Origin of the sequence: Gelatiniphilus marinus (assembly GCF_042684345.1) — a bacterium.
Taxonomy (GTDB): Bacteria; Bacteroidota; Bacteroidia; order Flavobacteriales; family Flavobacteriaceae; genus Gelatiniphilus; species Gelatiniphilus marinus.
This window is the reverse complement of the sequence record NZ_JBHULK010000003.1, coordinates 115,343-230,685: the sequence shown is the minus strand read 5'-3', so window position 1 is coordinate 230,685 and position 115,343 is coordinate 115,343. Positions and strand designations below refer to the sequence as shown.

General features: G+C 36.0%; 109 protein-coding genes, 1 tRNA gene, 1 pseudogene and 1 riboswitch (2 of these 112 running past the window's edge). Of the genes and pseudogenes, 41 read left to right on the top strand and 70 right to left on the bottom strand.

All coding sequences use genetic code 11. The features are described from left to right. The 6 genes from ACFSQS_RS09830 to ACFSQS_RS09805 form a co-directional block, all read right to left on the bottom strand. Positions 1-1,016, bottom strand: the 5' portion of a protein-coding gene (locus ACFSQS_RS09830; protein ID WP_388017825.1) for a TolC family protein. It extends 265 nt beyond the left edge of the window; 1,016 of the gene's 1,281 nt are visible here — the first part of the coding sequence; its start codon is at positions 1,014-1,016; its stop codon lies off the left edge, out of view. 107 nt (positions 1,017-1,123) lie between these two features. Further along, complete coding sequence (locus ACFSQS_RS09825) at positions 1,124-4,324, bottom strand: efflux RND transporter permease subunit (protein WP_388017822.1); 3,201 nt, start codon at positions 4,322-4,324, stop codon at positions 1,124-1,126. A gap of 14 nt (positions 4,325-4,338) precedes the next feature. Then, positions 4,339-5,352, bottom strand: coding sequence for an efflux RND transporter periplasmic adaptor subunit (locus tag ACFSQS_RS09820; protein ID WP_388017819.1), 1,014 nt, complete (start codon positions 5,350-5,352; stop codon positions 4,339-4,341). 155 nt (positions 5,353-5,507) lie between these two features. Continuing rightward, positions 5,508-6,416 carry a helix-turn-helix domain-containing protein gene (locus ACFSQS_RS09815; protein ID WP_036124042.1) on the bottom strand — a complete coding sequence of 303 codons (909 nt, stop codon included), beginning with the start codon at positions 6,414-6,416 and terminating at the stop codon, positions 5,508-5,510. 37 nt (positions 6,417-6,453) lie between these two features. Next, positions 6,454-7,707 carry a site-specific integrase gene (locus ACFSQS_RS09810; RefSeq protein ID WP_388017815.1) on the bottom strand — a complete coding sequence of 418 codons (1,254 nt, stop codon included), beginning with the start codon at positions 7,705-7,707 and terminating at the stop codon, positions 6,454-6,456. Positions 7,708-7,937: 230 nt separating this feature from the next. Next, positions 7,938-8,012: transfer RNA gene (locus ACFSQS_RS09805), tRNA-Pro, on the bottom strand. Between the two features lie 99 nt (positions 8,013-8,111). Between ACFSQS_RS09805 and ACFSQS_RS09800 the strand changes: the two genes are divergently transcribed. The 5 genes from ACFSQS_RS09800 (at position 8,112) to ACFSQS_RS09780 (ending at position 12,270) form a co-directional block, all read left to right on the top strand. Continuing rightward, positions 8,112-9,218: a PQQ-dependent sugar dehydrogenase gene (locus ACFSQS_RS09800; RefSeq protein ID WP_388017812.1), complete on the top strand. Its 1,107-nt coding sequence runs from the start codon at positions 8,112-8,114 to the stop codon at positions 9,216-9,218. Between the two features lie 94 nt (positions 9,219-9,312). Next, positions 9,313-9,918, top strand: coding sequence for a uridine kinase (gene udk / locus ACFSQS_RS09795; protein WP_388017809.1), 606 nt, complete (start codon positions 9,313-9,315; stop codon positions 9,916-9,918). Then, positions 9,919-10,245 carry an FtsB family cell division protein gene (locus ACFSQS_RS09790; RefSeq protein ID WP_388017806.1) on the top strand — a complete coding sequence of 109 codons (327 nt, stop codon included), beginning with the start codon at positions 9,919-9,921 and terminating at the stop codon, positions 10,243-10,245. After that, the gene (locus tag ACFSQS_RS09785) at positions 10,238-11,608 is read left to right on the top strand and encodes a methylmalonyl-CoA mutase subunit beta (RefSeq protein WP_388017803.1); all 1,371 of its coding nucleotides are present in this window, start codon (positions 10,238-10,240) and stop codon (positions 11,606-11,608) included. Before ACFSQS_RS09790 ends, ACFSQS_RS09785 begins: the two co-directional genes overlap by 8 nt. 20 nt (positions 11,609-11,628) lie before the next feature. Then, a complete protein-coding gene (locus ACFSQS_RS09780) occupies positions 11,629-12,270 on the top strand; it encodes a hypothetical protein (protein WP_388017800.1) in 642 nt (213 codons plus the stop codon). Positions 12,271-12,484: 214 nt separating this feature from the next. Here ACFSQS_RS09780 and ACFSQS_RS09775 read toward each other — a convergent pair whose 3' ends face one another. Then, positions 12,485-14,353: a TonB-dependent receptor plug domain-containing protein gene (locus ACFSQS_RS09775; RefSeq protein WP_388017797.1), complete on the bottom strand. Its 1,869-nt coding sequence runs from the start codon at positions 14,351-14,353 to the stop codon at positions 12,485-12,487. A 71-nt stretch (positions 14,354-14,424) separates the two neighbouring features. Further along, positions 14,425-14,729, bottom strand: a riboswitch (cobalamin riboswitch). A 73-nt stretch (positions 14,730-14,802) separates the two neighbouring features. On the opposite strand from ACFSQS_RS09775, the gene ACFSQS_RS09770 reads away from it, so the two are divergent. The 5 genes from ACFSQS_RS09770 (at position 14,803) to ACFSQS_RS09750 (ending at position 19,897) form a co-directional block, all read left to right on the top strand. Further along, positions 14,803-15,945 (top strand): ABC transporter substrate-binding protein, encoded by a 1,143-nt coding sequence (locus tag ACFSQS_RS09770; protein WP_388017794.1) that lies wholly within the window; start codon positions 14,803-14,805, stop codon positions 15,943-15,945. Between the two features lie 56 nt (positions 15,946-16,001). Beyond that, positions 16,002-17,012 (top strand): FecCD family ABC transporter permease, encoded by a 1,011-nt coding sequence (locus ACFSQS_RS09765; RefSeq protein ID WP_388017791.1) that lies wholly within the window; start codon positions 16,002-16,004, stop codon positions 17,010-17,012. A 114-nt stretch (positions 17,013-17,126) separates the two neighbouring features. Further along, positions 17,127-17,921 (top strand): ABC transporter ATP-binding protein, encoded by a 795-nt coding sequence (locus ACFSQS_RS09760; protein ID WP_388017788.1) that lies wholly within the window; start codon positions 17,127-17,129, stop codon positions 17,919-17,921. 95 nt (positions 17,922-18,016) lie between these two features. Next, complete coding sequence (gene rmuC, locus ACFSQS_RS09755) at positions 18,017-19,336, top strand: DNA recombination protein RmuC (protein WP_388017785.1); 1,320 nt, start codon at positions 18,017-18,019, stop codon at positions 19,334-19,336. A 12-nt stretch (positions 19,337-19,348) separates the two neighbouring features. After that, a complete protein-coding gene (locus ACFSQS_RS09750; RefSeq protein WP_388017782.1) occupies positions 19,349-19,897 on the top strand; it encodes an acyl-CoA thioesterase in 549 nt (182 codons plus the stop codon). Between the two features lie 96 nt (positions 19,898-19,993). Here the strand turns inward: ACFSQS_RS09750 and ACFSQS_RS09745 are convergent, their stop codons facing one another. Further along, complete coding sequence (locus ACFSQS_RS09745; protein WP_388017779.1) at positions 19,994-20,947, bottom strand: tetratricopeptide repeat protein; 954 nt, start codon at positions 20,945-20,947, stop codon at positions 19,994-19,996. A 177-nt stretch (positions 20,948-21,124) separates the two neighbouring features. Here ACFSQS_RS09745 and ACFSQS_RS09740 point away from each other — a divergent pair, with 177 nt between their 5' ends. From ACFSQS_RS09740 to ACFSQS_RS09730, 3 genes are all read left to right on the top strand, one after another. After that, positions 21,125-27,280: an alpha-2-macroglobulin family protein gene (locus ACFSQS_RS09740; protein WP_449267409.1), complete on the top strand. Its 6,156-nt coding sequence runs from the start codon at positions 21,125-21,127 to the stop codon at positions 27,278-27,280. Positions 27,281-27,403: 123 nt separating this feature from the next. Then, entirely contained in the window at positions 27,404-27,910 is a 507-nt protein-coding gene (locus ACFSQS_RS09735; protein WP_388017773.1) for a hypothetical protein, read from the top strand. Then, on the top strand, positions 27,907-29,298 hold the full coding sequence (locus ACFSQS_RS09730; protein ID WP_388017770.1) for a T9SS type A sorting domain-containing protein: 1,392 nt from the start codon (positions 27,907-27,909) through the stop codon (positions 29,296-29,298). Before ACFSQS_RS09735 ends, ACFSQS_RS09730 begins: the two co-directional genes overlap by 4 nt. Before the next feature lie 2 nt (positions 29,299-29,300). Here ACFSQS_RS09730 and ACFSQS_RS09725 read toward each other — a convergent pair whose 3' ends face one another. After that, positions 29,301-29,822 carry a DUF4136 domain-containing protein gene (locus tag ACFSQS_RS09725; protein WP_388017767.1) on the bottom strand — a complete coding sequence of 174 codons (522 nt, stop codon included), beginning with the start codon at positions 29,820-29,822 and terminating at the stop codon, positions 29,301-29,303. A 119-nt stretch (positions 29,823-29,941) separates the two neighbouring features. Between ACFSQS_RS09725 and ACFSQS_RS09720 the strand changes: the two genes are divergently transcribed. Beyond that, positions 29,942-31,042: an alpha/beta hydrolase family protein gene (locus ACFSQS_RS09720; protein ID WP_388017764.1), complete on the top strand. Its 1,101-nt coding sequence runs from the start codon at positions 29,942-29,944 to the stop codon at positions 31,040-31,042. Between the two features lie 94 nt (positions 31,043-31,136). Here the strand turns inward: ACFSQS_RS09720 and ACFSQS_RS09715 are convergent, their stop codons facing one another. From ACFSQS_RS09715 to ACFSQS_RS09705, 3 genes are all read right to left on the bottom strand, one after another. Next, positions 31,137-31,847: an ion transporter gene (locus ACFSQS_RS09715; protein WP_388017761.1), complete on the bottom strand. Its 711-nt coding sequence runs from the start codon at positions 31,845-31,847 to the stop codon at positions 31,137-31,139. Positions 31,848-32,038: 191 nt separating this feature from the next. After that, a complete protein-coding gene (gene obgE, locus ACFSQS_RS09710; RefSeq protein ID WP_388017758.1) occupies positions 32,039-33,037 on the bottom strand; it encodes a GTPase ObgE in 999 nt (332 codons plus the stop codon). A 115-nt stretch (positions 33,038-33,152) separates the two neighbouring features. Further along, on the bottom strand, positions 33,153-34,262 hold the full coding sequence (locus ACFSQS_RS09705) for an adenylate kinase (protein ID WP_388017755.1): 1,110 nt from the start codon (positions 34,260-34,262) through the stop codon (positions 33,153-33,155). 137 nt (positions 34,263-34,399) lie between these two features. Here ACFSQS_RS09705 and ACFSQS_RS09700 point away from each other — a divergent pair, with 137 nt between their 5' ends. The 4 genes from ACFSQS_RS09700 to ACFSQS_RS09685 all read left to right on the top strand — a co-directional run bounded on the left by ACFSQS_RS09700 (position 34,400) and on the right by ACFSQS_RS09685 (position 39,332). Further along, complete coding sequence (locus tag ACFSQS_RS09700) at positions 34,400-35,554, top strand: 5-(carboxyamino)imidazole ribonucleotide synthase (protein WP_388017752.1); 1,155 nt, start codon at positions 34,400-34,402, stop codon at positions 35,552-35,554. Between the two features lie 64 nt (positions 35,555-35,618). Further along, entirely contained in the window at positions 35,619-36,584 is a 966-nt protein-coding gene (gene rhuM, locus ACFSQS_RS09695) for a RhuM family protein (protein ID WP_388017749.1), read from the top strand. Next, a complete protein-coding gene (gene purE, locus ACFSQS_RS09690; protein ID WP_388017746.1) occupies positions 36,577-37,059 on the top strand; it encodes a 5-(carboxyamino)imidazole ribonucleotide mutase in 483 nt (160 codons plus the stop codon). The genes rhuM and purE overlap by 8 nt, the downstream gene beginning before the upstream one ends. 233 nt (positions 37,060-37,292) lie before the next feature. Continuing rightward, on the top strand, positions 37,293-39,332 hold the full coding sequence (locus ACFSQS_RS09685) for a M3 family metallopeptidase (protein WP_388017743.1): 2,040 nt from the start codon (positions 37,293-37,295) through the stop codon (positions 39,330-39,332). Between the two features lies 1 nt (position 39,333). On the opposite strand, the gene ACFSQS_RS09680 is transcribed toward ACFSQS_RS09685, so the two are convergent. After that, a complete protein-coding gene (locus ACFSQS_RS09680) occupies positions 39,334-39,753 on the bottom strand; it encodes a YbjN domain-containing protein (RefSeq protein ID WP_388017740.1) in 420 nt (139 codons plus the stop codon). Positions 39,754-39,884: 131 nt separating this feature from the next. Here ACFSQS_RS09680 and ACFSQS_RS09675 point away from each other — a divergent pair. The 3 genes and pseudogenes from ACFSQS_RS09675 to ACFSQS_RS09665 all read left to right on the top strand — a co-directional run. After that, positions 39,885-40,088, top strand: a pseudogene (locus ACFSQS_RS09675) (M3 family metallopeptidase); the annotation flags it as partial. A gap of 207 nt (positions 40,089-40,295) precedes the next feature. Beyond that, positions 40,296-40,850 (top strand): sigma-70 family RNA polymerase sigma factor, encoded by a 555-nt coding sequence (locus tag ACFSQS_RS09670; protein ID WP_388017737.1) that lies wholly within the window; start codon positions 40,296-40,298, stop codon positions 40,848-40,850. A 2-nt stretch (positions 40,851-40,852) separates the two neighbouring features. Beyond that, a complete protein-coding gene (locus ACFSQS_RS09665; RefSeq protein WP_388017734.1) occupies positions 40,853-41,104 on the top strand; it encodes a hypothetical protein in 252 nt (83 codons plus the stop codon). On the opposite strand, the gene ACFSQS_RS09660 is transcribed toward ACFSQS_RS09665, so the two are convergent. Then, positions 41,101-41,946: a hypothetical protein gene (locus ACFSQS_RS09660; RefSeq protein ID WP_388017731.1), complete on the bottom strand. Its 846-nt coding sequence runs from the start codon at positions 41,944-41,946 to the stop codon at positions 41,101-41,103. The two genes, ACFSQS_RS09665 and ACFSQS_RS09660, sit on opposite strands and share 4 nt — an antisense overlap. 121 nt (positions 41,947-42,067) lie before the next feature. On the opposite strand from ACFSQS_RS09660, the gene gcvP reads away from it, so the two are divergent. The 4 genes from gcvP to ACFSQS_RS09640 all read left to right on the top strand — a co-directional run bounded on the left by gcvP (position 42,068) and on the right by ACFSQS_RS09640 (position 47,573). Further along, positions 42,068-44,917, top strand: a complete 2,850-nt coding sequence (gcvP, locus tag ACFSQS_RS09655) for an aminomethyl-transferring glycine dehydrogenase (RefSeq protein ID WP_388017728.1) — start codon at positions 42,068-42,070, stop codon at positions 44,915-44,917. Positions 44,918-45,023: 106 nt separating this feature from the next. Beyond that, the gene (locus ACFSQS_RS09650; protein WP_388017725.1) at positions 45,024-46,082 is read left to right on the top strand and encodes a 3-oxoacyl-ACP synthase III family protein; all 1,059 of its coding nucleotides are present in this window, start codon (positions 45,024-45,026) and stop codon (positions 46,080-46,082) included. A gap of 59 nt (positions 46,083-46,141) precedes the next feature. Then, positions 46,142-46,678 (top strand): methyltransferase, encoded by a 537-nt coding sequence (locus ACFSQS_RS09645; RefSeq protein ID WP_388017722.1) that lies wholly within the window; start codon positions 46,142-46,144, stop codon positions 46,676-46,678. A gap of 46 nt (positions 46,679-46,724) precedes the next feature. Next, positions 46,725-47,573, top strand: a complete 849-nt coding sequence (locus tag ACFSQS_RS09640) for a glycosyltransferase (protein WP_388017719.1) — start codon at positions 46,725-46,727, stop codon at positions 47,571-47,573. Between the two features lie 133 nt (positions 47,574-47,706). On the opposite strand, the gene ACFSQS_RS09635 is transcribed toward ACFSQS_RS09640, so the two are convergent. Then, on the bottom strand, positions 47,707-48,516 hold the full coding sequence (locus ACFSQS_RS09635) for a DNA/RNA non-specific endonuclease (RefSeq protein WP_388017716.1): 810 nt from the start codon (positions 48,514-48,516) through the stop codon (positions 47,707-47,709). Position 48,517: 1 nt separating this feature from the next. After that, entirely contained in the window at positions 48,518-50,185 is a 1,668-nt protein-coding gene (gene pafA, locus ACFSQS_RS09630; RefSeq protein ID WP_388017713.1) for an alkaline phosphatase PafA, read from the bottom strand. A 105-nt stretch (positions 50,186-50,290) separates the two neighbouring features. Here pafA and ACFSQS_RS09625 point away from each other — a divergent pair, with 105 nt between their 5' ends. Together ACFSQS_RS09625 and ACFSQS_RS09620 are read left to right on the top strand one after the other, a co-directional pair. Then, positions 50,291-51,031, top strand: a complete 741-nt coding sequence (locus ACFSQS_RS09625) for an MlaE family ABC transporter permease (RefSeq protein ID WP_388017710.1) — start codon at positions 50,291-50,293, stop codon at positions 51,029-51,031. Further along, a complete protein-coding gene (locus ACFSQS_RS09620) occupies positions 51,028-51,795 on the top strand; it encodes an ABC transporter ATP-binding protein (protein ID WP_388017707.1) in 768 nt (255 codons plus the stop codon). Before ACFSQS_RS09625 ends, ACFSQS_RS09620 begins: the two co-directional genes overlap by 4 nt. Before the next feature lie 14 nt (positions 51,796-51,809). On the opposite strand, the gene ACFSQS_RS09615 is transcribed toward ACFSQS_RS09620, so the two are convergent. From ACFSQS_RS09615 to argS, 4 genes are all read right to left on the bottom strand, one after another. After that, positions 51,810-53,288, bottom strand: a complete 1,479-nt coding sequence (locus ACFSQS_RS09615; protein WP_388017705.1) for a DUF389 domain-containing protein — start codon at positions 53,286-53,288, stop codon at positions 51,810-51,812. Between the two features lie 140 nt (positions 53,289-53,428). Continuing rightward, positions 53,429-54,508, bottom strand: coding sequence for a mannose-1-phosphate guanylyltransferase (locus ACFSQS_RS09610; RefSeq protein ID WP_388017702.1), 1,080 nt, complete (start codon positions 54,506-54,508; stop codon positions 53,429-53,431). Positions 54,509-54,647: 139 nt separating this feature from the next. Beyond that, positions 54,648-55,247, bottom strand: a complete 600-nt coding sequence (locus ACFSQS_RS09605; RefSeq protein ID WP_388017699.1) for a SprT-like domain-containing protein — start codon at positions 55,245-55,247, stop codon at positions 54,648-54,650. Positions 55,248-55,311: 64 nt separating this feature from the next. After that, on the bottom strand, positions 55,312-57,096 hold the full coding sequence (gene argS / locus ACFSQS_RS09600) for an arginine--tRNA ligase (RefSeq protein WP_388017696.1): 1,785 nt from the start codon (positions 57,094-57,096) through the stop codon (positions 55,312-55,314). 404 nt (positions 57,097-57,500) lie between these two features. Here argS and ACFSQS_RS09595 point away from each other — a divergent pair, with 404 nt between their 5' ends. After that, positions 57,501-59,582 carry a tetratricopeptide repeat-containing sensor histidine kinase gene (locus ACFSQS_RS09595; protein WP_388017693.1) on the top strand — a complete coding sequence of 694 codons (2,082 nt, stop codon included), beginning with the start codon at positions 57,501-57,503 and terminating at the stop codon, positions 59,580-59,582. 196 nt (positions 59,583-59,778) lie between these two features. Here the strand turns inward: ACFSQS_RS09595 and ctlX are convergent, their stop codons facing one another. The 37 genes from ctlX to rpsL form a co-directional block, all read right to left on the bottom strand. Continuing rightward, a complete protein-coding gene (gene ctlX / locus ACFSQS_RS09590; RefSeq protein ID WP_388017690.1) occupies positions 59,779-60,714 on the bottom strand; it encodes a citrulline utilization hydrolase CtlX in 936 nt (311 codons plus the stop codon). A gap of 355 nt (positions 60,715-61,069) precedes the next feature. Beyond that, positions 61,070-61,984 carry a dimethylarginine dimethylaminohydrolase family protein gene (locus ACFSQS_RS09585; RefSeq protein ID WP_388017687.1) on the bottom strand — a complete coding sequence of 305 codons (915 nt, stop codon included), beginning with the start codon at positions 61,982-61,984 and terminating at the stop codon, positions 61,070-61,072. A gap of 156 nt (positions 61,985-62,140) precedes the next feature. Beyond that, positions 62,141-63,427 (bottom strand): citrate synthase, encoded by a 1,287-nt coding sequence (locus tag ACFSQS_RS09580; RefSeq protein WP_388017684.1) that lies wholly within the window; start codon positions 63,425-63,427, stop codon positions 62,141-62,143. 182 nt (positions 63,428-63,609) lie between these two features. Continuing rightward, complete coding sequence (eno, locus tag ACFSQS_RS09575; RefSeq protein ID WP_388017681.1) at positions 63,610-64,902, bottom strand: phosphopyruvate hydratase; 1,293 nt, start codon at positions 64,900-64,902, stop codon at positions 63,610-63,612. Between the two features lie 219 nt (positions 64,903-65,121). Beyond that, positions 65,122-66,228 carry a glutamine-hydrolyzing carbamoyl-phosphate synthase small subunit gene (gene carA, locus ACFSQS_RS09570; protein WP_388017678.1) on the bottom strand — a complete coding sequence of 369 codons (1,107 nt, stop codon included), beginning with the start codon at positions 66,226-66,228 and terminating at the stop codon, positions 65,122-65,124. Between the two features lie 88 nt (positions 66,229-66,316). Further along, the gene (gene rplQ, locus ACFSQS_RS09565) at positions 66,317-66,802 is read right to left on the bottom strand and encodes a 50S ribosomal protein L17 (RefSeq protein ID WP_388017675.1); all 486 of its coding nucleotides are present in this window, start codon (positions 66,800-66,802) and stop codon (positions 66,317-66,319) included. Between the two features lie 163 nt (positions 66,803-66,965). Then, complete coding sequence (locus tag ACFSQS_RS09560) at positions 66,966-67,958, bottom strand: DNA-directed RNA polymerase subunit alpha (RefSeq protein ID WP_388017672.1); 993 nt, start codon at positions 67,956-67,958, stop codon at positions 66,966-66,968. A 95-nt stretch (positions 67,959-68,053) separates the two neighbouring features. Next, positions 68,054-68,659, bottom strand: a complete 606-nt coding sequence (gene rpsD, locus ACFSQS_RS09555; protein ID WP_388017669.1) for a 30S ribosomal protein S4 — start codon at positions 68,657-68,659, stop codon at positions 68,054-68,056. A gap of 181 nt (positions 68,660-68,840) precedes the next feature. Continuing rightward, a complete protein-coding gene (rpsK, locus tag ACFSQS_RS09550) occupies positions 68,841-69,224 on the bottom strand; it encodes a 30S ribosomal protein S11 (RefSeq protein WP_388017666.1) in 384 nt (127 codons plus the stop codon). Positions 69,225-69,325: 101 nt separating this feature from the next. Continuing rightward, positions 69,326-69,700: a 30S ribosomal protein S13 gene (gene rpsM, locus ACFSQS_RS09545; protein WP_388017663.1), complete on the bottom strand. Its 375-nt coding sequence runs from the start codon at positions 69,698-69,700 to the stop codon at positions 69,326-69,328. 3 nt (positions 69,701-69,703) lie between these two features. Continuing rightward, entirely contained in the window at positions 69,704-69,820 is a 117-nt protein-coding gene (gene ykgO / locus ACFSQS_RS09540) for a type B 50S ribosomal protein L36 (protein ID WP_013305171.1), read from the bottom strand. An 85-nt stretch (positions 69,821-69,905) separates the two neighbouring features. Further along, positions 69,906-70,121 (bottom strand): translation initiation factor IF-1, encoded by a 216-nt coding sequence (infA, locus tag ACFSQS_RS09535; RefSeq protein ID WP_007094967.1) that lies wholly within the window; start codon positions 70,119-70,121, stop codon positions 69,906-69,908. Between the two features lie 100 nt (positions 70,122-70,221). Continuing rightward, the gene (secY, locus tag ACFSQS_RS09530; protein WP_388017660.1) at positions 70,222-71,568 is read right to left on the bottom strand and encodes a preprotein translocase subunit SecY; all 1,347 of its coding nucleotides are present in this window, start codon (positions 71,566-71,568) and stop codon (positions 70,222-70,224) included. A gap of 15 nt (positions 71,569-71,583) precedes the next feature. Then, positions 71,584-72,036, bottom strand: a complete 453-nt coding sequence (rplO, locus tag ACFSQS_RS09525; protein ID WP_311939237.1) for a 50S ribosomal protein L15 — start codon at positions 72,034-72,036, stop codon at positions 71,584-71,586. 16 nt (positions 72,037-72,052) lie between these two features. After that, a complete protein-coding gene (gene rpmD, locus ACFSQS_RS09520; RefSeq protein WP_099563536.1) occupies positions 72,053-72,232 on the bottom strand; it encodes a 50S ribosomal protein L30 in 180 nt (59 codons plus the stop codon). A 111-nt stretch (positions 72,233-72,343) separates the two neighbouring features. After that, positions 72,344-72,868, bottom strand: coding sequence for a 30S ribosomal protein S5 (rpsE, locus tag ACFSQS_RS09515; RefSeq protein ID WP_388017655.1), 525 nt, complete (start codon positions 72,866-72,868; stop codon positions 72,344-72,346). Positions 72,869-72,874: 6 nt separating this feature from the next. After that, entirely contained in the window at positions 72,875-73,231 is a 357-nt protein-coding gene (gene rplR, locus ACFSQS_RS09510) for a 50S ribosomal protein L18 (protein WP_388017652.1), read from the bottom strand. A gap of 10 nt (positions 73,232-73,241) precedes the next feature. Further along, on the bottom strand, positions 73,242-73,784 hold the full coding sequence (gene rplF, locus ACFSQS_RS09505) for a 50S ribosomal protein L6 (protein WP_388017649.1): 543 nt from the start codon (positions 73,782-73,784) through the stop codon (positions 73,242-73,244). Between the two features lie 18 nt (positions 73,785-73,802). Continuing rightward, a complete protein-coding gene (gene rpsH, locus ACFSQS_RS09500; RefSeq protein WP_388017646.1) occupies positions 73,803-74,201 on the bottom strand; it encodes a 30S ribosomal protein S8 in 399 nt (132 codons plus the stop codon). 80 nt (positions 74,202-74,281) lie between these two features. Then, positions 74,282-74,551 carry a 30S ribosomal protein S14 gene (gene rpsN / locus ACFSQS_RS09495; RefSeq protein ID WP_388017643.1) on the bottom strand — a complete coding sequence of 90 codons (270 nt, stop codon included), beginning with the start codon at positions 74,549-74,551 and terminating at the stop codon, positions 74,282-74,284. 3 nt (positions 74,552-74,554) lie between these two features. Next, a complete protein-coding gene (gene rplE, locus ACFSQS_RS09490; RefSeq protein WP_388017640.1) occupies positions 74,555-75,106 on the bottom strand; it encodes a 50S ribosomal protein L5 in 552 nt (183 codons plus the stop codon). Positions 75,107-75,108: 2 nt separating this feature from the next. Further along, positions 75,109-75,420 (bottom strand): 50S ribosomal protein L24, encoded by a 312-nt coding sequence (gene rplX, locus ACFSQS_RS09485; RefSeq protein ID WP_388017637.1) that lies wholly within the window; start codon positions 75,418-75,420, stop codon positions 75,109-75,111. A 15-nt stretch (positions 75,421-75,435) separates the two neighbouring features. Then, positions 75,436-75,804, bottom strand: coding sequence for a 50S ribosomal protein L14 (rplN, locus tag ACFSQS_RS09480; RefSeq protein ID WP_019386277.1), 369 nt, complete (start codon positions 75,802-75,804; stop codon positions 75,436-75,438). A gap of 2 nt (positions 75,805-75,806) precedes the next feature. Further along, positions 75,807-76,064 (bottom strand): 30S ribosomal protein S17, encoded by a 258-nt coding sequence (gene rpsQ / locus ACFSQS_RS09475; RefSeq protein ID WP_136480162.1) that lies wholly within the window; start codon positions 76,062-76,064, stop codon positions 75,807-75,809. Positions 76,065-76,076: 12 nt separating this feature from the next. Beyond that, positions 76,077-76,268 carry a 50S ribosomal protein L29 gene (rpmC, locus tag ACFSQS_RS09470; RefSeq protein ID WP_388017632.1) on the bottom strand — a complete coding sequence of 64 codons (192 nt, stop codon included), beginning with the start codon at positions 76,266-76,268 and terminating at the stop codon, positions 76,077-76,079. 102 nt (positions 76,269-76,370) lie between these two features. Beyond that, a complete protein-coding gene (gene rplP / locus ACFSQS_RS09465) occupies positions 76,371-76,790 on the bottom strand; it encodes a 50S ribosomal protein L16 (protein WP_388017629.1) in 420 nt (139 codons plus the stop codon). 21 nt (positions 76,791-76,811) lie between these two features. Beyond that, positions 76,812-77,531 carry a 30S ribosomal protein S3 gene (gene rpsC, locus ACFSQS_RS09460; RefSeq protein ID WP_388017626.1) on the bottom strand — a complete coding sequence of 240 codons (720 nt, stop codon included), beginning with the start codon at positions 77,529-77,531 and terminating at the stop codon, positions 76,812-76,814. A gap of 9 nt (positions 77,532-77,540) precedes the next feature. Further along, positions 77,541-77,948, bottom strand: a complete 408-nt coding sequence (rplV, locus tag ACFSQS_RS09455; protein ID WP_388017623.1) for a 50S ribosomal protein L22 — start codon at positions 77,946-77,948, stop codon at positions 77,541-77,543. A gap of 6 nt (positions 77,949-77,954) precedes the next feature. Beyond that, positions 77,955-78,233 (bottom strand): 30S ribosomal protein S19, encoded by a 279-nt coding sequence (gene rpsS, locus ACFSQS_RS09450; RefSeq protein WP_013869040.1) that lies wholly within the window; start codon positions 78,231-78,233, stop codon positions 77,955-77,957. A 3-nt stretch (positions 78,234-78,236) separates the two neighbouring features. Further along, a complete protein-coding gene (rplB, locus tag ACFSQS_RS09445; protein ID WP_388017619.1) occupies positions 78,237-79,064 on the bottom strand; it encodes a 50S ribosomal protein L2 in 828 nt (275 codons plus the stop codon). A gap of 10 nt (positions 79,065-79,074) precedes the next feature. Continuing rightward, on the bottom strand, positions 79,075-79,365 hold the full coding sequence (gene rplW / locus ACFSQS_RS09440; RefSeq protein WP_388017616.1) for a 50S ribosomal protein L23: 291 nt from the start codon (positions 79,363-79,365) through the stop codon (positions 79,075-79,077). Between the two features lie 5 nt (positions 79,366-79,370). Beyond that, a complete protein-coding gene (rplD, locus tag ACFSQS_RS09435) occupies positions 79,371-80,000 on the bottom strand; it encodes a 50S ribosomal protein L4 (RefSeq protein WP_388017613.1) in 630 nt (209 codons plus the stop codon). Further along, positions 80,000-80,617: a 50S ribosomal protein L3 gene (gene rplC / locus ACFSQS_RS09430; RefSeq protein ID WP_388017610.1), complete on the bottom strand. Its 618-nt coding sequence runs from the start codon at positions 80,615-80,617 to the stop codon at positions 80,000-80,002. The genes rplD and rplC overlap by 1 nt, the downstream gene beginning before the upstream one ends. A 147-nt stretch (positions 80,618-80,764) precedes the next feature. Next, positions 80,765-81,070 carry a 30S ribosomal protein S10 gene (gene rpsJ / locus ACFSQS_RS09425; protein WP_007650482.1) on the bottom strand — a complete coding sequence of 102 codons (306 nt, stop codon included), beginning with the start codon at positions 81,068-81,070 and terminating at the stop codon, positions 80,765-80,767. A 12-nt stretch (positions 81,071-81,082) separates the two neighbouring features. Further along, entirely contained in the window at positions 81,083-83,209 is a 2,127-nt protein-coding gene (gene fusA, locus ACFSQS_RS09420) for an elongation factor G (RefSeq protein ID WP_388017607.1), read from the bottom strand. A 6-nt stretch (positions 83,210-83,215) separates the two neighbouring features. Beyond that, a complete protein-coding gene (gene rpsG, locus ACFSQS_RS09415) occupies positions 83,216-83,692 on the bottom strand; it encodes a 30S ribosomal protein S7 (RefSeq protein WP_388017604.1) in 477 nt (158 codons plus the stop codon). A gap of 23 nt (positions 83,693-83,715) precedes the next feature. Continuing rightward, entirely contained in the window at positions 83,716-84,090 is a 375-nt protein-coding gene (gene rpsL, locus ACFSQS_RS09410) for a 30S ribosomal protein S12 (protein WP_019386263.1), read from the bottom strand. A gap of 366 nt (positions 84,091-84,456) precedes the next feature. Between rpsL and ACFSQS_RS09405 the strand changes: the two genes are divergently transcribed. The 7 genes from ACFSQS_RS09405 (at position 84,457) to rlmB (ending at position 96,893) form a co-directional block, all read left to right on the top strand. After that, positions 84,457-86,067: a POTRA domain-containing protein gene (locus ACFSQS_RS09405; RefSeq protein ID WP_388017600.1), complete on the top strand. Its 1,611-nt coding sequence runs from the start codon at positions 84,457-84,459 to the stop codon at positions 86,065-86,067. A 123-nt stretch (positions 86,068-86,190) separates the two neighbouring features. Further along, complete coding sequence (locus ACFSQS_RS09400; protein ID WP_388017597.1) at positions 86,191-89,316, top strand: SusC/RagA family TonB-linked outer membrane protein; 3,126 nt, start codon at positions 86,191-86,193, stop codon at positions 89,314-89,316. Positions 89,317-89,326: 10 nt separating this feature from the next. After that, complete coding sequence (locus ACFSQS_RS09395; RefSeq protein WP_388018302.1) at positions 89,327-90,967, top strand: RagB/SusD family nutrient uptake outer membrane protein; 1,641 nt, start codon at positions 89,327-89,329, stop codon at positions 90,965-90,967. A 295-nt stretch (positions 90,968-91,262) separates the two neighbouring features. Next, entirely contained in the window at positions 91,263-92,096 is an 834-nt protein-coding gene (locus tag ACFSQS_RS09390) for a carboxypeptidase-like regulatory domain-containing protein (protein ID WP_388017594.1), read from the top strand. A 510-nt stretch (positions 92,097-92,606) separates the two neighbouring features. After that, positions 92,607-94,511 carry a hypothetical protein gene (locus ACFSQS_RS09385; protein ID WP_388017591.1) on the top strand — a complete coding sequence of 635 codons (1,905 nt, stop codon included), beginning with the start codon at positions 92,607-92,609 and terminating at the stop codon, positions 94,509-94,511. Between the two features lie 11 nt (positions 94,512-94,522). Beyond that, a complete protein-coding gene (locus ACFSQS_RS09380) occupies positions 94,523-96,088 on the top strand; it encodes a RagB/SusD family nutrient uptake outer membrane protein (protein ID WP_388017588.1) in 1,566 nt (521 codons plus the stop codon). Between the two features lie 67 nt (positions 96,089-96,155). Then, a complete protein-coding gene (gene rlmB, locus ACFSQS_RS09375) occupies positions 96,156-96,893 on the top strand; it encodes a 23S rRNA (guanosine(2251)-2'-O)-methyltransferase RlmB (RefSeq protein ID WP_388017585.1) in 738 nt (245 codons plus the stop codon). Positions 96,894-96,906: 13 nt separating this feature from the next. On the opposite strand, the gene ACFSQS_RS09370 is transcribed toward rlmB, so the two are convergent. Next, positions 96,907-97,641, bottom strand: coding sequence for a rhomboid family intramembrane serine protease (locus ACFSQS_RS09370; RefSeq protein WP_388017582.1), 735 nt, complete (start codon positions 97,639-97,641; stop codon positions 96,907-96,909). A gap of 237 nt (positions 97,642-97,878) precedes the next feature. Here ACFSQS_RS09370 and ACFSQS_RS09365 point away from each other — a divergent pair, with 237 nt between their 5' ends. The 5 genes from ACFSQS_RS09365 (at position 97,879) to rpe (ending at position 102,525) form a co-directional block, all read left to right on the top strand. Continuing rightward, positions 97,879-99,156 carry a replication-associated recombination protein A gene (locus tag ACFSQS_RS09365; RefSeq protein WP_388017579.1) on the top strand — a complete coding sequence of 426 codons (1,278 nt, stop codon included), beginning with the start codon at positions 97,879-97,881 and terminating at the stop codon, positions 99,154-99,156. Between the two features lie 379 nt (positions 99,157-99,535). After that, the gene (msrA, locus tag ACFSQS_RS09360) at positions 99,536-100,198 is read left to right on the top strand and encodes a peptide-methionine (S)-S-oxide reductase MsrA (RefSeq protein WP_388017576.1); all 663 of its coding nucleotides are present in this window, start codon (positions 99,536-99,538) and stop codon (positions 100,196-100,198) included. 164 nt (positions 100,199-100,362) lie between these two features. After that, the gene (locus ACFSQS_RS09355; RefSeq protein ID WP_034041378.1) at positions 100,363-101,226 is read left to right on the top strand and encodes a sigma-70 family RNA polymerase sigma factor; all 864 of its coding nucleotides are present in this window, start codon (positions 100,363-100,365) and stop codon (positions 101,224-101,226) included. Positions 101,227-101,405: 179 nt separating this feature from the next. Further along, positions 101,406-101,813 (top strand): BLUF domain-containing protein, encoded by a 408-nt coding sequence (locus tag ACFSQS_RS09350; protein ID WP_388017571.1) that lies wholly within the window; start codon positions 101,406-101,408, stop codon positions 101,811-101,813. A 49-nt stretch (positions 101,814-101,862) separates the two neighbouring features. Beyond that, positions 101,863-102,525: a ribulose-phosphate 3-epimerase gene (rpe, locus tag ACFSQS_RS09345; RefSeq protein ID WP_388017568.1), complete on the top strand. Its 663-nt coding sequence runs from the start codon at positions 101,863-101,865 to the stop codon at positions 102,523-102,525. Here rpe and ACFSQS_RS09340 read toward each other — a convergent pair. The 6 genes from ACFSQS_RS09340 to ACFSQS_RS09315 all read right to left on the bottom strand — a co-directional run bounded on the left by ACFSQS_RS09340 (position 102,522) and on the right by ACFSQS_RS09315 (position 108,061). Then, on the bottom strand, positions 102,522-102,938 hold the full coding sequence (locus tag ACFSQS_RS09340; protein WP_388017565.1) for a CBS domain-containing protein: 417 nt from the start codon (positions 102,936-102,938) through the stop codon (positions 102,522-102,524). The genes rpe and ACFSQS_RS09340 overlap by 4 nt on opposite strands. A 79-nt stretch (positions 102,939-103,017) precedes the next feature. Beyond that, entirely contained in the window at positions 103,018-103,869 is an 852-nt protein-coding gene (locus ACFSQS_RS09335; RefSeq protein ID WP_388017562.1) for a zinc-dependent peptidase, read from the bottom strand. Between the two features lie 84 nt (positions 103,870-103,953). Then, a complete protein-coding gene (locus tag ACFSQS_RS09330) occupies positions 103,954-104,973 on the bottom strand; it encodes a UDP-glucose--hexose-1-phosphate uridylyltransferase (RefSeq protein ID WP_388017559.1) in 1,020 nt (339 codons plus the stop codon). 22 nt (positions 104,974-104,995) lie between these two features. After that, positions 104,996-106,144 carry a galactokinase gene (gene galK, locus ACFSQS_RS09325; RefSeq protein ID WP_388017556.1) on the bottom strand — a complete coding sequence of 383 codons (1,149 nt, stop codon included), beginning with the start codon at positions 106,142-106,144 and terminating at the stop codon, positions 104,996-104,998. Between the two features lie 16 nt (positions 106,145-106,160). Next, positions 106,161-107,048 (bottom strand): aldose 1-epimerase, encoded by an 888-nt coding sequence (locus ACFSQS_RS09320; protein WP_388017553.1) that lies wholly within the window; start codon positions 107,046-107,048, stop codon positions 106,161-106,163. A gap of 20 nt (positions 107,049-107,068) precedes the next feature. Beyond that, positions 107,069-108,061 carry a GntR family transcriptional regulator gene (locus ACFSQS_RS09315; RefSeq protein WP_388017550.1) on the bottom strand — a complete coding sequence of 331 codons (993 nt, stop codon included), beginning with the start codon at positions 108,059-108,061 and terminating at the stop codon, positions 107,069-107,071. 140 nt (positions 108,062-108,201) lie between these two features. Here ACFSQS_RS09315 and ACFSQS_RS09310 point away from each other — a divergent pair, with 140 nt between their 5' ends. After that, on the top strand, positions 108,202-109,851 hold the full coding sequence (locus ACFSQS_RS09310) for a sodium/sugar symporter (protein WP_388017547.1): 1,650 nt from the start codon (positions 108,202-108,204) through the stop codon (positions 109,849-109,851). 355 nt (positions 109,852-110,206) lie between these two features. Here the strand turns inward: ACFSQS_RS09310 and ACFSQS_RS09305 are convergent, their stop codons facing one another. The 6 genes from ACFSQS_RS09305 to yihA all read right to left on the bottom strand — a co-directional run. Next, the gene (locus ACFSQS_RS09305) at positions 110,207-111,403 is read right to left on the bottom strand and encodes a C40 family peptidase (RefSeq protein ID WP_388017544.1); all 1,197 of its coding nucleotides are present in this window, start codon (positions 111,401-111,403) and stop codon (positions 110,207-110,209) included. 324 nt (positions 111,404-111,727) lie between these two features. Continuing rightward, positions 111,728-112,177 (bottom strand): hypothetical protein, encoded by a 450-nt coding sequence (locus ACFSQS_RS09300; protein WP_388017541.1) that lies wholly within the window; start codon positions 112,175-112,177, stop codon positions 111,728-111,730. Positions 112,178-112,179: 2 nt separating this feature from the next. Next, entirely contained in the window at positions 112,180-113,424 is a 1,245-nt protein-coding gene (locus tag ACFSQS_RS09295; protein WP_388017538.1) for a hypothetical protein, read from the bottom strand. After that, positions 113,425-114,657: a DNA cytosine methyltransferase gene (locus ACFSQS_RS09290; protein ID WP_388017535.1), complete on the bottom strand. Its 1,233-nt coding sequence runs from the start codon at positions 114,655-114,657 to the stop codon at positions 113,425-113,427. Positions 114,658-114,671: 14 nt separating this feature from the next. Further along, a complete protein-coding gene (locus ACFSQS_RS09285) occupies positions 114,672-115,001 on the bottom strand; it encodes a helix-turn-helix domain-containing protein (RefSeq protein ID WP_388017532.1) in 330 nt (109 codons plus the stop codon). Between the two features lie 316 nt (positions 115,002-115,317). Further along, positions 115,318-115,343 carry the final stretch of a ribosome biogenesis GTP-binding protein YihA/YsxC gene (gene yihA, locus ACFSQS_RS09280; RefSeq protein ID WP_388017529.1) on the bottom strand. Its footprint extends 586 nt past the window's final position, so 26 of the gene's 612 nt are visible here — the last part of the coding sequence; its start codon lies beyond the right edge, outside the window — the gene reads right to left on this strand; the stop codon is at positions 115,318-115,320.

Here is a 115,343-nt window from a genome sequence, read left to right as displayed (position 1 = left end):
TCTTCGGTTTCTTCCAATTCTAATTTTTGTGCTTCGACTTTGAATTCTTGTTCCTTCACTTTTTTCTTTCTGCTTCCCCAATCAAATATGGGTATATTGACATTTAACAAACCGTAGTAAGAGGTTAAATCATTACTTCCATCTGTGAAATTAATTTGTTTGCCATTAGCATAGATTCCGCTTACATTAAGTCCAATTGTTGGCTTTCTGTCAGCTTCTAAAATTTTAGATTGTAACTCTTCAATTTCAACAGCTTTTTTAAGCATTTTTATTTCTGGTCTATTATCAATTGCTGTTGATTGTGAAACTTCATCTAATAAAATAACATCATTACTAATAGTATCCTTTACTAAAAAATCTATGTTGGGCATACCTGTTAATTGTGCCATCTTCAGTTTTAGCAGTTTAAGCCCATCTTTTGCCTTTGTTAAATCTAGTTCTGCCTGGTTTAATTGTACTTGTACACGTAAAACATCGTTTTTATATATAATACCGGCATTGTATGAGTTAGTTAAATCCTTTAATAATTCTGTTAATAACGCTTTATATTTATTAGCTAACTCTACTTTGCTTTTTACATTTATTATTTGCCAATACGTTGTTTCAACATTTAAAAGCACTTCGCTATCTGTTAGTTCTTTTTGTGAAGTATACAAATCCACTGCTGTAGAACTCATTTGTTTAGCCGTGTTTATTTTACCACCCGCATAAATTACTTGAGTAACTCCTAAAGAGGCGTTTGCGAAAAACTCTGGCAGTAATGTATTTAATGGGTCGCCAACATGAACTCCCATACCACTTGCTTCTACGAAGGGTTTGTCTGATGCATAAACCGATGACTTCGCAGCTTTGGCTGCTTCAATGGTCTTATCTGCTTTTTTAATTTTTTTATTATTAGATAAGGCCAATGATTTTGCTTCTTCTAAACTCAACAACCTATCTTGGGCTATAGCCTGGTGAAAAGTGGTGAAAACCAACAAAAAAACTATTGATAGCGTATATTTATATGTACTCATAATTTGTTTTAAGTTTTTCTAAAAGAACTATAGAAACTACTGCTTTATATAAAAAGAGGGATTATTGCTATTAATCTTTTAAAACAGTAGTCCTATAGTATTCTTATTTATTTCTTGATTCGTTTTTTTAATTTATGCTTCATCACTTCTAATTTGCGAAGTGTTCTACTCTTCTTTTTAGGTTTATACAAGATGGTTTCAAATACTTCTGCATTAGGATGAGGATGTACTTCATCTGGTTGAGGATTAACAAATTTGTAATAGAGTATAGGTACTATAAATAAGGTTAATACCATAGAAACTATTAAACCAACTGCTAATACACTTCCTAAAGGTGCCCATAGCGGTGATTTACCCACTATCATTGGAACCACACCAATAGCTGCTGCTGCAGATGTTAAAAAGATTGGACGCATTCGTCTTTTACCTGAAGCTTTAGCTGCTGCTTTTACGGTATAACCGTGTTCTAATACCAATTCATCTGCATAATCCACCAAAATAATTCCGTTTCTTACTACGATACCAATTAGACTAATAATTCCCATAAAGGCCGTAAAACCAATTGGATTCCCTGTAAGTAACAGCCCCAAGAATGCTCCTAATAAACTCAACGGAAATGTTGCTAAAACAATTAATACTTTTGTAAAATCCTTAAATTGAAATAAAAGCACTAAAAAGATGAGAATTAAACTTATACCTAAAGAAGCCATCATGTGTGGTGCAGTTTCATTGGTGCTTTCGTACTCACCTCCATAGTTGATTGATATGCCTTCTGGTAATTGTAATGCATTAATTTTAGGCATAATGTCATTTTGAATTGTTGCAGCTTTTATGCCCAATTGCGCTTCAGCTCTAACCGTTAATGTTCTTAAACCATTTCTATGTGTGATAGCTCCTGTATGCCACTCAGGTGTAATGTCTGCCACTTCTCTTAAAGGCACTTTTGTGCCAAATACTGTAGGTATGTTTAAAGCTCCTAAATCGTTAAAGTTTTCACGGTTTTCAGCGTCAAAACGCAAAAGAATATCAATAGCTTTATCTCCCTCATATAACGTAGAAACTGGATACCCTTTTAAGCCTGCTCCCAAAGTTTGCGAAACCATTGCATTTGTTACTCCTAAACGATTTGCCTTATCGTCATTTAAATTTACTTTTACTCCATAATAATCATCTTGATACGATGTTCTTACCCAGTTTGTACCTTTTGCTTCTTCTAAAATTGTTTTTACTTGCTCAGCTACTTGTTTTTGTTTAATTAAATCCTCACCTACAATTCTTACTTCAACAGGTGCCGGTGTTTCTTTCATTGAAAGTTGTCTTATACGTATATAACCATCTGGAACAAAACCTTCGAATTTTTTAATGTACTCATCTGCCAATTCTTGTGTGGCTTCTTTACCTGTTGTAGTTATAAATATTTGGGCAAAGTTTTTACGAGGAAATTCTGGTGCATACGTAGAATGAAATCTTGGGGAACTAGTACCAACAAAACTAGCTACACCCAAAACTCTTTCATCTTGTTTTATTTCATTCTCAACACGTGTTACTACATCTTCCGTTTGTTTTAAATTTCCTCCATTAGGTAACCAAACTTCTATGTTAAACTGATTTCTTTCTGCAGTTGGAAACAATTCCTGCTCTAATCCCATTGCTACTAAAACTGCTAATACAACAGATAAAAAACCAATAAATAATGTTGCTTTTGGCCATCTAAAGCTATAATCTAGTGCATTGTTAAATACATGCTGCAACCTATCTAACATACTTTTTTTATCTCCATCACTTACCTTGTGTTTTAATCCTTTTTTTATAAAGACATAGCACATATATGGTGTTAACAATAATGCTACTAACAACGAAGCAAATAGTGCAACAGCAACAGCAATAGGTAAAGCTTGTATAAATTCCTTAGCTAAGCCATTTAAGAAAAAAGCTAATGGTAAGAAAGCAAAAATAATTGCCATGGTTGCTGTAAAAATTGGCACCATTAATTGAGTAGCACTTTGCCAAGCAGCTGTCCATCTATCTTCTCCTTCATCTAATTTTTCAATGTAATTATCTACAACTACAATGGCATTATCCACTACCATACCCAATACTATAATTAAGGCTGCTAATGTTACCTGATGAATTTCTATACCAATAACATTTAAAACTCCAAATGTTATAACAATAGCTATAGGACATGCCACTGCCGAAACTATTGCCACCCTGAATGGTAATAACAGAATTACCACAATAATTACTGCTACAATTGCAATAACAAATTCTAGCATAAAGTGGCTAATACTTCCTTTTACAACTGAAGGCTGATCTACAATAGTAGTAACTTGAACATCTTGAGGTAATTGTTTTTTTACTTCATTGATTTTTTCTGTTATTTTCTCTCCAAATTGGACGATGTTATTACCTGGTTGCATCTCTACAGTTAACATCATTACTTTTTGATCATCAACTTTAATAAAGCTTGACACTTCTTCGTAACGACGTTCAATAGATGCCACATCTTTTAAGCGAACCACTTTACCATCTGGACTACTATACACAATTTGATTACCTAAATCAGCTTCATTTTTATATTGATTTTTGGCAAAAACAGAGACCTCAGAATCTTCTAAAGTAATACCACCAGAATATCCAGTATTATTTTGCATTTGAATAACTTGAGCAATAGTTGAAAAATCGAAACCATATTGTTTCATTTTTTCGTCTTGTACCGTTACGTAAATCTGCTGTTTTTGTCCTCCATAACGTTTTATTTTTGATGTTTCGTTAATGGTTTTTAAACCATCTTCTAACTCATCTAAATACGTTTCAATTTCTGCATAACTGCGTCCTGGTGCGGAAACTGTTATCATTTGTGCAACTACGTCTCCAAAGTCACTATTTACTATTGGGCCAATCATTCCTTGAGGAAGTGTGTAATTTTGCCTAAATGTGGTATTTAAACCATGTTGTAAAGTCGCCCAAAAACCATCAGTATCTTTTACATTTTCATTTAACTCAACTGTTACAATTACTTGTCCTTCTTTTGTTTCAGAAATTGTTTTTTCCTTTCTAACCTCCTCAAAACCAAATAAAAACTGTTCAATCTGATTGGTTAATTGTTGTTCTACCTGCAACTCGTCTGCGCCAGGAAATGCTGCTATTACCAAACCTTTACGAACCGTAATTTGTGGATCTTCACTTCGAGCCATAGTCGCTAAAGCATATATTCCCAAAATCATTAACAATATCGTAAGTACAATGGTTACCTGACGGTATTTCATTGCAGCCTCTATAAAGTTTATTTTTACTTTTTTCATCATCTTATTCAGTTCTTTTATAGAGACACTGTTTGCCCGTCTTTTAAATTTTTGTTTCCTGCGATTACAACCGAATCACCTATTGACAAGCCCTTGGTAACTATTACTTCATTTCCTTTAAAACTACCAAGAGACACCCTTTTTTTAATGGCTTGATTTTCCTTTACGACAAATACATATAGTATATTGTTAGCATCTCTTATAATACTTTCTGAAGGAACTGTAATAACATCTACAGTATTACCTGTATTGATTTTTATATTACTAATCATTCCTGGTAATAGTTTATCTTCCTTATTGTCAAGGCGAACTTTTACATTAAAAGTTCTGGTTACAGCATCTGCACTTGGATTTACAATAGCTACTTTACCATTAAAAGTTTCATTTAATGAAGAGATTTCAACTTTAGCGTCTGTACCTATTTTGAGTTTAGATATTTCAGATTCAGTAATAGAAGCCTTAGCATATACTTTATCTGTTTTCATTACAGTAAAAGCAGGAACACCAGGTGCTGCTGTAGCACCTATTTCTGTCATTTTAGCTGTAATCATTCCAGAAAAAGGGGCATAAAGTTTAGTGTCTGCTAAATTTTTTGCTGCTAAATTTTTGTTTGCGTTTGCTTGGGCTACAGCCACTTTAACTGCAATAAAATCGCGTTCTGGCAAACTACCTTTTTGATATAAACTATTTAATCTTTTGAAGTTATCATTTGCTTGTTCTAAGCCTGCATTTGCTATATCAAATGCATTTTTATAGGTGGTTTGGTCTATTGTTGCTAGTAACTGCCCTTTGTTTACTTTTTGACCTTCTTGAACATAAACTTTTGAAATTCTACCGGGAACTGAGAAACCTAAAGATACTGTGTTATCTGCTTCAATGGTTCCACTATATGTTAGGGATTCCTTTTCTACTGTTGAATTAATTTTTTTAACAGTGACCTTGGGAATCACAACTTCTTTTACAGTTTCCTTTTTTTCTGAACAACCTACTAATAATAAAGCCAAAGTTGTAAAGGTGATAATTTGCTTCATATTTATTGCTATAATTTTATAATAATAGGTTACAAAAGTCCTATTATTGATATAATTACAACAGGTCTACAAAAGGAAAAAATTGGTCAAAATCAGTTATTTTTATTAAAAAAAATAAAAAAAATGCACTATTAAGGAAGTTTGTTGGTCAAAACTTAACTTTTAAACTTAATCTCTCTGAACTTAGAGGGTGAGTAACCCGTGTGTTTTTTGAAATATTTACCAAAGAAAGATTGGTCACTAAATTGAAGCTCGTTTGCAACTTCCGAGATTGATAAGGTTTGATTTTTTAACAGTAGTTTTGCCTCCATTATTACCGCTTCATCAATTAATTGACTTGCTGTTTTTTTTGAAATAATTTTTAAAACCTTAGACAAATAACCAGGTGTTAAACATAAAATATCTGCATAAAATTGAACTGTTCGTTCTTGCTTAAAATTTTCATTTAACAATTTCAAAAAACGAAGTGCTAATTTTTCCTGTCTTGTTAAATTTGCTTCTAGATTAGGAAACTGTATCTTTAATAATGAAGCGTAATGATACATTAATAAGTTAAAACTATGAGTTATTATCTCATTATTATATGGGTTATTTTTTCCAAGTCGATTATTTTTTTCTAAAATTTTTGAAACAGAAATAAACGTTTTTAAATCCTCCTTAGATAATTTTAACTTGGGGATACTATTTGCCGTAAAAAAGTCTAAAGTATCAATATCATTTTTGTTAATTGAGTTTCTCAATATAAAATCAACATTAAAGCTAATAGTTGCTATTTCAAGATTTTTGCTCATTTCTTGAATATGAGTAACCGTTTGTGGATTTATAACTATTATCTCTGAATTTTTTATAGTATATCTCAGTAGATTTAATTGGATTTTTAAACTTCCCTTAACTACTAGTAAAAAAGCATAAGAATTACCTCTAAAAGGATAACCTATAGGAATTTCTTTAAACTTATTTTTTGATAAATGAACATGTAATCCATTTTCTTCTTGTGGTATATCTCCAATAATTTCCACCAAATCATCTATTGTAAGACTTTTTATTGAAGATTGTGGATACATTTTGAGTAGATTTTGTACTCAAATATACTGTATTATTTTATTTTGATTTAGAATGAATCTTTTGATTGTTTTTATTAATCATCTTAATCTTTAAAGTATTAATATCTTCACTTACTTTTCTTTCAATAACTCTTGCATAAATTTGAGTAGTTGCAATTTTTGTATGACCTAATAATTTTGAAACCGTTTCTATGGGAACGCCGTTACTTAAAGTTATAGTTGTAGCAAATGTATGTCTTGCTATGTGAAAAGTTAGGTTCTTTTTGATTTTGCATAAGTCTGCTATTTCTTTTAAATAAGAATTGAGCTTTTGATTTGAAATATTAGGAAATAAGGTTTCTATTTTTCTGGTTTTGATGTGGCTTTTATATTTTTCTATCAATTCTTCAGCAATTGGAAGTAACGGGATTTTCACTTTGTTATGTGTTTTTTGTCTATTTGTGATTATCCATTTGCCACCATCAATACCGAATGTGATATTATCTTTGTTGAGGTTCATTACATCAATATATGACAAGCCCGTATAGCAGCTAAATACAAATAAATCCTTAACGAGCTCCAGTCTTTCAATTTCAAATTCTTTTTTAATAATAGTCTGTAGCTCATCTTCACTTAAAAACTCACGCTCATTTTTGATATAGGTTGGTTTAAATTTTATAAAAGGATCTCTGTCTATCCATTCCATCTTGTAAGCTAATGTAACCATTTTGCGAAGTCGTTGAATATGCTTCATAACTGTATTATTTTCCATTTTCTTTTGGTGGTCCTCCGGAACATAGGAACGTAAGAACTTTTCAAAGTCAACTAAAAAGCGAAACGTTAGTTGGGTCAAGTAGATGTCTTGGATTTTCTTTTTGGTTAGAAATAGTTTGATATATTTTTGAGTAGTGAAATAGTTCTTTAAAGTTCCATAACTTAAAGATTCGCTCATTTGGGTATTATGGTAATCAACTAAAGTTAGTAAAGAATACTCTTCGTTATCCTCACCAAGAAAACGAGCTTTAATTGATTGAGCACAGATAAAAGCTTTTTCTTTTACAAGTTCATCGTGAGCTTCATAGATTCTATTTTTAACCTGGTCTAAATATCTATTGAGTAATCGAGATTCTTGTTTGTTTCCTCTTGCTCTTCCTTTACTGGAATCCCATTCAGACACAATTACTTTTCGTTGTAAACTGATATTTGCTCGTTTACCGTTTACAGTTATTCGAGCATAAACAGAAACTTCATTATTAATCTTACGTGAAGCGCTTACCCAAAATGATAATCTAAAGGTGGTTTGTGATTGCATAGTTGTCGTCTTTTTGTTAAACATTCATCGAGACGAAAGTCAAATCAACTATTTCAATTACAGTGTTTAAGAGTCTATTCGGTTAACACTTTTTTACTTTGCTAACTGTTAACCGAATTGTTAACCGAATTAAACCATATTAATTCAATTCTTATGATAGCCTAAAAACCATAAAACCTTGTAAATCATACAATTTACAAGGTTTTAGTTTCTGTTGGTATTAATTTTTGTCGGGGTGGCAGGATTCGAACCTGCGACCTCCGCGTCCCAAACGCGGCGCGATAACCGGGCTACGCTACACCCCGAATTGGCTATCCTTTTTTAAGGACTGCAAATATATAGTATTTCTTTATAAACAAACAATATATTTAAGTAAATTGTGGTTTCATTATAAATGTACAATTATGAGACCAAAACCCTTATATTTTATACTAACTTTCTTTGTAGGTTTTAACGCATGCGCCCAAGACAAAAACCCTGTAAACACAGAACATTCATACGAAACCGTTGTTTCCGATTTAAACAATCCTTGGGGCTTTGTTTTTCTTCCCGATGGCTCGATGCTCATTACCGAAAAATCTGGTGAGCTCATCCATTTCAGCAAAGGCATAAAAACTAAAATTTCCAGATTGCCAAAAATAGAGCGCCTTGGCCAAGGCGGTTTAATGGATATTGAACTGCACCCAAACTATAAAAACAACGGTTGGCTGTACTTGTCTTATGCCTCATCAAACGATGATAACGACGGTGCCAACACAACCATAATGCGCACAAAACTTAAAAACAATGTACTAACCCATAAAGAGGTGCTTTATAAAGCTTTGCCAAACACAACACGCGGCCAACATTTTGGGTCGCGAATTGTTTTTGATAACGATGGCTACCTTTATTTCACCATAGGAGATCGTGGTAATCGCGATGTAAACCCCCAAGATATTACCCGAGATGGCGGTAAAGTATATAGGTTAAAAGACGATGGAAGCATACCCATAAACAATCCGTTTGCTAAAAAATCTGGCGCAAAAAAAGCCATATTTTCGTATGGGCACCGAAACCAGCAAGGTATGGTAAAGCACCCTGAAACCGGTAAAATATGGACACACGAGCACGGTCCCAAGGGCGGCGACGAAATCAATATTATCGAAGCGGGCAAAAATTACGGCTGGCCCGTTGTTAGTTATGGCATAAATTACAGTGGCACCAAATTTACCGAATTAACAGAAGCCCCAGGTATGGAGCAGCCCATTCACCATTGGACTCCCTCTATTGCGCCTAGTGGCATGGCATTTATAACCAGCGATGTTTACCCCAACTGGAAAGGTAATCTTTTAATAGGTTCTTTAAAATTCCAGTACCTAAACAGATGCGTAATTAAAAACAATAGGGTTACAAAACAAGAACGTTTGTTAGATGGCATTGGTCGTGTGCGCAGTGTGCGCCAAGGTCCAGACGGCTATATTTATGTTGGAGTTGAAAATGTTGGCATAGTTAAAATTATTCCGAAGAAATAATCTTAGATTTGTGTGTTAATTAATGACTTTTTAATGGATTGAAACCCCATTTCAATTTCATTTAGTTTTTTTAAGTTTTATAAACAATTTTTAGATGCTAATTATAGGAATTGCAGGTGGTACGGGCTGCGGAAAAACAACCGTTGTAAATCAGATTTTAAACGAATTGCCCGAGGGCGAAGTGGGTGTTATCTCCCAAGATTCGTATTACAAAGATACCTCGCATTTAACTTTCGACGAACGCGTAACAATAAATTTCGACCACCCAAGATCCATTGATTTTGATTTATTGGTTAATCATTTAAAAAAACTAAAAAAAGGCAAACCCATACACCAACCCGTATATTCGTTTGTAAAACACAACAGAACGGGCGATACCATCTTAACGCACCCCAGAAAAGTTATGATTGTTGAAGGTATTTTAATTCTTACAAACCCCGAGTTGCGGGACATGTTCGATATTAAAATATTTGTGCACGCCGATACCGACGAGCGTTTAATACGCAGGTTAAAACGCGATATTTCTGAACGCGGCAGGGATTTAAACGAAGTGCTTACACGCTACCAAAACACCTTAAAACCCATGCACGACCAGTTTATAGAACCCATGAAAGAGTACGCAGACATTATCATTCCAAACAATAAATACAATACCGTTGCCGTAGATATTGTTAAAACCATTATTAACGAAAAACTGTAAATGGCACCATTCAAAAAAAATAAATACTTAAAGCCTTTTAAAAATTGGTTTATACTCATTCTTGTGGTTTTTGCAGTTTGGATGCTGTTTTTTGATGCCAATTCGTGGCTTATCCATAATGAATTAAACTCGGAGGTTGAAGCTTTAGAGAATGAAAAAAAATACTATAAAAGGGAAATTGAAAAAGATAAAAAAGCCATTAAAAAATTAAGCACCGAAGAAGGCATGGAAAAATTTGCCCGCGAAACATATTATATGAAAAAAGAAAACGAAGAGATTTTTATTATTGAATACGAAGACAGTTTAAAAACAAAAAAAGATGACTAAGCGTTTGTTTGATGATTTTAACCAAGTATCGGCAAAACAATGGAAACAAAAAATCCAAGTCGATTTAAAAGGCGCCGATTATAACGATACCCTTATTTGGAATTCCAACGAAGGTATTTCGGTAAAACCTTTTTATCACTCAGATGATTTTGAAGCGTTTCCAAAACCATCAAACACCAAAGCTACTCAATGGAATATCTGTCAAACAATTTACGTTTCCGGCGAAAAAAAATCTAACCTCAAAGCTATTGATGCTATTAAAGGTGGTGCCGAAAGCATTAAATTTATAATTCCAAACGATACTGTTTCAATTAAAGATCTATTAAAAAACTTAAACCTTACTTCTACTCCACTTTATTTTGAATTACAGTTTTTAAATAGCGAATATGTTAAACAACTTTCTGTCATTCCTGCGAAGGCAGAAATCCAAATCCAAACCGATATTATCGGTAATTTAGCGCGCCACGGCAATTGGTTTTCTAACTTAAAAGCCGACCACAAGCAGTTCGAATCTATCGTAAAACAAACAAATGGTATTAGTATTAACACCGCGCTATACCAAAACGCAGGCGCCAATATGGTGCAACAACTGGCTTACGGTTTAGCCCATGCTAACGAATATTTAAACCATCTTGAAAATGTAATTGAAAATGAAAAGAAACCATCGATTCAAATCAACTTTCAAGTTTCAGTGGGCACCAATTATTTTTTCGAAATTGCAAAACTTAGAGCATTACGCATCCTTTGGAGCTCTTTAGCTTCAGAATATAAATTCAATACAAATTGCCACATTTTTGCAACACCAACCATACGCAATAAAACGCTTTACGATTACAACACCAACCTGTTGCGCAGCACAACCGAATGCATGAGTGCTGTGTTAGGTGGCGCCAATACCATTTGCAATTTGCCTTACGATGCAATTTATCATAAAAACAACGAATTTGGCAAGCGTATTGCCCGAAACCAGTTACTTATTTTAAAGCACGAAAGCTATTTTGATAAAGTTAACAATCCTGCAGATGGAGCGTATTATATTGAAAGTTTAACCCAACAGCTTGCCATAAAAGCTTTAGAGTTATTTAAAGATATTGAAGCCAATGGTGGCTTTTTAAAACAGCTGAAAGAAGGTACCGTACAACGGAAAATAAAGGAAAGCGCCAACAAAGAACAACACCAATTTAATACTGGCGAAGAAGTACTTTTAGGAAGCAACAAACACCCAAATACAAGCGATAAAATGAAGGATGAACTGGAATTATACCCGTTTGTAAAAACCAAGTCGAGAAAAACATTAATTGAGCCTATTGTTGAAAAACGACTTGCCGAAACCTTAGAACAAAATCGATTAAAAACTGAATAATTTTAAATTTTATTACAATCATGAAAACACCTTTTTTTAAACTTTTTGTCATCGCATTAACTTTTAGTTTGATAAGTTGTAAAAATGAAAACTCACTGCAAGAATATAAATATGCCGATAAAGGTTTGGTTATAAGTTGCGAAAACGTAAACTCCAAATTATACAGCGAAGCCCTTTTAGCTTTTGAAAACGATATTTTAAACTACTACGGCAAAAACAACCCAAACCCCTCATTGCTTAGAGCGTACAATCAATTTATACGAAATGCCGTTTACGGCAGAATAAATTACCAAGATGTTGTTTCGGCTCATACCGTTAAGATTTTTGAAGCTTTAAAACACGAAACCGATTTGTGGGACGCCAATAACCCAGAAAGCCACCTAAACTACAAAAGTGCTTTGGTAAAATGCATTGCTATAAATATGCAAAACCCAGATTTAAGAGCAACTTTTAATGCATTATTAAAAGTAAACAGCATGAGCCCAAAGCCTTTTGGAGCTCCGCTAATGTCTAATTACAGACATGCGTTAAGCGATAAATACTTGGCAGCTTACATAGCTTTCGATTTGTATTATGCAAAACTGTTTAATAAAGATTTATTAAAAGCCAATACCGAAAAACCCGTACAAAAAGTAGATTTTAACAAAATACCCCAGCAATAAATCGCAAAAAAACTGCTTTTAAAAAGCAATAAAATGAAGTTTATTTGAGGGTTGTCTAAAAAGTCTTTATAAATTAAGCTGTCCAGTTAAGCTTGCCGAAACCGATATTGATTATCAACAAGTTAAAAACATTTCGGCAGAGCCTGTGCTAAGCGCGCAATCGAGGTACTCAACATAACATTACAACTACTTTTTAGACAACCTCTTATTTTGCTTATAAATTAATGTGCAATCCTAAATTTACATTTCTACCTTTTGTGGTGTATCCTAAAATTTCAAAATAATCTTCGTTAAACACATTGGTTACACTTGTAAAAAGCTTCACTTTATTTTTAATGATGTGCTGACTAAAATATAAATCAACTAAAGAAAAAGACTCTAATTCTTCATTTGCAAAGGTTGAAAAATTGGTATCTGTTCTACTTCCAACAAACTGGTAATTTATTGAAGCATAGGTGTTTTTACAAAAATTATAACCCAAACTTGCATTGGCTTTATGTTTTGGGATACGTAAACGCACACCATCTTTTAACTCGGTAAAGGTATAATTTGCAGTGATTGATAAATCTTTAATTGTTTTCAATTCGGCTTCAAGCTCAAAACCATGTACCGTAGCAGCTTCGGTGGCGTTTTCGTAACCTGAGGTGTAAATTATTGTGTTTTCTTCTTTTCTGTTAAAGTAAACCCCGTTTACACGAAATCCGTTTTTGTTCGAAAACTCTAACCCACCTTCAATTGTTACATTTTCTTCGGGTTTTAAATCTGGATTGGCTCCAAAAAAGCCAAACAACTGCGATAAGTTTGGCGCAATAAACGATGTTGCATAGGCCCCAAAAACCTTTGCATATCCGGAGTTAACAGGAATACTATAAGACGGATTTAAACTATAAACCAACTGCGAACCGTATTCGCTGTGGTTGTTAAACCGTGCTCCTGCGTTAATGTTTAAGCCAAAATCGGAGACATAAACCACATTCAAATACGGATCGGTATTCGTATAGTTTTTTTCTGTAGCAAACACACTTTTATAATCTGAATAATTCACACCAATAATGGTATAAAAAGTTTCGTTAAAAACATATTTGTTAAAGGCATCAACCACAAAACTTTCGGCGTCGTAAGTTGCTCCAAAATCAGAAACAAGAGCCCTGTCTATTTTTGAAAAAGCCGCATTAATTTTAACGCTTCCATTTTTGTAACTAAATTTTGGCGCTATTCCAAAACGTGATTGCTCAGAAATAAACGCATCATCGGTATCAGCAAAACTGTAGGTAGGAGCAGGAAAACCATCAATATCGGTTTTAAACTTATGGTAACTTGCAAAAGCATCAATCTGTAAAGCATCACTAATTTTATACCCTAATTTTGCATTGGTATTAAATCTTGAAAACGGATCTTTTTCCGGATTATCAGATTTTGCAGCCGATAAGCCATCAACATACCTGTTGCCAAAACTCGCCACATAACTAAACTTATTTACGGTTCCGTTAACCGATACATTATTGGTAAAGCTAGCCCCATTATAACTCAAATCGTCTTGCGTTTGATTGGTGCCAACAACCGTTAAAAAACTGCCCGAAATTTGTTTTGTCGATGCTTTCTTAGTCGTAATATTAATTACCGCCGTAGCCGCAGCATTGCCGTAAAGCGTGCTTGCTGCGCCTTTAATAATTTCGATAGAATCTACGGTGTTTAAATCCAACAATCTTAAATCGAAATCGTTTGCCAGCATAGACGGGTCGTTAACTTGAATACCATCAATAAGCACCAAAACCTGCCTGTTATTTCCGCCTCTAATAAAATTTCCCAAATTCTGCCCTTCTACACTTCGGCTACCATTAATTTCAATACCGCTTTTGGTATTAATAAGCTCAGAAATGGTGCGCCCCTGATTGTTTTCAATCTCTTTTTTAGAAATTTTAATAACCGTTTTTCCAGAATTTTCGCGTTTTAACTCGAAGCGCGAATCGCTAATTACCACTTCTTCTAATTGTTGTTCTTTTGTTAAATCGGTTTGCTCTTGCGCAAAAGCAAACACAGATACACCAAAAAACAGCGTACCCAAAACATTTGTTTTTTTCATTTTAATTTGTAATTACTCGGAATGGTAAGGTATTGTTAACCGTACTCAAACTTTTATCCCGAAAGTTTAACTTATTTGTTTTGAAAATGGCAGGTCTCCTGACTTGTTTTATGTTATTTTACCTTCCCATTCTTTATGAAGAACAGTGGTTTAAAAGAAGAAATAACATCCTTAAAAAAGGGCTCAATATTTCCGATAGCCATCGGAAGAGCATAAACTTACAGTTGCGGGAACAGTTCAAGAATGAAGAGCAACGAATCTCGATTTTTGATTTTTAAATTCTAAATCATCAATCTTTAATCGTCAATCTTTTCACTTGATTCCCTTTTAATTCTTTCAGTAAAAACTGAATGAAACCAAATTTCGCTGCGAAAGTAAACATTTTGTTTAATCTTCAATTAAAAAGATTTAATAATCTTACTTTTGAAGCTCAAAAAAAAAAACAAATCTTGAAAAAAGCACTTTTTTTATTCGTTATATGTTTTGTCTTTTCTTGTAAAAACGAATCGGCAAAAGAAGTATTAAAAACTGTTGAAGGCATTCAGCTCAAAATAAAACATGCCAAAGGTTTTTCAGTTACAGACTACTCAACTTACAAAGTAATAAACATTAAAAACCCTTGGCCAAATGCCAAAAAAAGCTACCGCTATGTTTTAATCAGTAAAGAAAACGCAGTAAAAACAAGGTTTAAAACAGATGAATTTGATGCTGTTATTACTTACCCTATCCACAAAATAGTGGTTACCTCGACCACGCATATCCCTGCTCTGGAACTACTTGATATTGAAGAAACATTAGTTGGATTTCCGGGAACCGATTATATTTCTTCAGAAAAAATAAGAACTCAAATTAACAAGGGAAACATAAGAGAACTAGGTAAAAACGAAAGTATAAATACTGAGGTTTTACTAAGTTTAAGCCCCAATGTGGTTATTGGATTTGGTATTGATGGGCATAATAAAACCTTTGAAACCATAAAAAAATCTGGGATCCCTGTAATTTACAATGGCGATTGGGTTGAAGGTTCGCCCTTGGCAAAAGCCGAATGGATTAAGCTTTTTGGAGCCCTTTACAGTAAAGAAAAAGAAGCCGATTCTATTTTTAACACCATTGAAAAAAATTATTTAAAAGCAAAAAAACTGGCACAAACCGTAAAAAACAAACCCACAATTTTAAGTGGCGCCATGCATAGCGATATTTGGTATTTGCCAAACGGAACAAGCACCGAAGCGCAGCTTTTAAAAGACGCCAACACCAATTACTTATGGAAAGACAGCAAAGGCACTGGCAGTTTAAAACTTAATTTTGAGGCCGTTTACAGCAAAGCAAAAGATGCTAATATTTGGTTAAATCCATCAAATTATAAAAGTTTAGACGCCCTTAAAAATGCGAGTATCCACAACACCAAGTTTAGTGCCTACAACAACAAATCGATTTACACAGTTGCCAACACAACAGGTAAAAACGGTGGTGTTTTGTATTACGAATTGGGCTTTGCCCGACCAGATTTGGTATTAAAAGATATTATTAAAATCTGCCATCCAGAACTATTAAAAGACTATAACCCATTCTTTTTTAAACCTTTAGAATAAAAACAAAGACCTGTTAGTCCCGATCCTTCGGAACAGAGAGGCCTGAAAACCGTCCTATGAAACACAATTTCAAATATTCATTTATAATTTTAACAACTATTTTAATAGTATGTTTTTTTGTGAATATTAGTCTAGGCTCGGTATATATTCCATTAAAAGAGATTTTTAATAGTCTTATAGGCAATTCATCGTCATACATTATTACCAATTACCGATTACCAAAAGCATTAACTGCCATTTTAGTGGGTTCGGGTTTGGGCATTTCTGGGCTATTAATGCAAACGCTTTTTAGAAATCCGTTAGCAGGTCCATTTGTATTGGGCATAAGCTCGGGCTCTAGTTTGGGTGTGGCACTCATTATTTTAGGCACGGGTTTGTTTGGTGGTTTTTTGGCCTCGATCTTTATATCTAAATGGAGCATTGTAATTGCTGCCAGCCTAGGTAGTTTTTTGGTGCTTTTGGCGGTTTTAATGGTTTCTGTTAAAGTGCGCGATACTATGGCTATTCTTATTATCGGGCTCATGTTTGCCAGTATAACGGCAGCTATTGTTAGTGTGCTTTCGTATTTTGGATCTGCCGAACAATTACAACAATACATTTTTTGGGGCTTTGGCAGCCTGGGTAATTTATCTTGGCACGAATTATTTATTTTTTCAGTTATATTTTGTGTCGGAATTTTATTAAGCATCCTGTCTATCAAATCGTTAAACACCTTGCTTTTAGGCGAAAATTACGCGATAAGTTTAGGATTGAATATTAAAAGAAGCAGGTTAATTATTATTGCCGCTACCAGTTTATTGGCAGGAACCATTACTGCTTTTGCGGGTCCTATTGCGTTTATTGGGTTGGCTATTCCGCACATAACGCGGCAAGTTTTTAACACCTCAAACCACAAAATATTATTACCCGCTGTATTTTTGTTTGGTGCAATTATCATGTTAATTTGCGATAGTATTGCCCAAATACCAAATAGCGATTACACGTTGCCAATTAATGCCATAACAGCTTTAATTGGCGCACCTGTTGTGATTTGGTTATTGGTTAGAAAACGAAAAATGGTGTTTTAATATGAATATAAATTCCAAAACAACAAAAACAAAATTCCAAAACCTGTGCCTCATAAATCTGAGTGGTTTTTTAGAATTTAGTGATTGGAATTTGAAAATTGTATATTGAAATTTATGAGTGTTAACAAATCACATATCATTTTAAAAACCGAAAACCTAAGCATTGGTTATTCCACAAAAAAGCTGCAAACCACTGTTTCTTCAAATATAAATATTGAATTAAATAAAGGTGAATTGGTTGGGTTGATTGGCGCCAATGGTATTGGAAAATCAACTTTAATCAGAACCATTACCAATGTTCAAAAAGCATTAAATGGTTCGGTTTTAATCAACAATAAAAATTTAGCACAACTAAACCCCATCGATTTGGCAAAAATGATGAGTTTGGTTTTAACCGAGCAAATAGCCTCGAAAAACCTAACCGTTTTTGAGGTTATCGCATTGGGCAGACAACCTTACACCAGTTGGATTGGTAATTTATCTGGAAACGACAAAACCATTATTAATAAAGCGATAACGCAAACCAACATTGAAAATTTAAAACATAAAAAATGTTTTGAGTTAAGCGACGGACAGTTACAAAAAGTAATGATTGCGCGCGCTTTGGCACAAGACACCGATTTAATTATTCTGGACGAACCCACTACGCACCTCGATATGTACCATAAAGCATACATATTAAAACTGCTTCAAAAATTGGCTAAAAACACTAATAAAACCATTTTGTTTTCCTCTCACGAAATAGATCTCGCCATTCAATTATGCGATAAACTTATTGTTATGACTGAAAACAAAGTCGTTTCAGACCTACCCTGTAACCTCATTTTAAATGGCACTTTCGATTCTTTATTCCCTAAAGATTTAATAACTTTTGATGAGGAGAAAGGCAGTTTTAGAGTGAAGAAGTAATTATCTGCTCCTGGTATTATTTTCAGTTAAATCTTAATGCTTCGCCTAAAATCTTTCAACTAAAAAAATTATCTTTGGATAAACTTCTATTTTAAATGAACGACAACCTTAGCCTAATTTTAGTTATTCTTATCTCCGCAGCTATTGGCACCTATTTAGGCATGCTATTTAACAAACTAAAAAGTAAAAGCGAGCAAAGCACTTTACAGGAACGCCAAAACCAAATGCATCAAACTATAAATGAATTAAAGCAAAATTTAAACAAAATTGAAAACCAGCGCGAAGACATCCGTAAGGAAAAAGATGTTTTACATGCTGAATTAACCCGAAGGAATACCGAATACGAAAACCTGCAACAACTCAATAAAAAACGCGATGCTGAAATTGAAGAACGCCAACAACAATTACGAAAGGATTTCGAACTTTTGGCCACAAAAATACTCGACGAAAAATCTGAAAAATTCACACTTCAGAATAAAGAAAACATCAAAAATATTTTAAACCCGTTACAAGAAAAAATTAAAGTTTTTGAAGAAAAAGTAGATTTAACCCAAAAAGAAAGTATTAGTATGCATTCTGCTTTAAAAGAGCAATTATTGGGATTAAAAGACCTAAACCAACAAATGACAAAGGAAGCCACCAATTTAACCAGGGCTTTAAAAGGCGATAGCAAAATGCAAGGCAACTGGGGCGAATTGGTTTTAGAACGTGTATTGGAAAAATCCGGACTGGAAAAAGACAGGGAATATTTCGTGCAACAAAGCTTTACTTTGGCAGACGGCTCTCGTGTTTTGCCCGATGTGGTATTGCATCTTCCCGATGGTAAAAAAATGGTTATCGATAGCAAAGTATCGTTAACCGATTATGAGCGTTTGGTTAATGCTGAAGACGATGACAAAACACTCCATTTAAAAGCGCATGTAAATTCCATTAAAAAACATGTCGATCAGCTTTCAGAAAAAAACTATCAGGATTTATACGATATTGAATCGCCCGATTTTGTTTTGATGTTCATCCCCATCGAACCTGCTTTCGCGGTTGTTGTAAATGAAGATAATAGCATTTACAACAAAGCTTTCGAAAAGAATATTGTTATCGTTACACCATCTACTTTACTGGCCACTTTACGTACTATTGACAGTATGTGGAACAACGAAAAACAACAGCGCAACGCCATTGAAATTGCACGACAAGCCGGTGCACTTTATGATAAATTTGAAGGTTTAGTTAAAGATTTAACCGGTGTTGGCAAAAAAATTGATGCCGCCAAAAGCGATTATTCGGCAGCAATGAATAAATTAGTTGATGGCAGGGGCAACCTAATAACCAGTGTTGAAAAACTAAAAAAAATGGGGGCTAAAGCAAAAAAGGCCTTACCTGAAGCCATAATAAAACGCGCCCAAGAAGAAAAATAAAAAACTTAAACTATGTTTAAACACATAAAAGATTCCCAAATAACCATCTCAGAACTCATGCGGCCCATGCACTCTAATTTTAGCGGCAAAATACATGGAGGCTATATATTGAATTTAATGGATCAAATCGCCTTTGCCTGTGCCTCAAAGCACTCCAGACATTATTGCGTAACGGCATCGGTAAACAAAGTCGATTTTTTAAACCCCATAGAAGTTGGCGAGCTGGTAACATTAAAAGCATCGGTAAATTATACGGGGCGAACCTCTATGGTTATTGGTGTTCGTGTAGAATCTGAAAACATTCAAACAGGAGAAACCAAACATTGCAACTCCTCGTATTTTACAATGGTAGCCAAAGACAATAATGGAAAAAACGCTCCTGTGCCCGGTATTATATTAGACTCTAAAACAAGCATACGTAGATTCTCAAGAAGCATTGCTTTACAAAAACTTGATAAAAACAGGTCGAACGAATTTAATGCCTCAGAGTTTCAACTAAAAGATAATTTGCATCTAATTGAAAATCAAAATGCAAAAATAGAACTTAACAACAACCTTTAAACAACACTTTTAACAAGTTATTTTACTGAAAAAACTTAAAAAACCATCCTCTTGCAAAAGTTGTGGCAAAAAAAGGGCAACTTAAGTCAAGCAAGGCTAAAGCTTTTCAATTTTTTCTTTTTCCTTTTTAAAAACCTTGATATTTGGCAATGCCGTTATGGCTAAATTGATGTATTTTAAGGCTTCGGTTTTACTGTTTTTATGCCTTTTAATTTGCGCTAAACGGTAGTTTGCCCAAGCTACGGGAACACCATCTTTAGCAGTGTAATGGGCAATGTAAGTTTGTAAACATTGTTCGCCTTTATCTAGCTGCGTGTTATATTCGGCAGCTACTTTACCCAGTTGGTAATGCAAGACGTTGCGCTGGTGTTTTTGCTGTGCCGCCTCAATATTTTTAATGGCTTTTTCGGGCTGGTTTTGGTTTTCGTAAAAACTGGTTAACTTGTTAAAACAGGTTAAAGATCCGCCAACGGCAATGGCTTTTTTGTAATATTGCTCTGCTAATTCCGGCTCGTTATCATATTCGTAAATATATCCTTTTGCCAAATAGCCATCTACCAGAGATAGGTTTTGCAATTGGTTGGCAAATTTTAACGATTTACTTTTACTGCCACCAATAATACCCGGTAATTGCATATACAGCTCTACCAATGCCCAACGGGTATCGATGTGGTTTTTGTCTAACTGGGCCGCTCTTAAAAAGTGTTTTTTGGCTTCGCCAATTATGCCCACGGCTTTTATTTTGCTAATAGATAGAGCTTTCATACCCAAAACACCTCCGTATTTATAATTGTAATTAGCGCAGTTTTGGTCTGTTTTTAAAAGTTTTTTATATTGTATTATGGCATCGTCCCATTTTTTTTGGTAGCCGTAAGCATCGCCCAGATACTCGATGGCTTTTAAGTTGTTGGGATGGCTTTTTAAGTAGTTAAGCACCAAATGCTCTGCTTTGGCAAATTGCTTGTTTTTTATAAGCTCTCCTATGGTATGTAAGTCGGTTTGAGCATAAACAGCGAAAGGAAGAAAAAGTAATAATATAATATTTTTCATGATTTTTTAAGCAAGTACAAAGCTAAACAATATTTTACGGACAATATACTTTACTTTAAAAATGGTTAACTTCACTCAACCAACGCAAGTAATTCATCATATATTGTTTTTTGGAACAACTTTTGAAAGTACATTTAAAGATAAATTTTAACACCTACTGAAATGAATTCAGCACAAATAAAGCACACACTATTTATAGTAATGATTCTTCTTTTTTCAAATTTTACACAAGCCCAAAATCCAGATTACAAGAAATTATGGACTAAAGTTGACAAACTAGAGGCTGAAGGCTTGCCAAAATCGGCATTAAAAATTGTTGAAAACATTTCAGCGAAAGCAAAAAAAGACAACAACCACCCACAACGCATTAAAACCATGTTTTTTAAAAGCAAGTTCGCTTTGGTTTTAGAAGAAGATGCGCAATTAAAAATTATTAATGATTTTAAAAGTGAAATTGAACAGAGTTCGTTCCCTACCAAAAACATTCTTGAAAATATTTTAGCCAATTTATACTGGCAATATTTTAACCAAAACAGGTATAAGTTTTACAACCGAACAAAAACAGAAGCAAAAGCTCTCCCTTCTACAAGCTCAGGGCAAGCTGTTGATTTTAGAACTTGGGATTTACAAACGCTTTTTAACGCCATTCATTTGCATTATCAAAATTCTTTGGAAAACGGATTGATGCTTAAATTAGAACCTTTAAGCAATTATAATGTACTTTTAAACGAGCAAAAAGGCTCTAAAATTCACAGACCGACTTTGTTCGATTTTTTAAGCCATAATGCCTTGCAGTTTTATAAAACTAACGAAACACATATTACCAAACCAGCTTACAAATTTGAAATTGATAACCCGAGGTTTTTAGGTGATGCAGGAATGTTTTCAACGCTAACAATAGAATCAAAAGATTCAACATCATTACAACTTAACGCTCTTAAGATTTATCAAGACTTAATTCGATTTCATTTAAAAGATGAATCGCCCTTGGCATTGGCTGATGTTAACATCGATCGATTAAAATTTGTAAATAGGCATGCTACTTTTAACGACAAACAACTCATTTTATTAAACGTTTTAAAAACCGAAAGCGAGCAATTTAAAACCCACGAAGTTTCTGGGTTGTACGACTTTGAAATAGCATCAATTTATTATCAGCAAAGTTTAGAATATCAACCAAAAAACAAAGAAGAAAACCGTTGGAAAGCTAAAGAAGCCATTGCTGTTTGCAACAACGTTATTGCTAAATTCCCGAAAAGCAATGGCGCCGAAAAATGTGCGGTTTTAAAACAACAAATTGAGCAGCAAACACTTGAAATTACAACCGAAAGTTTTCTGCCCATCCTTAAAGATTCACGTTTGTTAATCCGTTATAAAAACTTAAATCAGCTTCAATTTAAAATCTTTAAAATCTCTCGAAATCAGTTAGAAAAATTTAATAAAACCTATAGAAAAGAAGAGCAATTAGCGTTTATAAAAAAGTTAGAGCCCACAACCAAATGGAATAATAGTTTGCGAAACGAAAACGATTACCAAACACATACAACTGAGATTTTATTGCCAAAGCTAAACAATGGCAGTTATTTGGTTTTTGCATCAGTAGAAAATAACGAAAACACCTTTGCTTTTAGCAGCATTCAAGTTACCGATTTGGCTTTGGTTGAAACCGATAAAACGGATTATAAAACTTATCAAATAATCGATAGAAACAACGGTAATCCTATTAGCAATGCCAAAGTGGAATTAAGCTATTTTAGGAACAATATCCAAACCAAACAAACCGAAAACCGCACCACAGATTTACACGGAAAGATAAACATAAAAAAAACAAAAGCATATTACAGAAATGTAAACTTAAAAGTAAAACAAAGTAATGATTTGGCGTATTTTGGAGCGTATTACATCTATCAGTATTATAAAAACCAGAACGAAAAAACAACTTACAAATCGTTTCTGTTTACAGACAGAAGCATTTACAGACCCGGGCAAACCGTTTATTTTAAGGCTATTGCCATAAGAACCGAAAGGGGCAAATCTGAAGTTTTGGCCAATCAAGATGTTTATGCAACCTTGTATAATACCAATGGCGAGGAAGTAAAAGAGCTGGAGTTTAAAACCAACGAATACGGCTCGGTTACCGGTGAATTTATATTGCCAAACGCGGGCTTAAATGGGCAATATCGTATTACGCTGGAAACAGATTATGGAAATATCGATTTATTTTCCGAACACTATTTTTCGGTTGAAGCATACAAAAGGCCCAAGTTCGAAACCAAGTTCAACCCCATAACCGAAACTTATAAAGTCAACGATTCAGTAACCATAAAAGGCAACGCTTTGGCTTATGCGGGAAGCAATATTACCGATGCCAAAGTGGTGTATCGTGTACACAGAAAAGTAGAATATCCGCATTGGTATTTTTGGTACCGCCCATGGTTTAACAGTGAGCCACAAGAAATTACGCATGGCGAAAGCACAACAAATGCCAAAGGCGAATTTGAAATAACCTTTAAAGCACAACCCGACCAAAGTGTCGATAAAAGTAGCCTGCCCGTTTTTAAATACCAAGTAACTGCCGATGTAACCGATTTAAACGGTGAAACACGAAGCGCAACAACCATTGTAAATATTGGCTATCATGCATTAACAGCTAATATGTATATCGCCAATACTTTAGATAAAACCAAAAAAGACCATGCGATTACCATTGATACGAAAAACTTAAATGGGGAGTTTGTACCCGCAAAAGGAACGGTTAAAATCTATAAACTATTAGCACCTAATTCTGTGATGAGGCAGAGACCTTGGCCTGCCCCAGATTATCAAGATTTTACAAAAGAAGCTTTTAAAAATTTATTTCCGCACGATGCTTATAACAATGAACAAAACCCAAATAATTGGGAAAAAGGAAAGCTTGTTTTTATTGCGTCTTTTAATACCGAAAACACGAAAAAACTCAATCTTGGGAAAACTAAAAAATGGCCATCTGGTAAATACCTCATCACTTTAGAAAGTAAAGATAAGTTTGGGCAAATAGTAAAAGACGAAATTAAAACCACATTGTATAGCAACGCCGATAAAACGTTGGCAGACCATCAATTATTTAGTATTACAAGTAATAAAACTGAATACAATGCTGGAGATACTGCCATTATAACTTTAGCCTCGGCAGCCAAAAATATAAACATTACGGTTTCAATTGAAAAACAAAATGAGGTTTTAAAAACGCAGGTCATTCCACTGAACAACAATAAGAAAACCATTAACATTCCCATAACGAGCGACGACATAGGTGGCTTTTCTGTTAGCTATAGTTTTGCATCGTTTAACAGTTTTCAATCGGGAAGTTTAAATATTGTCGTGCCTTATCCTAAAACCGATTTAGATATTCTAACCACAACATTTAGAGACAAGTTACAACCCGGGACGGATGAAGCCTGGAGCTTTAAAATTAAAGGGCCAAAAGGCGATAAAGTAAGTGCAGAATTATTGGCAAGTATGTACGATGCGAGTTTAGACCAATTTAAACCGCATGCTTGGAATTTTAAACCCATCAGCAATCCAACCTATTATTCGTATAATAACATTAATGCGCGACAAAGTTTTGGCACACAAAATTTCAGGGTTTATAATGATAGGTTTCGTGGGCATTACAAACAGCAAAATTATGACCAATGGGATTGGTTTGGATTTAGTTTTGGGAATAGAAATAGGTATTTAATGAGATCTAAATCTTTCAATAGTCGTGTTGCAAGTATTGAAATTGAAGAAGAAGTTATGGCCGTTGCGGACGATGCCAATTTAGATGAAGTTGTGATTACAGGTTACGGCACTCAAGAAAAAAAAGAATCCATTGAAAGTGCACCAAATGAAAACTTGGATAAAGTTGAAGCAGAAAAACCAAACTTCAACAACATCAAAATCCGTAAAAACCTCAACGAAACTGCCTTTTTCTTTCCGCAGTTAAAAACAGATGAAGACGGCAACGTAAGTTTCAGTTTTACCACACCAGAAGCTTTAACCCAATGGAAATTACAGCTTTTGGCACACACAAAAACTTTAGAAAGCGCGACTAAAACCTTAACAACCGTTACGCAAAAAGAACTTATGGTGATACCAAACGCACCTCGTTTTTTACGCGAAGGCGACCAAATAAGCATCAGCACAAAAATTGCAAACCTAACTGATAAGCCACTTTCGGGGCAAGCGGCTTTAATATTAACAGATGCCATTTCTGGGAAAGACATATCAGAAAAGCTGCTCAGTTCTTCTCCTTCGGGGAAGCTAGTTGGGGCTTTTACCGTTTCACCAAAAGGCAACACTCAAGTATCATGGCATTTATCCATCCCCGATAATGTGCAAGCGGTTCAATATAAAGTGATTGCCAAATCTGGAAATTTTACTGATGGCGAACAAAATGCGTTACCAGTTTTAAGTAACCGCATGTTGGTTACCCAAACATTACCGATGTGGGTAAGAAGCAATCAAACTAAAACATTCACTTTGGGTAAGTTGGCTTCGACAGGCTCAGCCACCAAATCTTCAACTTTAAAAAACCACAAATTAACTTTAGAAATAACCTCCAATCCGGCGTGGTATGCAGTACAAGCTTTACCCTATTTAATGGAATATCCTTATGAGTGTAACGAGCAAACTTTTTCGCGTTATTATGCCAATGCATTGGCGAGCCATATTGTAAACTCAAACCCAAGAATTCAAGAGGTTTTTAATCAATGGCGAAATACTGATGCTTTACTTTCTAACTTAGAAAAGAACGAAGAATTAAAGTCCATTTTAATTCAAGAAACCCCATGGCTTCGTGATGCACAAAGTGAAACCGAACAGAAAAAACGTATCGCTTTATTATTCGATTTAAACAAAATGAATAACGAATTGCAATCCGCCAAACGCAAACTGGAACAAAATCAAATGCATTCTGGCGCTTGGGCTTGGTTTAAAGGCGGACGTGAAAATAGATATATAACCCAACATATTATTACCGGTTTTGGACATCTTAAAAAACTGAATGTTACTCAAATGGACAGTGAAGATTCGATGACTCAAAAAGCCATCAATTATCTCGATACCGAATTTGTAAAAGAATACAATGATATTAGAAAATACGATTCAAAAGTCGATTTAAACAAAGATCATTTAAGCTACACCCAATTGCATTATTTGTACATGCGAAGCTTTTTTCCGGAAATTAAAAAATCTGATGACGTTGAAGAAATCACCAAATACTACCACACGCAAATTCAGAAATATTGGTTAAAACGCTCGCTGTACACCAAAGGTTTAATGGCTTTGGTTGTTGATAGAATGGGCGATAAAAAAACATCAGCTAAAATTTTAAAGTCATTAAAAGAAAACAGTATTACTAGTGAAGAATTGGGTATGTATTGGAAAGCCAACACCAACTCTTGGTACTGGTACCAAGCGCCCATTGAAACACAAGCCTTGTTAATTGAGGCTTTTTCAGAAGCAGGAACTGTAATTCAGAGCGAAGCGAAGAATCTTGAAACCATCGATAATCTTAAAATCTGGTTGCTTAAAAACAAGCAAACCAACCGTTGGAAAACCACCAAAGCAACCACCGAAGCGGTTTACGCTTTATTATTACAAGGTAGCGATTGGTTAGGTGCCAGTACTGAGCTTAGTCGAAGTGTAACCGATAGGGTTGATGTGGTTTTAGGCGGTCAAAAAATAGAGCCTTTCAATCCCGATAGCTATCGGGAGGAAGCAGTAAAAGCTGAAGCTGGAACAGGCTACTTTAAAACGGCGTGGAATGCCTCTGAAATTAAACCAGAAATGGCCGAAGTACAAATTACCAAAAAAGGAAATGGCATTGCTTGGGGTGCTTTATATTGGCAATATTTTGAGGATTTGGATAAAATCTCATTAGCAGAAACACCTTTAAAATTGAATAAAAAACTCTTCCTTAAAACCAACACAGATACTGGTGAAGAAATTTCAGAAATCACAAAAAACACCAAAGTCAATATCGGCAATTTAGTGCGCGTTCGCATAGAATTACGCAGCGACAGGCCCATGGAGTTTGTACACATGAAAGATATGCGCGCCGCAGGATTAGAACCTGTAAACGTTATTTCGAAATACAAATGGCAAGACGGTTTGGGCTATTACGAAAGCACCAAAGATGCGAGCACCAACTTCTTTTTTGATTATCTGCCAAAAGGTGTTTATGTGTTTGAATACGATTTAAGGGTAAACAATGCAGGCAACATGAGCAACGGTATTACAACCATACAAAGCATGTACGCACCAGAGTTTAGCAGCCATAGCGAAGGCGTTAGAATAAAGGTGGATTAAATAAGAAAGGATATTTATTATTCTCCTTTTTTATTTTTAAAAGTGTCGGAAATCAATCCGTTTTTCAAAACGTTTTAAATGATTAACTTTACACTTTGTTTTAAAAACTTAACCTTTTTTATTTTGAAAAAAGCAACACCCAAAAATATTGCTTTACCTTTAATAGTGTTTGTTTGTACAATAATAAATTCGTGTGCTTCAAAAAAAGATGTTATTCAAAATGCTACTGTTGAAGAAACAAACCCCAAACTCATTTTTTTAAATTATAAAATTTCTGAAGATGAAAAAGGCAAAAAAAACATTCAGTTTATTAATAAAATAATTGCCAACGGAAGGTTGAAAAAAAGTATGGATATAAATAACGGTACTTTTGGCGATTTAATATGCAATCAACTTGATAAAAATTTAAATGTGTTACAGAGTATCACTATAAGAAACCCGCTTATAAAAAATTTTGAATTTGTTGACAATTCAAAACAATTCCAAAGAAAAAAAGTAGTACTAAAGGAAGTTGAGTTTTCATTAAAACTAAAGCTAGAACAAAATACGAAATTTATCAGTATCAACGAAGTTACAACACCTCTATCAAAAACAAAGCCGCTTATAAAAACTAAAATCCAATCATTATGAAGTATTGTTTACTTTATGCATTATGCTTGCTAAACATAGGATTTGTTAATGCTCAAATTTTTGATGTTGACACGATTAAACAATCGGGCGACAATGATAAAAGAATAAACCTTGTCCTTTTAAGTGAAGGCTATCAAACCAATGAATTTTCAAAATTTATTGCAGATGCCACAAACTTTTCAAATGAAATCTTTACACAACCTCCATTTAAAGAATATGCCAATTATTTTAATGTTTATGCCGTAAAAGTACCATCGAACGAAAGTGGTACAGATCATCCTGCCAACGCAACCGATGTTACAGAACCTGTTTTTCCTGCCGCTACCAAAGACACCTATTTTAACACCTCTTTCGATACCTCTGGGTTTCACAGATTATTATATACTTATAACTCCTCGATTGTTTATAATGTGTTAGCTAAAAATTTCCCGGAATACGACCAACCTATAATTTTAGTTAACTCTCCTGAATATGGTGGCGCTGGTGGACCTTACGCTGTTTCATCAACCGGGAGTAGTGCCAATGAAATTATTATACACGAATTAGGGCACTCTCTCTTTAATTTAAGAGATGAATATTACCCTGGCGATATTCATGCTTTTGAAGCTATTAATATGACTCAAGAAACAAACACGAATTTGGTAAAATGGAAAAATTGGATAGGAACTAATAATATTGGTATTTACCCTTATGGAACAACAGGGGTGGCTGCAACTTGGAATAGGCCACACCAAAGCTGTAAAATGCGCTATTTAGGTGTTCCTTTCTGCTCGGTTTGTAAAGAAGGTATTATTGAAAAAATACACAGCTTAGTTGGGCCTATAGACTCTTATTTACCAGTTTCAAATTCGGTAACCCCTACGGCATTTCCTATCGATTTTCAGCTAAATTTAATTAAACCCATCCCAAATACCTTAAAAAGCACATGGACTTTAAACGCTTCAAATTATGAAAATGATGTGGATGCTGTTTCTATTATTGAAACCGATTTGAATACGGGAACCAATAATTTAACCGTTGTGGTGCACGATGATTCGCCCATGCTAAGAATTGATAACCACGAAACCACCCATATTTACACCGTTGCTTGGACTATTACAAAATCGGCTTTAGGAGTTGATGCTATTATTAGCAAAGAAAACAATTTTAATATTTCGTTATTTCCAAATCCTTCAAACCATATTTTAAACTTAAAAGTAGAAAGTAAAAATGCAGCAAACTTAAAAGTAGATATTATAAGTTTAGATGGTAAAAAGTTGAAATCAACAAAAATATCTAATTACAAAAACAATGAAGTTGACATTAGCCGTTTAAGCCAAGGCATGTATTTGGTAAATGTTTACTCAAACAACATGCTTTTAACAAGTAAGCGTTTTGTAAAAAACTAGAGCTATTCTTTTGGTGGATAGTTAACTAATACTTTATCCAAAATAGCATTTAAACGCGCTGTTCTGTTTTCCGGAGATGCATTGGGGTTATAACTAGATTCGCTAACGGCTTGCCAAAAAAGGCCTTTGCCGTTTTCGTCAACAAAATCTATAGTTATTTTTCTATTTACTCCAGATTGCCCAATAGGAATACCAACTGATAAACCTCCGCCAACATTACGTCCGCCGCCACCTAAACCAACACCAACGGTATTGCGCTGTGCTGCTTTAAATTCGCTACTTTTTATATCTATAAAAAAGTCTGGTTTTTCGGCTAAACTAAAACCCTTTGCTTGCATTTTTGCATCAAAAGCATCCAAAAAACGTTTGGTATCCAAATCGCTTAAACCCGTTTTCATATCGGCGTAATAGTTGTAGGTTTTGTATTTTGAGAAGTTTGTGCTTGTATCGAAATCGTAATTAACACGAATGGGGGCACAGGCGTTAATTAATAAGATTAGTGTAATTAATTTAAGAAATTTCATAGCAATAATTTTCTATAAAATTAATCAAAAATTATGCCTTTGAGATAAATAATAAAGTTAATTATTTTGTGTGTTGAATTTCTATTCCGATATTTAATCAATATCAAAGCACTATCTCTATGGAATTTAAAACGACTTGTACACTATTGTTTTTTTGCTTATTCTCGCTAACAACAGTTTCACAAAGCAACCGCCCACAAACACCAAAAACACCTTTTAATTACACATCTGAAGAATTATTTTTTATAAACCACAATGCAGATAGCATAAAACTTGCAGGCACAATTACTTTGCCAAAAGACATAAAAAATCCACCCGTTGTTATCCTAATTAGTGGCTCCGGCCCTCAAAACAGAAATGAGGAAATTATGGGACATAAACCATTTTTAGTGCTTTCTGATTACTTATCTAATAATGGTATTGCGGTTTTAAGATATGACGACAGAGGTATTGGGAAATCTGAAGGCGATTTTAATTCAGCAACTACTTTTGATTTTGCCACCGATGTTGATGCAGCTATTGAGTATTTAAAAACTAGAAAAGATATTGATGATGCTAAAATAGGATTGATTGGACATAGTGAAGGCGGTTTAATTGCGCCAATAGTGGCATCACAAAATAAAGATGTGGCTTTTATTGTTTCTCTTGCCGGTACTGGCATTGTTGGTAGCGAAGTTATTCTTACGCAATCTTGGGAAATAGCAAAACAAATGGGTGCGCCAGAAGCAACCTTAAAATTTAACGACACTATTTCTAAAATGGCCTATAATGTAATTGAAACAGAAACTGATAGCACTCAAATAAAGCTTAAAATAAAATCTAAATTAAATGCTTATAAAGAGGATAATGCATCTAGCCCTTATGCTTTTTATATAAACGACCAACTTATTGATAAATTTAACAGTCTTGCAAGTAATAAGTGGCTAACTACGTTTATAAAAACCAACCCTCAAGATTATTATGCTAAAACAAATTGTCCTGTTTTGGCTTTAAACGGAAGCAAAGATTTACAAGTACTACCTAAGCTTAATTTAAACGGCATTGAACAGGCACTTAAAAAAGCAAATAATAAGGATGTTACCATTAAGGAATTAGAAGGTTTAAATCATTTGTTTCAAACTTCAGAAACCGGAAACCCAAGTGAGTATATAAAAATTGAAGAAACCTTTTCTCCTATAGCTTTAGAGATAATTAAAGATTGGATTTTAAAACGATTTTAATCGAAAAAAATTCCCCGTATGCTTGCACCGGTGTTTTCACTTAAATTGTTATTCCCGCAAATTCCAATAACTATTGTGAAGGAATCGAAACGCTTTATTCTTTTTCCTTTTTATCAACCGATTTTGTTAAAGCCGAAGAAATTATGCCTGTTGGTATCGCCACAATGCCCAAACCAATCATTAATATAAAAAAAGTAAACACCTTTCCGCCCACGGTTATGGGGTAAACATCGCCGTACCCAACGGTGGTAAGCGTTATAATGGCCCACCACAAACTATCGAAAATAGACGAAAAATGCTGTGGCTGTGCTTGATTTTCGAAATAATAAATCCCAACGGCCGAAAAATAAATTAAAATAAGCGTAATGAATATAAAAAGTAAAATTTCTTCTTTGGCCGATTTTATGGCCCGTGTAAAATGATTCATGGCTCTATTGTAACGCACAAGTTTCAAAATTCTGAATAAACGCAAAAAACGCAAGGCTCTTAATGAGCGTAAATCGACTCCAAATGACAAATAAAATGGTAAAATGGCGAGCAAGTCTATAATACCAAAAAAACTGAATATAAACTTGGGTTTGTGGTCTGCCACATAAATTCTTAAAAGGTATTCTAAAGTAAACACAATAACGCTAAACCATTCGATGGATTGTAAAATGGTTCTGGTTTGTGGTTTTAAATTAGGAATGGTTTCAATTGAAAACGTAACAACCGATAAAAGGATAAGCGCTTGAATAAAAAAAGCAAAATACCGGCTTAACTTATTATCGTTGATTTCTACGATGCCTTTGATCTTTTCTTTCATTCTGAAATTTTAATTTAGGATTCTGAATATCTTTTATTGATTTGTTAGCCACCCTGAACTTGTTTGAGGTTCGCATAAATAAATCGAGATTCTAGAAATTATGATATACTGAAACTAGTTCAGCATGACGCAAACCTGTATTTACGATAAAAACGGTAGTTAAATTTAAAAAAATTAATGCTTCTGTAAAATTAATCGTTCAACATCTTCCAAAGTAAATCTTTAAGTTCTGTAATACCTTGTTGTGCCACAGATGAAATAAATAAATATGGAATGGGCAGCTCGTTATCCAACTCGGTTTTAAGTTCTGCCCTTAATTCGGCATCGAGCATATCGCATTTTGAAATGGCTATAATACGCTCTTTATCCAACATTTCGGGGTTGTATCGGCGCAATTCATCTAAAAGAATATCGTATTGTTTTTTAATATCATCGGCATCAGCTGGAATTAAAAACAGTAAAATAGAGTTACGCTCAATGTGTCGTAAAAAGTAGTGCCCAAGCCCTTTCCCTTCGGCAGCACCTTCAATAATACCAGGAATATCGGCCATCACAAAGGTTTTAAAATCGCGATATTCAACAATGCCCAAATTGGGTTTTAAAGTAGTAAACTCGTAATCTGCAATTTTGGGTTTTGCTGATGTTACCACCGATAAAAGTGTAGATTTTCCAGCATTTGGGAAACCAACCAAACCAACATCGGCAAGTATTTTAAGCTCTAAGGTAATGTGTTTTTCTTCTAACGGAAGTCCGGGTTGCGCGTATCGTGGTGTTTGATTTGTTGACGATTTAAAGTGCCAGTTGCCCAATCCGCCTTTCCCTCCTTTTACAATAATTTTTTCTTCACCGTGCTCTGTAATTTCAAAAATAATAGCGTTGGTTTCGGTATCTCTAACTACGGTTCCCAGAGGCACATCAACATACATGTCTTCGCCATCGGCACCTGTGCTGCGGCTTTTACTACCATGTTCGCCATGGCCTGCGCGTATGTGTTTTTTAAATTTTAAAGGTAAGAGGGTCCAAAGGTTTGAATTTCCTCTAAGAATAACATGCCCGCCTCTACCGCCATCGCCGCCGTCTGAACCGCCTTTGGTTATGTATTTCTCGCGATGTAAATGCGCAGAACCTTTACCTCCGTTACCGGAAGCGACGTACATTTTTACGTAGTCAACAAAATTTCCCTCTGTCATGCTTTTTGTCATTCCCGCCTTTCGTCTTCGCTCAAGATAAACTATGGCGGGAATCTTATTAATTGAAACTGAGTTTTAAAAATGGATTCCTGCTTTCGCAGGAATGACAATCAGACTATAAACTATCAATTACAGATGATAAACGCACCGTAATATCCTCAATGCTTCCAACCCCATCAACTCCATAGTATTTGTTTTGTGCCGAGTAATAGTCTTTTAAAATTGCCGTTTTATTGTAATACTCTGCAATTCTATTTCTTATAATAGACTCATCGGCATCATCTGCTCTTCCGCTTGTTTTACCTCTTTTTAGTAAACGTTCAACTAAAACCTCATCATCAACCTCTAGAGCTACCATGGCATTTATATTAGAATCTTTACTGTCCATTAACTTGTCCAAGGCTTGGGCCTGGGCATTGGTTCTGGGAAATCCATCAAAAATAAACCCGTTGGCATCGGCATTTTTTTCAACTTCGGCTTCCAGCATATCAATAGTTACTTGGTCTGGAACGAGCTCGCCTTTATCCATATAAGATTTTGCCAGCATACCTAAAGCGGTTTCGTTTTTAATGTTAAATCTAAAAACATCGCCCGTAGAGATGTGCACCAAGTTATATTTTTCTTTTAAAAAATTTGCCTGTGTTCCTTTGCCTGCTCCCGGAGGGCCAAATAGTACTAAATTTGTCATGTGTTGTGTTTGTTTTATTTGATAAACTTCTGGTATGTCTCTCCCTAAACCATTATAGTCTAGCCCAAAGCCCACTATAAATTTGTTGGGTATTTCTATGCCAATATAATGCAATTTAAAATCCTTTTTATAGGCTTCGGGCTTATAAAAAAGCGTTGCGATTTTTAGTGCTTTTACGTTTTCGTTTTTAAAAATGCGGTGCACTTCTGCCAGGGTATTCCCTGTATCTATTATATCTTCTAGAATTACAACCGTTCGCCCAGATAAATCTTGGGTTAAACCAATTAAGCGCTGGATATCTTCCGAGGACTTTACCCCTTCGTAAGACGCCAATTTTATAAAGGTAACCTCGCATGGTTTTGGGTATTTCTTTACAAAGTCGCTTACCACCATAAACGAACCATTTAAAATACCTATAAACACTGGTATTTCGTCTCCTAAATCTTTTGAAATATCATTGGCTAAACGTGTAATGGCGGCATCGATTTCTTCAGCAGAAATAAAGGGTTTAAAATATTTATCGTGTAGCTTTATCACGGTCATTTTATTTTTTAAAGATGCAAAGATAATCAATAGATTAGCGATTACCGATTTTTTGATTTACGATTTGCAAAGTAATTTGATATTAAAATGTATTTTTGCCTAAATTGATTACATTTTTTGAAACAAACAACATGAATTATTTTTCTTCAAATTTTAAACTCGGCATTCTTGGTGGTGGCCAATTAGGAAAAATGCTACTTAACGACACCCGAAAGTTCGATATTTACACCTGTGTTTTAGATGCGAGTAACGAAGCTCCTTGTAAAATTGCCAGCAACGAGTTCCATTTGGGCGACCTAATGGATTACGATGCCGTTTATAATTTTGGAAAACAAGTTGATGTTTTAACCATTGAAATTGAAAACGTAAATGTTGATGCCCTAGAAGCTCTTGAAAAAGAAGGCAAAAAAGTATATCCGTCGTCAAAAACACTACGTACCATACAAAACAAAGCTACACAAAAGCTGTTTTATGTCGATAACAATTTACCAACGTCTCCGTTTTCTCGTTTTGCATATACTTCTGAAATTAAAGACGCTATAAACCATGGCGGATTAAGCCTGCCTTTTGTATGGAAAGCAGCACAGTTTGGGTACGATGGCACAGGCGTGAAAATTGTAAAAACAATTCAAGATTTAAAAGATTTACCAAATGTAGAATGCATTGCAGAACAATTGGTACCCTTTAAAAACGAATTGGCCGTAATTGTAGCCCGAAATGCATCGGGCGAAACCAAAACATTTCCGGTTGTTGAAATGGAATTTCATCCTGAAGCCAACCAAGTGGAATATGTAATCTGCCCCGCAAGAATTAACGATGAAGTTGCCAATAAAGCAACCAAGGTAGCGTTAAGCGTTTCAAAAGCATTTAACCATGTTGGGCTTTTGGCTGTTGAAATGTTTCAAACCGAAGACAACCAGATTTTAATAAACGAAGTAGCACCCAGACCCCACAATTCGGGGCATCAAACTATTGAAGCTAGCTACACCTCGCAATTTGAACAACACCTTAGAGCCATTTTAAACTTACCTCTGGGACGTACCGACAGTAAAGCGGCAGGTGTAATGGTAAATTTGGTTGGAGCCGAAGGTTACACAGGTAATGTGGTTTACAAAAATATTGAAACCATAATGCAAATGGACGGTGTTACCCCACATATTTACGGTAAAAAACAAACCAGACCATTCCGGAAAATGGGACACGTAACCATTGTTAACGAAGATTTAAGTGAAGCACGCAGAGTTGCTGAAGATGTAAAGAAAACAATTAAAGTAATAAGTGAATAAATCGTAAAAAATGAAATACCAAATTTGAACTAGTGCAAAAATTGCATAAGTTCAATACTATTGTATGAGCACTATTGTTATCTACAAAAAAGAGGATGAAATTCAAGTTGAAGTAACTTATGAAAATAATTCCTTATGGCTAAATCTAAATCAAATTTCTGAGCTTTTCGATAGGGACAAATCTGTTATCTCAAGGCACATACGGAATATATATAAAGAAAAAGAACTGCCCGAATACGCAACTGTTGCAAAAAATGCAACAGTTCAAAAGGAAGGCAAAAGACAAATAACACGTCAAATAGATTATTATAATCTTGATGTGATTTTGGCTGTAGGTTACAGAGTTAGTTCCGCTAAAGGAACACAGTTTAGAATTTGGTCAAACAAAATCATCAAGGATCATTTAATAAAAGGCTACACAAAAAATGAAAATCGGTTAATTCAGCTAAAAAAAAAGGTTCAATTAATTACCCGAACCTTAAAGAACAACAATATTTTAGAAGATGAACCTAAAGAGCTTATCGATGTTTTAGACGATTATACCAAGGCCTTGGATATTTTAGACGATTACGATTACCAAAGAGTAGAAAAACCAACAACCACTACAAAAGCAATCTTTAAAATAAATTATAACGAGGCCATTAACGCCATTTACAAATTGAGGGTAAAATTTGGGGCTTCAGATTTGTTTGGCAATCAAAAAGATGCGTCTTTTAAAAGTTCTATCGCCGTGATAGACCAAACTTTTGATGGCAATCCCCTTTATCCAAGCATTGAAGAAAAAGCTGCAAACCTTTTATATCTAGTGGTAAAAAACCATTCGTTTACAGATGGCAATAAAAGAATTGCCGCATGGCTATTTGTTTGGTATCTTGATAAAAATAATTTTCTTTACAATACCAACGGTACAAAAAAAATAAACAATAGTACTTTGGTAGCTTTAACCTTAATGATTGCAGAAAGCCATCCTAAAGAAAAAGACATTTTAATAAATGTGATTATAAATTTAATTAATTCAGAAAATGAATAAAGTAGGAATAATTATGGGAAGCAAAAGCGACCTTCCCATTATGCAACAAGCCATAGATATTTTAAAAGGATTCGATATAGAAATTGAAATCGATATTGTATCGGCACACCGCACACCCGAAAAACTATTCGATTACGGCAAGCATGCCCACACCAAAGGATTTGCCGTAATAATTGCCGGAGCCGGTGGTGCTGCCCATTTACCCGGAATGATAGCCTCTTTATCGCCACTTCCCGTTATTGGCGTACCTATTAAAAGCAGTAACTCTATTGATGGTTGGGACTCTATTTTATCTATTCTTCAAATGCCAGGTGGCGTGCCTGTTGCAACAGTGGCATTAAATGGCGCCAAAAACGCTGGCATATTGGCCGCTCAAATAATAGGCGCTAACGATACCTGTGTTTTAGATAAAATTTTAGTTTACAAAGAAGGCTTAAAACAAATGGTAAAAGACTCTGCAAAAGATTTACAATAAACAAAACTGAAGCTTCAGAAAATTAAAAGCCTGTCTTATTTTGAATCAAATATTAATACCTAACAAACTTAAAACAGCCAATAAAAAAACCCCGAATAAATCCGAGGTTTTTACAGCTATTAACAATAATTCTTATGAGTTAAAAACAACTCCTTTGAAAAATCTGCTGCAAAAATATAAAATTTTTATTATGTACGCATAATAAACCCGCTTTTTTAACAAATTATTAAATTATGGATAAAAATATATTAAACACCACCTTTAACACAGCCTACAACACAGCACCATTTTCTAAAATAAAAGACAGCGATTTTCTTCCAGCTTTTAAAACGGCCATTGCCAATGCTAAAGCAGAAATTGATGCGATTACCAAAAATACAGACGCTCCCAGTTTTAAAAACACCATTGAAGCATTAGAGTTTTCTGGCGAGCAATTAAATAGAATCTCGAGTCTTTTTTTTAATTTGAATTCGGCCGAAACTAACGATGATATTCAAAAAATAGCCCAAGAAGTATCGCCCTTACTATCAGAATTTAGTAACGACATTACTTTAAACGAAGCCTTATTTAAACGCGTAAAACAAGTTTACGATAAAAAAGATACGCTTAACCTAAGCACAGAACAACTTACCCTATTAGACAAAAAATACAAAAGCTTTTCGCGCAACGGTGCCAATTTACCCGAAAAAGACAAAGAAAAACTACGCAGTATAGATATGCAACTAAGCCAATTACAGCTCAGGTTTGGCGAAAATGTTTTAGCCGAGACCAACAGGTTTAGCATACAAATAACAGACGAAAACCAGCTTTCCGGTTTACCCGATGGCGTAAAAGAAGCCGCCGCTCAATTAGCAGAATCTAGACACAAATTAGGTTGGTTATTTACTTTAGATTATCCTAGCTTTATCCCACTAGTTACCTATGCAGATAACCGAGAACTAAGAAAAGAAATCGCTATTGCCTCTGGTGCCAAAGGCTTTAAAAACGATGCTTTAGACAATCAGCAAATCGTTTTAAGAATTACCAAACTCAGGCAAGATCGAGCTAAGCTTTTAGGCTATAAAACCCATGCACATTTTGTTTTAGAAGAACGTATGGCAAAAACACCAGAAACGGTAAACAACTTTTTAAACGACCTTTTAGAAAAAGCAAAGCCAGCCGCAAAAGCAGAATTTAATAAACTTGAAAGCTTCGCAAAAGAACTAGACCAAATAGACCAGCTTGAAAAATGGGATTCTGCCTATTACGCCGAAAAACTAAAACAAAAGCTGTTCGATTTGGATGACGAAAAGCTAAAACCCTATTTCAAATTAGAAAACGTAATACATGGTGCGTTTACGGTGGCCAATAAACTGTTCGATTTAAACTTTGAAGAAATAAATAACATAGATACTTACCACGACGATGTATCAACTTATAAGGTAACCAATAATAAAGGCGACTTAATCTCTATTTTTTATGCCGATTTTTTCCCAAGAAAAGGCAAACGCAACGGCGCGTGGATGACCTCTTTTAAACCTCAATACATAAAAAATGGAATAAACGAAAGACCACACATATCTATAGTTTGCAACTTCACAAAACCCACAAAAAGCAAACCATCGTTATTAACTTTTAACGAAGTTACTACCTTGTTTCACGAGTTTGGGCACGCCTTACATGGCATGCTTGCCAACAGTACCTACCCCAGTTTATCGGGCACCAATGTGTATTGGGATTTTGTTGAATTGCCAAGTCAGATTATGGAGAATTGGTGTTACCAAAAAGAAGCTTTAGAGCTATTTGCCAAACATTACCAAACAGGTGCCGTTATTCCAATGGATTTAATAGAGAAAATAAAAGCATCGGCCGCCTTTCACGAAGGCATGCAAACGCTGCGACAAATTAGCTTTAGCTTACTGGACATGAAATGGCATGCAACAAATCTTGCCGATACCATTACATCGGTTAAAGCGCATGAAGAAGAGGTTTTTAAAAAAACAAATCTATTTCCAGAGGTACCAGAAAACTGTATGAGCACCTCGTTTTCGCATATTTTCCAAGGTGGTTACTCGTCTGGGTACTACAGCTACAAATGGGCAGAGGTTTTAGATGCCGATGCCTTTGAGTATTTTGAAGAAGCTGGTATTTTCAACAAAAAAGTCGCTACCAAATTTAAAGATTACATATTAAGTAAAGGTGGCACAGAAAACCCCATGGAACTTTACAAACGCTTTCGCGGAAAAGCACCAGAGCCCGAAGCTTTGTTAAAGCGTGCCGGATTGATTAATTAAATTAACTTAAAACATTACAACCTAGTAAATACTGCGCCATAGACGTACTTGCAATCGAGAAAAATTTGTAGGTAAATATCAGATTTTTTTTGTCAATACCACCGTTTACCCAAAGGTAATAATCTATCTCAACAGTATTTGCGTTGCAAAATGCCCTCGACATCATGTACTTTTTATTTACCTCGTTTATAGCACGGTTCATGTCTTGTTCGTTAACACTAAGGTTAATTTTAAGTACAACACTAAATCTAATGTACTCTTTTTTCTTATCATCAATGTCAAACCATGTGTTATATCTTTCAGAAATATATACCCCATTACCCTTCTCTGATTTTACAACACTTAAGTAAGCATCTTCAAATATTTCACACAACATCTCTTGAGAGATGTTGTGCTGATTTATTAATTCAACTGAGCTCATAAATTATTGTTATTTAAGGTTTTGTTAGTACCTGTAATATACTATTTTTTTTGTGATTTTCATAATATTTTTTTTTGCAAAAAATACCACCCTTTAGTCTTTTGAAGCATTGGTTAATTTGTTTTAACTTTTACAAATATGAAGAGTTTATAGATGCCGATGCCTTTGAGTATTTTGAAAAAGCTGGTATTTTTAACAAAAAAGTCGCTACCAAATTTAAAGATTACATATTAAGTAAAGGTGGCACAGAAAACCCCATGGAACTTTACAAACGCTTTCGCGGAAAAGCACCAGAGCCCGAAGCTTTGTTAAAGCGTGCCAGATTGATTAATTAAATTAACTTATGTATGCTAGGTCTAGCATTTATTTGCACCACGCAGCAACAACCCAAATTACGTAAAAAACTCGCCATAAAAGAGTTGTAATACAATTTAGCATTATAACACAGATTAAAATCTAATACTCAAAAAAAGTGCAATTAAATAATTTACCTTATTTTTGGTATTCAAAAAAAAAAAAAAAAAAAAACAATTGCACCGAAAATGCCCAAACATCAAATAGACCCGAATAAGTGGATTGATTTATACGCAGACTACTTATTTAACTATACCATTACTAGAGTTAGCGACCGAGAGATTGCGCAAGATTTAGTACAGGACACCTTTTTGGCGGGTTTAAAATCGATGAAAAACTTTAAAGGCGAAGCGAGCGAGCGCACGTGGTTAATTTCAATTTTAAAACGAAAAATTATTGATCACTATCGTAAAATAAATTCTAAAAAAGGAAAGGCAGAAGTACGCATAACCTATAACGGAGACTCTGAAACCGAAGGCGATTGGCTTGAAGAACGTGTTGCCGACCCCTTCGATAAAACAGCCGAAGACACTTTGCAAAATGCAGAATTGGGCAAAGCAATACACAACTGTTTGGACAAACTATCTAAAAAACAGGCCGAGGTTTTTAAAATGAAAACCATTCAAGGTTTTGAAACCCAGGTAATTTGTAATGAACTTAACATTACAGCGTCTAACCTTTGGGTAATAATCCATAGAGCACGTACCGCTATGGCAGATTGCTTAAAAGAAAATTGGTTTTAATTATGAAGATTATGATGCCTTGCGATAAAGCAAACCATGTATGCGATAAAACCCAATACAAAGAGGCCACGCTTTGGGAATTGATAAAACTTAACATACACCTATTATATTGCAGAGCCTGCAGGAAATACACAAAAAACAACACCCTGCTTACAAAAAAAATAAAGGAATCGAAAATAGAATGCTTAGACAATACCCGTAAAGCATCAATGAAAAAGAACCTGGACAAAGCCATTAGCCAACATTTAAACTAGCTTAAAAGCAATAACACTAGCCATAAAACAGGTACAGCTTCAACCCAAAAAGCACTGTAATAGGGCTTTTGCCCCACTTTAGAGCCTACCAGAAAACCCCCTGTAATTACAGCTATTATTAATAGCACGATGGTATTTGAGGTAGCGGTCCCAACTTTAAAAAAATCAACAAAAAAGCAACCAGCCAATAACAAAACACCTAAAACCCGGGTTTGCCTAACACCTATTTTTTGAGGAATTGTTGAAAGTTTTAAACTATCGTACCGCAAATCCCTAATTTCAAAGGGCAGCATTAAAACCCAGATAAAAACATAGCGCTGAATTCCCGTTAAAACCAAATCAACGCTAATATTGTATTGCTGGTTTACTATAGGCAAAAAAACGGTAACGCCACACCAAACCAATGCTATTAAATAAATTTTTAGACCCGAAATGCTCCTTAAGTTTTGCTGGGCATCTACAAAAAAATGCTTGGGCAAAAAAGGGATGGCGTAAAAAAAGGTAATTGCCCCAAAAACAAGAATACAGGCCAATGTGTTTATGTGCAATCCAAAAGCAAAATACACCATGCACATAAAGCAGAAAAACGAAAACACCTTTATGGATTTTAACTTTTGCATGGCTTTTGGCAACACCAAACCCCTGTAATGAAATTTAGCAAGCCCAAAATACTTAACAAAATTATAACCTACAATGGTTGCAAAAAACACAAAGCACAATAGGTTTTTATCGTATGGGGCACGATGCTCAATTAAGGTAATCCATGTTAACGAAAACACAGATAACGCCACATGGACACTCCCGTTAACATAAAAGCCAAAAAGTTGCTTTATAAACCGCATTGCACAAAAATAGGCAAACTGTTAATAAGGCTTTTAATTGGTTAAAAACTTTCGGTTTTATCTATTTATCCATCCTTTTTATTGCTTATTTTTGCAAAACATTTATTCAAAACCTAACGCAATGAATACAAAAGCTTTTGCACTACGCCATATAGGCCCCAGAGAAGACGACCAAAACCTAATGTTAGAAACCATTGGTGCAGATTCTTTGGACCAATTAATTTACGAAACCATTCCGGACGATATTCGTTTACAAAACGGTTTGAATTTAGACGCTCCCATGACCGAACACGAATACCTGCTTCATATCCACGATTTATCTAAATTAAACAAAGCGCGCAAAACCTACATTGGTTTAGGCTATCACCCTACGGTTATGCCCGCCGTTATTCAACGAAATATTCTTGAAAACCCAGGTTGGTACACGGCATATACACCCTATCAAGCCGAAATTGCCCAAGGCAGACTGGAAGCCCTTTTAAATTTCCAAACCATGATTATCGATTTAACAGGTATGGAAATCGCCAATGCTTCTTTATTAGACGAGAGTACCGCTGCGGCTGAAGCTATGGGTTTATTATTTGCTGTTCGCCCGCGCAGTCAGAAAAAAACAGGTGTAAATAAGTTTTTCGTTTCTAAAAATATTTTACCACAAACCTTATCGCTTTTACAAACCAGAGCGAACCCTATTGGTATTGAATTGGTAGTTGGAGATGAAGAGGCCTTTGATTTTTCAAATGAATTTTTCGGAGCCTTATTACAGTACCCCGGTAAAGATGGCCAAATTACAGATATAAAATCTTTTATCACTAAAGCCAATGAAGCCGAAATTAAAGTAGCCGTTGCTGCTGATATTTTAAGTTTGGTAAAACTAGAAGCTCCAGGTAAATTTGGTGCCGATGTTGTGGTTGGCACAACCCAGCGCTTTGGTATTCCTATGGGCTACGGTGGGCCTCATGCGGCATTTTTTGCTACAAAAGAAGCCTATAAACGCGATATTCCGGGGCGTATTATTGGCGTAACCAAAGATGCCAATGGCAATAGAGCCTTACGTATGGCATTGCAAACCAGAGAACAACATATTAAAAGAGACAAAGCCACATCAAACATTTGTACAGCTCAAGTACTTTTAGCTGTTATGGCTGGCATGTATGCAGTATATCATGGCCCAAAAGGTTTAAAATTTATTGCCAATAACGTACACAACAAAACAGTAACGCTAGCCAACGCCTTAACCAAAATAGGCTACAAGCAAGTAAACACCTCTTATTTTGATACGCTTCAAATAAAAACAAAAGCTAAAAAAATAAAGAAAATTGCTACCAAGAAAAAGGTAAACCTATATTACCCAGATAAAGAAACCGTTACTATTTCTATTAACGAAACCACAACCACTAGAGATATTAACTATTTAATTTCCATTTTCGCCCAGGCAGCAAAAAAAGAAACCATTATAATTTCATCTGTTGAAGAAGCCAACAATATAGAGCAACCGCTTCAAAGGCGCTCAGAATTTTTAACCGATACTGTTTTTAATACCCATCATTCAGAAACCGAATTGATGCGTTACATAAAATCGTTAGAACGCAAAGATTTATCATTAAACCATTCCATGATTTCCTTAGGATCGTGTACCATGAAACTAAATGCAGCTGCCGAAATGCTGCCATTAAGCTGGTTTAAATGGGGTAATATTCATCCGTTTGCACCCCTAAAACAAGCCAAAGGCTATTTAACGGTTTTAAAAGAATTAGAAGATCAATTAACAGAAATCACTGGTTTTGCGGCCACCTCTTTACAACCAAATTCTGGTGCGCAAGGCGAGTTTGCAGGCCTTATGGTTATTAAAGCCTATCACGAATCGCGAGGAGACCATCACAGAAATATTTGTTTAATCCCGTCTTCTGCACATGGTACAAACCCAGCAAGTGCAGTAATGGCAGGTATGAAAGTAGTGGTAACCAAATCTACAGAAGAAGGAAACATTGATGTAAACGATTTACGCGAAAAAGCCGAATTACATGCAGCTAATTTATCTTGTATCATGGTAACCTATCCATCAACACATGGAGTTTACGAATCGGCCATTAAAGAAATCACCCAAATTATTCACGATAATGGCGGGCAAGTCTATATGGACGGTGCCAATATGAATGCCCAAGTTGGCTTAACCAACCCCGGCAATATCGGAGCAGATGTTTGCCATTTAAACCTCCACAAAACCTTTGCTATTCCGCATGGCGGTGGCGGCCCCGGTGTTGGCCCCATTTGCGTTGCCAAACAACTCGTTCCGTTTTTACCAGGAAACCCAGTTGTAAAAACCGGCGGAGACAAAGCCATTACAGCCATTTCAGCTGCACCTTTTGGCTCTGCTTTAGCTTGCTTGATTTCTTATGGTTACATTAAAATGTTGGGAGCAGACGGCTTAACACAGGCTACCAAAATCGCTATACTAAACGCCAATTACATCAAGCAGCGTTTACAAGGCAGTTTTGATACGCTGTACTCTGGAGAGCGTGGTCGTGCAGCACACGAAATGATTGTAGATTGCAGAGCTTTTAAAGCACACGGAATTGAGGTAAGCGATATTGCAAAACGATTAATGGATTACGGTTTTCATGCACCTACTGTATCGTTCCCAGTTGCTGGAACCTTAATGATCGAACCTACCGAAAGCGAAAGTAAAGCCGAAATGGATCGTTTTTGCGACGCCATGATTTCAATAAAAAAAGAAATCGACCAAGCTTCAAAAGAAAACACTAACAATGTGCTTAAAAACGCACCCCATACTTTAGATATGATTACGAATGATGAGTGGCAATTTCCTTACACCAGACAAGAAGCAGCTTTTCCATTGGAATATGTGAAAGACAATAAGTTTTGGCCCAGTGTAAGACGTGTTGACGATGCCTATGGCGACAGAAATTTAGTTTGTTCCTGTACACCAATTGAAGCCTATGCCGAAGCCTAATTAGGCTTTTGAACATCGTAAATTGAAACAAAACAAAGCCTTAATTTAAGCACAAACCCTTAACTTGCACCCGCTTATTTAACATAAAGTAATTTTTTATTTTTTCATGACTATAAAAATCACAGGCACGGGGAGTTACATTCCTAACAATGTAGAAAAAAACGAAGACTTCTATCAACATGAGTTTTTAAATAGCGATGGCTCTTCAATAAATGCCCCAAACGAGGTTATTGTAGAAAAATTCAAAGCCATTACAGGAATTGGAGAACGCAGGTATGCCGAACAAAAACTAAACACCTCTGATATTGCTTTTTTTGCAGCTGAAAAAGCCATTGAAAACGCAAAAATTAATCGCGAAGACATCGATTATATTATTGTTGCCCATAATTATGGCGATGTAAAACACAATACAGAACAAAGCGATACCGTACCCAGTATTGCCTCAAGGGTTAAACATCTTTTAAAAATTAAAAACCCAAAATGTGTGGGTTACGATTTGCTTTTTGGATGCCCAGGTTGGGTAGAAGGTGTTATTCAAGCCAATGCATTTATAAAATCTGGAATAGCCAAAACATGCTTGGTTATTGGTGCAGAAACCCTCTCTCGGGTTATCGATCCGCACGATAGAGATTCTATGATTTATAGCGATGGAGCCGGTGCTGTTATTGTAGAAGCATCAAACGAAACCGGTGGTATATTAACTCACGAAACAGCCACCTTTGCCTTAGATGAAGCCCATTTTATATTTTTTGGAGAAACCAATAATCCAGAGATAAATGATAAACGTCGCTACATAAAAATGTATGGCAGAAAAATTTACGAATTTGCCATTAGCAACGTGCCAAAAGCCATGAAATCCTGCTTAGACAAAAGCGGAATAGACATTAAAGACCTAAAAAAAATCCTTATCCATCAAGCCAACGAAAAAATGGACGAAGCTATTGTAAAGCGCTTTTACAAGCTTTACAAAATGCAACCACCAGAGCACATTATGCCCATGACCATAGGTAAATTAGGCAACTCTAGCGTAGCAACGGTACCTACATTATACGACCTTATTTTAAATGGAAAAATGGAAAACCAACAGATAAACAAAGGCGATATTATTATGTTTGCTAGTGTTGGCGCAGGTATGAATATTAATGCTATTGTTTATCAGCACTAATATGCTTAATGGTTATTTAAGGTTTTCGCTTTCGCGGAAATGAAAAAACAAATTATTGCATGTACGAGAAAAGCTATCCGAACAAACGCTTTAAACATACCATTGAATTTTTAGGCAAACACATATCAACTGCTGAAACTATTTTAGATTTAGGCGTTGCAAATCCGTTTTCCAAAATCATGCAAGACCATGGCTATAAAGTTGAAAACACCAAAGGTGAAGATTTGGATATCGACACATATACCATTACAAATTCTGATGCAGAAGTTGTTACCGCTTTCGAAATATTCGAACACCTGCTCTCCCCCTTTACCGTTTTAAAAGCTATAAAGGCCGATAAATTGGTGGCGAGCGTGCCGCTTAAATTATGGTTCTCCTCGGCTTACCGAAGCAAAACCGATATGTTGGACAGACATTACCACGAGTTTGAAGATTGGCAATTCGATTGGCTTCTGGAAAAAACCGGCTGGAAAATCATGGACAGTAAAAAATGGACCAACCCCACTAAAAAAATCGGTATCCGCCCTATTTTACGTTGGTTTACACCAAGATACTATATTGTTTATGCCGAAAAAATAAAAAATTCCAAAACATAAACTCCAAATCCTAAAAAGTTTAACTTTGATTATTAAACTTTAAACTTTGAATTTCTACATCATCATTCCTGCGCACAACGAAGCCTCTTCAATAAAACTGACTTTAGATTCGTTGGTAAACCAAACCCATTTACCCAAAAAAGTGGTTGTGGTTAATGATAATTCTACCGATAACACACAAGATATTGTTGAAGCTTTCGCTGAAAAGCACCAGTGGATTTCATTGGTAAATACCTCATCTTCAAACCAACATTTACCGGGTACAAAAATCATTAATGCCTTTTATAAAGGGTTTGAAACTTTAGATGCTAATTATGATGTGGTCTGTAAATTTGATGCAGACTTAATTTTCCCTGAAAACTATTTAAAACAGCTCGCTTTTCATTTTAACAATAATGAAAAACTAGGGATGGCTTCGGGGTTTTGCTATATTGAAAAACATGGCGAATGGGTATTGGAAAACCTAACCAATAAAGACCACATTCGCGGCGCTTTAAAAGCTTACAGAAAACAATGTTTTTTAGAAATAGGAAAACTTAAACCCTCAATGGGCTGGGACACGGTTGATGAGTTGCTGGCACAATTTTACGGCTGGCAAATTTTAACCGACGATACCCTTAAAGTAAAACACCTAAAACCAACAGGCATAAGCTATAATAAAGCCTCAAAATATTTGCAAGGCGAAGCCATGTATAAAATGCGATATGGTTTTGTAATCACATTTATTTCGGCTTTAAAATTGGCTTTTAAAAAGAATAGTTTCAGATTATTTATAGATTATTTAGCGGGTTATTTTAAAGCTAAAAAACAAAAATTAGAGCATTTGGTTTCTGAAAAAGAAGGTGAATTTATTAGGGGTTTACGGTGGAAAGGCATGCTAAAAAAACTAAAATAAGTACAATCTCGAAAACTTGACTTTGTCAGAAAAAAAAGATACCTTCGTTTAACGGTGGATATAAGCCATTAAAACGGCGCATATCCGCGAACCGTTAAACGTACCACCCAAATAGTCTAAAAAAGCATTCCACCTATTTAAAACTCCAACCTTTATAACTGCCGGATGCTTCCAATTTGTTTTCAATAGCATCATCCAGTTGAGGGAAAAAATCTATGCCCGTTAAGTTTTCAATAGTATCCACAGAAACCACAAACTCATATAAGGGTTTATCGGAATCTTTGTGAGGCATCAAAAAAGCGATCATTTTAGTTTCGCCGCTATTGTAATCAATCAGTACTTTATAAAACTGATTAGGCACAGAAACATCTTCTTCTCCAATAGTTTTCATTTTTCCTTTTAAAACGCCTCCCGTTATTACAAAAACGCCATCGTACTTACTGGCCCAATAACGCACTTTTTGTTCTAAGGTATTCCAAACACCCGCATTGAAATTGTGTTTTTGCGGACTTATATTACTGGTTAAAAAGGTTTCGTCGTGCGCCAATTTACTGTATCGCCTATCGGCTGCAGGACAAAGATGCCCGCGATTGTAACCCGAATTTTTATAATTGCGCCAATGGGCTGAACCGGTTTTTACAGCTTCGTCAACCTCAAAATAAGGGCGGGTAAAATTCGAATTTGAAAGATGCGATTTCTTTAACTCGTAAGCCACCCATTCCGCTTGCTCGTGCGGTTCGCTATACGATAACGAATAGCCTTGGTGATGAACGATTTGCCCCGTGGTACTGGATGGCAAAAAAAAGGCGTTGGTTTCATTTTTAGCTGATTTACCTTGAGAAACAACGTTGGCTTTTTCTTCTTCGTTTAAAAAATACTCGTAGCCATAAACACATAAAACGATTATAATGGCCACAATAGAATATAAGGTGCGCTTGCTCAAACTAATCTAAAACAAATTCCAAGGGTTTGCCAATAGAACCGTTAGGGAAGCTAATACCTAACAATGCCGACATAGTTGGTGCAATATCGGTAATGTCTGTTTTTTGCAAGGTTTGCCCATGTTTTATGCCTTTTCCGTAAAACAACAACGGTACGTGGGTATCGTAATTTAAACCACTTCCGTGTGTTGAACCTGTTTTATGATAGGAGATAAAAGCAGGATCTGGAACTATTAAAATATCGCCCGAGCGTTTTTGGTTAAAACCTTTTTGTAGCATTGCTTCGATACCCGTGTTAAATTGCGTTGAGCGCATGGTGGTTGCGGTGTAAACCTTATCGATATGGTCGTAAGTTATAAGCTCGTTTACAATGGCGTTTTGCACTTCGGTTAACTTTAAACCTAGTGTTTTAATCTTTTCCCGGTTTAGGAAAATTTGATTGTTGCTTATATTTTCAATTAAATCTGAATCTTTAAAAGTGGTTTCCATAAAAGCTTCAAACTGCTTTCTTGTTTTGCCATTATTTAAATATCCGGCAGGAATATTAACAGATTGCAGATACGCGGGCACATCTATAGCGGCATGATCTGCGGTTAAAAAAACCGTGTAATTGCCTTTGCCAACATGTGCATCTAAGGCATTGAACAATCGCTCTAATTCTTTATCCAACCGCAGGTAAGTATCTTGAATTTCTTTGGAGTTTACCCCAAAATTATGCCCTACATAATCGGTGCTGGAATAGCTAAGTGCCAGTACATCGGTATCTTCGCCTTGTCCTAATTGCTCGCCTTTTAAAGCTGCTAAAGCAAAATCTGTAGTTAGGTTATTACCATAAGCCGTAGCTTTTAACAAATCGTAACCGCCGTTTTTATCTTTTAAAACATCTAATTGGTACGGAAATGTGGCGGTTTCTTTTCCTTTAAAGCCTCCTTCAAAAGTATTTAGATCGCTACCACTTTCGGTGTAAGTGTTAATATCGTAAAGCGTATGCCATTGGGTTAGATATTTAGAAACAGATTTTTTGGCATTAAAATCTTTTACCCATTTTGGCAATTCATTCATATAAAACGTGCTTGAAATCCAGTTACCTTCCTCTTTTCCATGAAACCAATAGGCGGCATTTGCCGTATGTCCAGCGGGCAAAACCGCGCCTCTATCTTTAATGGCAATGCCAATGGTTTTTCCACGCATTTGGGTAAACAGCCTATTCTCGTCTGTAAAGGTAGTGGTTTTCATGCGGTGCGGAGACATTTGCCCCGAGGTGGCTGAAGTCCCAACTGATTTATAAGCATCATCGCCAGCGCAATACACTCTTTTTTTTATGGCCTTATCGTACCAATTATTGCCAATAATACCATGGTATTTTGGTGTAGTACCCGTATATACCGAGGCATGCCCTGGCCCTGTATAAGTTGGTACGTAATTAAAATGGTTGTTTTTACAGTTAAAACCTTGGTTTATCATGCGCATAAATCCGCCAGCGCCAAATTTACTTTCAAAACGGGTTAAATAGTCGTAGCGCATTTGGTCCACAACTATGCCCACAACCAATTTAGGCTTTGTGCTAAGTATTTCTATATTCTTATTTTGCGTTTTTTCTTGTGGCCGTTGTGCCATAGAAACATTGTACGATAAAAGAACTAAAAAAAAAGTAACTGTGGTTTTTAACATAACATTTTATTTATACCCTCAAAAATACATATTTTAAAATATGATACTTTAAAATTAAGGCTAAATTCTATAACTTTCTTTACTTTAGCATTAACAAATTTAAATATGGCATACCTTAATAATATTGGACTTTATTTTTTAATGATTGCTGAAATGTTTCGCAAACCCACCAAATGGTCGGTAATGAGAACATTAATACTTAAAGATATTGACGATTTAATTATTGGCTCTTTGGGTATAATTGCCTTTATCTCGTTTTTTGTGGGCGGTGTAATTACCATTCAAACAGCATTGAATATAGACAACCCGTTAATTCCAAAATATCTGGTAGGTTTTGCTACTAGGCAATCTGTAATTTTAGAGTTTGCACCTACTTTTACCTCAATAATTATGGCCGGTAAAGTAGGGTCTTTTATTACCTCTAGCATTGGCACCATGCGTGTTACAGAGCAAATTGATGCTTTAGAGGTAATGGGGATTAACTCTTTAAACTACCTTGTTTTCCCTAAAACCGTAGCCTTAATGCTTTATCCTTTTGCCATTGCTATTGGTATGTTTTTAGGTATTTTGGGCGGTATGGCCGCTTGTGTGCTTGGGGGCTACACCTCGTTGGCAGATTATATACTTGGCCTACAAATAGATTTTGATGGGTTTCATGTAACCTATGCCTTTATTAAAACCTTTATTTTTGCTTTTGTTTTGGCTACTATACCTTCGTTTCATGGCTATTATATGAAGGGTGGCGCGCTTGAAGTTGGCAAAGCCAGTACCACCTCTTTTGTATGGACTGCGGTGGTTATTATTTTATTGAATTATATATTAACAGATATGATGCTTGGGCAATGATAGAAGTAAAAAATTTACATAAATCGTTTAGTGGCGTAGAGGTTTTAAAAGGTATTAGCACCACTTTTGAAAAAGGAAAAACCAACCTTATTATTGGGCAAAGTGGTTCTGGAAAAACAGTGTTTTTAAAATGCTTATTAGGGTTGTTTACCTATGAAGAGGGCACCATTGCATACGACGGAAAAATATTTTCGCAGTTAACCGAAGACCAAAAACGTAATTTACGGGCCGAAATTGGCATGGTTTTTCAAGGCAGTGCGCTATTTGATTCTATGACAATTGCCCAAAACGTTATGTTCCCGCTGCAAATGTTTACTAAACAAAGCAAAAGCGAAATGGAAGACCGGGTAGATTTTGTTTTAAAACGCGTAAATCTTGACGATGCGCATAATAAAATGCCCAGTGAAGCCTCTGGCGGTATGCAAAAGCGGGTAGCCATTGCTCGAGCCATTGTAAACAACCCCAAATATTTATTTTGCGACGAGCCCAACTCTGGATTGGACCCCAAAACTGCCATTGTTATAGATAATTTAATTCAAGAAATTACAGACGAATATAATATTGTAACCGTAATTAACTCTCACGATATGAATTCGGTTATGGAAATTGGCGAAAAAATAGTGTTTTTAAAAAACGGGCTAAAAGCATGGGAAGGCTCTAAAGAAACCATTTTTAAAACCGACAATGAAGCCGTTACAAATTTTGTGTACTCTTCAAATTTATTTAAAAAAGTACGCAAAATGTATATTGAGGAAAATGAGTGATTCAATACCCAAAATCAATTCACCCGTTTAACCACCAAAGTATCTAAATCCAACTTTAACTTTAGCCATTTCTCAAGCTTTACTTTTTCTTTTTCCCTTGCAGGTTCTTTGGTTAGAGAATCGATCCATTTTACCGAAAACACCGTAATAGTATCTGTTTTTTTAAAGTTAGAATTTATAACATTGGCATACGAAAACTGCTCGATAGCCTCGTAATTAATCTTTACTTCTTTAGCTAATTCTTCAAAAGGAATATAGCTACGCTCCAGTTTAGAGAGTTGTTTTACCTTATTTTCCAGATAGCTTATTTTTTGGCTTTGCGACAATAAATCCAGAGAATCCCTGGTTCTTAACTCTTCCATGTACCTAAAATTGTCTAACCCCTGGCTTCTGCTTTGGTTAAACTTAAGCTTGGTGTTATATTTACTTAAAGCGGGGTAAGATGCCAAACGGCTTTGCAGTACCGAAATAGTGCTCTCGGGTATTTCATCCAGCCCAAAAGAATTAAGCTCTATAATGCTGTTTTCTTTTCCGCCGAAGCTATATATTGTATTTTTTTTGATGTATTCGGGATGTGGAAGCGCACCCAATTCGTTCTTTATAAAGGCTTGGGCATCAATCTCGAAAGTACTTTCTTGATACACGCTAAAAAAGGTAAAACCTGCAGGCACCATAACAACTACGGCCAATAACATGGCCATTCTTGAAATGAATCGACGTTTTTTAGAATTGGCATATTTAAGCATAGGGAAACGCAGTACTTTAAGTACTAAAAATGTTGCCAATGCAATAAAAATGGTGTTGATTGTAAACAAATACATGGCACCCAAAAAGTACTCCCAATTACCTTTTGCCAAACCATAACCTGCCGTACAAAGTGGTGGCATTAATGCTGTGGCAATGGCAACACCAAATATTACCGAGGCTATGGTGCCACGTTTGGTACGCGCAATAATAAGTGCCAAACCACCAAAAAAAGCGATTAGCACATCGCGAATATCGGGTTGTACCCTTCCTAAAAGTTCTGAGGTATCTTCGCTTAACGGAAAAAACCTAAAGAACAAAAACGCGGTAATTAAACTTAGCGCAATCATGGTGGCTAAATTTATAAGCGATCGCTTTAAAGTATCAATATCGTTTATGGCAATGGAGAGCCCTACCCCCAAAATAGGCCCCATTAAGGGCGAGATTAACATGGCTCCAATTACCACTGCTGTTGAGTTTGCGTTAAGCCCAACCGAAGCTACGAAAATAGAGCAGATTAAAATCCAAGCAGTTGCGCCTTTAAAAGGGATGTCGCCTTTTATGGCTTCTATGGTGGCATCTCTATCGGTATCGTCGCGAAAATCCAATAGTTCACTAAAAAACAGCTTAATGCTTTGGAAGAGGCCTTTGGCATCTTTTCTTATCGCTTTTTTAGACTGCTCTACGGCCTGATCTTTTTCTTTATTAGTTTCTTCTTCTTCAGAAAAATTGAATTTATTTTCTTCCATACATTTTAAAAAATTGGAAAATCAAACTTCTAAATTCCAAAAAAAATAATCAGAACATAGAAATCAAATATTACACGAATATATAACAATTTAGGGCTGTTATTTTCAATTAAAATATTGCGATATTAATTAGACCATTTTTACCCCAAATGGTCACCAAAGTTTGTTTTAACTTTTTGCAATACTTTTTTAATATCTTGCTCTTTTGCTTTAGGGTAAATGAGCAACACCTCATCTTTATCAACTATAATATAATCTTGCAAACCATCAACCACAACAACTTTATCGTTTTTGGTGCGTATCATGTTACCAGAGGCATCTTGAGTTAATGTTCTGGAATTTACTACTGCATTTCCCGCTTCATCTTTATTTAATTTATCGTATAAACTTCCCCAAGTCCCTAAGTCGTTCCAATCAAACTCTGCGGCGATTACAAATACGTTTTTCGATTTTTCCATAATGGCATAATCTACCGAAATGTTATCAGCTTTACCATAATTATCTCGAATAAAATCGTCTTCAAAATCGGTATTGTAGGCATCTATTCCTTTTTCAAATAAAGTGTACAGAGTTGGTTGGTTATTTTTAAATGCTTCCACAACACTTTTAACGCTCCACATAAAAATACCGGCATTCCATAAAAAATTGCCTTGTGCAATAAAGGATTTTGCGGTTTGGTAATCGGGTTTTTCCCTAAACTGATTTACCGATTTTATCGCTTCCGCGGAAGCGTTATCAAACTCAACATAACCGTAACCCGTATTGGGGAATGTTGGCGTAATACCAAGCGTCATTAACGCATCGCTTTTGGCACAAAAACTAAAGGCTTGCTGCACGTTTTTAGAAAATGCCGTTTCATCTTCAATCCAATGGTCGCTTGGTGCCACAATAATTACCGCGTTTGGGTTTTCTTTCTGGATTTTTAACGACGCGTACAAAATACAAGGTGCTGTATTTCTCATGGCGGGTTCTAAAACAACCTGACGTTTTGTTACTTCTGGAAGCTGCTCGAAAACCAAATCGTTGTAACGTTCGTTGGTTAAAATGAAAATATTTTCCTTTGGAATTAAATGTGCTAAACGGTTGAATGTTTTTTGAATAAGCGTATCGCCAGTGCCCAACATATCGTGAAATTGTTTGGGAAAAGCTTCTGTACTTACGGGCCAAAATCTTGAGCCCACGCCTCCTGCCATTAATATGGCATAATAATTATTGTTCATTAAAATTTAGTTTTTATTTGTGTGATTCCTGCCTTCGCAGAAATGACAATCAATTTAATAATTCTACCTCGGCATTCGGGTTGAAAAGATACAACTTTCCTGTTTGGTTTCGACAAGCTCAACTAACAAAACAAACTTGTTATGTATCTAAAAGCTCTACTTCAGCATTTGGGTTAAAAAGATAAATTTTACCTGTTATAAGCTCAACACATTCATAGCGTTTTACGCGTTTGTTTCCTTTTTTAAATATTTTACCGTTGTACAATTTAAAAGCTTGTCCCAAAGGCACTTCAAAAACATAGCTTTTATTGTTTGGTACATCAAATTGCTTTAATGCCAAAGCTAATTTTACATCGGTATCGCTCGATGCTTTTGGGTTTTTAAAATGATGTGCCAAAAGAGGTAGCAATTTATCTGGAAAAACACTGGGGTTTAAAAACGGCAACATGAGTTGCTGAAATGTGTATTTCCACTCTAAACCGTGTGGTTTAATATATCTACCGTAAGCTTTATAAGCCTCAAAATGGGCAATTTCGTGTATTAAAGTTACGAGAAAACGGTAGGTATTCAAATTAGCATTTATTGTAATTTGATGTTTGCCGTTTGGTAATTGCCTGTAATCGCCATGGCGTGTTTTGCGCTCGTTTTTTATTTTAACGGTTAAGTTGTCGTGCTCTAAAAGTTTTAAAACTTGCGGCATCGCCTCTCGAGGAATATAATCTTGTAGCTGACTTTGCATAATACGAAAATAGTTAAATCTTATGCAATTAGTTATTATTGAAATTCCTTTTTTGATAAAATTATTACATTCTTTCGGGTACTTGTATCCCTAAAACGCTAAATGCATTTTTAATGGTTAAAGCTACTTTATTTGAAAGTTGGACTCTAAATATTTTATCCAGCTCATTATCTGCGCCCAAAATAGAAACGTTTTGGTAGAACGAATTGAACGACTTTACCAACTCGTAGGTGTAATTGGCAACCAATGCCGGACTATGCTGTGTTGCGGCATTTTGGATAACTTCTGGAAATAATTGAAGTTGTTTAATGAGTTCTTTTTCTTTAGTGTGCAAAGATCTTTCGGCTGCGCTCAAGGTAACATTATAATTAAAATTCGCTTTTCTAATTATAGATTGAATTCTGGCATAAGTATATTGAATAAACGGCCCTGTATTGCCTTGAAAATCTATAGATTCTTTGGGGTCGAATAATATGCGTTTTTTAGGATCGACTTTTAAAATGTAATACTTTAAAGCGCCCAAACCAATAATTTTGTAAAGCTCTTGTTTCTCGGTTTCAGAATACCCATCCAATTTCCCTAATTCTTCTGAAATCTCGCCAGCGGTTTTGGCCATGTCTTCAATTAAATCGTCGGCATCAACAACGGTACCTTCTCTACTTTTCATTTTTCCGGAAGGTAAATCGACCATGCCGTAACTTAAATGATATAGGTTTTTTGCCCAATCGAATCCTAATTTTTTCAGAATTAAAAACAGTACCTGAAAATGATAATCTTGCTCGTTTCCAACGGTATAAACCATGCCGCCAACATCTGGAAAATCTTTAATTCGCTGTATGGCCGTACCAATATCTTGGGTAATGTAAACCGCTGTACCATCGGCACGCTGTACTATTTTTTTATCTAAGCCGTCTTGGGTTAAATCGCACCACACCGAGCCATCCTCTTCTTCTTCAAAAACACCGCTTTTTAAACCTTGTTCAACAAATTCCTTACCCAATAAATAGGTGTTGCTTTCGTAATATAAAGTATCAAAATCGACGCCTAAATTTTTATAAGTAATATCGAATCCATCATAAACCCAACCGTTCATTTTTTTCCAAAGTGCCACGGTTTCTTCATCGCCAGCTTCCCATTTTAGTAGCATATTTTGGGCTTCCAATAAAATGGGTGCATTCTTTTTTGCTTGCTCTGTACTTTGGCCATTGGCTATTAATTTTTCGATCTCTTTTTTATATTCTTGATCGAACTTTACATAATAATTCCCAACCAATTTATCGCCCTTCAATCCGGTGCTTTCGGGTGTTTCGCCGTTGCCAAATTTCTCCCAAGCCAACATACTCTTACAAATATGGATGCCTCTATCGTTTATAATTTGTGTTTTATAAACTTTTTTACCCGACGCTTTTAAAATTTCGGCAACACTGTAACCCAATAAATTGTTTCTTACGTGCCCTAAGTGCAATGGTTTGTTGGTGTTTGGCGAAGAGTACTCTACCATTATGGCTTTAGCTTCGGTATTAGAATCTACAAATCCGTAGCTGTTATTGGTATTCATAAGGTTGAAGAAATTGATGAAATAATTATCATCGATTTCGATATTCAAAAAGCCTTTTACAACGTTAAATGCCTTAACATCATCAACATGTTCAACTAAATAATTACCAATGGCTTTACCTATTTGAACGGGATTTCCTTTAATAAAACGCAACATCGGAAAAACAACAACGGTAATATCGCCAGCAAATTCTTTTCTGGTGGCCTGAAATTCTATGGTATCTAACTCAACGCTAAAATTAGATTTTACAGCTGCTTTAACGTAATCTAACAAGGTATTTTGAATGCTCATTTCTAACTCCTTTTAATTTAGTGTGCAAAGATAGAATTTTTATTAACTGGTTTTTGCAAAAACGAGGCTTAATATATAATTCATTTCATGCTTAAAAAAACACAAAACACCATGTGCAACTTATCGACAAAAGTGCTGTTTTTCCATGTTTTTTGCAGTTGGTCTGTTGCTGGTTTTTGTTATTAAATTTTAGTGTTCTTTTTATCTGATTTTTTGGTATTAAAACGCAGAAATTAGCTTTATGTTTCTCTTTTTACAACTTTTGTTCTGTAAAGCTATTATAATACAACATAAAAATCTATTTATAAATATTACAACCTAATAGAGTAATCTTTATTTCCCTCAAAATAAGGCATCTTTATCTCGTTTTATTGCTTTGTTATTGGTGTAGTTTTAAATATAGTATGAGGAAAATAATTACGATATTGTTATTATTAACTATAGGTTATGGGTTTGCCCAAACCAATGATTTGGATAGTCTTTCTATTAAATTGGCTTACCAAGATCAAGATAGCTTAAAAGTAAATACCTCTCTTAAAGTTATAAAATTACTATACGGCCAAAACGATTTTGACAAAGCCTTACAACATATTATTTTAAGCGAAAAACTCTCAACCCAAATCGATTACCACATAGGCATAGCCGAAACCTCATATTACAAGGCGCTTATTTATGCAGAACGCGGCGACTATATAAATGCTGTTAGCGGATACCAAAAATCTAAAGCACTGTATAGCAAACTAAACAATGTAGTAGGTATTGCTAAAGTTAACAACAGCATTGGTTTATTAGAAATTAAACGTGGTAATTATGCAAAAGGGCTACGATACGCTTTATCTGCAATAGAAGTTTTGGAAAAGCACAATTTAATAACAGAACTTAAATTGGCCTACAGCCATTTAGCCAAAGCCTATTACAATATTAATGCAACAGACCAAGCCATAACATACTATCTTAAAGCCCTTGAGATACAAGAGCAGCTAAACGATACTAATGGCGCAAGCGAATCTTACAGCTATTTGGCAGAATTGTTCTCTGATAGAAAAGAACACAGAAAAGCCATAGAATACTACCAAAAATTAATAAACACCAGTAATGGTGAAGACCGAGACTCGATACTAAGGCGTGTTTACCCCAAACTAGGTGGAGAATACCTAAAGTTTAACGATTATAAAACCGCCACAAAATATTTGGTAAGAGGCTACAACCTTAACATACGAAGAAAAGATAAATCTGATTTACTTATTACACTTAACCACCTGGGAGAATTAAATATAGCACAAAAACGTTTGGTTTTAGCCGAAAAACAACTGCTAGAAGCTGGCACTATTGCAAAAAAAACAGACAACAAAAAACAACTTTTAAGGCACTACAAACTAATGAAAGCCTTAGACTCTACAAAAAACAGATTTGACCGCGCTTTTGCTTGGCAACGCGAATACTATAAGTTAAAAAACGAACAAGACAAAAACCTAGTAAAAGCAAATTTAAAAATCCCAGAACCAGAAGAGTTGGATACTAATCTCGAAAAAACAGTGCCAACACTTAAAACCCAAACCAAGCCAGTTCCCGAAAAAACCAACGCCTTACCACAAAACAACGACAAACCCAACAGGTTTAAACTTATTTTCTATGCCCTACTAGCAGCATTAATGGTAGTATCTACCTTTTTAATTTTAATTTACCTAAAACGAAACAATACCATAAAATACACCCAAGAACTCGAAGAAAAAAACCTAAAAATACAATTACAAAACCAAGCCTATCAAGAACAGACAGAGCATCTTAAAAATGCAAACAATGTAAAAGACAAGCTATTCTCCATAGTATCGCACGATTTAAAAGATTCCCTATCCTCAATCAATGGTTTTATAGATTTGCTAAGAGACGGCTCGCTATCTCGCGAAGAGTTCGACAATTTAATACCCGAGCTAAGCGAAAACGCCAATAGCGCCTCCCTATTGCTGTTTAACCTGTTAAACTGGTCCAAGTCGCAAATGCAATCGTTAGAGCCCAAACCCACCCTATTCGACATCCAGGAAGTTCTGGAAGATAAAGTAAAACTAATCGAGCAACGTACAGAAAACAAAGGCATAACCCTTATAAATCGCTCTAAGCGAGATTTTGCCTACGCAGACAAAAGCATGTTTGAAATCATTATCCAAAACCTTCTGGCAAACGCTCTAAAATTCAGCAGAGCCGGAGACACCATTACCATTTCAAATCGCATCAGCAATGGCAATTGTATTGTTAGCGTTGCCGATACGGGCATAGGCATATCCAAAGAAAACACAAAAAAGCTGTTTAAAAACAACACCTTTACAACTTTGGGCACCCTTAACGAGAAAGGCACCGGCCTTGGCCTATCTATATGCAAAGAGCTTATAGAGCTAAACAACGGTAAAATATGGGTAGATAGTACTCTGGGTGCAGGCAGTACGTTTTACGTGCAGTTACCAAAATCCAAACCCGTACCAACTACCTAAACAAAACAATCAGTTTGTGTGCATTTGGGCGTTACCCTGTCGGGTCGGGCTTTCCGCTATATCTTTCTGCGAAGCAGTCCCGAACTTGTTTCTGGATCTCATTATTAACTAACACCCCATATCAAGCCATAATATTTTCATTAAAAAGCTTTGCATAAAGGATGCCGCATCAATCCCTAACGCTGCTATTTGCCAATTAATTTTTAGGCAAAAACACCTCGGCCATCATGCAACGGGCACTTCCGCCACCACAAGCCTCAATAGTATTTAAAGAACTCGACAATATTTTAGTGTGCTTTTCCAACTTTTCAACTTGTGATTTAGTAAGCGAATCAAAAGCGGTTTGGCTCATAACTAAATACAATTCATCATCTGCCGCTTTTACCTGTAGCATATTACCGGCAAAATTAGCCAGCTGGTTCTCTGTAATATCTATAATATCCTTACCGCTTTCTTTTAAATGGTTTATAAGGTTTTTACGCTCTTTTTTATCATCAATACTATCTAAGCAAATTACGGCAAAGGTTTCGGCTATACACATCATAACATTGGTGTGGTAAATGGCCTCTCGTTTATTTCCAACGGTTTGGTAGGCCGTAAAAATTACCGGAGTAAATTCAAAATCTTCGCAAAACTCTATAAACAGATCTTCGTGGGCACGAGGCGACAGCGCACAATAGGCCTTACGGTTTACACGGTCTAGCACCACGCTGCCCGTGCCTTCCAGAAACACATTTTCATCTTCGGCACTGGTATAATCCACTATTTGATTGATTAAAAAACCGTCCTTTTCAAGCTCTGTTAAAACATCTTCGCGCCGTTCCAATCGTCTGTTTTCTGCAAACATGGGGTACAACCCAACATTCCCGTTTTCATGAAACGATATCCAGTTGTTCGGGAAAACGGCATCTGGTGTATCAAACTCGGCAGTATCGTTTACCACCACTACATGCACGCCAATACTTCTTAGTTTACCAACATAGGCATCAAACTCTTTTTGGGCTTTGGCACTAATGGTTTCGGGCAAAACACCATCAATGGATTCTTGGTAATAATTGTTTACTGCCGTTTGTTCGTTCATCCTAAAATTTACAGGGCGAACCATTAATATGGTATTTGTAGTTTGCTGCATGTAAGTAAAATTTAGCTGTAAAAGTATAATTATTTTATTTTATAAAATAAATTAGATAATGATTTTTGCGCATCGTTAATTAACGATAATATAACGCAACGTTATTGTACAGATAGCTATCGAGATTGTTTCGGCATCTTATTATTATTTTGCATACAGTTATTTGCTGAATGTAAGCTTGAAACAAGTTTAGGGAAACGATCTAATTATGTTACATAACTGACAATAATAAAAGATTTAAGCACGATTTAAAAAACTACATTTTTCAGTAAAAGAATGCATATTCGTTTAACAACAGATATAAAAAGTTAAATCAATTCCGCACTATTTAAACAAGAAATAACATAGAAAAAAATCAATCCCGAATTAATGGCAATGTAGAGCAGCGCAGCAAACCTTCTTGTTTTGCTATTTCGGCATAGGGGACTTCTTCAACCGTAAATCCTTGTTGGCGCAACCAGGTATTTAAACGGGTAAAATTTTGCTCAGAAATAACGACATTTTCAGAGATTGAAAACACGTTACTGTTCATGTGGTACATTTCGTCTTTGGTAATTTCAAATACGTTTTCCTTTCCGAAGAAATTCAATAGCCATTCGTATTCGCTTTCAACCAAAAATCCGTTTTTATGCAAAATGGCTTTGTTAGTGCCAATGGGTTGGAAACAACAATCTAAATGCAATGCATTTTCTCTTGGGTCTGTGTTGGATTTTCTAAGTTCGAAAGCTTTTACCTTTTTTTCTGGAAATAGCGCTTTTATGGCTAAAACCGCATCTTTGTTTGTGCGCGCGGTTATATAGTCTGCATAGTCATCTCCAGAATAAGTGCCTATAAAAATGTAATCGTTATGTGGCATAACATCGCCCCCTTCAACATGGCATTCTGGCGGTAAGACAATACGGTCCTTATCTTCTATTTGATTCCATAAATACCTTACAGCTTCTACTTCTTCCTCTCTGTTGGGCAAAATATTGGCTCTAATAATTTTATCTTCAATAACAAATGCAATGTCTCTAGAAAATATTTGATTGCAGTGCTTTATAACTTTTGGCCTGTACACCGTTACATTGTATTTTTTTAAAACGGCGGCAACGGCTTCCATTTCTTTAACCATGTCGGCTTCTATTGGGTAGGTGCCTGCCAAAACGTGCTCGATACTTTTGGGGTCGTAACAATCTTCGGGCTTGGGTATTGGGCCATTGCTTTGTGCGGTTCCTAAAACAACTGCCCGCAATCTGGAGGTTTCATTTTTAATATTGAGTTTCAGCATGCAACAAACTTAAAAATTATATTCTTGTTTTAAGAATTTTTTAACGGTAATGCTTATTTGCTATCAATTGGTTAAAACAAAGTGTTGTAAACAAACAAGCTCCATATTAACATGAAGCTTGTTTTGGTAGATTATCAAATTTTAAACATGTACTGGCTATCTTTTGTCTATAAACACAAAAGATCTTTCTGTTTTGCCAATATATAATTGTCTTGGCCTGCCAATGGGTTCTTTTCTTAGTCGCATTTCTCGCCATTGGGCGATCCAACCCGGTAAGCGGCCCAATGCAAACATTACGGTAAACATATCGGTTGGTATGCCCATGGCCCTGTAAATTATGCCCGAATAAAAATCGACATTCGGATATAATTTGCGCTCAACAAAATAGGGGTCGTTAAGGGCTTCCTGCTCTAGGCCTTTTGCGATTTCTAAAATAGGGTCTTTAACGCCTAAATCACCAAGCACTTCATCGGCTGCTTTTTTTATGATTTTAGCGCGCGGATCGAAGTTTTTGTAAACCCGATGCCCAAAGCCCATTAGCCTAAAGGGGTCTGTTTTGTCTTTGGCTTTTGCCATATACTTTTTTGTATCGCCGCCGTCTTGTTTTATAGCTTCGAGCATTTCTAAAACAGCTTGATTTGCACCTCCATGCAAAGGTCCCCAAAGCGCAGAAATGCCAGCCGATAACGAAGCGAATAAGCCAGCATGCGAAGATCCAACAATTCGTACTGTAGATGTAGAGCAGTTTTGCTCATGATCGGCATGAAGTATAAGCAATTTGTTTAATGCATTTAATATGATTTTGTTTTGATGATAATCCTGGTTGGGTTGCTTAAACATCATTTTTAAGATGTTTTCGCCATAATCCAAAGAGTTATCGCCATAATCTAAAGGAAGGCCTTGTTTTTTTCTCATGGTCCAGGCTACCAATACCGGGAATTTGCCTAATATTTTTACTATGGCATTGTACATATCTGCCTCTGAATCTACATTTACAGACGAGGGATTAAATGCCGTTAATGCACTTGTTAGCGATGATAAAACGCCCATGGGATGTGCAAACTTAGGGAAAGAATCTACGATTTTCCTTATATCGTCATCTACTACAGAGTTCTTTTTAATATCGGAATGGAATTTATCCAATTGCTCTGCGGTTGGCAATTCACCGAAAATAAGCAAATAAGAGACTTCTAGAAAATCTGCTTTTTCAGCCAATTCTTCTATGCTGTAACCTCTATATCTTAAAATGCCTTTTTCGCCATCCAAAAAGGTTATTTCACTTTCGCAAGATCCTGTGTTTTTATATCCGGCATCTAGGGTTGTTACCCCGCCTGTTGCGCTTCTTAATGTTTTTATATCTATTGCAACTTCGTTTTCTGTTCCAACAACAATTGGAAACTCGTGTTTATTACCGTTAATTTCTAAGGTAGCTTTATCTGACATATACTGTTTTTTTTATTGAATTATTGAAGAAAACCGACCTCACGAATTTACAAAATATCTCTCTATTTATAAAGCTTATTGCTAACGATTTGGCTGATTTAAGGATTGATGAAATTTATAAGCAATAAAAAAGCGATTACAAAAAATTGTAATCGCTTTTTTTATAAAATTATAATTTGCTTTTATTTAACCTTAAAGGCTTTTTCTTGAGGAAAATAAGCGACCTCTCCCAATTCTTCTTCAATACGTAGTAATTGATTGTACTTAGCCATACGATCGCTACGCGATGCGGAACCTGTTTTTATTTGTCCGGTGTTTAATGCCACTGCCAAATCTGCAATGGTGTTGTCTTCGGTTTCACCAGAACGGTGAGACATTACTGATGTATAACCCGCATTGTGCGCCATATTTACGGCCGCAATGGTTTCGGTTAGCGTACCAATTTGATTTACTTTTATTAGGATTGAATTGGCAATACCTTCTTCAATACCTCTGGATAAACGCTCTACGTTTGTTACAAATAAATCGTCGCCAACCAATTGCACTTTATCTCCAACCAACTCGGTTAAGTATTTCCAGCCCTCCCAATCGTTTTCGTCCATACCATCTTCAATGGAAATAATAGGGTATTTTGATACAAGTTCTGCAAGATAGTCTGCTTGTTCTTTAGAGGTTCTTACAACGCCTTTATCTCCTTCAAATAGAGTGTAGTCGTATTTTCCGTTTTCGTAAAATTCAGCCGAGGCACAGTCCAGAGCGATTTTTACTTCATCTCCAAATTTATATCCAGCGTTTTCAACAGCTTTGGCTATGGTCTCAAGAGCGTCTTCTGTTCCTCCTGCTAAGTTTGGTGCAAATCCGCCTTCATCGCCTACTGCTGTACTTAATTTTCTGTCGTGCAATACTTTTTTAAGGTTATGGAAAATCTCTGTTCCCATTTGCATGGCGTGCGAAAAGTTTTTGGCTTTTACGGGCATAATCATAAACTCTTGAAACGCTATTGGTGCATCACTGTGCGAACCGCCATTGATGATATTCATCATTGGCAATGGCAGGGTATTTCCTGAAACGCCTCCAACATAGCGGTATAATGGTAGCCCAAGCTCGTTTGCTGCAGCCTTTGCTACCGCTAAAGATACGCCTAAAATGGCATTGGCTCCTAACTTTGATTTGTTTGGTGTACCATCTAGATCGATCATCATTTTATCGATTAGGTTTTGCTCGAAAACCGAAATGCCCAATAATTCCTCGGCAATAATCGTATTAACATTTTCTACTGCTTTTAAAACTCCTTTTCCCATATAGGTATTACCTCCGTCGCGCAGTTCTACAGCTTCGTGCTCTCCGGTAGAGGCTCCAGAAGGAACTGCGGCTCGCCCTAAAACATTGTTTTCTGTAACTACATCGACTTCTACGGTTGGGTTTCCTCTGGAATCTAAAATTTGTCTGGCGTGGACATTAATTATTATACTCATAATTGGTTTGTTTTTAATCGTTTAACTACTTCAAATTTACGTTTAAATATCGTTTTTCTTTATATGTTTCGTAAGTATTTCACTAAAACACTTCTATAACGTTTTAGTGGCTTTTAGCGTATGCCAGAAAGCTATTGCAAACAGAAAACCAGAGATAAACACTCTAGCTGTTTTTAACATATAAAAGCCTCAAAATGTGTTTTTTTTTGAGGCTTTAGGCTATTTCTTTTTTAGGTTTTCGATAAACTGATCGAAAAGATATTCTGAATCGTGCGGCCCAGGACTAGCTTCGGGATGGTATTGTACCGAAAAACAGTTTTTGTGTTTCATGGCTAAACCTGCAACGGTATGGTCGTTTAAGTGCACATGGGTAATTTCTAGATCTGGATGGGCTTCAGATTCTTCTCTGTTTACAGCAAACCCATGGTTTTGCGAGGTTATTTCTCCTTTACCAGTTTTAAGGTTCTTTACAGGATGGTTTATGCCGCGGTGCCCGTTATGCATTTTGTAGGTGGACACGCCATTGGCCAAGGCTATAACTTGATGCCCTAAACAAATGCCAAATAATGGCAGGTCTCTTTTAATAATTTCTTTAGCGACTTCTTGAGCTTCAACTAAGGGTTCGGGGTCTCCAGGACCGTTAGATAAGAAATATCCATCGGGTTTAAAGGCTTCTAACTCCTCGAATTTAGAATTGTAAGGAAATACTTTTATGTATGCATCGCGTTTGGCTATGTTTCTAAGAATGTTCTTTTTAATACCAATATCAAAAGCTGCTACTTTATAGGTGGCGTTTTGATCACCAAAATAATACGGTTCTTTAGTGGATACTTTTGATGCGAGTTCTAAACCGTTCATTTCAGGTACTTCGCTTAATTGCTTTTTTAGGCCTTCAATGTTATCAACATCTGTAGAGATTACCGCATTCATTGCGCCATGATCTCTAATATAACTTACCAAAGCCCTGGTGTCAACATCAGAAATGGCAAGTAAATTATTATCGTTTAAAAAATCTTCAAGAGATTTATCAGCAATGTCCCTAGAGTATTCGTAACTAAAGTTTTTAACTATTAAACCTGCTATTTTTATGGAGTCTGATTCAACTTCATCTTTATTGGTGCCATAGTTACCAATGTGTGCATTGGTGGCCACCATAAGTTGGCCGTAGTACGAAGGATCTGTAAAGATTTCCTGATAGCCCGTCATGCCGGTATTAAAACATACCTCGCCAAAGGCACTGCCTTGTTTGTTGCCAACTGCTTTACCGTAAAAAATAGTACCATCTGCTAAAAGTACTATGGCTTTTTGTCTTTTTTGATATTTCATATTTCCCTAAAAAAGTTTCGCAAAATTGCATAAAAAAAAGGATAATCTAAAATAGATTATCCTTTTTATATGAAATGCTTATTAACATTTATTCTTCTTCCTGGTTTGTTGCTTTGGTTGCGGCGGCAGCCGTGGCAGCAACAGCAGCAGCTTTAGAGCCTCCTCTTCTGCTTCTACGTGTTGTTTTCTTCTCTTTTTTGCCGGGGTTATAAATCTCGTTGTAATCTACAAGCTCTATCATTGCCATATCTGCATTATCACCTAAACGATTACCAAGTTTAATAATTCTGGTGTAACCTCCTGGTCTGTCGCCAATCTTGGTAGCTACATCTCTAAACAATTCTGTTACGGCGTCTTTTTGTCTTAGTTTAGCCATAACTATACGTCTGTTGTGCGTAGTATCTACTTTAGATTTTGTAATCATGGGCTCAACAAATTGCTTTAATGCTTTTGCTTTGGCTACTGTTGTGTTAATACGCTTGTGCTCTATTAAAGAACAAGCCATATTAGCCAACATTGATTTTCTGTGCGCAGTTTGTCTGCCTAAGTGATTGAATTTTTTTCTGTGTCTCATGACTTTTTAATTATCATCTTGCTACCAAATCTCTTTTTCTTTAAGACGAAGAGAGAGCAAAATATGATGGTTATTGTTATTTTACGATTGACGGTTTTTGGTTTTAGATTGTTGAACGCTGATTTTTAAAATCGCAATTCGTAAACCTTATATCGAAAACCCTTTAATCTTTGTCTAATTTGTATTTTGATAGATCCATACCGAAGTTTAAACCTTTAACGTTTACAAGCTCTTCAAGCTCTGTTAATGATTTTTTACCAAAATTACGGAATTTCATTAAATCGTTTTTGTTGAATGATACCAGGTCTCCTAAGGTATCTACCTCTGCTGCTTTTAAACAGTTAAGGGCACGAACCGATAAATCCATATCGATTAACTTTGTTTTAAGTAACTGACGCATGTGAAGGGATTCTTCATCGTAAGTTTCGGTTTGTGCAATTTCATCAGCTTCAAGAGTAATTCGCTCATCAGAGAATAACATGAAGTGGTGAATTAAGGTCTTAGCAGCCTCGGTTAAAGCATCTTGTGGTGTTATTGAACCATCTGTGATGATTTCGAAAACCAACTTTTCGTAATCGGTTTTTTGCTCGACACGGTAGTTCTCAATGCTATATTTCACATTCTTTATTGGTGTGTAAATTGAATCTGTAAAGATGGTACCTATTGGTGCAGAAGACTTTTTGTTTTCTTCGGCAGGTACGTAACCTCTACCTTTTTCAATGGTTATTTCCATGTTAAAGTTAACCTTTGGATCCAGGTTACAGATAACCAATTCTGTGTTCAATACTTGGAATCCAGAGATGAATTTCTGAAAATCGCCTGCTGTAATTTGTTCTTGCCCTGAGATGGAAATTGAAATGGATTCGTTATCGATATCTTCAATCTGTCTTTTAAAACGAACTTGTTTTAAGTTTAGAATGATTTCCGTAACATCTTCAACTACACCTGAAATTGCAGAAAACTCATGATCTACACCTTCTATTCTAACCGAAGTTATTGCAAAGCCTTCTAAAGAAGAAAGCAAAACGCGTCGTAATGCGTTACCTACTGTTAAACCATAACCAGGTTCTAGGGGTCTGAATTCGAATTTCCCTTCGAAATCAGTAGAATCGATCATGATTACTTTGTCGGGCTTTTGAAAATTAAATACTGCCATGTTGTTCTTCGTTTTAATTGTTATTTGGTTGCGCGGTTTATAAGTTTGAAGAACACAAATAAACCCTTTGGCCAAATACCAATATGATTAATTTATTATTTAGAGTATAATTCTACGATGAATTGCTCGTTGATGTTTTCTGGAATTTGTATTCTGGCTGGAACAGAAACATAAGTTCCAGATTTGGTATCGTTGTTCCAGGTAATCCACTCGTAAACTTGACTTGAGTTTGTAAGTGATCTATCAATAGCTTCAAGCGATTTAGATTTTTCTCTTACCGCAACAACATCACCAGCTTTTAGTTGGTAAGAAGGAATGTTAACCAAATCGCCATTAACCGTAATGTGCCTATGTGATACCAATTGTCTTGCGCCGCTACGAGTTGGGGAAATTCCCATTCTGTAAACCACATTGTCTAACCTGGATTCGCATAGCTGTAATAACACCTCACCTGTAATTCCTCTAGAGGCGGTAGCTTTTTTAAACATGTTTCTGAATTGTTTTTCTAATATACCGTAGGTATATTTAGCTTTTTGCTTTTCTGCTAATTGTATAGCATATTCAGATTTTTTTCCACGACGTCTTGCGTTTCCGTGTTGACCTGGAGGATAATTTCTTTTCTCGAAAGATTTATCTTCTCCAAAAATAGCTTCACCGAACTTTCGGGCTATTTTAGTTTTAGGACCAGTATATCTTGCCATTTTAAAATTGTTTTGTGAGAGTGCTTGTGAATTAAGGTCTTAATCTTATCCTTCGACAAACATAAATCTCTCGTTGATACTTGTTTGTTTTTTTCAGTTTGCAAATTTATGCAAAAAATTAACACCATTAGAGCATCTAATGGTATTAATTTTTATATTCTTAATTCGGTATCCCGAATTATTAAACTCTTCTGCGTTTTGGAGGGCGACAACCATTGTGCGGTAATGGTGTAACATCAATAATCTCTGTTACCTCGATACCGGCGTTGTGAATGGAACGGATAGCAGATTCTCTACCATTTCCTGGACCTTTTACATAAACCTTTACTTTCTTTAGGCCGGCTTCCTGTGCTACTGCTGCAGCATCTTCGGCGGCTAATTGAGCAGCGTAAGGTGTGTTTTTCTTTGAGCCTCTAAAACCCATTTTACCAGCTGAAGACCATGATATTACATCGCCTTTTTTGTTGGTTAGCGAAATAATAATGTTGTTAAAAGAAGCTGTAACGTGGGCCTCACCAACTGCGTCAATAACAACTTTGCGTTTTTTTGTGCTTGTTTTTGCCATATTGTTTTAGTTCTTAGTTTTAGTTGATAGTCGCTAGAATCCTAAACCTTTTAAATTTCAAACAGATTCCTTCCAACGTCTAAATACTAAAGACCATTTAATTATTTAGTTGCTTTCTTTTTGTTGGCAACTGTTTTTCTTCTACCTTTTCTTGTTCTGGAGTTGTTTTTAGTACGTTGCCCTCTTAATGGAAGACTTGCTCTGTGGCGGATACCTCTGTAGCACCCAATATCCATTAATCGCTTAATGTTTAATTGAGTTTCAGAACGTAATTCGCCTTCGATGGTATATGTTCCAACAGCTTCACGAATGCCAGCTATTTGATCATCTGTCCAATCTTGAACTTTAATACTTTCATCAACCTTAGCCGAAGCTAAAATTTCTTTTGCTCTACTTTTACCTACTCCGTAGATATAAGTTAAAGAGATTACTCCTCTTTTATTTTTTGGTATGTCTACACCTGCAATTCTTGCCATAGCTTATCCTTGTCTTTGTTTGAATCTAGGATTCTTTTTGTTAATTACGTAAAGTCTACCTTTTCTGCGCACGATTTTGCAATCTGCACTTCTTTTTTTAACTGATGCTCTTACTTTCATCTTTGTTTAGTTTTAAATTCAAGATTCAAGATTCAAAACTCAAGTTCGGTTTAACTTTAAACTTTGAACTTTGAATTTCGAACTTTTAATATCTATAAGTTATTCGAGCCTTAGTTAAATCGTAAGGGCTCATTTCTAATTTAACTTTATCTCCCGGTAATAATTTTATATAATGCATTCTCATTTTACCAGAGATATGCGCGGTCACAATGTGGCCATTTTCTAACTCTACACGAAACATGGCATTAGATAATGCTTCTATAATGGTTCCGTCTTGTTCTATTGCTGCTTGTTTTGCCATATTTTAGTTTTTAGTCTTTAGTTTCTAGTCGTTAGGAATGTTAATGTGTTTATAATAATAATTTTCTAACGTCTATCATCTATTGTCTATCATCTATCTGCTAAGCTACTGCTTTTCTGTTTTTACCTGTTTTCATCAAGCCATCGTAATGCCTGTTTAACAAATAAGAATTTATTTGCTGCATAGTATCAATAGCAACACCAACCATAATTAATAGTGAAGTACCACCAAAAAACAAGGCCCATCCTTGACCAACACCCATAAGTTTAACTATAAATGCTGGAAAAACAGCAATAAGTGCTAAAAATATAGAACCAGGTAAGGTTATTTGAGACATGATTTTGTCTAGGTATTCTGAGGTTTCAGAACCTGGACGAATGCCCGGTATAAAACCACCACTACGTTTTAAATCGTCTGCCATTTTGTTTGTAGGTACCGTAATTGCTGTATAAAAATATGTAAACACTATAATTAATAATGCAAAAGTTACATTATACCAAAACCCGAAAAGATCGGAATAATTTGTTTCCATCCAAGCGCCAACTGTTGAGTCTTCTAAAAATGAAGAGCCTCCAATCCAGCTCGGTACAAACATTATGGCCTGTGCGAATATAATTGGCATTACCCCAGATGCGTTAAGCTTTAATGGAATGTATTGTCTCGATCCACCAGCTGCTGCTCTTTCGTAACCACCCGAAGCGGTGCGTCTTGCATATTGTACAGCTATTTTTCTTACGCCCATTACCAGCATTACTGAGGCTAAAATAATAACGAACCATATTACCAATTCGAAAAGAATCAACATCACGTTGTTACCTTCTAACCGTGTTGCTGCGTTTTGTAAAAACGACTGTGGTAATGTGGCAATAATACCCACCATAATCAATAAGGATATTCCGTTACCAATACCTTTATCGGTAATTTTTTCACCTAGCCACATTGCAAAAATACAGCCCGTTACCAATATAGTAACCGATGAGAAATAAAACGTAAATCCTGTTCCTAATAAAAACGCTGACTGCGGTATACCAAAAGCAGGTAAGCTTGCTAGATAGCCTGGAGCTTGTAACAAACAAATAGCAATGGTTAACCAACGCGTAATTTGCGTTATTTTCTTTTGCCCGCTAGCGCCTTCTTTTTGTAATTTTTGAAGGTATGGTATGGCAATACCCATTAATTGTACAACAATAGAAGCAGAAATGTATGGCATAATACCTAATGCAAATACTGAGGCATTCGCAAAGGCTCCACCGGTAAAAGCGTTAAGAAGTCCTAATATACCGCCATCGGTTTTATCTGCTAAACCTCCTAATTGCTCAGCATCTATACCGGGTAAAACCACTTGTGCACCAAAACGGTAAACTAATAAGAGCCCCAACGTAACAACGATACGGTTTCTTAGTTCCTCTATTTTCCAAACATTTTTTATTGATTCTATAAATTTCATACTTATAATATACTATTATAATGTTACAGCTTCTCCGCCTGCAGCTTCAATAGCAGCTTTTGCTGAAGCAGTAAACTTATGAGCAGATACTTTTAATTTTGCTTTTAATTCGCCACGGCCCATAATTTTAACTAGATCGTTCTTTCCGGCTAAACGGTTAGCAAATAACGTTTCAAAATCTACGGTATCTTTTATTTTCTTATCATCAACCAATTGTTGTAGCGTATCTAAATTGATACCTTGGTACTCCACGCGGTTAATATTGGTAAAACCAAATTTAGGCACGCGTCTTTGAAGTGGCATTTGTCCACCTTCAAATCCTAATTTCTTAGAATATCCAGAACGCGACTTAGCTCCTTTGTGTCCACGTGTTGCCGTACCACCTTTACCAGAACCTTGTCCTCTACCTACTCGTTTTCCTTGGTTTTTTACTGAACCTTCTGCAGGTTTTAAATTACTTAAATCCATTTTTCAGTTTATATTTTTAAGCTTCTTCAACAGAAACTAAATGTGAAACTTTAGCAACCATACCTAAAATGTTAGGTGTGGCTTCGTGCTCTTTTACTTGACCAATCTTTTTAAGACCAAGAGCTTCTAAAGTTCTTTTTTGTCTTTGCGTACGATTGATTGCGCTTTTAACTTTTGTTACTTTAATTTTTGCCATTTTTTTCTAGTTTTTAGTTGTTAGTTTTTAATCGTTAGAACTCTAAAAAGTAAAATTTTATATTTTAATAATTTATCGTCTAATCTCTAAAAAGCTAACGTCTTAACAATTTTAAGCGTTAAAAACTTGTTCAAGTGAAATACCTCTATCTCTTGCAATAGCGTTTGCATCTCTTAATTGCAATAAGGCATCAAAAGTAGCTTTTACCACATTATGAGGGTTTGAAGAGCCTTGAGATTTTGATAGTACATCGTGTACACCAACTGCCTCAAGAACTGTTCTTACAGCTCCACCGGCAATTACTCCTGTACCGGGAGAAGCTGGTATAATATTTACTCTAGCTCCGCCGTACTTACCTTTTTGTTCGTGTGGCAATGTGCCTTTGATGATAGGGATACGTACTAGGTTTTTCTTGGCATCTTCTACGGCCTTTGCAATGGCGCTGGCAACGTCTTTGGATTTTCCTAGACCTTGTCCTACAACTCCGGCTTCGTCACCAACCACTACGATTGCTGAAAAACCGAATGCTCTACCACCTTTAGTTACTTTTGTAACTCTTTGTACACCAACTAAACGATCTTTAAGATCTAATCCACCTGGTTTTACTAATTCTGCACTTTTATATTTTTTAAACATAATTTCTTAGAATTTAAGTCCTGCTTCTCTAGCGCCGTTGGCTAATGATTTTACTCTTCCGTGGTATAAATACCCACCTCTATCGAAAGCAATGGTTTCAACGCCTGCTTTTAAGGCTTTTTCTGCTATAGCTTTGCCTACTAAGGTTGCTATTTCAGATTTGTTGCCTTTTGCAGAACTAATATCTTTATCTCTTGAAGATGCTGCACTTATGGTTTTTCCATTTACATCATCGACTATTTGAGCATAAATTTCTTTGTTGCTTCTAAAAACAGTTAAACGTGGTCTTGCTTCTGTACCAGAAACAACCTTACGGATCCTGTTTTTTATTCTTGTTCTTCTTTGGTTTTTTGTTAATGCCATAACTTACTTATTAAGCTGATTTACCTGCTTTTCTTCTTAATTCTTCGCCAACAAACTTAATTCCTTTTCCTTTGTAAGGTTCTGGTTTTCTGAAACCTCTGATTTTTGCAGCGACTTGACCAACAAGTTGTTTATCGAATGATGTTAATTTAACAATTGGGTTTTTTCCTTTTTCTGATACTGTTTCTACTTTTACTTCTGGAGCAATGTCTAAAACAATATTATGTGAGAACCCTAGGGCTAAATCTAATTTTTGTCCTTGGTTTGATGCTCTGTAACCAACACCAACCAATTCTAGTTCTTTGGTCCACCCTTTTGATACACCTTCGACCATGTTGTGCATTAACGATCTGTAAAGGCCATGTTTTGCTTTTTGGTCTTTAGAGTCTGATGAGCGTGTTACAAGAACATTTCCATCTTCTACTTTAATATCTATAGAGTCGAAATTTTGTGTTAACTCTCCTAATTTTCCTTTTACAGTTACAACGTTATCTTTAACGTTAACTGTTACACCTTCCGGAATGGCTATTGGATTATTTCCTATTCTTGACATTTCTTTCTGGCTTTAAAATTAGTAAACGTAACATAAAACTTCTCCGCCAACGTTATCTCTTTTGGCTTGTTTGCCTGTCATTACCCCGTGCGAAGTAGATACAATGGCAATACCAAGACCGTTAAGGATTCTGGGCAGTTCGTTAGCTCCGGCATACTTACGTAAACCCGGTGTGCTAATGCGCTGAAGCTTTTTAATTACTGGTTCTTTTGTTTCTTTGTTGTACTTAAGTGCTATTTTTATAGAGCCTTGTACAGTTGAGTCATCAAATTTGTAACTTAAAATATATCCTTGTTCGAATAATATTTTAGTGATGTCTTTCTTTAAATTAGAGGCAGGGATCTCAACCACTCTGTGATTGGCACGCACTGCGTTTCTAATTCTTGTTAAATAATCCGCAATTGGATCTGAGTACATAATGAATTGATTTTGTGGTTTTGGTTTTCGTCCCGATGGTTTTCGGTGATCGAACCTTAAACCCGATTATTAAAATAATATTACCAACTTGCTTTTCTAACGCCAGGAATTAATCCTTGGTTAGCCATTTCTCTGAATGTTACACGAGAGATTCCAAAAGTTCTCATGTACCCTTTGGGTCTTCCGGTAAGTTTACAACGGTTGTGCATACGTACGGGAGAAGCGTTTTTAGGCAGCTTTTGCAATGCTTCGTAATCTCCAGCTTCTTTTAAAGCTTGACGTTTTTCGGCATATTTAGCTACTGTTTTTGCTCTTTTTACCTCACGGGCTTTCATTGATTCTTTAGCCATAACTTAGTTCTTTTTAAAAGGTAACCCTAGTTCAGTTAATAATGATTTTGCTTCTTTGTCGGTTTCTGCGGTGGTTACAAATGTAATATCCATTCCAGAAATCTTGTTCACTTTATCGATGTTGATTTCCGGGAATATAATTTGTTCGGTAATTCCTAAATTGTAATTACCTCTACCGTCAAATCCTGTAGCTTTTATTCCGCTAAAATCCCTAACACGTGGTAGTGCAGAAGTAACCAATCGATCTAAAAACTCGTACATACGCTCGCCACGTAAAGTTACTTTTGCCCCAATTGGCATACCTTTACGCAATTTAAACGATGCAACATCTTTTTTAGACAATGTTGAAATAGCTTTTTGTCCAGATATAGTTGTTAATTCTTCTACGGCGTAGTCGATTAACTTTTTGTCTGCAACGGCCGCCCCTACGCCTTTAGATATTACTATCTTGGTAAGTTTAGGAACCTGCATTACATTTTTATATCCAAATTCGTCTGTAAGAGCTGCAATTACTCTGCTTTTATACTCTTCTTTAAGTCTTGGTGAATATGCCATAACTATATTACTTCATTAGATTTTGTTGAAAATCTTACTTTTTTATCGCCTTCCATTCTGTAGCCAATTCTTGTTGTTTCCCCTTTTGAGGTTAACAAGGATAAATTGGATATATGAATAGCAGCTTCTTTCTCTACGATTCCTCCTTGAGGGTTTTGTGCGCTTGGTTTGGTGTGTTTCTTAACCATGTTTACGCCCTCAACTATCGCTTTGTTCTTTTCTATAAATACCTTTTGTACTTTGCCTTCAGATCCTTTGTGGTCTCCAGCAATTACCTTTACGGTATCTCCAGTTTTTATTTTAAGCTTTCCCATCTTGATATTTATGTATTAAAGCACTTCTGGTGCCAATGATACAATCTTCATGAATTGTTTGTCACGAAGTTCTCTAGCAACAGGACCAAAAACACGTGTACCTCTCATCTCACCGGTTGGGTTTAACAATACACAGGCGTTGTCGTCGAATCTTATATAAGATCCGTCTGGTCGTCTTACTTCTTTTTTGGTACGAACAACAACTGCAGTTGAAACGGCGCCTTTTTTAATGTTGCCATTGGGCGTTGCGTCTTTAACAGATACCACTATTTTGTCTCCTACAGATGCATATCTTCTTTTAGTGCCTCCTAAAACACGGATAGTTAAAACCTCCTTTGCTCCAGTATTGTCCGCTACTTTTAATCTTGATTCTTGTTGTACCATAATTATTTAGCTCTTTCTAGGATTTCTACTAATCTCCAACATTTGGATTTACTTAAAGGCCTTGTTTCCATGATCTTTACTGTGTCGCCAATGTTGCAATCGTTTGTTTCGTCGTGTGCTACGTACTTTTTCGTTTTCAATACGAATTTTCCATACATAGGATGCTTTACTTTTTTAACCTCAGAAACCACAATCGATTTCTGCATCTTGTTACTTGTAACAACTCCTATACGTTCTTTTCTTAAATTTCTTGTTTCCATCTTTCAGCAGAATTATTGTAATTCTCTTTTAGTTAGTTCGGTCGCAATTCTAGCTACGGTACGTCTTATGGTACGTAGTTGAATTGGATTTTCTAAAGGAGATATTGCATGGGCCAATTTTAGGTCTGAATAACTCTTTTTTGTTTCACTAAGTTTGTCTTGTAACTCAGTTACAGATAATTCTTTAATTTCTGATTGTTTCATCTGTGATTTCTGTTTTTTTTAATTTGTCAGATGTAATTCGCTTGTTTTGTTTTCCAGTTGTTCTGGTATTCAAGGCAAGCTCATTTCATAATATCAAATAAATTATGCTTCGTAATCTCTGGCGATTAAAAACTTAGTCTTAACTGGTAGTTTTTGTGCTGCCAAACGCAATGCTTCTTTTGCAACGTCTAGTGGCACTCCACCTACTTCAAATAAAACACGTCCTGGTTTTACAACGGCTACCCAATATTCTACGGCACCTTTACCTTTACCCATACGTACTTCTAGGGGCTTTTTGGTTATTGGCTTGTCTGGAAATATTTTAATCCAGAGCTGTCCTTCTCTTTTCATGTAACGTGTAGCGGCAATACGAGCTGCTTCTATTTGACGCGATGTTAAAAAATTCGAGTCTAATGCTTTTATTCCAAAAGTTCCGTTTGATAGTTGGTGGCCTCTACCCGAGTTACCCTTCATACGTCCTTTTTGTTGCTTACGAAATTTTGTTCTTTTAGGCTGTAACATTTTTCTTTGCTTTATAAAAAATTACTTTCTGCGACGAGGCCCTTTGTTGCCTCCTCTTGCGTCTCCACCTTTTCCTTGCTTTTTGGATAGTCCAACAAGCGGAGAAAGCTCTCTTTTACCGTATACTTCGCCTTTCATGATCCATACCTTAACACCCAATCTACCATAGGTAGTGTGTGCCTCAACTAAGGCATAATCGATATCGGCTCTAAAGGTTGATAAAGGAATACGTCCTTCTTTATAGTGTTCGCTACGTGCCATTTCAGCACCGTTTAAACGTCCACTAATTTGAATTTTAATACCCTCAGCATTCATTCGCATGGTAGCTGCGATAGCCATTTTGATGGCACGACGGTAAGAGATACGGTTCTCTATTTGGCGTGCAATGCTTGTTGCTACTAAAAATGCATCGAGTTCAGGTCTTTTAATTTCAAAAATATTGATCTGAACTTCTTTACCTGTAATCTTTTTAAGCTCTTCTTTTAACTTGTCTACCTCTTGCCCGCCTTTACCTATGATGATACCTGGCCTTGCAGTAGTGATAGTAACGGTTACAAGTTTTAAAGTTCTCTCGATGATTACTCTGCTTACACTAGCTTTAGATAAACGCGCGTGAACGTATTTTCTAATCTTATCGTCTTCGGCAAGTTTGTCACCATAATCGTTTCCTCCGTACCAGTTAGATTCCCATCCTCTGATAATTCCTAAGCGATTTCCGATTGGATTTGTTTTTTGTCCCATACTCTCTTATTAAGCTTGTGTGTTATTGTTGGCTCCTACCACTAATGTTACGTGGTTAGAGCGTTTTCTGATTCTGTGTGCTCGACCTTGAGGTGCCGGACGCAATCTTTTTAACATTGATCCGCCATCAACTCTAATCTCTTTTACAAATAATTCTGCTGTTTCAACATCGGCATCTTCGTTTTTGGCTTGCCAGTTAGCAATGGCCGATAATAAAAGCTTCTCTAAACGCGAAGAGGCTTCTTTATTGTTGAACTTTAAGATATTAAGTGCTTTCTCTACTTTTTCGCCTCTTACCAAATCGGCTACTAAACGCATTTTTCTTGGTGATGTAGGACAGTTATTAAGTTTAGCGAAAGCGATCTGCTTTTTTGCTTCCTTAATAGCGTCTGCCATTTGTTTTTTACGACTTCCCATAGCTTACTACTTTTTACCTTTGTTTTTGGCACCTGCATGTCCACGGAATGAACGTGTTGGTGAAAATTCTCCTAATTTATGTCCTACCATGTTCTCAGTTACATAAACTGGTACAAATTGTCGGCCATTGTGTACCGCTATGGTTTGCCCAACAAAATCTGGGGTAATCATACTGGCACGAGACCAGGTTTTAATTACCGTTTTTTTGTTAGCTTCTACATTTGCAGCTACTTTTCTTTCTAATTTATAATGAACGTAAGGTCCTTTTTTTAACGATCTTGCCATGTCTTATTTCTTTCTACGTTCTACAATATATTTGTTACTCGCTTTGTTTCTAGCACGGGTTCTGTAGCCTTTGGCCGGAATACCGTTTCTAGAACGAGGGTGTCCACCTGAAGATTTACCTTCACCACCACCCATTGGGTGATCAACCGGGTTCATTACTACTGGTCTTGTACGTGGTCTTCTTCCTAACCATCTCGTTCTACCTGCTTTTCCGCCAACCAATAATTGGTGATCTGAGTTTGATACTACGCCCACAGTAGCCATACATGTGGTTAATATGTAACGTATTTCTCCTGAAGGTAATTTAATGGTTGCGAATTTACCGTCTCTAGCGATTAATTGCGCAAAAGCCCCAGCACTTCGTGCCATTATGGCACCTTGCCCTGGACGTAATTCCACGCAGGAAACGATTGTTCCCAAAGGCATCTCGCCTAATGGCATTGCGTTTCCAATTTCTGGAGCAATACCTTCTTTACCAGAAACAACAGTTTGTCCTACCTGAAGTCCGTTTTGAGCGATAATATATCGTTTCTCGCCATCTTGATAGTTCAGTAACGCGATAAAAGCGGTTCTGTTTGGATCGTATTGTATTGAAGCTACTTCAGCAGGGATTCCTGCTTTGTCTCTTTTAAAATCGATAATACGATACTTTTTCTTATGACCTCCACCAATGTAGCGCATGGTCATTTTTCCTCGATTGTTTCTACCACCAGACCTTTTGTTCGGAACGAGCAAGCTCTTTTCCGGCTTATCAGTAGTAATGGCATCGTAACCGTTTACTACTCTAAATCGCTGTCCTGGTGTGATTGGTTTTAATTTTCTTACTGACATTAGTCTTTAATTACATGTTACTGTATAAATCAATCATTTCACCTTCCGCCAGTTGTACAATTGCCTTTTTTACAGCATTTGTTTTACCATGTTGAATACCAGTTTTTGTAAACTTGGTTTTTCGATCTGGACGGACATTTATAGTACGAACTTTTTCAACAGAAACACCATAAGCAGCTTCCACCGCTTTTTTTATTTCTACCTTGTTCGCCTTGGTATTCACTGAGAATGTATAGCAGTTTCTTAACTCGCTATTAGCTGTCGCTTTTTCTGTGATTATAGGTTTAATTAAGATATTCATGGTTTCTATTTACTTAAATTTGTTTCAATTCCTGCTAAAGCACCTTCTAACAACACCACTTGATTGGCATTTAATATCTTGTAAGTACTTAACTCTGAAGCTGTTATGACTTTTGAACGTTTTAAATTGCGCGATGACAAATATACGTTATTATTTGAGCCACCCAACACAAAGAGCGTTTTTTTGTTTTCTAGCTCTAAAGCCTTTAAAACCGCGGTAAAGTTTTTGGTCTTTACAGTGTCGAAATTAAAGTCTTCTAAAACTGTAATTGACTTTTCTCCTGCTTTGATACTTAAGGCAGATTTACGTGCTAAGCGCTTGAGGTTTTTATTAAGCTTGAAGCTGTAGTTTCTTGGTCTTGGGCCAAACATACGTCCGCCACCTTTAAAAATACCAGACTTAATACTACCTGCTCTTGCTGTACCTGTTCCTTTTTGTTTTTTAATCTTACGTGTACTCCCAGAGATTTCTGCACGCTCTTTCGATTTGTGCGTTCCCTGGCGTTGGTTTGCTAAATATTGTTTAACATCCAAATATACGGCGTGATTATTAGGCTCAATAGCGAACACATCTTTAGAAAGGTCTGCCTTTCTACCTGTGTCTTTTCCGTTTATATCTAAAACTGCTACTTTCATTATTTTCTAATAATTACATAAGCGTTTTTGTGACCGGGAACACATCCCTTTACCACAAGTAAGTTCTTTTCAGCAACTACTTTTAAAACTCTTAAATTTTGAACTTTAACTGTGTCTCCACCCATACGTCCTGCCATTTTCATGCCTTTAAAAACACGAGCAGGGTAAGATGCAGCTCCAATAGATCCAGGTGCTCTTAAACGGTTATGCTGTCCGTGGGTAGCTTGACCTACACCGCCGAAACCATGTCGTTTAACAACTCCTTGAAATCCTTTTCCTTTAGATGTTCCTGCTACATCAACGAATTCTCCTTCGTTAAAATGTTCTACAGTGATGGCATCTCCTAATTTGTACTCCTCATCAAAACCTTTAAATTCTACGATTTTTCGCTTTACAGAAGTACCCGCTTTTTTTGCATGACCTAAGTCTGCTTTTGTTGCGCTTTTTTCTGTCGCGTCATCGAAACCTAATTGCACAGCTTCATAGCCGTCAACCTCTTTAGTTCTGACTTGGGTAACGATACATGGTCCAGCTTCGATTACTGTACAGGGAATGTTCTTCCCTTTTTCATCGAAGATGCTGGTCATACCGATTTTTTTTCCAATTAACCCAGACATAATTATTTATTTAATTTATTACTAATTGTTATTAAAACTCAAGGCTGAAAATACGTTTCAGCCTTGAATTGTATTTTTACCGTTTTTCCTTCGCTCGCAGCTCAGGACATGTTCACTTCGACTTCGCTCAGCGACCGAAGTTTATTACTAAACCTTAATTTCTACTTCAACACCACTAGGCAATTCAAGCTTCATTAACGCATCAATTGTTTTAGATGACGAAGAGTAGATATCCAATAACCTCTTATAAGATGATAATTGAAATTGCTCTCTTGATTTCTTGTTTACGTGTGGTGAACGCAATACAGTGAAAATTTTCTTGTGCGTTGGCAATGGAATTGGTCCGGTTACAACAGCACCTGTGCTTTTTACTGTTTTTACAATCTTATCAGCAGATTTATCAACTAGATTATGATCGTAAGATTTTAACTTTATTCTTATTTTTTGACTCATTTTTCTTTAGATTTAAGCTTCAACACCCTTAGCTGCCTTAATAACTTCTTCTGAGATATTAGAAGGTGTTTCGGCATAGTGTGAAAATTCCATAGTTGACGTTGCTCGACCAGACGATAAGGTTCTTAATGTAGTAACATAACCGAACATTTCTGATAATGGCACGGTAGCTTTTACGGTTTTTGCACCAGCCCTGTCGCCCATATCGCTTACCTGACCTCTTCTTCGGTTTAAATCTCCTACAATATCGCCCATGTTTTCTTCAGGAGTGATTACCTCTAACTTCATGATTGGCTCCATAATTACAGCCTTAGCGGCTTTTGCAGCATTTTTAAATCCTATTTTTGCGGCTAGTTCGAAAGATAGTTGATCAGAATCCACATCGTGGTAAGATCCGTCTGTTAATGTTACTTTCATTGCATCAACTTCGTATCCTGCCAAGGGGCCATTTACCATGGCCATTTTAAATCCTTTTTCAATTGATGGTATAAATTCTTTAGGAACGTTACCTCCCTTAATTTCGGAAACAAATTCCAATCCAACTTTACCTTCTTCTGCTGGCTCTAAAGTAAATACGATGTCGGCAAATTTACCGCGTCCTCCAGATTGCTTTTTGTAAACCTCTCTGTGATCGGCGCGTTGCGTAATAGCTTCTTTGTATTCTACTTGTGGTTGACCTTGGTTTACTTCAACTTTAAACTCACGACGTAAACGATCAACGATAATGTCTAAGTGAAGCTCACCCATTCCTGAAATAATAGTCTGTCCTGAAGCCTCATCGGTTCTTGCAGTAAATGTTGGGTCTTCTTCAGCTAATTTAGCCAAAGCCATACCTAATTTATCCACATCTGCTTTGGTTTTAGGCTCAACCGCGATACCAATTACTGGATCTGGGAAGTCCATTGATTCCAAAACAATTGGATGTTTTTCATCAGACATGGTATCTCCTGTCTTGATATCTTTAAATCCTACTGCTGCTCCAATATCTCCAGCTTCGATAAAATCGATAGCATTTTGTTTGTTGGAGTGCATTTGATAAATACGGGAAATACGTTCTTTTTTCCCCGAGCGGTTGTTTAATATGTAAGAACCAGCCTCTAAACGACCTGAATAGGCTCTAAAAAATGCTAAACGTCCTACAAATGGATCTGTGGCGATTTTAAAAGCTAAAGCCGAAAATGGTTCTTTAACATCTGGCTTACGGGTTTCTTCCTCGCCTGTATCTGGGTTTGCACCCACAATATTATCTCTATCTAGAGGAGATGGTAAATAACGACATACGGCATCTAATAAAAACTGCACGCCTTTGTTTTTAAACGAAGAACCACATACCATTGGTATAATGGCCATATCCATAACAGCAGCTCGCAGCGCAGCGTGCACTTCTTCTTCTGTAATAGAATCTTCGTCTTCCATGAATTTCTCTAACAGATTTTCATCGTAACTGGCTACTTCTTCGATTAACAAAGCACGGTATTTGCGTACTTCGTCTTTCATGTCTTCTGGAATTGGCACAACATCAAAAGTCGATCCGTAATTTTCGTCGTGCCATACAATGGCTCTGTTTTTTACTAGATCTACAATACCTTTAAAGTCCAACTCATCACCAATGTTTAGCACAATTGGCACTGCGTTGGATTTTAACATATCTTTTACTTGTTGACAAACACCTAAGAAGTCTGATCCTTGGCGGTCCATTTTGTTTACAAAACCAATTCTTGGCACTTTGTAATTGTCTGCTAACCTCCAGTTAGTCTCAGATTGTGGCTCTACGCCATCTACTGCACTGAACAAGAACACCAAACCATCTAAAACGCGTAAAGAACGGTTTACTTCTACCGTAAAATCTACGTGACCCGGTGTATCGATAATGTTAAAATGGTAATCTTGAGCTTCTGCTGTTGGTTTTCCGTTTTCCATTGGGAATGTCCAATCGCAGGTTGTAGCGGCCGAAGTAATGGTAATACCTCTTTCGGCTTCTTGCTCCATCCAATCCATGGTAGATGAACCTTCGTGGGTTTCGCCCATCTTGTGGTTTACACCTGTATAAAAAAGAATACGCTCTGTTGTTGTTGTTTTACCAGCATCAATATGAGCTGCAATTCCTATATTTCTTGTAAGTTTTAAATCTCTTGCCATATCGTATTAAAATCTAAAGTGAGAGAACGCTTTGTTTGCTTCGGCCATTTTATGGGTATCGACTCTTTTCTTAACAGCGGCACCTTCTTCTTTGGCGGCTGCCAAGATCTCTGAAGCCAATCTGTTGGCCATTGATTTTTCGTTTCTTTTGCGTGCATAGCCAATAAGCCATTTCATTGCTGTAGAAACCTTACGATCTGGACGAATTTGCATTGGTATCTGGAATGTTGCACCACCAACACGACGGCTACGCACTTCTACGTGGGGCATCACATTAGACAGGGCATCTTTCCAAATCTCTAAAGCTGTTTTTTCCTCTTCGGTTTTTTTTGAGTCCACAATATCTATTGCATCGTAGAATACTTTAAAAGCTACCGATTTCTTTCCATCCCACATCATCATATTAACGAAACGCGTTACTAGCTGGTCGTTAAATCGTGGATCTGGTAAAAGCGGTCTCTTTTTTGCTGCTCTTTTTCTCATGTCTTCTTCTTAAAGTTTTTTAATTACTTTTTAGGGCGTTTTGCACCATACTTAGATCTACGTTGCGTTCTGCCGGAAACACCTGCTGTGTCTAAAGCACCACGAACAATGTGGTATCTAACTCCTGGTAAATCTTTTACCCTTCCACCTCTAACCAATACTATCGAGTGCTCTTGCAGATTGTGCCCTTCACCGCCAATGTATGCGTTAACCTCGTTACCGTTTGTTAAACGAACCCTTGCTACCTTACGCATTGCTGAGTTAGGTTTTTTTGGAGTTGTTGTGTAAACACGAGTACACACACCACGTCTTTGCGGACAAGAATCTAAAGCAGCCGATTTACTCTTCTTGGTTATTTTGGCTCTTCCTTTTCTTACTAATTGCGAAATTGTTGGCATATATATTTAATATAAATTTTATTATCCTCTTTTAAGAGGGGTGCAAATGTAAAAATTAAAATTTATAATTCAAACCCTAATTCATTAATTTTTAAGAGTTTTCAAAAATTATGCTCCATGCTGTATTAAATGCGTAGATTTTCCGTTAGATTTACACTATAGAGTTAAAAGCTGGAAGCTATAAGACCGAGGCCTATAACTACTCGTTAAATGAAGTTAGCAGTAATCAGTTTACAGTTTGCATTCTTTACAAAAAACCACCCTTTTAGAATTTAATTCATCATTGTGCAAAAAACTACTTTTTTAATCCTTGTTATATATATAATTTTTTCTTCGGAAGGATTTTGCCAAAATTTAAGTTTAAGAATGCTTGGTAAAACCGAACTTGAGACTAAAGTAATTGATTCTTTAAATTATTTGAAAACCCATAACGATTACACTTCTATTATCTTGGAAGTGGAGTCCATTCAAAACATCCTTTTTAAAATGGGGTACATTGAAAATAAACTGAAGGGCATAAACAAAAATAACGATTCGGTTTTCACGGCCAAATTCCATCTTAAAAAAAAATACAACAACATATATATATATTATAATAGTTCGGTTATTGATGCTTCTGTTTTAAAAATGGTTTCGGATAAGGTTTTTGATGATTATTTTGTCCTTCCGCTTAACGCCATAGAAAATAGTTTGGTTTTTATCAACCAGAAAGCTTCAGAACAAGGCAACCCGTTTTCAAAATTAAAATTAGCAAATATCCGAACGGATAAAACCAATTTAAAAGCTGACTTGATGATTGATTCAAAAGAACAAAAAAGAACTATTGACCATATTGTTATTAAAGGCTACGTGAAATTCCCGAAATCGTACCTTAAACATTATTTAAAAATTAAACCCGGGCAAACCTTCAACTTAAACCGTATTAAGCAAAAAACGGATATGCTCAACGATTTAAAGTTTGCAAATCAGATAAAAGCGCCAGAGGTTCTGTTTTCGAAAGATTCGACCACACTTTATATTTACGCTGAAAAGACAAAAAGCAATGCGTTTGATGGGTTTTTGGGATTTGGCACCAACGAAAACAACAACAAATTGGAGTTTGACGGGTATTTAAATTTACAACTTACCAACAACTTGAACTTTGGCGAATCGTTTAGTTTGCTTTATAAGAGCGACGAAAACGACCAAAAAACCTTTAGAACCGATTTAAGCCTGCCTTATTTGCTAAAATCTCCAATTGGGGTAGATTTAAGTTTACAGATTTTTAAAAAGGACTCTACGTTTACTACCGTAAACCAATCTGCTAAACTGCACTATCAAATAAACCCGAAACATAAAGTTTTTGTTGGCGTTAGGGCCACGACTTCCAATAATTTATTGTCTGCAAATAATTTTCAGAACATTACGGATTACGATTCTAATTTTTACACGCTTGCTTATCGATTTCTAAAACGGCAAAACACTAATTTATTATTCCCCATAAAAACAGACCTATATATTGAGACGGGATTTGGCCACAGAGAAGCAACAAATACCAAACAAAAGCAATCGCAATATACCATTGATGCATTTTCAATTTTTAACCTTAACGGCAAAAACAGTTTTTATTTTAGGGTTAATGGCTCTAATTTAAAGTCCGACACGTTTTTTGAAAACGAACTATTCCGTTTTGGCGGGATAAACTCGATTCGCGGTTTTGAGGAAAACAGCTTGCTTGCATCGCTTTTTGGCGTTTTAAATACAGAATACAGATACCAACTTAACAACGCCATATTTATTCACAGCATAACGGATTTGGCGTATTTTGAAAACAAACTGACAAATAACAAAGAAAAACTCCTGGGTTACGGCTTTGGCTTTGGCATTTTAACAAAAGCCGGCCTCTTTAAGTTTAATTATGCCAATGGCAAAACTGAAAATGAGACTTTTAAATTTTCAAATTCTAAAATACACCTGAGCTTAATAGCTGATTTTTAACAAACCTTTATTCAATGATTTTTTTATTTTTTCCTGTAAAAATCAAATTTTCACAAATATTTATTGTTTTATTAACTTTTTATTAAGATTTTTGGCATTGACTAATTCAAATAATTATTAAAAATGAAAACAAAGTTTAGTGGAATTCTAACGCTGTTATTGGCGTTTATGGTGCAGTTAACTTTTGCGCAAGAAAAAACAATTACTGGTGAGGTATTTGACTCTTCGGGGCTACCGCTTCCTGGTGCTACAATCCTTATTAAAGGCAGTACCACCGGAACATCAACTGATTTCGATGGAAAATATTCAATTAAGGCTAACCAAGGATCAACCTTGGTGTTTAGTTTTATTGGATATGTTAAAAGAGAAGTGTTAGTAGGAACTTCAAACACAATAAATGTTACCATGCAAGAAGATAGTGCTACACTTGACGAGGTAATAGTTGTTGCTTATGGTACGAGCACCAAAGAAGCCTTTACAGGTTCAGCAAGTGTTATTAATTCCGAACAACTATTAACTAGAAACGTAACTTCACCAATTGCAGCTATTGAAGGTAGATCTACTGGTGTACAATTTACCTCTACAAATGGACAACCAGGGTCTTCTCCAAACATCGTAATTCGGGGTGTTGGTACTCTTAACGGTGATACCGACCCTTTGTTTATAGTTGATGGTATTCAATACGAAGGTGCTCTAAACACCATAAATCAGGAAGATATCGAGTCTTTTACCATACTTAAGGATGCGGCCTCTACCTCCCTATATGGATCTAGGGCAGCTAATGGTGTAGTTATAATCACAACAAAAACTGGAACAAAAGGCGCGATCAAGGTAAATGCCTCTACTCAATCAGGTTTTGTATATAGAGGTATTCCAAATTACGATATGCTGTCTCCAGGTCAATATTATGAAACCATGTGGGAAGCATTAAGAAACACGTCTGCTGCAGGAGGTGATCCAGCATTTGCTTCTGCTAATATTTACAATCAATTAGGCTATAATCCGTTTAATGTGCCTAATAACCAAATTGTTGGCGTTAATGGTAAATTAAATCCAAATGCTCAGGCAGTTTATCAGACATTAGATTGGTTTGATTTTATGGAACAAACTGGTTTAAGACAAAATTATAACGTGAATATATCTGGAGGTGGCGATAACCATAGAGTATTCTTTTCTGCTTCTTACCTAGACGAAGAAGGTTATGTTGTTACTTCCGATTTTAACCGTTTAACAACACGTTTAAACGCAGATTTTGATGTGAGTGAAAGCATTAAGATTGGTGGTAGTGCCAATATTACGCTAACAGAAGCCAGAGGACCTAGTTCTGCCGGTACTGGAAGCATTGTTAACCCTTTTGGTTTTGCTCAAGCAATAGGACCAATTTATCCTGTATATATTAACGATCAACAAGGAAATCTTGTACGAGATGCTTTTGGAAGCCCAATATTTGACAATGGTGAAGGGTATCCTGAATATAACATTGGTACTAGACCTCGTAATCAAGGACGCCACGCTCTACAAGAACTTCTTCTTAACAAAGAAAGCGATTTAGACAATACCTATGGATTTAGATTCTACACCGATGTAAAAATTTTAGAAGGCCTTAATGTAAGAGTGACTTATGGAAGAGATATTAATGAAGGTCTAGAAAAAGAGTATGAGAATGCTATAATTGGCGACGCTCAACCTGATGGCAGATTTAGCGAAACCCGATTTAGAAGACAGGTTGAAAACTTCAACCAAATATTGACTTACAATAATAGCTTTGGCAATCATAACTTAGACCTTACATTAGGGCATGAAAGTTTTGATAGAAATTACTCAGATTTCGACGCTTTAGGCACCATCGAGACTGTACCTGGCCTAGAAGTATTTGACAATTTCTCTAACCCAGTTTCTCTAGGCGGTGTAATAACAGATAAACGTATAGAAAGTTATTTCTCTAGATTAAATTATAATTTCAATAGCAAATATTACTTAAGCGCATCCGTTAGACGAGACGGCACGTCTGTATTTAGTTCAGATTCCAGGTGGGGTACATTTTACTCTGTTGGTGCTTCTTGGAATATACATAACGAGAATTTTATGGAAAATGTATCCTTCATAGACCGTTTAAAACTAAGAGGTTCTTGGGGTGAAGTTGGAAATGATGATTTAGGAGATTTCTATCTATACCAAGCAAGGTTTGGAATAAATTCAAACGCAACTGCTCCAGCATATGTTTTGTCGGACCTAGGCAATGACCTATTAGTTTGGGAGACCATTGAAAATTTTGATGTAGCTTTGGAATTTGGCTTATTTAACAATTTATTTGAAGGCTCAATAGAATATTACAAAAGAAACTCAACAGACCTATTGTATGATTTGCCAATAGCTCCTAGTGTCGGTATCAATGTTCAACCAAATAACATAGGTGACATGTTTAATTCAGGATGGGAGTTTAGTTTAACAACACATGCTGTAAATAAAAATGATTTTAAATGGGATATTATATTGCAGGCTTCCACGCTTAATAATGAAATCACTTTCATCCCTGAGCCATTTATAAATGGTTCAAAGCGTTGGGCAGAAGGTCGTTCTCGTTTTGATTTCTTTTTGTACAAAACCGCCGGTGTTGATCCCGACACGGGTGACCAACTATACTTTGTTTACGAAAATGATGACAACGGAGAAAGTGTACCTGTTTTAGATACTAATGGAAACCATGAAACAACTAATGACTGGGGGGATACTCAACGTGCTTATACAGGAGACTCCTCTATACCGGACCTACTAGGTTCTGTAGCAAACAGTATTAGCTACAAAGGCTTTTCTTTAGACTTTTTAATTACTTATGGTATTGGAGGTACTATTTTGGATAATGGGTATGCCGGTATGATGGTAAGTAGCAGTTATGGTCGTTCCCAACACCCAGATATCCTAAATGCTTGGAGACAACCAGGAGATATTACAAGTGTACCAAGACTTGAAATAGGAGATCAAACTTTAGTTCAAACGCAATCTGATAGATTCTTAACAGATGCTTCATTTTGGTCAATAAGAAACGTTAGCCTTGGTTATTCATTTGATAAAAATGTTACCGATTTACTTGGTGTTGATAACTTAAGAGTTTCGTTAACTGGAGAGAATTTATATTTAAAAAGCAAAAGAAAAGGGCTTGATCCACAATATAACTTAGCTGGCACACCAGCAGGTAATGATTTTAACCCGGCCAAAATCTTTTCTTTTGGTCTTAATGTTGGATTTTAAAAAAAAAATTATGTTAAATAAAATAAAAACTTTGTCACTAGCACTAGTCATTTTTGCTATGACATCTTGTCAAGAAGATTTTTTAGAAACAGTTCCCACAGACTCCGTTACGCCGGCTGTAGCTTTAACAGACGAAGCTAGCATGCAAAATGTTCTTAATGGAATTCACCGTGGGTTATATTCTCAATCGCAAACTGTTTTACCAGGTGGAGACACAGCAAGAGCTGGTGACCATTTTTGGGTTCCTATGGGCGATAATATCTCTGGTGGTTTAATCCACTCAGCAGATGCTAATAATTTAGGTTGGAGAAATACCATGCAATGGAATGACCATACACTAGAAACCTCATTAACAAACGAGATATTATGGTATCATAGATATAATATTATCCTTCATGCTAATTTGATCATAGATAGAATAAATCAAGGTGATTTGACAGAAACACCTGCTTTACGTGCTATTAAAGGGCAAGCTCTCACTTACAGAGCTTTTGCATTACTTTCATTGGTTCAACACTACAGCAAAGGGTACTTAATAGGTAACCCTTCTACAGATCCGGGTGTACCAGTGATTTTAGAACCTCAAACAACTGGCCCAAGAGGTACGGTTCAACAAGTATATGACCAGATAGGTGTAGATTTAAATGCAGCTATCGCTGCTTTCCAAAATGCAGCATCTAGGCCAAATGGCGGCCCTGAGACCAAATCTCAATTAAACATCAATGTTGCCCAAGGCCTTAAAGCACGTTGGGCATTATCCATGGGCGATTGGCAAACAGCAGCAACTGCGGCTGTTGCTGCACGTCAAGGTTTCCCAATTATGAGTGAAGCCGATTGGAAATCTGGATTTAATACTAACGATTTGCCTGAGGTAATCTGGGGAAGCAATGTCATTTCTACAGAAACCACATTCTTCCGTTCATACTTTTATCTAGCTAGCAACACATTTAATGGTAGCCAAATAAGAAATAATACAAAAATTGCTGATAAACGTTTGGTTGATGCTATACCTGATACTGACTACAGAAAAGATGTTTTTTTACCAGACGCCCCTAATTCAAACTCTTCGGCGGCGAATGGACAAGGTGGCTGGTCTAATAACACAAACCCATTATACACTACTGAAGCTGAATTTGATGCAGCTATAGCTAGCATTAAGGCTGAGTATGGCTTGGTCTCTGGCCATAATACACATCCTTACATGCATCTAAAACTTAGACAGAAAAACCCCGGAACCATAGACCCTGATGATATTATTTATATGCGTTCTTCTGAAATGTATTTAATCGAAGCCGAAGCTAAAGCTATGATGAATGATGTCTCTGGTGCTCAATCTGCTTTACAAGCATTGGGTGGTGCTCGCGATACCGCTTTTGATGCTACTGCTTTTGGTACACAAACAGCATTAATAGATCAAATTAAGTTTCAACGAAAAGTTGAATTATGGGGAGAAGGATTTGGATATACCGATAAAATACGTTGGGATGAAGGCATAGACCATGGAGCAAATGGCGGTTCTGGTGCCGCCGCAGTACTTTATCAAGATGCCTTTGTTGTTGAAAAGCCATCTATTAATGACGATTGGATTTTTAAAATTCCTCAAGCTGAAATTAATGCAAATCCAAACATCACACCATCAGATCAAAATTAGATATAGAACTAAATTTTTGTAAACTATATTCTAAGAGGCTATCTAAAAAAGATAGCCTCTTTCTTTTTTATACCGGCCACTTTAAATTTAATTAGTCCAATGTCAAAACTGAAAAATCTGACTTTTATATTTTCAAATTCTAAAATACACCTGAGCTTAATAGCTGATTTATAAACGGTTTAAATTATCATTTTCACATATTTATGCGTTAAAAATTAAATTTTAACCATTAATAATTGTTTTATTAACATTTTATTATGATTTTTGGTACTGACTAATTCAAATAAATCATAAAATGAAAACAAAGTTTAGTGGAATTCTAACGCTATTACTAGCGTTAGTTGTGCAACTCTCGTTTGCACAGGAAAAAACTATTTCAGGAACAGTATCCGATAAATCGGGCTTACCCTTACCAGGGACAACTGTCTTAGTAAAAGGTACAACACTAGGTACATCAACAGATTTTGATGGCAACTACTCAATTCAAGCTAATTCTGGAGCAACTCTAGTTTTTAGTTTTGTTGGGTACAAAGCCAAAGAAGTTACTGTAGGCGCATCAAATGTTATAAATGTAACTCTAGAGGAAGATGCCGAATCTCTAGAAGAGGTTGTTATTACCGGTAGTGCTTCTGGAAAATCTATTAAAGAACTAAGTTTTGCTTTAGGCCAAGTAAACAACGAGCTTCTGGATAACGTTCCCGCAGCATCAGCTGGTCAAGCACTTCAAGGTAAAATTTCGGGGCTTTCTGTTTCTCCTTCTGGAGGACAACCAGGTAGTGATGTTAACATCCAATTAAGAACAGCAAATTCTATAGCAACTGGCCAAAACCCGTTAATTATTTTAGATGGAGTAATCCTAGAAGGCGGACTAGCAGATATTAACACAGAAGATATTGACCGTATTGAAGTGGCTAAAGGTGCAGCTGGTGCTTCCTTATATGGATCTAGAGCAGCAAATGGTGTGATCCAAATATTTTCTAAACGCGGTAAATATAGCGATAAAGTTAATGTTCGGCGGCATTTAGCCCTATCGGGCACATACCGCCGAACGTCCCGCGCAGCTGCGCTGCCTGCACTACGGCGTGAAAACGCCGCAGAACAGGCAGCTATACGCCATTTTGCAAAGTGAAAACGTTTCACTACTTTTCACTTTGCAAAACAGCGCATAGCTGCGCGGGACGTTACCTATAGATCTGAAGTTGGTTGGAGAAATGTGAATGCTAAATACGACTTAGCCACAACACATAAATTCTTAATGCTTCCTGATGGTTCTAACTTTGATTTATCGACAGGTTCAAGACAACTTGACCCTGACGGGTTTGCTGATAATCCATACCCAACAAGTAACACCTTATTTGATAACCAAGATAGAGTCTTTAGAACTGGTCAATTCAATTCGCATTTCGCCTCTGTTAATGGAGGAACAGAAAATACCAGATACCTATTCTCTTATTCAAGACTTTCTGATGAAGGAATTTTTAAAGAGGTTGATGATTATAGAAGAGACAACTTCAGGTTAAACTTAGATACTAAAATATCTGAAAAACTAAACCTTAAAACGTCGCTTTTTTATGGCAATTCAAGAAGAGATGCCGCAATTAACTCAGGTTCCACAGCCAATGTCCTTTTCTCTGCATTAATGACAGAGCCAATACATGACATGTTAGCCCCTAATGAAGAAGATGGCTCGCCTTACAATTATGATTTTGACACTATTGATGGCAATAACAGAAACCCACTTTATAGTTTGGCTAATAATGACAGAGAAGAAAGAAGAAATAGAGTCTTGGGCAATGTGGCTCTAGATTATAAAGTTATGCCATGGCTAACTTTAAACGGCTCATATTCCTATGACTATGAAAATAACACCTTTGAAAACTATATACCAAAAGGTTTTTTATCTGACAATCCTGATGGACAAGCTAAAGACATAGGATTTATTCAAAGATCCAATTTCAACGGGCGTGCCCAAAATATAAGGTTTAATGCATTATTCTCTGAAACTTTTGGTGTTGATGACGCTTTTAATTTTAACTTCAGATTAAGTTACTTAAATGAAAGATATAAAAGTGCTTTTAACAATGCAGAAGGCTACAATTTAGCAGTAGGCGGTATTCGTTCGTTAGACAACATAAAAGATAGACCTGCACTCGCTTCTGAATCTCAAACTATAATATCCGATAGTTATTTTGCAATTGCAGATTTTGATTACAAAGGGAAATATATTTTTAGTGGAGTTGTAAGACGAGAAGGATCTTCTTTATTTGGTCCAGACACCAGATGGGCTAATTATTTTAGAGCTAGTTTAGCTTACAGATTAACAGAAGATCTTGAAATCCCTGGTGTTCAAGAACTTAAACTAAGAGCGTCTTACGGTACAGCTGGTATTAGGCCATCCTACGAAATGCGTTTTGAAACATTCACATTAAGAAACGGTGCAGCTACCAAATCCACTATAGGCAATAATGAATTAAAACCTGCAAAAACAGGCGAGTTGGAATTAGGTCTTAATATAGATTTCTTAGATCGTTTCAGTTTTGAATTTAACTATGTTAAAGCAGTAACAGACGATCAAATTCTTAGAGTTCCATTATCGGCCGCTACAGGATTTGGTGCTCAGTGGAGAAATGCTGGAGAAATAGAAGGTACAACTCTTGAAGCTTCTTTAAACTATGATATTATTAAAAATGAGAACTTTTCTTGGAATATGGGAATCGTTTGGGACAAGTCTGAACAAAAAATCACACGTCTAGATGTGCCATCTTACCTCACGGGACCAGGAACGCAGAACACCACGTTCTTTAGAGTAGAAGAAGGTCAAAACTTTGGTATTATGTATGGTTCAGATTTTATTAGATCTTTATCAGATTTACCTTCGGGCCTAGACCCTAATAATTACCTTGTAAATGGAGAAGGCTATGTGGTAGATGCGGCAACCGGCTCTACCCCAGTAGCAAGAGTTGATGATGAAGGTAATGCATTTTTCGTAATTGGTGATATTACTCCAGATTTTAGAGCAGCCATAAATACAACTTTAAAATATAAAAATTTCTCATTTTATACTCTGTTTGATTGGAAACAAGGCGGTGATATTTATAATAGAACCAATCAATGGTTATATCGTGATACAAGACATGCAGTTTCTGCAAATTCTCAAGTTCCAGCTAGTTTCTATGCAGGGCTTTATAATACCGGTAATCCAAGTTCTGGATTTGTAGAAGATGGTTCGTTTGTAAAACTAAGAGAACTTTCTCTTTATTACACGCTTGATGGTGAAAATATGGGTAACATCGGTAACTTTATAGAAAGTATGAGAATAGGATTCATAGGAAGAAACCTTATTACTTGGTCCGATTATACTGGTTTCGATCCTGAAATCACAAATCAAGCTGAAGCAAGTCGATCAGACTTAACAAGTAGAGATACTAATGGTCTTGGTAACGATGTAAATACACCAGGTGGTGACCCCAACGTATTTAAGGTAGATAACTTCCCTTATCCTACTACCAAATCGTATAGCTTTTCTGTACAATTAAACTTTTAAAAAAAAACAAAATGAAAATATTAAAATTTAATTATATCTTATACATGAGTTTTATACTCATGTTTATATCATGCGCTGATGAAATGGATGCCGTTAAAAACCTTAACAATCCAGATACAAAGCTGGTACTTGCTGTCGGTTCTGATTTAAATGCCGTTGTAGGTGGGGGCTATACTACCTGGTGGCAAGCCAATAATAGAGACACCTATGCTGCCTTAGCAGTTGCCGCTGATCACGGAACTGCTTCTTGGGGTAACTATGGGATGAGATCTTTATCATGGGAACCAAGAAACCCAATACTTAACGCAGCTTCTTGGGCAGATGCCAATGTTTTAACGCAACCATGGCAAGGTAATTACGCAGCAATATCGTCTGCAAATGATGTTTTAGGAGCCATAAATAACGACGGTATTGAATGGATAGAAGCCGGTACAGACAAAACGCCTCAGGTTAAGGCTTCTGCACATTTTTTAAGAGGTCTAGGCTATGGTTATTTGGGGTTACTTTTTGAAAAAGGCTTTATTGTTGATGAAAATACAGATCTTTCACAAAAATTGCCATTTGTTCCTTATAATGAATTAATTGCACAAGCCATAGCAGATTTGGATGCTTGCATAGCTTTGGCTTCAAGTAACGATTTCACAATAACCGACAACTTTATAAATGGAGTTATGCCTACAAGCGCCGATTTAATAAAGCTAAGCAATTCATTTAAAGCCAGGTTCATTGTACAATCGTCCAGAAATCTTGATGAAACTAATGCCATTGACTGGAACACAATTAAAACCCTTACCCAAAATGGTATAACAGAAGATTTTGGACCAACAGGAGACAATGGAGTCATTTGGTGGAGCAATGTTTTTGTGTTCAGCGAATCACCAAATGGTTTTGGAACTTTTGGAGGGCGATTGGACATGAGAGTTGTTAATTTGCTGGACCCTAGTCAACCAGAATTCTATCCAGCAACCGCTGGTTCTGTCTTAGCTAACCCAGAAATGACCACGCCTGATGCTAGAGTTGGAATTGGTAAAGATTTTGAATTTAGACCAGATATTAAATTCTTCCCTGCTAGAGGTCAGTTTCATTTTTCTCATTATATAAGTATGCGTTATGCAAATGACGACAACTTTTCAGATGGTGCAGATTCTAAGCAACTAAAATCGTTTATGCTTGAAGACAATAGATTGTTATTAGCTGAAGCACAAGCTAGACTAGACGAACTTGGTAATGCCGTTATAACTGTAAATGAAAGTTCTAGAGTAACCAGAGGTAATTTACCTCCTCTTGCAAGTAGTGCTTCTAAAACAGAAATAATGGATGCCATTTTTTATGAGCGTTATGTAGAACTATTCAATTCAGCTTGCGGATCTGGTTTCTTTGACAGAAGAAGAACCAATCAATTGCAAGTTGGTACTTTCAGACACTTTCCAGTACCTGCTACAGAATTACAGGTACTTGAAGAAGAATTATATACTTTTGGCGGTGTAACTGTAGATCCAACAGGTGTTGTACCACATTATGATATTAGTACCGCTCCCGCAAGGAGTGACGACACAAACATCCCTACTTTTAATTAAAAATGAAATAATGTATTAGTTAAAAACCATCCTAGTTTTAGGATGGTTTTTTTATACCTTTGCCCCAATGGAAAACCAAACACAAATATTCGGAATAAGAGCTATAATAGAGGCTGTAAATGCCAATGAGACCATTGATAAAGTCTTTTTGCAAAAAGGTTTAAAAGGCGAATTATTTAGCGAACTGGACTCTTTGTTAAACAGAAAATCGATTAACAAATCTTATGTGCCCGTAGAGAAGCTTAATCGCTTAACAAAAAACAACCACCAAGGTGCCGTGGCGCAAATTTCTCCAATTGGGTTCCACGATATGGAAACGTTGGTTTTAAACGTCATGGAATCTTGCAAAACACCATTATTTTTACTTTTGGACCAAATTAGCGATGTTCGTAATTTTGGCGCTATCATACGTACCGCAGAATGTACTGGTGTTGATGGGATTATTATTCAAAAAAAAGGGGGCGCACCTGTAAACGGAGATACTATTAAAACAAGTGCTGGAGCTGTTTTTAAAGTCCCGATTTGTAAAGTAGATCACATTAAAGATGCCGTATTTTACATGCAAGCTTCGGGTATAAAAGTGATTGCCGCCACCGAAAAAACCAACGATACGCTATACGATGTATCTTTCACAGAACCCTGTGCGATTATAATGGGATCGGAAGGCAGAGGCATAAACCCTTCTACTTTAAAGGTGGTTGATGCAAAAGCTAAACTACCCATTTTAGGCGATATTGAGTCGTTAAACGTATCGGTGGCTTGCGGTGCTTTTTTATACGAAGCTGTGAGGCAACGGATACATTAGACAGCCGCAGTTTTCAGTGGTTTTCTGAATGCTTTTTGTAGGTATAATTTATGGTGGGCTGCTCCTGCTCTTCTTCCGGCTCTTGTGGGGTTTCAATAAAATTTCCATCGGCATCAAAATGTTTTAAAAACGGATCGTCGGCTTCATTAAAATCGTCGCGTTCCCAAGCATATTTTTTGGGCTTTGCAATTTCTTTTCTAAAAAACAATGCAAATATCAAACCTGTTACCAAACCCGATAAATGCCCTTCCCACGAAATGCCTTCCTCAACAGGTGCCGCGTACCAAATCATGCTTCCGTAAAGAAATACAACCCCGAGCGATAGTGCAATGAGTCTGTAATGTTTGGCAAATACACCTTTAAAGAAGGTAAAACTTACCAGTACGTAAATAAGCCCGCTGGCACCAATATGGTACGACGGCCTGCCAATGCACCAAGTTAGGAAGCCAGAAATTAGAATACCGAAGAACAACACTTTCCAAGCTATTGGCCGGTAGAAATAAAATAAGGCTGTTGACAATACAAACAACGGAACGGTATTGTGGTAAATATGCTGGATATCGCCGTGAATAAACGGACTAAAAACAACACCGCGCAACCCTTTTAAAGTTTGTGGATAAACGCCGTATTTAATAAAGTTAACACCAAAACGCACCTCGAACCAAAATACCAACCATATAATTAGCACGAATACTACCGGATAGGCAATAACACCTGTTGAGAATTTAAAATGTTCTTTAGTGTCCATGGCTCTAAATATAGCAAATAGTTAACCACGATTTATTGAGGTGCTAAAATGGCAGATATGCCCGCGTGAGGGATTGAGGCATTTGTTGAAGCTCCCCGACGCAGGAGGGAGCGACTGCCGAAAGCCCGACCCCATTGGTCGCTGAGCGGAGTCGAAGTGCGGGGGGCACGCCCTAAAAACAAAATTTATTAGTGTAGAGATTCCTTTTTGCAAAGGAATTGTTTTAATTTTACAGTTATGAATGAGCCTTTAGCCGAACGTTTACGACCGAAAACCTTGGATGATTATGTGAGCCAAACGCATTTGGTGGGCAAAAACGGTGCGTTAACGCAACATATTAAGCAGGGTTTGATACCGTCGATGATTTTTTGGGGCCCACCAGGAACCGGAAAAACCACTTTGGCCAACATTATTGCGACCGAATCTGGCCGACCGTTTTATACGCTTAGCGCTATAAATTCGGGGGTTAAGGATATTCGTGATGTAATTGATAAAGCGAAACAAAGTGGTGGTTTGTTTACCACGAAAAACCCTATTTTGTTTATTGACGAAATTCATAGGTTTAGTAAATCGCAGCAAGATTCGTTGCTGCAAGCGGTTGAAAAAGGATGGATTACCTTAATTGGCGCGACTACCGAAAACCCGAGTTTTGAGGTGATTTCAGCACTTTTATCGCGTTGCCAAGTGTATATTTTAAAGGCTTTTGATAAAAATGATTTGGAAACGCTTTTAAAGCGCGCGATTGAAAAAGACGGGTTGATTTCTAAAAAAACCATTGATTTAAAGGAAACCAACGCGCTTTTAAAATTCTCTGGCGGAGATGCCCGGAAACTGCTTAATATTTTTGAGCTTATTGTAAATTCGTACGACTCGGACACGGTTACCATTACCGATGAGGACGTTTTAAAGAAGATACAAAACAACACCGTGCGCTACGATAAAACAGGTGAGCAGCATTACGATATTATTTCGGCATTTATAAAATCCATTCGTGGCAGCGACCCCAATGCGGCGGTATATTGGCTCGCTCGCATGGTCGAGGGCGGCGAAGATGTTAAGTTTATTGCGCGCCGTTTGCTTATTTTGGCCAGTGAAGATATTGGCAACGCCAACCCAACGGCCTTGGTGATTGCCAACAACACATTTCAGGCGGTAGCCACTATTGGTTACCCCGAATCTAGAATTATTTTAAGCCAGTGCGCTACGTATTTGGCTTGTTCTCCAAAAAGCAATGCTGCTTACAAAGCCATTGGCAACGCCCAACAATTGGTAAAGCAAACCGGCGATTTAAGTGTGCCGTTGGAGGTTAGAAATGCACCCACAAAACTGATGAAAGAACTCGGTTATGGCGATAATTACAAATATGCGCACAATTACGAGGCTAACTTTGCCAATCAAGAATTTATGCCGGACGAGATAAAAAACACCAAGCTTTACGACCCTGGAAATAACGCCCGGGAAAACGCGCACAGAGAGTTTTTAAAACAGCACTGGAAAGACAAATATGGATATTGAATTAGTCAACAGTTTTCAGTCGCAATTTTCAACAAAATAGTTATTGGGCGTTGCCCCGTAAAGGAGTCGGGCTTGTAGTTTATCCTGAGCGCGGTCGAAGAGCTATCTCTTTTAAAGGTATTCCTATATTTGTAAAAGGATGTGTTTAGCCCTGAGTTTGTCGAAAGGCATCAATCTCTAACGCAGGTTTATCTGTTATAAACAGCAATTAATTTAAAGGTTTATATTTTTCGCCAATACAAAATACAGCTTTGAATAATTTTGATATTATTACTATTAAACAGTAAAATCACCAATAAACTTTAAAGAAATTTTCACACATTACATTTTAAGGTTTTATAAATTTAAACGTCTATTAAAAAGAAAAAGCATTCAATTTATGAAACCTATAATCCCATTATTGGCTATTACATTACTTTTAAGTTGCCAAAATACAGCGCAAGTTAACAAAAAACAACAAGCCGTTATAACCGCAGAACCCGTTGAAGTACCCCTTAAAAACGGAATGGCACGTGCTTATTTTGCCAGCGGTTGCTTTTGGTGCGTAGAGGCCATTTTCGAAAGCGTTAAAGGTGTTGAAGAATCTATTTCTGGCTATGCGGGCGGGCACACAGAAAACCCCACGTACGAGTCCAGTAACACGGGTAAGACAGGGCATGCCGAAGCGGTTGAAATTATTTATAACCCAAAAATTGTAAGCTTTAAAACATTGGTTGATGTATATTTTGCTTCGCAGAACGTTACGCAGTTAAACGGGCAAGGCCCAGACCATGGCTCGCAGTACCGCTCTATTATTTTTTACCAAAACAAGACCCAAAAAGAGATTATTTTAAACAAAAAGAAGGCTTTAGCAAAACAATTAAATACCAAAATCGCCGCCGAAGTTTACCCTTTTCAAAAATTTTGGGTTGCCGAAAGTTACCATCAAAATTATGAACGGCTAAACCCAAACCATCCTTATATTAAAAATGTATCTATTCCAAGGTTAAATAAGTTTAAAGCTAAATTCCCTAAAGCGCTACTAAAAGATAAAAGCCATTAAATAGAGGCTTTGTTTTTTTTAAAAAAAGTGACTTCAATACAGTTTTGGGGTCTAAAAAAAAGATATAAAAATTATTTTTGCTTTTTTTGTAACATTTTTTGAAGATTCTACGTATAACCAAAGAGCAGGAATTAAGAACCCCCTAAAACAAAGGAGCACATTACATGAGACAACTTAAAATTACGAAGCAGGTTACCAATAGAGAAACCGCATCGTTAGACAAATATCTTCAAGAAATAGGAAAAGTTGACTTAATTACCGCAGACGAAGAAGTAGAATTAGCACAACGTATTAAAGCTGGCGACCAAATAGCTTTAGAGAAGTTAACCAAAGCTAATTTACGTTTCGTGGTATCGGTAGCTAAGCAATACCAAAACCAAGGCCTAACCTTGCCAGATTTAATAAATGAAGGCAACTTAGGATTGATTAAGGCGGCACAACGTTTTGACGAAACCCGTGGTTTTAAATTTATTTCTTATGCCGTTTGGTGGATTCGCCAATCTATTTTACAAGCCTTGGCTGAACAATCGCGTATTGTGCGCTTACCTTTAAACAAAATTGGTTCTATCAACAAAATTAATAAAACCTTTGCATTTTTAGAGCAAAGCCACGAGCGTCCGCCTTCTGCCGAAGAAATAGCAAAAGAATTGGATATGACCATTAACGATGTTAAAGAGTCTATGAAAAACTCTGGTCGCCACGTAAGTATGGACGCCCCATTGGTTGAAGGTGAAGATTCTAATTTATACGATGTTTTAAATTCGGGTGAGTCACCAAATCCAGATCGCGAGTTATTGCACGAATCGTTGCGCACAGAGATTGAGCGTGCTCTTGAAACCTTAACGCCTCGTGAAGCCGATGTTATTCGATTATACTTTGGTCTTGGAAATCAGCACCCCATGACTTTAGAAGAAATTGGCGAAACATTCGACCTTACCCGTGAGCGTGTAAGACAAATAAAAGAAAAAGCTATTCGTAGATTAAAACATACATCTAGAAGTAAAATACTAAAAACATATTTAGGTTAGTAATTAAATTGCACCTAAATTACCTCAACAAACAGTTACACATAACTGTTCGTTTTTTGATTGATGAAAGAACCCGCGGCTGATTACCGCGGGTTTATTTTTCCCTAAACTCAATTCAAAAAAAAAAATTACTTATATATTTTTAAATACCTTAGCTAAATCATTAAAAAGCCAACCAAATGATTAAAACAATATGCTACATAAGCGACTCTATTAAATATGATAATCTAGATAAAATAAAAGCACTTTACAAAAGAGCCAAAGCAAATAATTTAAAAAACAACATAACCGGTGTACTTATTTATAAAAGTGGAAACTTTCTACAGGTTCTTGAAGGAAAACCAGCTAATGTTGACTTTACTTTCAATAAAATAAAACACGACCCCAGACATAGTAACCTGTTTAAAGTTATTGATACAGAAATAGAGCATCGCATTTTTGAAGACTATAACTTTGGGTTTACTATTATAAATAACAAAGACGAGTTAAAAAACCTACTGGAGTATTTTGATTGGTTAAAAGCAGCCGAAAACAAAATAGCCAACAAAGTTATTGCAATGGTTGAAAATTTTATTGATTATGAATAAAATAATGGATTAAACCTTTATTTTTGCAATTCATAAAAAAACTATCAACATGGGTTCCAAGTTAATTGCACCATCTATTTTAGCGGCAGATTTTGCCAATCTGCAACGCGATATAAACATGGTTAACCAAAGTGATGCAGATTGGTTTCATATTGATATTATGGACGGGGTTTTTGTGCCCAATATTTCTTTTGGCATGCCTGTTTTACAAGCTATTGCCAAACATGCAAAAAAAACCATTGATGTACATTTAATGATTGTGGACCCAGACAAGTATATCAAAACATTTGCAAATCTGGGCAGCAACATACTAACGGTACACTACGAGGCATGTACCCATTTACACCGCACATTGCAAGCCATTAAAACCGAGGGCATGCAAGCTGGTGTTGCCCTAAATCCGCATACGAATATTAACGTTTTAGAAGACACAATTAACGATATAGATTTAGTTTGTTTAATGAGTGTAAACCCAGGTTTTGGCGGACAAAGCTTTATTGAAAACACATACAATAAAATACAACAACTTAAAGCGTTAATAAACCGTAAAGGTGCATCAACTAAAATTGAAATTGATGGCGGGGTTACCAATAAAAACGCAAAACAATTGGTTGATGCAGGTGCTAATGTACTAGTGGCAGGCAGCTATGTTTTTAATAGCGACAACCAGCTGGAGACCATTAAAGCCTTAAAAGCATTAGCAAATTCTTAAAATTGTTTTAGCAAATATTTTATTAAATCGGTTGTTGTAACAATGCCCACTAAAACAGAATCATCTACAACTGGCAGTGCATGAAATTCTTTCTTGGCTAATATTTCGGCCACTTCTTTAATGGTTGTTTTACTGCTCACACTAACGAGGCTTTTGGTCATAACCTGCTCAATGGTAAACATATTGTACACTACAGAATCTACATCGCGCTCATCGTTGGTGGCATCGGCAAAACTAATTCGGAGTAAATCAGAATAGCTTAACATGCCTATTATAGACTCTTCTGAGACAACGGGGATGTGTCTAATATTGTGTTTTTTAAATAGCTTTTCGGCTCTGTACAAATCGTCGGAGCGCATTAAGGCAATAACGTTTTTAGACATTATTTCTGAAACTGGTGTTCTTTTTTTCATGATGTTGCGTTTTAAAATGTACACTAAAATAAAAATGAAAAACAGAAAAAAGTATGATAAAAATCATGGGCTATATTATTTAATAACCAGCCACGTTAAAATTAAGCATTTGCCTCACTTTAGCATAAACAATTGGGAATTGCAGTTTGAATTCTTGAGGTGTTTCAATAAAATTTTCGATGATTACGGCAACAAATTCAAACTTATCGGTAAAGACATAAGTTCTAAAATAATTAGATGCCATAAGCCTGTCTCTTAAAGCTTCATTTATTGATAACAATTTTGTAAGCTCTTTAAAGGTGTCGCTAAAAATGGTAGAGCTTATATCGCGCTGCTTAATGCTGTTTATATGTATGGCGTGCGTAAACTCATGGATGCCTAAATTTAAATTATAGCTTTGGTCGCTAAAGCCTGCCTTAAAATCTTCCCAAGAGATAACCAAAGTTTTTAGCTTGGGGTTAAATTCGCCACGGTGGTACGCCTTATTGGTATTAGAATAAAACTGCTTTGGATAGACCACGATTTTCGAGATAACGGCAATGTAAAAATCCCTAAAACCAAAGGTTAGCATTACGGCTGTCGCCGATATTAAAACCCGCATCTCATCGGTTATAACGTTTTCGCCTATACCAATAAAATCTTTGTCTTTAATAAATAACGCCACACGGTGCTCGAAGTATTTTTTTTCTTTTTTAGATAGATTTTTGTAAAACGCAAACCGGTTTTTAAGAATATATTTTTTTTGCTCGTCGAGTTTTTTTAAATAAAAATAAAAATGATTGTACAATGGTTTTTTATGTTTTATAACATAGGCCATTTCAGTCATTCTAAAAGCAAAATACAATAATAAGTATGCTAAAACCGCAAATATGATAGCTAATATTATTTTACCGCCAAATGTATTTGGATCGCTATTTAATAAGTAAAGCATATCTAGAAAACGGTTTTAGAACTTATTAATTGCTACATACCATTTAAGTAATTAGCTATAGTTTTCGATTAAAAAACCTAATTCTTAAACCAAATCCCGCAATCGTTGTGCTGCTTGTTCTGCGGTTATATCGCGTTGTGGCGTACCAAACATTTCGTAGCCAACCATAAACTTTTTTACGGTGGCACTGCGTAATAAAGGTGGGTAAAAACTCATGTGCCAATGCCAATGCTTATTATCTTTTCCGTTTGTTGGGGCTTGGTGGATACCGCTGGAATACGGGAAAGAACATTCAAACAAAGCATCGTAAGCCTTGGTTAAAACCGAAATGGCCTCGGCGTAAGCGCGACTTTCTTTTTCAGAAATTTGAGTTATATCTTTGTATTGTTTTTTAGGAGCAATCATAGCTTCAAAAGGCCATACGGCCCAAAAAGGAATTAACACTACAAAATCGTCGTTTTCAAAAACAACGCGTTCTTTGGTTTCTATTTCTTGTTTTAAATAATCGCCTAAAAGACTGCTTTTATTTTTAGAATAGTATGCGTTTTGTTGATTATCTTTCTTTTCAACTTCGTTTGGAAGTGTGGACTGGCTCCAGATTTGACCGTGCGGGTGCGGGTTACTACAGCCCATTACAGCACCTTTGTTTTCAAATATTTGAACGTTATTAATCGCTTGGTTCGCACCGAGTAATTGATACTCTTTTTGCCAAACTTTTACCACCTTGGTAATGGCATCAACATCCATATCGGCCAAACTTTTAGAGTGGTCCGGGCTAAAGCATATTACTTTGCAAATACCGGTTTCGCTTTCGGCTATTAGCAGTCCGTTGTCTAAAGCAAAAGATTTTGAGTTAGATTGTAACGCTGCAAAATCGTTTGTAAACACAAAGACATCTTTGTAATCGGGGTTTACTTTACCGTTAATTCTGGTGTTTCCGGCGCATAAATAACAGCTTGGGTCGTGTGTTGGCCGTACCTGGTTTGAGAGCACTTCGTTTTGTCCTTGCCACGGGCGTTTGGCTCGATGCGGTGATACCAAAACCCACTCGCCTGTTAATATATTTAATCTTTTATGTGAGTAATCTTGTAAATCTGTGTTCATTTTTAATGGTTATAACAAGTTGTTAATTAACTACATGTGTACCGTTGGATAGTTTTACAAAATACACCGAGCATTCCTTATCAAATTTATTTTTGTATGCTTTTGATGCTGCATCGGCAAAGGCCTTTGCTTTGGTTTTTGCTACCAAATTAATAGTACAACCGCCAAAACCGCCTCCCATCATTCTTGCGCCTAAAACGTGTTTGTTTTGTTTTGCTTGTTCAACAAGAAAATCAAGTTCGTTACAACTTACTTTATATTTTTCTGACAGGCCTTCGTGCGATTGGTATATTAAAGCGCCCAAGGTTTCCAGATCGCCTTCTTCTATGGCTTTGCCCGCCTTAATGGTTCTTTTATTTTCTTGAATAACGTATAATGCTTTTTGATAATTTTCTGGTGTTACTTTATCTTTTACTTTTTCTAAATCTGCTTCGGTAGCATCTCTAAGGGCTTTTATCCCGAGCAATTCGGAAATGTTTTCGCAGGCTGCTCGCCTATCGTTATAAGCGCTATCTGACAAACTGTGCTTTACATTTGTGTTTATAAGCATTAGTTGATGGTCTTTAAAATCGATCTGAAAAGGTTTAGACTCAACCGTTCTGCAATCCAAATGCAACGCATTGTTTTCTATCCCGAACATGCTGGCGTATTGGTCCATAATCCCACATTTAACACCCACGTAATTGTGTTCTGCTTTTTGCGATATTAAAATCATGTCGTGCTTTGATAGCCCTAAATCGAATAGTTCGTTAAGCCCAAAAACCACACTGTTTTCCAGAGCTGCTGAAGAAGACATACCGGCACCCCCGGGAATATCGCCCTTAAAAACGATATTAAAATTGCCTACAATTATATTCTTTTTTTGAATTTCTGCAACCACACCAAGTACATAATTCTCCCAACTGCCCTCGGGCGATGGTTTTATTTGGTCCAATTCAAATTGCATGGTACTATCCAAATCCAAGGCTATTGCCGTACAGTACCCAGAATTGCTTTTTTCCAGGGCTGCTGCTATACCTTTATCTACCGCGGCAGGAAAAACAAAGCCTTCGTTATAATCGGTATGTTCGCCAATAAGGTTAATTCGCCCGGGAGAAAAAACCAGTAAAGGGTTTTGGTTAAAGGTTTCTTTATATTTTGCTTTAACTGCGTTAATTAATTCAGCATTCATTAATTTATATATTAGGTTATTGAATCATTTTTAAGCGCCATTCTATTTGGTACGATGCGTTGGGTTTTAACTGTTTTAGACCAATTTGATTGTTAAAACTATTGGATACTCCTGTTGTTGGCTCGATGGCTATTGTGTTTTCTTTTGGCGGTATATAAAGCTGTAAGAAATTGTTTTCTTCAGAAGATTCCATTATAAATTTATAGGTTGGTGTGTTGAATGCTACGGCATTATTATCTAAAACCCAACAATCGTCTAGTTTTTTATCTTCAATAGTAAAGGTTTTAACAGCCTCAATGGTTTCTATGCCTTCGGCTATATTTCGTTCTCCTAAAATTAGTTTTTTATGGCTTGAAAATTCTAAATTGCTGGCCTGCAAGTTTTCGGTTAAAAAATAAGGATGCCAGCCCAAAGTAAACGGAAAAGTTTGGGTACCTGTATTTTTAACCAACACCTTTAAATGCATGGCTTTTTTGGTAAAAACATACTCCAATTGCATGTTGTAGGTAAACGGAAAGCCTTTGCAAAATTGGCTTTCTTGGAATTCTAGTTTTACCGAAACAGAATTTTCATTGGCTTTCTGCTCTATAATATTAAACGTTTTATTGTACACCAAACCATGTAGTGCGTTGTTTTCGGCTGGATTGTTAACATGTAAATGATATTGGGTTTTATTAAAAACATATACACCATCTTTAACTCGGTTTGCAAACGGGAATAAAATAGCCGATGCATAGGTATTGGCATAAACCAACGGCTTTAAATCTGCTATTATATGGCTATTGTTTAGCGTTAATTCTTGTAGGCTAGCGCCTTCATTTAAATTAATTTTGGCATAAAACGAGGCATCTGAGTATTTTAGCTCCAATACGTTGGTTTCTTTATAATGGTTAATGCTGTACACTGTGGCTTATTTTTAAAAAGTTATAACGAGTTTCTTATAATAAGGTTAGTGGGGTTTACAATTTTACCCACTTCTTTATTTAGTATCATGTTTGCCAACCGTTTTCCCATGGCGTTAAAATCTGTAGAGATGGTAGTTATACCGTTGGCAACAATTTCTTTTAACAGGGTATCGTTGTACGATATAACACCCACATCTTTGGCCAATTCCAAATTGTTGGTTTTAAAAGATTTTATAATGCGGAGTAGGTTTTTATCGTCTGGCACAATGTAAACGTCGCCTTTATTTGGGGTATTGTTTTTAAGCGAACCTATTACTGCATGGTTAAAATTATAGGTTTCGCAAAACTGCTTAAATCCTTTTAGCATCCCTTTGGGCTGTTTGTCTTCAGAATAAAGCAAAATGAGTTTTTTATATTTTTTTATAAGATGGAAGGCCTTTTGCAAGCCATTAAAAATATCGGCTTTAAAATGTTGATAAATCGCAGAATACGCTTCTAGATCTGGGTGCAACTGATCTAATACAAAAACCCTGTCTTGGGGCAGGTTTTTTATAATCGAGCTGGTAGGGCTCAAATTGGCAGGCATAATTACGTAATAATTGTAAGTGCCAATACTATCGTGAATCAATTTACTGAAAATACCAGGGTTGAAGTGATGAAAAAAAATATCAACTTGAATATTTGCTCCTAAATTTTCTAAAAACGAGTTATATAAATCTTCTTTAAACGAATTTAACTCATCGAAAAGCAAAAATATTTTTTGATTTACATTTATATCTACACTCGATACATAATAGCCTTTACCAACAACAGACTGAATAATCCCTCGGTTTTTTAATGCGTTAAAAGCGGTTAAAACGGTATCTCTAGAGAGCCCGTGAGCATTTTTAACATTATTTATAGAAGGTAACTTGTCGCCTTTTTTAAGTGTGCCCGTAGTAATGGCCTCCTCAATCGAATTAACAATTTGCCTATACTTTGGTATGCTTATTTTATTCTTAATTGAAATCATTCGAAAGACAAAGGTACTACTTTTTACCCATAATAACTACCAGACCCTACTAGTTTGTTTTAATAATAAAAAACATTAAATCTTTAAAATTAAATATCTATATTTGAGACTTTATTTCTAACTTAACTAACTATTATATTATGACAGCAGGATTTGACACATGGGATTATGTAGTCTTTATTGCTTACGCCATCTTAATTTTAGGTGTAGGATTATGGGTGTCTAGAGACAAAAAAGGTCATCAAAAAAACGCCGAAGATTATTTTTTGGCAAGCAAATCCCTGCCATGGTGGGCCATTGGCGCCTCTTTAATTGCAGCAAACATTTCTGCAGAGCAATTTATAGGCATGTCGGGTTCTGGTTTTGCCTCTGGTTTAGCTATAGCATCTTACGAATGGATGGCTGCCATTACCTTAATTATAGTTGGTAAATATTTCTTACCCATTTTTATTGAAAAAGGGCTCTATACCATTCCTGAGTTTGTCGAGAAACGCTATTCTACAAACCTTAAAACCATTCTTGCGGTATTTTGGATTGCACTGTATGTATTTGTAAACCTAACCACGGTTTTATACTTAGGCTCCTTAGCTTTAAACACTATTTTAGGAATACCATTAATATACGGCGTAATAGGTTTAGCGCTATTTGCAGCAGCCTATTCATTATACGGTGGCTTATCGGCTGTAGCTTGGACCGATGTAATTCAAGTTATTTTCTTAGTTTTGGGAGGTCTGGTTACCACGTACTTAGCACTAAACACGGTATCTGGTGGCGATGGATTTATTGCAGGATTAACTACTGTATTTGAAGAGGTGCCCGAACGTTTTGAAATGATTCTTGACAAATCTAATCCGGAATATAAAAACTTACCGGGAATAGCCGTGTTAGTTGGTGGGATGTGGGTAGCAAATCTCTACTATTGGGGATTCAATCAATATATTATTCAAAGAACACTTGCAGCAAAGTCACTAAAAGAAGCTCAAAAAGGTATTCTATTTGCTGCTTTCTTAAAATTACTTATTCCTTTAATTGTTGTTATTCCAGGGATTGCTGCTTATGTAATGATCAATGATGCCGAAATTATGGCAAGATTAGGAGATGTAGCTGCTAAAAACCTGCCCTCTTTAGAACAAGCAGATAAAGCCTACCCTTGGTTATTGCAGTTTTTACCAACAGGACTTAAAGGACTTGCATTTGCTGCATTAGCTGCTGCTATTGTATCTTCTTTAGCCTCTATGTTAAATTCAACATCTACCATCTTTACGATGGATATTTATAAGCAATATATTAATAAAAACGCTGGCGATAAAGCCACCGTGAATATGGGACGAATTTCTGCATTTGTGGCTCTGGTAACTGCCTGTATAGTAGCGCCACTTTTAGGTAACCTAGACCAAGCTTTCCAGTTTATACAAGAATACACTGGTATAGTTAGCCCAGGTATATTAGCAGTATTTTTATTAGGTTTATTTTGGAAGAAAACTACAAACAAAGCAGCTATTATTGGTGCGTTAGCTTCAATTCCAATTGCGATGTATTTTAAAGTCGCACCAAAAGGGTGGTCAACATCTTCTTTATTTGTTGATGTGCCATTTATGGACCAAATGGGATACACTTTGCTTTTAACCATGTTGGTAATTGCAATATTTAGCTATGTACAGCACAAAGGTGCCGATGATGAAAAAGGCATACCAATTACCAAGCAATTATTTAAAACGTCGCCTTTATTTAATATTGGTGCTTTTGCAGTAATGATAATTTTAACCGTTTTATATGCCTTATTTTGGTAAGAGTTAATTTCAAACCCTAAATAAATTAGGTTTGAAAACAAAAAAACATAAGAGAGAGGCTGTCTGAAAAGGCAGTCTTTTTTTACAATTTTTAAATTAAATTCTTAAATTTAAGAATGAGCAGAAAAGTAATTTTTAACACTTATAACCAAGACCAGGTAAGTCATTTATTTCCAAGTTGTGCTAATTTAGCTCCAGTTAATCATCCTCTTCGCTTTGTAAATACGATTATTGACCATATTGACATTAGTGCTATGCAAGCAAAGTTATAAAGGCAGAGTTACATCAAGCGCAAATTCTAAACACAGGCCCCTACAACTAAAAAAGGCAATACCATAAAGTTTAAAATCGTGTTTTAAAGTCCTATCTTTTTTAAATTAATAATCATAGCATCATCAATACCCAAATAACGTCTTGCACCTAAATACCTATTTTTGTTGAAGGCGTCATAATTATCTGCTTCAGGGCTTATGGAGTTTATTTTAACTTGACTTGCGGCATGTATAAATTCGTTTTTATCATTGCCTAACCAAATGCCGACGTGTGTGGTACGTTGTTTGGTGCTATCCGTTGCTTTTTTGCCAAAAAACAATAAATCGCCTTTTTGCAAATTTTCAAAAGCCAAATTTGAATCCACAACTTTACCGGCGTTAATTTGTTGTGAAGCATCTCTCGGGATTACAAACCCATTCATTAAATACACTGTTTTGGTAAAGCCGCTGCAATCCATTCCTTTGGTTGATGTACCGCCCCATAAATAAGGAGAACCCACAAAGTGTTTAGCGGTATTTTCAATTAAATTACCCGATGGCTGCACGGTTTTAATCCAATGGCTATAAATAACAGCCTCCTTTTTATTGATGTAACCCACACGATTATCAGGATAAGCTACTTTGTAAAAGTTTTTACCCGTTTCCAATAATGCTAATTGAGCACCTAAAACTATATCTGAGACAACAGGCTCATTTACATTTTCCCTTTGGTAAACATGTCCAAAAGTTTGGGTATATATTATTTTAGGGGCGGTTTGCCATCTATTTAGTTCGGCATCAGTCATTAGCTTAACGCCACCGTGATCTACCCAAGAAATATAGCGATCGGGGGTTTGTATTAAATAAAAATCGCCATCAATTTTCAGTACATTTAAAACCGTTCCTAAAATGGCTTGAGTTGCTAATTCTGCCGAATGTTTGGGTTTAGAGCGTATGTTGGCCACCGAGTTATTAACCACGGCGTATTTGGTTTGTCCAACAGATTGGTTGGGCAGTAAATTAATACTGTAATCTACATGAAAGGCACCGGTTTTATCGATTAAAGGCGTGAGTTTATCATTAAAAACCGAAACAACATCAGCATTGGTGGTTTCTCCGGTAACGAATAGGGTTTTATCTTTTTTTTCTAGCTTAATATTAAAAACTTCAACCCGGGTATCTGGCGCATAAATGGTTTTTAGGCTGTCTTTTACGGCTTCAAAATTGTTTTGATGGCTTGACTCTTGTTTATTGCAAGACATTAAAACAACTAGTACGATTATTGTAATATAATGTTTCATTCTAAAGTTTAATTTGTGAAAGCTAAAGTACAAAAAGGGAGTAAATTAAAATTTGTGTTATTTTGATTTGAAAGCTTGGGCAAAATTGAATAGGTTCGTTTAACGGTCTTGTATATGAAAAGTAGCGGATTTTAAGCACTAACTTTTCAGATTATAATAGACCTTTAATTTATTCATTTTCTTTCGATTAAGCGATTAAGCCGCTATTTTTTATATACGTTGTTACCTGCTGGCTTTATTCATTTTCAGCCTGTTAGCGTTAGCGTGAAAGCTCTTTGCAACCGCAGGAACGAGGATTGCAATGTGCTTGAACACAGTATTGGGTTAAAATACTTTCTCGTTATCGTAATGAATTTTTATGTTTTCATCCTTATCAGTTGTTATTAGAAAATCTATCTTGTCTAACTGTTTTTTTGATTTTTCGAGGTGTTTCTTTTCTTCTGGTATTCCTATTCCGTAAACTATTTTACTTATGTTAAATCCACTTAATAACTGATTTAATGAATCTGAAAAATTATTCTCGGTCTTAATTTCCAATAGTTTGTCAAAATCAGGCTGATAGAATCTATCCTTGTTTTCGAAGAATAAAGCGACATTGCCCTTAACAGCAATTATATCAGGAATAATTCCACCTTTATTTTTTTCAGTTCTATTATCTCCATTAGGATGAAGTAAAACGCCTGTACCACTTTGTGGAAAATCATAACAGATTATTTGCCAGTCATTTTCCTCTAACCAACTCATGATGCTTATTGTAACTCTTTCTTCTCTCATAATTATGCGTCTCTCCATAATGCACCATCTGGAAATAATATTGCGTCTGCAAAATAGGAAAAAATCCTTACTTCTTTCGTTTTAGAAAAAGTAGAACCATAACGCAATTGCATAAAATATCTTGGAATTTCATAGTTTTTTAGGTCTCCATAATCCTTTGTTAAAATATTTTTCTTTTCGCTACCCTTTACCAATTTTTCTAACGATTTTATAGAGCTTCCAAATTTTGTGCTGACAGATAATTTTTTAGTTTTTTTATCAAATGTGAAATTACCCCAAACTGTTACAAGGTTATATTTTCGCTCTTCGAAAGTTTTTCCTTCACGACATTTCAAATAATCTATAGCTGCAATGCATCCTGAGTATGGATCAGAGCGAAAAGTTTTAGAATCTACTTGATATAAAATTGTTTCTTTTCGACTATTAAGTAATTCACCAATCTTATATCCTCCTTTTTCATATTTAGAAAGGTAATCTATTAGAGAAGTTGTTGGGATAATTTCGGTTGCGGATAATGGAGAAAGATTAAAATGACCTTTTTTGTCAGCAAATTCCTTTTTCATAAGATCAGTTCGGTCTATGATTACCCTATTGGATAGAAGTTTGTCTCGACCATTTACAACACCATGCTTTTCATTGATTGATACTATTTCATTAATTGCTTTGAACATATACTGCATTTCAGAATCCGAATTAATGGGACTTCCAGAGTATTTTCTTCTTTTATCAAATATTAAGCCTTTGTCTCTTAAATTTTTGGACTTTAACGGAGTTGCCTTATGTGTTTTAAAGTCAGAAGGGAAGTAATAAAATAGGGAAGGTATTTTGTATATAGACATGACATGATCTAATGCTTTAAAAATTAGAGCATTTATTTCATCCCATTTGGTAGTTCCACTCTTTTTTCTATGAATTATAACTGCCTCAGGATAGATATAGAAGGATGGTACATTATTTTCAACCGATGCAGCTAATCTGGCAAATCGTTGAAAAACATTGTGTCCTGTACCAGCTTCAGTTGATACTTCAATAGAAAATATTGGCTCATGATCAATCTCAACAATTAAATCAGGTGCATCCAAATAAAGTATTTTTTTTATGTGGTCAGGCATAGTATGAAAGTTCTTTGCATTATTAGCATCACTCTCATACATTTTTTTCTTTACAAATTTCTTGCTTTTTAAATCCGTGTGATCAATTATAAAATCGGCAAACGGTTCGGTGCTATACCAAATTCTGTAATTCATTTATAAATAGTTTTTAATTGCTAAACCAACTGCCTTTGCTAATAGTGGTGGTACAGCATTTCCAGTTTGCACTCTTGCTTGAACTGTTCCCCCTTTTACAATAAAATCATCTGGGAAACTTTGTATTCTACAACGTTCACGAATTGTAAGCCCTCTTGGGTCTTCAGGATGACCTAATTGAAATTGAGGGCGAATTCCTCCTGAAACTTGGGTTGGACTTAGTATGTTCCAATCCAGACGAATTCTTTGCTTAAAACGTTCGTACATTGGCTCACCAGGTTTGGTGTTTTTAATTTTCTCAACAGTTGCTTTTGGATGATTCGGTGCCGTGTGATTTGTTACTGAGCCATTGGTGTTCATTCTCATAAGTTTTTGATAGTCAGAGAATGGTTCAGTCTTATATTTTTTCTTTGATTCTTTTGGTTTTAGTGATGCTAAATCTCCAATAGCTTCTTTAATCGTAACATAGGGTTTTTCCGTTTCTGGACCGTGAGTTTTGATTATATCCTCAAAATTGAATTCACTACCTTTAATTCCAACAAAAACTAACCTTGAACGCTTTTGTGGTACTCCATAATCTGGTGCATAAAGTAATTTGCTTTTAACTTTCATTCCACCAATTTTACTTAAATGTTTTTCGATGTCAGTCACGAAAGAACCTGTGCTTCTCATACCTGAAACATTTTCGAGAACGACAACTTTAGGCTGAAGAATTTCTACAAATCTTGCGAATTCTTTATACATAAAATTTCTATCGTCATTTTCGTGCCTTTTTCGGTTATTAAGTGAAAATCCTTGACAAGGAATACCTCCAATTAAAACATCCAATTGTCTGCCATTGAGAAGCTCTTTAACAACTACTGGGTTAACTTTTTTTACGTCACCAGTTATGGTAGAACAATTTGGATGATTAGCTTGAAATGTTTGAATTGAAGGTGTGTGTATATCGCAGCCAAGTACTGTTTCAAAACCTGCCATTTCAAATCCTAATGAAGTTCCACCACATCCGCAGAATAACTCCGCTACTATTGGTTTTTCAGAATTTACATTAGTTCCTTTTTTAAATATTGGCTCTTTATGCCAGTAGTATCCATTCTCTTCAACCTTAACAGATTTATCCCAGACACTTTTTTCTAATACATCGGGCTCTTCTTCTCCGTAAATATTTATTTGACCATCTTCCAAAAGGTCAATTTCTTGAGCCGTGCTTTTATATTCCTTCGTAATTGGCATTTTGATAATATTTTTTAGTTGTTAAACTCAAACTTCCCCTGTTTTACATTCATGTTTCGGTAATAATTGGCAGTGTCTTCTGCAACAGAAAAAACCGATTCAGAACATTTGTATTTTAAAGCTTCTCTCACAAATTTGTCCGCAAAAAACAAGTCTATTACTTGCTGCAATTCTATTTCAAATAACTCGGACAGTTTTTGCAGTTTTGATTTGCTGAATTTTTGGCTTCCGTTTTCAATTCGACTGATTGCACTCGTATTGATTCCGATTTTCGCTCCGAATTCAGTTTGTGTCCATTCTCGTTTTTCTCTTTCAGTTTTTATGAAATGTCCGAAACTTACCATTTTATTAATTTAATCAACTTATGGTTTGACCTATTTTTAGCAAATGTATTGATAATTTGCAGTTTTTATATCAAGTTAGTCAAATTATTTTCGGGTGGTGGTGGGGAAGTGAAAGCTCTTTTTATTTTGTGAGGTACGAGCAAAATGAAATGTGCTTGAACGTGTAGCGGCTTTTTTTTTAGCTTGCAGGCAATTGAATTTGAATATCGATTGTTATAAATTATCGATATTCAATCGTTAAACGAAGTTAGTCAATTTTTCTCACAAAGTCATGTATTGGTAAAGTGAAAAATATAAGTTTAAAGTAACGCGGAAATTAATTAGAACTCAAATCCATATTCC

Excerpts from the sequence above, each read along its gene's own strand:
- ACFSQS_RS09825 (WP_388017822.1), bottom strand. The coding sequence starts at position 4,324 with ATGATGAAAAAAGTAAAAATAAACTTTATAGAGGCTGCAATGAAATAC.
- ACFSQS_RS09820 (WP_388017819.1), bottom strand. The coding sequence starts at position 5,352 with ATGAAGCAAATTATCACCTTTACAACTTTGGCTTTATTATTAGTAGGT.
- ACFSQS_RS09815 (WP_036124042.1), bottom strand. The coding sequence starts at position 6,416 with ATGTATCCACAATCTTCAATAAAAAGTCTTACAATAGATGATTTGGTG.
- ACFSQS_RS09810 (WP_388017815.1), bottom strand. The coding sequence starts at position 7,707 with ATGCAATCACAAACCACCTTTAGATTATCATTTTGGGTAAGCGCTTCA.
- ACFSQS_RS09800 (WP_388017812.1), top strand. The coding sequence starts at position 8,112 with ATGAGACCAAAACCCTTATATTTTATACTAACTTTCTTTGTAGGTTTT.
- udk (WP_388017809.1), top strand. The coding sequence starts at position 9,313 with ATGCTAATTATAGGAATTGCAGGTGGTACGGGCTGCGGAAAAACAACC.
- ACFSQS_RS09790 (WP_388017806.1), top strand. The coding sequence starts at position 9,919 with ATGGCACCATTCAAAAAAAATAAATACTTAAAGCCTTTTAAAAATTGG.
- ACFSQS_RS09785 (WP_388017803.1), top strand. The coding sequence starts at position 10,238 with ATGACTAAGCGTTTGTTTGATGATTTTAACCAAGTATCGGCAAAACAA.
- ACFSQS_RS09780 (WP_388017800.1), top strand. The coding sequence starts at position 11,629 with ATGAAAACACCTTTTTTTAAACTTTTTGTCATCGCATTAACTTTTAGT.
- ACFSQS_RS09775 (WP_388017797.1), bottom strand. The coding sequence starts at position 14,353 with ATGAAAAAAACAAATGTTTTGGGTACGCTGTTTTTTGGTGTATCTGTG.
- ACFSQS_RS09765 (WP_388017791.1), top strand. The coding sequence starts at position 16,002 with ATGAAACACAATTTCAAATATTCATTTATAATTTTAACAACTATTTTA.
- ACFSQS_RS09760 (WP_388017788.1), top strand. The coding sequence starts at position 17,127 with ATGAGTGTTAACAAATCACATATCATTTTAAAAACCGAAAACCTAAGC.
- rmuC (WP_388017785.1), top strand. The coding sequence starts at position 18,017 with ATGAACGACAACCTTAGCCTAATTTTAGTTATTCTTATCTCCGCAGCT.
- ACFSQS_RS09750 (WP_388017782.1), top strand. The coding sequence starts at position 19,349 with ATGTTTAAACACATAAAAGATTCCCAAATAACCATCTCAGAACTCATG.
- ACFSQS_RS09745 (WP_388017779.1), bottom strand. The coding sequence starts at position 20,947 with ATGAAAAATATTATATTATTACTTTTTCTTCCTTTCGCTGTTTATGCT.
- ACFSQS_RS09730 (WP_388017770.1), top strand. The coding sequence starts at position 27,907 with ATGAAGTATTGTTTACTTTATGCATTATGCTTGCTAAACATAGGATTT.
- ACFSQS_RS09725 (WP_388017767.1), bottom strand. The coding sequence starts at position 29,822 with ATGAAATTTCTTAAATTAATTACACTAATCTTATTAATTAACGCCTGT.
- ACFSQS_RS09720 (WP_388017764.1), top strand. The coding sequence starts at position 29,942 with ATGGAATTTAAAACGACTTGTACACTATTGTTTTTTTGCTTATTCTCG.
- ACFSQS_RS09715 (WP_388017761.1), bottom strand. The coding sequence starts at position 31,847 with ATGAAAGAAAAGATCAAAGGCATCGTAGAAATCAACGATAATAAGTTA.
- obgE (WP_388017758.1), bottom strand. The coding sequence starts at position 33,037 with ATGACAGAGGGAAATTTTGTTGACTACGTAAAAATGTACGTCGCTTCC.
- ACFSQS_RS09700 (WP_388017752.1), top strand. The coding sequence starts at position 34,400 with ATGAATTATTTTTCTTCAAATTTTAAACTCGGCATTCTTGGTGGTGGC.
- rhuM (WP_388017749.1), top strand. The coding sequence starts at position 35,619 with ATGAGCACTATTGTTATCTACAAAAAAGAGGATGAAATTCAAGTTGAA.
- purE (WP_388017746.1), top strand. The coding sequence starts at position 36,577 with ATGAATAAAGTAGGAATAATTATGGGAAGCAAAAGCGACCTTCCCATT.
- ACFSQS_RS09685 (WP_388017743.1), top strand. The coding sequence starts at position 37,293 with ATGGATAAAAATATATTAAACACCACCTTTAACACAGCCTACAACACA.
- ACFSQS_RS09680 (WP_388017740.1), bottom strand. The coding sequence starts at position 39,753 with ATGAGCTCAGTTGAATTAATAAATCAGCACAACATCTCTCAAGAGATG.
- ACFSQS_RS09670 (WP_388017737.1), top strand. The coding sequence starts at position 40,296 with ATGCCCAAACATCAAATAGACCCGAATAAGTGGATTGATTTATACGCA.
- ACFSQS_RS09665 (WP_388017734.1), top strand. The coding sequence starts at position 40,853 with ATGAAGATTATGATGCCTTGCGATAAAGCAAACCATGTATGCGATAAA.
- ACFSQS_RS09660 (WP_388017731.1), bottom strand. The coding sequence starts at position 41,946 with ATGCGGTTTATAAAGCAACTTTTTGGCTTTTATGTTAACGGGAGTGTC.
- gcvP (WP_388017728.1), top strand. The coding sequence starts at position 42,068 with ATGAATACAAAAGCTTTTGCACTACGCCATATAGGCCCCAGAGAAGAC.
- ACFSQS_RS09650 (WP_388017725.1), top strand. The coding sequence starts at position 45,024 with ATGACTATAAAAATCACAGGCACGGGGAGTTACATTCCTAACAATGTA.
- ACFSQS_RS09645 (WP_388017722.1), top strand. The coding sequence starts at position 46,142 with ATGTACGAGAAAAGCTATCCGAACAAACGCTTTAAACATACCATTGAA.
- pafA (WP_388017713.1), bottom strand. The coding sequence starts at position 50,185 with ATGTTAAAAACCACAGTTACTTTTTTTTTAGTTCTTTTATCGTACAAT.
- ACFSQS_RS09625 (WP_388017710.1), top strand. The coding sequence starts at position 50,291 with ATGGCATACCTTAATAATATTGGACTTTATTTTTTAATGATTGCTGAA.
- ACFSQS_RS09620 (WP_388017707.1), top strand. The coding sequence starts at position 51,028 with ATGATAGAAGTAAAAAATTTACATAAATCGTTTAGTGGCGTAGAGGTT.
- ACFSQS_RS09615 (WP_388017705.1), bottom strand. The coding sequence starts at position 53,288 with ATGGAAGAAAATAAATTCAATTTTTCTGAAGAAGAAGAAACTAATAAA.
- ACFSQS_RS09610 (WP_388017702.1), bottom strand. The coding sequence starts at position 54,508 with ATGAACAATAATTATTATGCCATATTAATGGCAGGAGGCGTGGGCTCA.
- ACFSQS_RS09605 (WP_388017699.1), bottom strand. The coding sequence starts at position 55,247 with ATGCAAAGTCAGCTACAAGATTATATTCCTCGAGAGGCGATGCCGCAA.
- argS (WP_388017696.1), bottom strand. The coding sequence starts at position 57,096 with ATGAGCATTCAAAATACCTTGTTAGATTACGTTAAAGCAGCTGTAAAA.
- ACFSQS_RS09595 (WP_388017693.1), top strand. The coding sequence starts at position 57,501 with ATGAGGAAAATAATTACGATATTGTTATTATTAACTATAGGTTATGGG.
- ctlX (WP_388017690.1), bottom strand. The coding sequence starts at position 60,714 with ATGCAGCAAACTACAAATACCATATTAATGGTTCGCCCTGTAAATTTT.
- ACFSQS_RS09585 (WP_388017687.1), bottom strand. The coding sequence starts at position 61,984 with ATGCTGAAACTCAATATTAAAAATGAAACCTCCAGATTGCGGGCAGTT.
- ACFSQS_RS09580 (WP_388017684.1), bottom strand. The coding sequence starts at position 63,427 with ATGTCAGATAAAGCTACCTTAGAAATTAACGGTAATAAACACGAGTTT.
- eno (WP_388017681.1), bottom strand. The coding sequence starts at position 64,902 with ATGAGTATAATAATTAATGTCCACGCCAGACAAATTTTAGATTCCAGA.
- carA (WP_388017678.1), bottom strand. The coding sequence starts at position 66,228 with ATGAAATATCAAAAAAGACAAAAAGCCATAGTACTTTTAGCAGATGGT.
- rplQ (WP_388017675.1), bottom strand. The coding sequence starts at position 66,802 with ATGAGACACAGAAAAAAATTCAATCACTTAGGCAGACAAACTGCGCAC.
- ACFSQS_RS09560 (WP_388017672.1), bottom strand. The coding sequence starts at position 67,958 with ATGGCAGTATTTAATTTTCAAAAGCCCGACAAAGTAATCATGATCGAT.
- rpsD (WP_388017669.1), bottom strand. The coding sequence starts at position 68,659 with ATGGCAAGATATACTGGTCCTAAAACTAAAATAGCCCGAAAGTTCGGT.
- rpsK (WP_388017666.1), bottom strand. The coding sequence starts at position 69,224 with ATGGCAAAAACAAGCACAAAAAAACGCAAAGTTGTTATTGACGCAGTT.
- rpsM (WP_388017663.1), bottom strand. The coding sequence starts at position 69,700 with ATGGCAAGAATTGCAGGTGTAGACATACCAAAAAATAAAAGAGGAGTA.
- ykgO (WP_013305171.1), bottom strand. The coding sequence starts at position 69,820 with ATGAAAGTAAGAGCATCAGTTAAAAAAAGAAGTGCAGATTGCAAAATC.
- infA (WP_007094967.1), bottom strand. The coding sequence starts at position 70,121 with ATGGCAAAACAAGCAGCAATAGAACAAGACGGAACCATTATAGAAGCA.
- secY (WP_388017660.1), bottom strand. The coding sequence starts at position 71,568 with ATGAAATTTATAGAATCAATAAAAAATGTTTGGAAAATAGAGGAACTA.
- rplO (WP_311939237.1), bottom strand. The coding sequence starts at position 72,036 with ATGGATTTAAGTAATTTAAAACCTGCAGAAGGTTCAGTAAAAAACCAA.
- rpmD (WP_099563536.1), bottom strand. The coding sequence starts at position 72,232 with ATGGCAAAAATTAAAGTAACAAAAGTTAAAAGCGCAATCAATCGTACG.
- rpsE (WP_388017655.1), bottom strand. The coding sequence starts at position 72,868 with ATGTTTAAAAAATATAAAAGTGCAGAATTAGTAAAACCAGGTGGATTA.
- rplR (WP_388017652.1), bottom strand. The coding sequence starts at position 73,231 with ATGGCATTAACAAAAAACCAAAGAAGAACAAGAATAAAAAACAGGATC.
- rplF (WP_388017649.1), bottom strand. The coding sequence starts at position 73,784 with ATGTCAAGAATAGGAAATAATCCAATAGCCATTCCGGAAGGTGTAACA.
- rpsH (WP_388017646.1), bottom strand. The coding sequence starts at position 74,201 with ATGTACTCAGATCCAATTGCGGATTATTTAACAAGAATTAGAAACGCA.
- rpsN (WP_388017643.1), bottom strand. The coding sequence starts at position 74,551 with ATGGCTAAAGAATCAATGAAAGCCCGTGAGGTAAAAAGAGCAAAAACA.
- rplE (WP_388017640.1), bottom strand. The coding sequence starts at position 75,106 with ATGGCATATTCACCAAGACTTAAAGAAGAGTATAAAAGCAGAGTAATT.
- rplX (WP_388017637.1), bottom strand. The coding sequence starts at position 75,420 with ATGGGAAAGCTTAAAATAAAAACTGGAGATACCGTAAAGGTAATTGCT.
- rplN (WP_019386277.1), bottom strand. The coding sequence starts at position 75,804 with ATGGTACAACAAGAATCAAGATTAAAAGTAGCGGACAATACTGGAGCA.
- rpsQ (WP_136480162.1), bottom strand. The coding sequence starts at position 76,064 with ATGGAAACAAGAAATTTAAGAAAAGAACGTATAGGAGTTGTTACAAGT.
- rpmC (WP_388017632.1), bottom strand. The coding sequence starts at position 76,268 with ATGAAACAATCAGAAATTAAAGAATTATCTGTAACTGAGTTACAAGAC.
- rplP (WP_388017629.1), bottom strand. The coding sequence starts at position 76,790 with ATGTTACAGCCTAAAAGAACAAAATTTCGTAAGCAACAAAAAGGACGT.
- rpsC (WP_388017626.1), bottom strand. The coding sequence starts at position 77,531 with ATGGGACAAAAAACAAATCCAATCGGAAATCGCTTAGGAATTATCAGA.
- rplV (WP_388017623.1), bottom strand. The coding sequence starts at position 77,948 with ATGGGAAGTCGTAAAAAACAAATGGCAGACGCTATTAAGGAAGCAAAA.
- rpsS (WP_013869040.1), bottom strand. The coding sequence starts at position 78,233 with ATGGCAAGATCGTTAAAAAAAGGACCTTACGTTCATTATAAATTAGAA.
- rplB (WP_388017619.1), bottom strand. The coding sequence starts at position 79,064 with ATGTCAGTAAGAAAATTAAAACCAATCACACCAGGACAGCGATTTAGA.
- rplW (WP_388017616.1), bottom strand. The coding sequence starts at position 79,365 with ATGAATATCTTAATTAAACCTATAATCACAGAAAAAGCGACAGCTAAT.
- rplD (WP_388017613.1), bottom strand. The coding sequence starts at position 80,000 with ATGAAAGTAGCAGTTTTAGATATAAACGGAAAAGACACAGGTAGAAAG.
- rplC (WP_388017610.1), bottom strand. The coding sequence starts at position 80,617 with ATGTCTGGGTTAATTGGAAAAAAAATCGGTATGACCAGCATCTTCGAT.
- rpsJ (WP_007650482.1), bottom strand. The coding sequence starts at position 81,070 with ATGAGTCAAAAAATAAGAATAAAGTTAAAATCTTACGATCATAATCTA.
- fusA (WP_388017607.1), bottom strand. The coding sequence starts at position 83,209 with ATGGCAAGAGATTTAAAACTTACAAGAAATATAGGAATTGCAGCTCAT.
- rpsG (WP_388017604.1), bottom strand. The coding sequence starts at position 83,692 with ATGAGAAAAAGAGCAGCAAAAAAGAGACCGCTTTTACCAGATCCACGA.
- rpsL (WP_019386263.1), bottom strand. The coding sequence starts at position 84,090 with ATGCCAACAATTTCGCAATTAGTAAGAAAAGGAAGAGCCAAAATAACC.
- ACFSQS_RS09405 (WP_388017600.1), top strand. The coding sequence starts at position 84,457 with ATGCTTGGTAAAACCGAACTTGAGACTAAAGTAATTGATTCTTTAAAT.
- ACFSQS_RS09400 (WP_388017597.1), top strand. The coding sequence starts at position 86,191 with ATGAAAACAAAGTTTAGTGGAATTCTAACGCTGTTATTGGCGTTTATG.
- ACFSQS_RS09395 (WP_388018302.1), top strand. The coding sequence starts at position 89,327 with ATGTTAAATAAAATAAAAACTTTGTCACTAGCACTAGTCATTTTTGCT.
- ACFSQS_RS09390 (WP_388017594.1), top strand. The coding sequence starts at position 91,263 with ATGAAAACAAAGTTTAGTGGAATTCTAACGCTATTACTAGCGTTAGTT.
- ACFSQS_RS09385 (WP_388017591.1), top strand. The coding sequence starts at position 92,607 with ATGACAGAGCCAATACATGACATGTTAGCCCCTAATGAAGAAGATGGC.
- ACFSQS_RS09380 (WP_388017588.1), top strand. The coding sequence starts at position 94,523 with ATGAAAATATTAAAATTTAATTATATCTTATACATGAGTTTTATACTC.
- rlmB (WP_388017585.1), top strand. The coding sequence starts at position 96,156 with ATGGAAAACCAAACACAAATATTCGGAATAAGAGCTATAATAGAGGCT.
- ACFSQS_RS09370 (WP_388017582.1), bottom strand. The coding sequence starts at position 97,641 with ATGGACACTAAAGAACATTTTAAATTCTCAACAGGTGTTATTGCCTAT.
- ACFSQS_RS09365 (WP_388017579.1), top strand. The coding sequence starts at position 97,879 with ATGAATGAGCCTTTAGCCGAACGTTTACGACCGAAAACCTTGGATGAT.
- msrA (WP_388017576.1), top strand. The coding sequence starts at position 99,536 with ATGAAACCTATAATCCCATTATTGGCTATTACATTACTTTTAAGTTGC.
- ACFSQS_RS09355 (WP_034041378.1), top strand. The coding sequence starts at position 100,363 with ATGAGACAACTTAAAATTACGAAGCAGGTTACCAATAGAGAAACCGCA.
- ACFSQS_RS09350 (WP_388017571.1), top strand. The coding sequence starts at position 101,406 with ATGATTAAAACAATATGCTACATAAGCGACTCTATTAAATATGATAAT.
- rpe (WP_388017568.1), top strand. The coding sequence starts at position 101,863 with ATGGGTTCCAAGTTAATTGCACCATCTATTTTAGCGGCAGATTTTGCC.
- ACFSQS_RS09340 (WP_388017565.1), bottom strand. The coding sequence starts at position 102,938 with ATGAAAAAAAGAACACCAGTTTCAGAAATAATGTCTAAAAACGTTATT.
- ACFSQS_RS09335 (WP_388017562.1), bottom strand. The coding sequence starts at position 103,869 with ATGCTTTACTTATTAAATAGCGATCCAAATACATTTGGCGGTAAAATA.
- ACFSQS_RS09330 (WP_388017559.1), bottom strand. The coding sequence starts at position 104,973 with ATGAACACAGATTTACAAGATTACTCACATAAAAGATTAAATATATTA.
- galK (WP_388017556.1), bottom strand. The coding sequence starts at position 106,144 with ATGAATGCTGAATTAATTAACGCAGTTAAAGCAAAATATAAAGAAACC.
- ACFSQS_RS09315 (WP_388017550.1), bottom strand. The coding sequence starts at position 108,061 with ATGATTTCAATTAAGAATAAAATAAGCATACCAAAGTATAGGCAAATT.
- ACFSQS_RS09310 (WP_388017547.1), top strand. The coding sequence starts at position 108,202 with ATGACAGCAGGATTTGACACATGGGATTATGTAGTCTTTATTGCTTAC.
- ACFSQS_RS09305 (WP_388017544.1), bottom strand. The coding sequence starts at position 111,403 with ATGAAACATTATATTACAATAATCGTACTAGTTGTTTTAATGTCTTGC.
- ACFSQS_RS09300 (WP_388017541.1), bottom strand. The coding sequence starts at position 112,177 with ATGAGAGAAGAAAGAGTTACAATAAGCATCATGAGTTGGTTAGAGGAA.
- ACFSQS_RS09295 (WP_388017538.1), bottom strand. The coding sequence starts at position 113,424 with ATGAATTACAGAATTTGGTATAGCACCGAACCGTTTGCCGATTTTATA.
- ACFSQS_RS09290 (WP_388017535.1), bottom strand. The coding sequence starts at position 114,657 with ATGCCAATTACGAAGGAATATAAAAGCACGGCTCAAGAAATTGACCTT.
- ACFSQS_RS09285 (WP_388017532.1), bottom strand. The coding sequence starts at position 115,001 with ATGGTAAGTTTCGGACATTTCATAAAAACTGAAAGAGAAAAACGAGAA.